Annotated in this window: 112 protein-coding genes, 1 tRNA gene and 1 pseudogene (2 of these 114 cut by a window edge); 57 read left to right on the forward strand and 57 right to left on the reverse strand. The window is 67.1% G+C overall.

Translation table 11 applies throughout. From position 1 onward, the window contains the following. The 4 genes in view from mtnA to AC5Y5Z_RS03200 are tightly spaced (at most 20 nt apart) and all read right to left on the reverse strand, a layout consistent with a single transcriptional unit that may run on beyond the window. Positions 1-320, reverse strand: the beginning of a protein-coding gene (gene mtnA / locus AC5Y5Z_RS03185) for an S-methyl-5-thioribose-1-phosphate isomerase (RefSeq protein ID WP_499923296.1). Its footprint begins 667 nt before the window's first position; 320 of the gene's 987 nt are visible here — the first part of the coding sequence; the start codon lies at positions 318-320; the stop codon falls past the left edge of the window. Positions 321-340: 20 nt separating this feature from the next. Further along, on the reverse strand, positions 341-2,206 hold the full coding sequence (locus AC5Y5Z_RS03190; protein ID WP_499923298.1) for a GMC family oxidoreductase: 1,866 nt from the start codon (positions 2,204-2,206) through the stop codon (positions 341-343). Further along, positions 2,203-2,544 (reverse strand): hypothetical protein, encoded by a 342-nt coding sequence (locus AC5Y5Z_RS03195; protein WP_499923299.1) that lies wholly within the window; start codon positions 2,542-2,544, stop codon positions 2,203-2,205. The genes AC5Y5Z_RS03190 and AC5Y5Z_RS03195 overlap by 4 nt, the downstream gene beginning before the upstream one ends. Beyond that, the gene (locus AC5Y5Z_RS03200) at positions 2,544-3,491 is read right to left on the reverse strand and encodes a tocopherol cyclase family protein (protein ID WP_499923301.1); all 948 of its coding nucleotides are present in this window, start codon (positions 3,489-3,491) and stop codon (positions 2,544-2,546) included. Before AC5Y5Z_RS03200 ends, AC5Y5Z_RS03195 begins: the two co-directional genes overlap by 1 nt. A gap of 79 nt (positions 3,492-3,570) precedes the next feature. Here AC5Y5Z_RS03200 and AC5Y5Z_RS03205 point away from each other — a divergent pair, with 79 nt between their 5' ends. Continuing rightward, on the forward strand, positions 3,571-4,293 hold the full coding sequence (locus AC5Y5Z_RS03205; protein WP_499923302.1) for a FadR/GntR family transcriptional regulator: 723 nt from the start codon (positions 3,571-3,573) through the stop codon (positions 4,291-4,293). A gap of 17 nt (positions 4,294-4,310) precedes the next feature. Here the strand turns inward: AC5Y5Z_RS03205 and AC5Y5Z_RS03210 are convergent, their stop codons facing one another. Beyond that, on the reverse strand, positions 4,311-5,090 hold the full coding sequence (locus AC5Y5Z_RS03210) for a DUF3109 family protein (RefSeq protein ID WP_463825651.1): 780 nt from the start codon (positions 5,088-5,090) through the stop codon (positions 4,311-4,313). Positions 5,091-5,196: 106 nt separating this feature from the next. On the opposite strand from AC5Y5Z_RS03210, the gene AC5Y5Z_RS03215 reads away from it, so the two are divergent. The 9 genes from AC5Y5Z_RS03215 to AC5Y5Z_RS03255 all read left to right on the forward strand — a co-directional run bounded on the left by AC5Y5Z_RS03215 (position 5,197) and on the right by AC5Y5Z_RS03255 (position 12,706). After that, positions 5,197-6,228: a Ppx/GppA family phosphatase gene (locus tag AC5Y5Z_RS03215; protein WP_499923304.1), complete on the forward strand. Its 1,032-nt coding sequence runs from the start codon at positions 5,197-5,199 to the stop codon at positions 6,226-6,228. Continuing rightward, complete coding sequence (locus tag AC5Y5Z_RS03220) at positions 6,225-7,184, forward strand: Rv0497 family membrane protein (RefSeq protein ID WP_499923306.1); 960 nt, start codon at positions 6,225-6,227, stop codon at positions 7,182-7,184. Before AC5Y5Z_RS03215 ends, AC5Y5Z_RS03220 begins: the two co-directional genes overlap by 4 nt. Before the next feature lie 18 nt (positions 7,185-7,202). Continuing rightward, the gene (locus tag AC5Y5Z_RS03225; RefSeq protein ID WP_463825654.1) at positions 7,203-8,045 is read left to right on the forward strand and encodes a sugar phosphate isomerase/epimerase family protein; all 843 of its coding nucleotides are present in this window, start codon (positions 7,203-7,205) and stop codon (positions 8,043-8,045) included. 1 nt (position 8,046) lies between these two features. Next, entirely contained in the window at positions 8,047-8,865 is an 819-nt protein-coding gene (locus tag AC5Y5Z_RS03230; RefSeq protein ID WP_499923308.1) for a thioesterase family protein, read from the forward strand. Between the two features lie 31 nt (positions 8,866-8,896). After that, positions 8,897-9,775: a pyrroline-5-carboxylate reductase gene (gene proC / locus AC5Y5Z_RS03235; protein ID WP_463825656.1), complete on the forward strand. Its 879-nt coding sequence runs from the start codon at positions 8,897-8,899 to the stop codon at positions 9,773-9,775. Positions 9,776-9,915: 140 nt separating this feature from the next. Beyond that, positions 9,916-10,176, forward strand: a complete 261-nt coding sequence (locus AC5Y5Z_RS03240) for a helix-turn-helix domain-containing protein (RefSeq protein WP_463825657.1) — start codon at positions 9,916-9,918, stop codon at positions 10,174-10,176. A 141-nt stretch (positions 10,177-10,317) separates the two neighbouring features. Next, a complete protein-coding gene (locus tag AC5Y5Z_RS03245) occupies positions 10,318-10,419 on the forward strand; it encodes a 30S ribosomal protein bS22 (protein ID WP_003402602.1) in 102 nt (33 codons plus the stop codon). A gap of 67 nt (positions 10,420-10,486) precedes the next feature. Further along, the gene (locus tag AC5Y5Z_RS03250) at positions 10,487-11,620 is read left to right on the forward strand and encodes an SDR family oxidoreductase (protein ID WP_463825658.1); all 1,134 of its coding nucleotides are present in this window, start codon (positions 10,487-10,489) and stop codon (positions 11,618-11,620) included. Between the two features lie 15 nt (positions 11,621-11,635). Next, positions 11,636-12,706: a lysophospholipid acyltransferase family protein gene (locus AC5Y5Z_RS03255; protein WP_463825659.1), complete on the forward strand. Its 1,071-nt coding sequence runs from the start codon at positions 11,636-11,638 to the stop codon at positions 12,704-12,706. A gap of 63 nt (positions 12,707-12,769) precedes the next feature. Here AC5Y5Z_RS03255 and AC5Y5Z_RS03260 read toward each other — a convergent pair whose 3' ends face one another. Genes AC5Y5Z_RS03260 through AC5Y5Z_RS03270 form a run of 3 tightly spaced genes read right to left on the reverse strand, consistent with a single transcriptional unit; the run spans position 12,770 to position 15,171 of the window. Next, on the reverse strand, positions 12,770-13,696 hold the full coding sequence (locus AC5Y5Z_RS03260) for a cyclopropane mycolic acid synthase family methyltransferase (RefSeq protein WP_463825660.1): 927 nt from the start codon (positions 13,694-13,696) through the stop codon (positions 12,770-12,772). A 23-nt stretch (positions 13,697-13,719) separates the two neighbouring features. Further along, a complete protein-coding gene (locus AC5Y5Z_RS03265; protein ID WP_463825661.1) occupies positions 13,720-14,220 on the reverse strand; it encodes an FAS1-like dehydratase domain-containing protein in 501 nt (166 codons plus the stop codon). Positions 14,221-14,262: 42 nt separating this feature from the next. Continuing rightward, the gene (locus AC5Y5Z_RS03270) at positions 14,263-15,171 is read right to left on the reverse strand and encodes an HAD family hydrolase (RefSeq protein ID WP_463825663.1); all 909 of its coding nucleotides are present in this window, start codon (positions 15,169-15,171) and stop codon (positions 14,263-14,265) included. Positions 15,172-15,279: 108 nt separating this feature from the next. On the opposite strand from AC5Y5Z_RS03270, the gene AC5Y5Z_RS03275 reads away from it, so the two are divergent. The 7 genes from AC5Y5Z_RS03275 to AC5Y5Z_RS03305 all read left to right on the forward strand — a co-directional run bounded on the left by AC5Y5Z_RS03275 (position 15,280) and on the right by AC5Y5Z_RS03305 (position 21,642). Next, complete coding sequence (locus tag AC5Y5Z_RS03275; protein WP_499923669.1) at positions 15,280-15,552, forward strand: glutaredoxin family protein; 273 nt, start codon at positions 15,280-15,282, stop codon at positions 15,550-15,552. Positions 15,553-15,760: 208 nt separating this feature from the next. Further along, positions 15,761-17,125, forward strand: a complete 1,365-nt coding sequence (locus AC5Y5Z_RS03280; protein WP_499923315.1) for a glutamyl-tRNA reductase — start codon at positions 15,761-15,763, stop codon at positions 17,123-17,125. A gap of 10 nt (positions 17,126-17,135) precedes the next feature. Further along, positions 17,136-18,083, forward strand: a complete 948-nt coding sequence (gene hemC / locus AC5Y5Z_RS03285; RefSeq protein WP_499923317.1) for a hydroxymethylbilane synthase — start codon at positions 17,136-17,138, stop codon at positions 18,081-18,083. 32 nt (positions 18,084-18,115) lie between these two features. Next, positions 18,116-19,786, forward strand: coding sequence for a bifunctional uroporphyrinogen-III C-methyltransferase/uroporphyrinogen-III synthase (locus AC5Y5Z_RS03290; RefSeq protein ID WP_463825666.1), 1,671 nt, complete (start codon positions 18,116-18,118; stop codon positions 19,784-19,786). A gap of 22 nt (positions 19,787-19,808) precedes the next feature. Next, the gene (gene hemB, locus AC5Y5Z_RS03295; protein WP_499923319.1) at positions 19,809-20,798 is read left to right on the forward strand and encodes a porphobilinogen synthase; all 990 of its coding nucleotides are present in this window, start codon (positions 19,809-19,811) and stop codon (positions 20,796-20,798) included. A gap of 11 nt (positions 20,799-20,809) precedes the next feature. Continuing rightward, complete coding sequence (gene mce1N, locus AC5Y5Z_RS03300) at positions 20,810-21,361, forward strand: transport-regulating membrane protein Mce1N (RefSeq protein WP_499923322.1); 552 nt, start codon at positions 20,810-20,812, stop codon at positions 21,359-21,361. Next, on the forward strand, positions 21,358-21,642 hold the full coding sequence (locus tag AC5Y5Z_RS03305; RefSeq protein WP_463825670.1) for a hypothetical protein: 285 nt from the start codon (positions 21,358-21,360) through the stop codon (positions 21,640-21,642). Before mce1N ends, AC5Y5Z_RS03305 begins: the two co-directional genes overlap by 4 nt. Here AC5Y5Z_RS03305 and AC5Y5Z_RS03310 read toward each other — a convergent pair. Beyond that, complete coding sequence (locus AC5Y5Z_RS03310; protein ID WP_463825973.1) at positions 21,593-22,006, reverse strand: STAS domain-containing protein; 414 nt, start codon at positions 22,004-22,006, stop codon at positions 21,593-21,595. The two genes, AC5Y5Z_RS03305 and AC5Y5Z_RS03310, sit on opposite strands and share 50 nt — an antisense overlap. 187 nt (positions 22,007-22,193) lie before the next feature. Here AC5Y5Z_RS03310 and AC5Y5Z_RS03315 point away from each other — a divergent pair, with 187 nt between their 5' ends. Continuing rightward, positions 22,194-23,450, forward strand: a complete 1,257-nt coding sequence (locus AC5Y5Z_RS03315) for an acyltransferase family protein (RefSeq protein ID WP_473139406.1) — start codon at positions 22,194-22,196, stop codon at positions 23,448-23,450. Positions 23,451-23,566: 116 nt separating this feature from the next. Continuing rightward, positions 23,567-24,247 (forward strand): Rv0518 family GDSL lipase, encoded by a 681-nt coding sequence (locus AC5Y5Z_RS03320; RefSeq protein WP_463825974.1) that lies wholly within the window; start codon positions 23,567-23,569, stop codon positions 24,245-24,247. A 63-nt stretch (positions 24,248-24,310) separates the two neighbouring features. Here the strand turns inward: AC5Y5Z_RS03320 and AC5Y5Z_RS03325 are convergent, their stop codons facing one another. Further along, positions 24,311-26,854, reverse strand: coding sequence for a PE family protein (locus AC5Y5Z_RS03325; RefSeq protein ID WP_499923325.1), 2,544 nt, complete (start codon positions 26,852-26,854; stop codon positions 24,311-24,313). 300 nt (positions 26,855-27,154) lie between these two features. Between AC5Y5Z_RS03325 and AC5Y5Z_RS03330 the strand changes: the two genes are divergently transcribed. Then, complete coding sequence (locus AC5Y5Z_RS03330; protein ID WP_499923327.1) at positions 27,155-28,195, forward strand: linear amide C-N hydrolase; 1,041 nt, start codon at positions 27,155-27,157, stop codon at positions 28,193-28,195. A gap of 231 nt (positions 28,196-28,426) precedes the next feature. On the opposite strand, the gene AC5Y5Z_RS03335 is transcribed toward AC5Y5Z_RS03330, so the two are convergent. Both AC5Y5Z_RS03335 and AC5Y5Z_RS03340 read right to left on the reverse strand, forming a co-directional pair. Next, positions 28,427-30,553 carry an acyltransferase family protein gene (locus tag AC5Y5Z_RS03335; RefSeq protein WP_499923329.1) on the reverse strand — a complete coding sequence of 709 codons (2,127 nt, stop codon included), beginning with the start codon at positions 30,551-30,553 and terminating at the stop codon, positions 28,427-28,429. A gap of 3 nt (positions 30,554-30,556) precedes the next feature. Next, entirely contained in the window at positions 30,557-31,384 is an 828-nt protein-coding gene (locus AC5Y5Z_RS03340; RefSeq protein ID WP_499923670.1) for an alpha/beta hydrolase, read from the reverse strand. A 167-nt stretch (positions 31,385-31,551) separates the two neighbouring features. On the opposite strand from AC5Y5Z_RS03340, the gene AC5Y5Z_RS03345 reads away from it, so the two are divergent. Then, on the forward strand, positions 31,552-32,898 hold the full coding sequence (locus AC5Y5Z_RS03345; RefSeq protein WP_499923332.1) for an amino acid permease: 1,347 nt from the start codon (positions 31,552-31,554) through the stop codon (positions 32,896-32,898). Here the strand turns inward: AC5Y5Z_RS03345 and AC5Y5Z_RS03350 are convergent. Genes AC5Y5Z_RS03350 through AC5Y5Z_RS03360 form a run of 3 tightly spaced genes read right to left on the reverse strand, consistent with a single transcriptional unit; the run spans position 32,895 to position 35,361 of the window. Continuing rightward, positions 32,895-33,812, reverse strand: a complete 918-nt coding sequence (locus AC5Y5Z_RS03350) for a ketopantoate reductase family protein (RefSeq protein ID WP_499923336.1) — start codon at positions 33,810-33,812, stop codon at positions 32,895-32,897. The two genes, AC5Y5Z_RS03345 and AC5Y5Z_RS03350, sit on opposite strands and share 4 nt — an antisense overlap. After that, positions 33,809-34,963, reverse strand: coding sequence for an enolase C-terminal domain-like protein (locus tag AC5Y5Z_RS03355; RefSeq protein ID WP_499923340.1), 1,155 nt, complete (start codon positions 34,961-34,963; stop codon positions 33,809-33,811). Before AC5Y5Z_RS03355 ends, AC5Y5Z_RS03350 begins: the two co-directional genes overlap by 4 nt. Beyond that, positions 34,963-35,361 (reverse strand): nitroreductase family deazaflavin-dependent oxidoreductase, encoded by a 399-nt coding sequence (locus tag AC5Y5Z_RS03360; RefSeq protein ID WP_499923342.1) that lies wholly within the window; start codon positions 35,359-35,361, stop codon positions 34,963-34,965. Before AC5Y5Z_RS03360 ends, AC5Y5Z_RS03355 begins: the two co-directional genes overlap by 1 nt. 99 nt (positions 35,362-35,460) lie before the next feature. Here AC5Y5Z_RS03360 and hemL point away from each other — a divergent pair, with 99 nt between their 5' ends. The 7 genes from hemL to AC5Y5Z_RS03395 all read left to right on the forward strand — a co-directional run bounded on the left by hemL (position 35,461) and on the right by AC5Y5Z_RS03395 (position 42,744). Beyond that, positions 35,461-36,780, forward strand: a complete 1,320-nt coding sequence (gene hemL / locus AC5Y5Z_RS03365; RefSeq protein WP_499923344.1) for a glutamate-1-semialdehyde 2,1-aminomutase — start codon at positions 35,461-35,463, stop codon at positions 36,778-36,780. Next, on the forward strand, positions 36,780-37,388 hold the full coding sequence (locus tag AC5Y5Z_RS03370) for a histidine phosphatase family protein (RefSeq protein WP_463825681.1): 609 nt from the start codon (positions 36,780-36,782) through the stop codon (positions 37,386-37,388). Before hemL ends, AC5Y5Z_RS03370 begins: the two co-directional genes overlap by 1 nt. Further along, on the forward strand, positions 37,385-37,993 hold the full coding sequence (locus AC5Y5Z_RS03375) for a TlpA disulfide reductase family protein (RefSeq protein WP_473139398.1): 609 nt from the start codon (positions 37,385-37,387) through the stop codon (positions 37,991-37,993). The genes AC5Y5Z_RS03370 and AC5Y5Z_RS03375 overlap by 4 nt, the downstream gene beginning before the upstream one ends. Continuing rightward, positions 37,990-38,766, forward strand: coding sequence for a cytochrome c biogenesis CcdA family protein (locus AC5Y5Z_RS03380; RefSeq protein WP_463825683.1), 777 nt, complete (start codon positions 37,990-37,992; stop codon positions 38,764-38,766). The genes AC5Y5Z_RS03375 and AC5Y5Z_RS03380 overlap by 4 nt, the downstream gene beginning before the upstream one ends. Beyond that, a complete protein-coding gene (resB, locus tag AC5Y5Z_RS03385) occupies positions 38,766-40,391 on the forward strand; it encodes a cytochrome c biogenesis protein ResB (protein WP_473139397.1) in 1,626 nt (541 codons plus the stop codon). Before AC5Y5Z_RS03380 ends, resB begins: the two co-directional genes overlap by 1 nt. Then, a complete protein-coding gene (ccsB, locus tag AC5Y5Z_RS03390; protein WP_499923351.1) occupies positions 40,388-41,356 on the forward strand; it encodes a c-type cytochrome biogenesis protein CcsB in 969 nt (322 codons plus the stop codon). The genes resB and ccsB overlap by 4 nt, the downstream gene beginning before the upstream one ends. Positions 41,357-41,424: 68 nt before the next feature. Continuing rightward, entirely contained in the window at positions 41,425-42,744 is a 1,320-nt protein-coding gene (locus tag AC5Y5Z_RS03395) for a MinD/ParA family ATP-binding protein (protein ID WP_463825976.1), read from the forward strand. 5 nt (positions 42,745-42,749) lie between these two features. Here the strand turns inward: AC5Y5Z_RS03395 and AC5Y5Z_RS03400 are convergent, their stop codons facing one another. Next, the gene (locus AC5Y5Z_RS03400; protein ID WP_463825686.1) at positions 42,750-42,905 is read right to left on the reverse strand and encodes a hypothetical protein; all 156 of its coding nucleotides are present in this window, start codon (positions 42,903-42,905) and stop codon (positions 42,750-42,752) included. Positions 42,906-42,962: 57 nt separating this feature from the next. Here AC5Y5Z_RS03400 and AC5Y5Z_RS03405 point away from each other — a divergent pair, with 57 nt between their 5' ends. Next, positions 42,963-43,337, forward strand: coding sequence for a DUF4229 domain-containing protein (locus tag AC5Y5Z_RS03405; RefSeq protein ID WP_473139396.1), 375 nt, complete (start codon positions 42,963-42,965; stop codon positions 43,335-43,337). 10 nt (positions 43,338-43,347) lie between these two features. Here the strand turns inward: AC5Y5Z_RS03405 and fabH are convergent, their stop codons facing one another. Together fabH and AC5Y5Z_RS03415 are read right to left on the reverse strand one after the other, a co-directional pair. After that, positions 43,348-44,355 (reverse strand): beta-ketoacyl-ACP synthase III, encoded by a 1,008-nt coding sequence (gene fabH, locus AC5Y5Z_RS03410; RefSeq protein WP_499923354.1) that lies wholly within the window; start codon positions 44,353-44,355, stop codon positions 43,348-43,350. A 93-nt stretch (positions 44,356-44,448) separates the two neighbouring features. Then, positions 44,449-45,321 (reverse strand): 1,4-dihydroxy-2-naphthoate polyprenyltransferase, encoded by an 873-nt coding sequence (locus tag AC5Y5Z_RS03415; RefSeq protein WP_463825689.1) that lies wholly within the window; start codon positions 45,319-45,321, stop codon positions 44,449-44,451. A 34-nt stretch (positions 45,322-45,355) separates the two neighbouring features. Here AC5Y5Z_RS03415 and AC5Y5Z_RS03420 point away from each other — a divergent pair, with 34 nt between their 5' ends. Next, positions 45,356-46,132, forward strand: coding sequence for an S-methyl-5'-thioadenosine phosphorylase (locus AC5Y5Z_RS03420; RefSeq protein ID WP_463825690.1), 777 nt, complete (start codon positions 45,356-45,358; stop codon positions 46,130-46,132). 4 nt (positions 46,133-46,136) lie between these two features. Here the strand turns inward: AC5Y5Z_RS03420 and AC5Y5Z_RS03425 are convergent, their stop codons facing one another. Further along, positions 46,137-47,807, reverse strand: coding sequence for a DUF7937 domain-containing protein (locus AC5Y5Z_RS03425; protein WP_499923357.1), 1,671 nt, complete (start codon positions 47,805-47,807; stop codon positions 46,137-46,139). Between the two features lie 315 nt (positions 47,808-48,122). On the opposite strand from AC5Y5Z_RS03425, the gene AC5Y5Z_RS03430 reads away from it, so the two are divergent. Next, complete coding sequence (locus tag AC5Y5Z_RS03430; RefSeq protein WP_499923359.1) at positions 48,123-50,243, forward strand: DUF7159 family protein; 2,121 nt, start codon at positions 48,123-48,125, stop codon at positions 50,241-50,243. Positions 50,244-50,249: 6 nt separating this feature from the next. Here AC5Y5Z_RS03430 and menE read toward each other — a convergent pair whose 3' ends face one another. From menE to fadD8, 10 genes are all read right to left on the reverse strand, one after another. Beyond that, the gene (gene menE / locus AC5Y5Z_RS03435) at positions 50,250-51,356 is read right to left on the reverse strand and encodes an o-succinylbenzoate--CoA ligase (protein WP_499923671.1); all 1,107 of its coding nucleotides are present in this window, start codon (positions 51,354-51,356) and stop codon (positions 50,250-50,252) included. A gap of 44 nt (positions 51,357-51,400) precedes the next feature. Continuing rightward, on the reverse strand, positions 51,401-51,709 hold the full coding sequence (locus AC5Y5Z_RS03440) for a DUF3349 domain-containing protein (protein ID WP_473139393.1): 309 nt from the start codon (positions 51,707-51,709) through the stop codon (positions 51,401-51,403). A gap of 60 nt (positions 51,710-51,769) precedes the next feature. Further along, positions 51,770-52,045, reverse strand: a complete 276-nt coding sequence (locus AC5Y5Z_RS03445; protein WP_463825694.1) for a hypothetical protein — start codon at positions 52,043-52,045, stop codon at positions 51,770-51,772. Beyond that, positions 52,042-53,268: an inorganic phosphate transporter gene (locus AC5Y5Z_RS03450; RefSeq protein ID WP_463825695.1), complete on the reverse strand. Its 1,227-nt coding sequence runs from the start codon at positions 53,266-53,268 to the stop codon at positions 52,042-52,044. The genes AC5Y5Z_RS03445 and AC5Y5Z_RS03450 overlap by 4 nt, the downstream gene beginning before the upstream one ends. A 119-nt stretch (positions 53,269-53,387) precedes the next feature. Continuing rightward, positions 53,388-53,774, reverse strand: coding sequence for a VOC family protein (locus AC5Y5Z_RS03455; protein ID WP_463825696.1), 387 nt, complete (start codon positions 53,772-53,774; stop codon positions 53,388-53,390). A gap of 19 nt (positions 53,775-53,793) precedes the next feature. Then, positions 53,794-54,675 carry an SDR family oxidoreductase gene (locus tag AC5Y5Z_RS03460; RefSeq protein WP_473139392.1) on the reverse strand — a complete coding sequence of 294 codons (882 nt, stop codon included), beginning with the start codon at positions 54,673-54,675 and terminating at the stop codon, positions 53,794-53,796. 48 nt (positions 54,676-54,723) lie between these two features. After that, positions 54,724-55,626, reverse strand: a complete 903-nt coding sequence (locus tag AC5Y5Z_RS03465) for a 1,4-dihydroxy-2-naphthoyl-CoA synthase (RefSeq protein ID WP_463825698.1) — start codon at positions 55,624-55,626, stop codon at positions 54,724-54,726. Then, positions 55,623-56,309, reverse strand: a complete 687-nt coding sequence (locus AC5Y5Z_RS03470) for a hypothetical protein (protein ID WP_499923369.1) — start codon at positions 56,307-56,309, stop codon at positions 55,623-55,625. The genes AC5Y5Z_RS03465 and AC5Y5Z_RS03470 overlap by 4 nt, the downstream gene beginning before the upstream one ends. Beyond that, positions 56,306-56,758 (reverse strand): nitroreductase family deazaflavin-dependent oxidoreductase, encoded by a 453-nt coding sequence (locus AC5Y5Z_RS03475; protein ID WP_499923373.1) that lies wholly within the window; start codon positions 56,756-56,758, stop codon positions 56,306-56,308. Before AC5Y5Z_RS03475 ends, AC5Y5Z_RS03470 begins: the two co-directional genes overlap by 4 nt. A gap of 23 nt (positions 56,759-56,781) precedes the next feature. Next, positions 56,782-58,383 carry a fatty-acid--CoA ligase FadD8 gene (gene fadD8 / locus AC5Y5Z_RS03480; protein ID WP_463825701.1) on the reverse strand — a complete coding sequence of 534 codons (1,602 nt, stop codon included), beginning with the start codon at positions 58,381-58,383 and terminating at the stop codon, positions 56,782-56,784. Between the two features lie 65 nt (positions 58,384-58,448). On the opposite strand from fadD8, the gene AC5Y5Z_RS03485 reads away from it, so the two are divergent. Next, positions 58,449-60,047: an amidohydrolase gene (locus tag AC5Y5Z_RS03485; RefSeq protein WP_499923376.1), complete on the forward strand. Its 1,599-nt coding sequence runs from the start codon at positions 58,449-58,451 to the stop codon at positions 60,045-60,047. Here the strand turns inward: AC5Y5Z_RS03485 and AC5Y5Z_RS03490 are convergent. Together AC5Y5Z_RS03490 and AC5Y5Z_RS03495 are read right to left on the reverse strand one after the other, a co-directional pair. Next, complete coding sequence (locus AC5Y5Z_RS03490; RefSeq protein ID WP_499923379.1) at positions 60,041-61,507, reverse strand: wax ester/triacylglycerol synthase family O-acyltransferase; 1,467 nt, start codon at positions 61,505-61,507, stop codon at positions 60,041-60,043. The two genes, AC5Y5Z_RS03485 and AC5Y5Z_RS03490, sit on opposite strands and share 7 nt — an antisense overlap. A gap of 24 nt (positions 61,508-61,531) precedes the next feature. After that, positions 61,532-62,716 carry an alpha/beta hydrolase family protein gene (locus tag AC5Y5Z_RS03495; protein WP_499923381.1) on the reverse strand — a complete coding sequence of 395 codons (1,185 nt, stop codon included), beginning with the start codon at positions 62,714-62,716 and terminating at the stop codon, positions 61,532-61,534. Between the two features lie 185 nt (positions 62,717-62,901). Between AC5Y5Z_RS03495 and AC5Y5Z_RS03500 the strand changes: the two genes are divergently transcribed. Together AC5Y5Z_RS03500 and AC5Y5Z_RS03505 are read left to right on the forward strand one after the other, a co-directional pair. Then, positions 62,902-63,819 carry an o-succinylbenzoate synthase gene (locus tag AC5Y5Z_RS03500; protein ID WP_499923672.1) on the forward strand — a complete coding sequence of 306 codons (918 nt, stop codon included), beginning with the start codon at positions 62,902-62,904 and terminating at the stop codon, positions 63,817-63,819. Next, entirely contained in the window at positions 63,816-64,604 is a 789-nt protein-coding gene (locus AC5Y5Z_RS03505) for an alpha/beta fold hydrolase (protein ID WP_499923384.1), read from the forward strand. Before AC5Y5Z_RS03500 ends, AC5Y5Z_RS03505 begins: the two co-directional genes overlap by 4 nt. A 1-nt stretch (position 64,605) precedes the next feature. On the opposite strand, the gene AC5Y5Z_RS03510 is transcribed toward AC5Y5Z_RS03505, so the two are convergent. Both AC5Y5Z_RS03510 and AC5Y5Z_RS03515 read right to left on the reverse strand, forming a co-directional pair. Further along, the gene (locus AC5Y5Z_RS03510; protein ID WP_499923386.1) at positions 64,606-65,106 is read right to left on the reverse strand and encodes an Rv1363c family protein; all 501 of its coding nucleotides are present in this window, start codon (positions 65,104-65,106) and stop codon (positions 64,606-64,608) included. Next, positions 65,103-66,560: a serine/threonine-protein kinase gene (locus AC5Y5Z_RS03515; protein WP_499923389.1), complete on the reverse strand. Its 1,458-nt coding sequence runs from the start codon at positions 66,558-66,560 to the stop codon at positions 65,103-65,105. Before AC5Y5Z_RS03515 ends, AC5Y5Z_RS03510 begins: the two co-directional genes overlap by 4 nt. 119 nt (positions 66,561-66,679) lie before the next feature. Between AC5Y5Z_RS03515 and menD the strand changes: the two genes are divergently transcribed. The 5 genes from menD (at position 66,680) to AC5Y5Z_RS03540 (ending at position 72,591) form a co-directional block, all read left to right on the forward strand. Next, positions 66,680-68,326, forward strand: a complete 1,647-nt coding sequence (gene menD, locus AC5Y5Z_RS03520; RefSeq protein WP_499923392.1) for a 2-succinyl-5-enolpyruvyl-6-hydroxy-3-cyclohexene-1-carboxylic-acid synthase — start codon at positions 66,680-66,682, stop codon at positions 68,324-68,326. Further along, on the forward strand, positions 68,323-68,823 hold the full coding sequence (locus AC5Y5Z_RS03525; protein WP_499923395.1) for a DUF3592 domain-containing protein: 501 nt from the start codon (positions 68,323-68,325) through the stop codon (positions 68,821-68,823). Before menD ends, AC5Y5Z_RS03525 begins: the two co-directional genes overlap by 4 nt. A 63-nt stretch (positions 68,824-68,886) precedes the next feature. Continuing rightward, positions 68,887-70,014, forward strand: coding sequence for a glycosyltransferase family 4 protein (locus AC5Y5Z_RS03530; RefSeq protein ID WP_499923396.1), 1,128 nt, complete (start codon positions 68,887-68,889; stop codon positions 70,012-70,014). A 17-nt stretch (positions 70,015-70,031) separates the two neighbouring features. Then, positions 70,032-70,724, forward strand: a complete 693-nt coding sequence (locus tag AC5Y5Z_RS03535) for a demethylmenaquinone methyltransferase (RefSeq protein ID WP_499923398.1) — start codon at positions 70,032-70,034, stop codon at positions 70,722-70,724. Positions 70,725-70,812: 88 nt separating this feature from the next. Continuing rightward, a complete protein-coding gene (locus AC5Y5Z_RS03540; RefSeq protein WP_463825712.1) occupies positions 70,813-72,591 on the forward strand; it encodes a hydroxysqualene dehydroxylase in 1,779 nt (592 codons plus the stop codon). 10 nt (positions 72,592-72,601) lie between these two features. On the opposite strand, the gene AC5Y5Z_RS03545 is transcribed toward AC5Y5Z_RS03540, so the two are convergent. The 3 genes from AC5Y5Z_RS03545 to menJ form a co-directional block, all read right to left on the reverse strand. Next, positions 72,602-72,937: a DUF732 domain-containing protein gene (locus tag AC5Y5Z_RS03545; protein WP_463825713.1), complete on the reverse strand. Its 336-nt coding sequence runs from the start codon at positions 72,935-72,937 to the stop codon at positions 72,602-72,604. Positions 72,938-72,970: 33 nt separating this feature from the next. Further along, positions 72,971-73,660: a class I SAM-dependent methyltransferase gene (locus AC5Y5Z_RS03550; RefSeq protein ID WP_499923400.1), complete on the reverse strand. Its 690-nt coding sequence runs from the start codon at positions 73,658-73,660 to the stop codon at positions 72,971-72,973. A 125-nt stretch (positions 73,661-73,785) separates the two neighbouring features. Then, the gene (gene menJ, locus AC5Y5Z_RS03555; protein ID WP_463825715.1) at positions 73,786-75,015 is read right to left on the reverse strand and encodes a menaquinone reductase MenJ; all 1,230 of its coding nucleotides are present in this window, start codon (positions 75,013-75,015) and stop codon (positions 73,786-73,788) included. 21 nt (positions 75,016-75,036) lie between these two features. Between menJ and grcC1 the strand changes: the two genes are divergently transcribed. Further along, a complete protein-coding gene (gene grcC1, locus AC5Y5Z_RS03560; RefSeq protein WP_473139380.1) occupies positions 75,037-76,044 on the forward strand; it encodes a nonaprenyl/(2E,6E)-farnesyl/geranylgeranyl diphosphat synthase in 1,008 nt (335 codons plus the stop codon). Positions 76,045-76,136: 92 nt separating this feature from the next. Next, positions 76,137-77,000 (forward strand): zinc metalloprotease HtpX, encoded by an 864-nt coding sequence (gene htpX, locus AC5Y5Z_RS03565; RefSeq protein ID WP_463825717.1) that lies wholly within the window; start codon positions 76,137-76,139, stop codon positions 76,998-77,000. A gap of 3 nt (positions 77,001-77,003) precedes the next feature. Here the strand turns inward: htpX and AC5Y5Z_RS03570 are convergent, their stop codons facing one another. The 4 genes from AC5Y5Z_RS03570 to AC5Y5Z_RS03585 form a co-directional block, all read right to left on the reverse strand. Beyond that, on the reverse strand, positions 77,004-78,512 hold the full coding sequence (locus AC5Y5Z_RS03570) for a SulP family inorganic anion transporter (RefSeq protein ID WP_463825718.1): 1,509 nt from the start codon (positions 78,510-78,512) through the stop codon (positions 77,004-77,006). Between the two features lie 248 nt (positions 78,513-78,760). Continuing rightward, positions 78,761-79,786, reverse strand: coding sequence for an NAD(P)H-dependent glycerol-3-phosphate dehydrogenase (locus AC5Y5Z_RS03575; RefSeq protein ID WP_463825719.1), 1,026 nt, complete (start codon positions 79,784-79,786; stop codon positions 78,761-78,763). Between the two features lie 60 nt (positions 79,787-79,846). Beyond that, the gene (locus AC5Y5Z_RS03580) at positions 79,847-81,355 is read right to left on the reverse strand and encodes a flavin-containing monooxygenase (protein WP_499923402.1); all 1,509 of its coding nucleotides are present in this window, start codon (positions 81,353-81,355) and stop codon (positions 79,847-79,849) included. A 32-nt stretch (positions 81,356-81,387) separates the two neighbouring features. Then, positions 81,388-81,879 carry a YajQ family cyclic di-GMP-binding protein gene (locus AC5Y5Z_RS03585; protein WP_499923404.1) on the reverse strand — a complete coding sequence of 164 codons (492 nt, stop codon included), beginning with the start codon at positions 81,877-81,879 and terminating at the stop codon, positions 81,388-81,390. A gap of 70 nt (positions 81,880-81,949) precedes the next feature. On the opposite strand from AC5Y5Z_RS03585, the gene AC5Y5Z_RS03590 reads away from it, so the two are divergent. The 3 genes from AC5Y5Z_RS03590 to AC5Y5Z_RS03600 all read left to right on the forward strand — a co-directional run bounded on the left by AC5Y5Z_RS03590 (position 81,950) and on the right by AC5Y5Z_RS03600 (position 82,899). Then, a tRNA-Tyr gene (locus tag AC5Y5Z_RS03590) sits at positions 81,950-82,033 on the forward strand. Between the two features lie 168 nt (positions 82,034-82,201). Further along, positions 82,202-82,684, forward strand: a complete 483-nt coding sequence (locus tag AC5Y5Z_RS03595; protein ID WP_499923405.1) for a WhiB family transcriptional regulator — start codon at positions 82,202-82,204, stop codon at positions 82,682-82,684. Next, positions 82,681-82,899: a helix-turn-helix domain-containing protein gene (locus AC5Y5Z_RS03600; RefSeq protein ID WP_499923406.1), complete on the forward strand. Its 219-nt coding sequence runs from the start codon at positions 82,681-82,683 to the stop codon at positions 82,897-82,899. The genes AC5Y5Z_RS03595 and AC5Y5Z_RS03600 overlap by 4 nt, the downstream gene beginning before the upstream one ends. Before the next feature lie 890 nt (positions 82,900-83,789). Here the strand turns inward: AC5Y5Z_RS03600 and AC5Y5Z_RS03605 are convergent. From AC5Y5Z_RS03605 to AC5Y5Z_RS03620, 4 genes are all read right to left on the reverse strand, one after another. Then, on the reverse strand, positions 83,790-84,635 hold the full coding sequence (locus AC5Y5Z_RS03605) for a phage major capsid protein (protein WP_499923408.1): 846 nt from the start codon (positions 84,633-84,635) through the stop codon (positions 83,790-83,792). A 110-nt stretch (positions 84,636-84,745) separates the two neighbouring features. Next, positions 84,746-85,171 (reverse strand): hypothetical protein, encoded by a 426-nt coding sequence (locus AC5Y5Z_RS03610; protein WP_499923409.1) that lies wholly within the window; start codon positions 85,169-85,171, stop codon positions 84,746-84,748. Beyond that, on the reverse strand, positions 85,172-86,581 hold the full coding sequence (locus tag AC5Y5Z_RS03615; protein ID WP_499923410.1) for a phage portal protein: 1,410 nt from the start codon (positions 86,579-86,581) through the stop codon (positions 85,172-85,174). Next, entirely contained in the window at positions 86,508-88,049 is a 1,542-nt protein-coding gene (locus AC5Y5Z_RS03620; protein ID WP_499923412.1) for a terminase large subunit domain-containing protein, read from the reverse strand. The genes AC5Y5Z_RS03615 and AC5Y5Z_RS03620 overlap by 74 nt, the downstream gene beginning before the upstream one ends. 309 nt (positions 88,050-88,358) lie before the next feature. Between AC5Y5Z_RS03620 and AC5Y5Z_RS03625 the strand changes: the two genes are divergently transcribed. Both AC5Y5Z_RS03625 and AC5Y5Z_RS03630 read left to right on the forward strand, forming a co-directional pair. Continuing rightward, the gene (locus tag AC5Y5Z_RS03625; RefSeq protein ID WP_499923413.1) at positions 88,359-88,571 is read left to right on the forward strand and encodes a hypothetical protein; all 213 of its coding nucleotides are present in this window, start codon (positions 88,359-88,361) and stop codon (positions 88,569-88,571) included. 39 nt (positions 88,572-88,610) lie between these two features. After that, the gene (locus tag AC5Y5Z_RS03630; RefSeq protein WP_499923414.1) at positions 88,611-88,832 is read left to right on the forward strand and encodes a hypothetical protein; all 222 of its coding nucleotides are present in this window, start codon (positions 88,611-88,613) and stop codon (positions 88,830-88,832) included. A gap of 23 nt (positions 88,833-88,855) precedes the next feature. On the opposite strand, the gene AC5Y5Z_RS03635 is transcribed toward AC5Y5Z_RS03630, so the two are convergent. The 3 genes from AC5Y5Z_RS03635 to AC5Y5Z_RS03645 all read right to left on the reverse strand — a co-directional run bounded on the left by AC5Y5Z_RS03635 (position 88,856) and on the right by AC5Y5Z_RS03645 (position 89,834). Continuing rightward, positions 88,856-89,116 (reverse strand): HNH endonuclease, encoded by a 261-nt coding sequence (locus tag AC5Y5Z_RS03635; protein WP_499923417.1) that lies wholly within the window; start codon positions 89,114-89,116, stop codon positions 88,856-88,858. A 119-nt stretch (positions 89,117-89,235) separates the two neighbouring features. Further along, a complete protein-coding gene (locus tag AC5Y5Z_RS03640) occupies positions 89,236-89,445 on the reverse strand; it encodes a hypothetical protein (protein ID WP_499923420.1) in 210 nt (69 codons plus the stop codon). Further along, on the reverse strand, positions 89,445-89,834 hold the full coding sequence (locus AC5Y5Z_RS03645; RefSeq protein WP_499923422.1) for a hypothetical protein: 390 nt from the start codon (positions 89,832-89,834) through the stop codon (positions 89,445-89,447). Before AC5Y5Z_RS03645 ends, AC5Y5Z_RS03640 begins: the two co-directional genes overlap by 1 nt. Before the next feature lie 283 nt (positions 89,835-90,117). Here AC5Y5Z_RS03645 and AC5Y5Z_RS03650 point away from each other — a divergent pair, with 283 nt between their 5' ends. Then, entirely contained in the window at positions 90,118-90,387 is a 270-nt protein-coding gene (locus AC5Y5Z_RS03650; protein ID WP_499923425.1) for a hypothetical protein, read from the forward strand. 312 nt (positions 90,388-90,699) lie between these two features. Here AC5Y5Z_RS03650 and AC5Y5Z_RS03655 read toward each other — a convergent pair whose 3' ends face one another. The 3 genes from AC5Y5Z_RS03655 to AC5Y5Z_RS03665 form a co-directional block, all read right to left on the reverse strand. Further along, positions 90,700-90,921 (reverse strand): hypothetical protein, encoded by a 222-nt coding sequence (locus AC5Y5Z_RS03655; RefSeq protein WP_499923428.1) that lies wholly within the window; start codon positions 90,919-90,921, stop codon positions 90,700-90,702. Then, positions 90,918-91,124, reverse strand: a complete 207-nt coding sequence (locus AC5Y5Z_RS03660; protein ID WP_499923429.1) for a helix-turn-helix domain-containing protein — start codon at positions 91,122-91,124, stop codon at positions 90,918-90,920. Before AC5Y5Z_RS03660 ends, AC5Y5Z_RS03655 begins: the two co-directional genes overlap by 4 nt. Before the next feature lie 142 nt (positions 91,125-91,266). Continuing rightward, entirely contained in the window at positions 91,267-92,463 is a 1,197-nt protein-coding gene (locus AC5Y5Z_RS03665) for a tyrosine-type recombinase/integrase (protein ID WP_499923432.1), read from the reverse strand. Between the two features lie 209 nt (positions 92,464-92,672). Between AC5Y5Z_RS03665 and AC5Y5Z_RS03670 the strand changes: the two genes are divergently transcribed. From AC5Y5Z_RS03670 to AC5Y5Z_RS03680, 3 genes are all read left to right on the forward strand, one after another. Beyond that, positions 92,673-93,476: a crotonase/enoyl-CoA hydratase family protein gene (locus AC5Y5Z_RS03670; protein ID WP_473139377.1), complete on the forward strand. Its 804-nt coding sequence runs from the start codon at positions 92,673-92,675 to the stop codon at positions 93,474-93,476. A gap of 106 nt (positions 93,477-93,582) precedes the next feature. Beyond that, positions 93,583-95,058: a flavin-containing monooxygenase gene (locus tag AC5Y5Z_RS03675; RefSeq protein WP_463825722.1), complete on the forward strand. Its 1,476-nt coding sequence runs from the start codon at positions 93,583-93,585 to the stop codon at positions 95,056-95,058. A gap of 11 nt (positions 95,059-95,069) precedes the next feature. Then, positions 95,070-96,215 (forward strand): acyl-CoA dehydrogenase family protein, encoded by a 1,146-nt coding sequence (locus AC5Y5Z_RS03680; RefSeq protein WP_499923433.1) that lies wholly within the window; start codon positions 95,070-95,072, stop codon positions 96,213-96,215. Here AC5Y5Z_RS03680 and AC5Y5Z_RS03685 read toward each other — a convergent pair. The 5 genes from AC5Y5Z_RS03685 to AC5Y5Z_RS03705 form a co-directional block, all read right to left on the reverse strand. After that, the gene (locus tag AC5Y5Z_RS03685) at positions 96,212-96,994 is read right to left on the reverse strand and encodes an emopamil-binding protein (RefSeq protein ID WP_499923435.1); all 783 of its coding nucleotides are present in this window, start codon (positions 96,992-96,994) and stop codon (positions 96,212-96,214) included. The two genes, AC5Y5Z_RS03680 and AC5Y5Z_RS03685, sit on opposite strands and share 4 nt — an antisense overlap. A 66-nt stretch (positions 96,995-97,060) precedes the next feature. After that, positions 97,061-97,993 carry an LLM class F420-dependent oxidoreductase gene (locus AC5Y5Z_RS03690; RefSeq protein WP_499923673.1) on the reverse strand — a complete coding sequence of 311 codons (933 nt, stop codon included), beginning with the start codon at positions 97,991-97,993 and terminating at the stop codon, positions 97,061-97,063. A gap of 13 nt (positions 97,994-98,006) precedes the next feature. Further along, positions 98,007-99,560 carry a long-chain-fatty-acid--CoA ligase gene (locus AC5Y5Z_RS03695; RefSeq protein WP_499923437.1) on the reverse strand — a complete coding sequence of 518 codons (1,554 nt, stop codon included), beginning with the start codon at positions 99,558-99,560 and terminating at the stop codon, positions 98,007-98,009. 27 nt (positions 99,561-99,587) lie between these two features. Beyond that, positions 99,588-100,391, reverse strand: a complete 804-nt coding sequence (locus AC5Y5Z_RS03700; RefSeq protein WP_499923440.1) for a mycofactocin-coupled SDR family oxidoreductase — start codon at positions 100,389-100,391, stop codon at positions 99,588-99,590. A gap of 57 nt (positions 100,392-100,448) precedes the next feature. After that, positions 100,449-100,658, reverse strand: a complete 210-nt coding sequence (locus tag AC5Y5Z_RS03705; RefSeq protein ID WP_499923443.1) for a hypothetical protein — start codon at positions 100,656-100,658, stop codon at positions 100,449-100,451. A gap of 104 nt (positions 100,659-100,762) precedes the next feature. On the opposite strand from AC5Y5Z_RS03705, the gene AC5Y5Z_RS03710 reads away from it, so the two are divergent. Both AC5Y5Z_RS03710 and AC5Y5Z_RS03715 read left to right on the forward strand, forming a co-directional pair. Then, positions 100,763-101,719 carry a DNA polymerase domain-containing protein gene (locus AC5Y5Z_RS03710; protein WP_499923446.1) on the forward strand — a complete coding sequence of 319 codons (957 nt, stop codon included), beginning with the start codon at positions 100,763-100,765 and terminating at the stop codon, positions 101,717-101,719. 13 nt (positions 101,720-101,732) lie between these two features. After that, positions 101,733-101,996, forward strand: a complete 264-nt coding sequence (locus AC5Y5Z_RS03715; RefSeq protein WP_473139372.1) for a hypothetical protein — start codon at positions 101,733-101,735, stop codon at positions 101,994-101,996. On the opposite strand, the gene AC5Y5Z_RS03720 is transcribed toward AC5Y5Z_RS03715, so the two are convergent. Further along, positions 101,989-102,351: an SgcJ/EcaC family oxidoreductase gene (locus AC5Y5Z_RS03720; protein ID WP_463825729.1), complete on the reverse strand. Its 363-nt coding sequence runs from the start codon at positions 102,349-102,351 to the stop codon at positions 101,989-101,991. The two genes, AC5Y5Z_RS03715 and AC5Y5Z_RS03720, sit on opposite strands and share 8 nt — an antisense overlap. A gap of 10 nt (positions 102,352-102,361) precedes the next feature. Next, positions 102,362-103,708 (reverse strand): hypothetical protein, encoded by a 1,347-nt coding sequence (locus tag AC5Y5Z_RS03725; protein ID WP_499923449.1) that lies wholly within the window; start codon positions 103,706-103,708, stop codon positions 102,362-102,364. Between the two features lie 124 nt (positions 103,709-103,832). On the opposite strand from AC5Y5Z_RS03725, the pseudogene AC5Y5Z_RS03730 reads away from it, so the two are divergent. From AC5Y5Z_RS03730 to AC5Y5Z_RS03750, 5 genes and pseudogenes are all read left to right on the forward strand, one after another. Next, positions 103,833-107,134 (forward strand): annotated as a pseudogene (locus AC5Y5Z_RS03730) (LuxR family transcriptional regulator). 13 nt (positions 107,135-107,147) lie between these two features. After that, positions 107,148-108,590, forward strand: a complete 1,443-nt coding sequence (locus AC5Y5Z_RS03735) for an amidase (protein ID WP_499923451.1) — start codon at positions 107,148-107,150, stop codon at positions 108,588-108,590. 51 nt (positions 108,591-108,641) lie between these two features. Next, positions 108,642-109,820 (forward strand): acyl-CoA dehydrogenase family protein, encoded by a 1,179-nt coding sequence (locus AC5Y5Z_RS03740; protein ID WP_473139369.1) that lies wholly within the window; start codon positions 108,642-108,644, stop codon positions 109,818-109,820. Between the two features lie 4 nt (positions 109,821-109,824). After that, complete coding sequence (locus AC5Y5Z_RS03745; protein ID WP_499923454.1) at positions 109,825-110,949, forward strand: acyl-CoA dehydrogenase family protein; 1,125 nt, start codon at positions 109,825-109,827, stop codon at positions 110,947-110,949. Continuing rightward, positions 110,942-110,981 carry the 5' portion of a MaoC family dehydratase gene (locus AC5Y5Z_RS03750; RefSeq protein WP_499923457.1) on the forward strand. Its footprint extends 461 nt past the window's final position, so only the first 40 of its 501 coding nucleotides appear in the window; its start codon is at positions 110,942-110,944; the stop codon falls past the right edge of the window. Before AC5Y5Z_RS03745 ends, AC5Y5Z_RS03750 begins: the two co-directional genes overlap by 8 nt.

Genomic DNA, 110,981 nt, shown 5'->3' on the forward strand with positions numbered 1-110,981 from the left:
GCTTCGGCCAGCACGGCCGCGCCGCCCCGGTCGAGTTTGGCGAGGGCCCGGGCGACACCCCAGCTGAGGTTGACGGCGGTCGGCCGGGCCGTGGCGACCCGTCGGGCCGCGACCGGAACGTCACCCCCTTCGCGGGCAGCGAGCACAACGCCGAGGGCCCCCGCCGCGCCGAGTGCCGGCGCTCCCCGCACCGCCAGCCGGCGGATCGCGTCGATCAGCTCGTCGACGCTGGTCAGCCGCAACACCCGGTAGTCGGTCGGCAGGGCGGTCTGGTCGATGATCGTGACGGCATCGCCGTCCCAGTCGATGGTCCTGCGCATCAGCCGACCCTAGCGTCCGGTCAACGTCCAACGATCTGATCGGCCACCGCCAGCGCGAGCGCCATGATCGACACCTGCGGGTTGACCTCAGGGCAGCTGGGCAGGATCGAGGCGTCGGCCACCCACACGCCGTGCATGCCGCGTAGTCGGCCGGCGGGATCGACCGGGCAGAGCTGATCGTCGGCGCCGGCGGCCGCGGTCCCGGTCGGGTGAAACGCGGACAGGTGCAGACTTCCGGGATCGGCCCCGGCCAGCACCTGCTGCAGCTCGGCTGCCGAGGACACCGTCATGGCGCCGGGCAGGCCGGTGAGCACTTCGACGGCGCCGGCAGCGAACAGCAGGCGACCGATCGCGGTCAGCGCCACCCGCAACTTGGCGACATCGGCCGGCGCGATGTCGTAGCGCACCAGCGTCTGGCCGCGCACGGAGTGCACCGAGCCGACGCCCCGGTCGGCCACCATCGCACCGAAGGTGGCGATCTGCGGTGCCCGGTCCAGCCAGTGCAGCAACTGGGCGCCGAAGCCGGGGAAGACGATCGACCCCATTCCCGGCGGCGTGGACGTCGCCTCGATCAGCACGCCGTCGGACTCGTGGAATTCATGCACGGCTGCGCTCTGCAGCACACCGCGCCAGGCGTAGACGTCGTCCTCGAAGCGGCCGGCGAGCAACGTCGCGGGATGCAGTGCGAGGTTGCGGCCCAGTCGCGGATGTCCGCCGATCCCACTGCGCTGCAACAACATTGGTGTCTCGGTCGCGCCGGCGGCGATCACGACGGTGGCGGCGAGGACGTCGATCGCGGTGCCGTCGGGACGACGTGCACGGACGCCCCGGGCCCGTCCGTTCCGGTGCAGCACCCGTTCGGCGCGCGCGTGGGAGACGATCCGTGCCCCGGCTGCACACGCCTGCGGCAGGGCGTTGAGGTGGACGCCGAACTTCGCGTTGTGCGGGCAGCCGATCGCGCACTGGCAGCAGCCCCCGCAACCCGGCGCGTTGCGGGGGATCGGTGCCGCCCGCCAACCCAGCGTGTCGGCGGCGTCCAGCAGAAGATCGCCGTTGCGGCCCAACATATTTCGTGGTGACGGAGCCACCTGCAGGGTGCGCTCCACCTCGTCGAGGTAGCCGGCCAACCGGTCGGGGTCAGCCAGGCCGAGACCGAATTCGTCGCACCAGCGCCGCTGCACCGCGACCGGTGGGCGAAAGCAAGTGCCGGAATTGACCACGGTGGTACCGCCTACCGCGCGGCCCATCGGCAGCACCACCGAGGGGCGACCCAGCGCGATGGTGGCCCCGGCGCCGCGGTACAGGCCGGCGTAGCGGTCGATCGGGTGGGTGGTGCGGAATTCCTCCACCGTCCAGCGGCGTCCCTCCTCGAGCACCACCACCTCGAGGCCGGCACGGGCCAGCGTGCGGGCCGTCATCGCGCCACCGGCGCCGGAGCCGACGATCACCACGTCGGCGGTGACAACGGAGGCGCTCTCGGCCGCCGGGGTGACAGCCAGCGGCGCATCCGGGCGCACCGCGCCTTCGTGCTGGGCGCGGGACAGCAGTTCGGCCGCGTAGCTGTCGGCACCATTGGCCAACAGGCCGACCACCTTCATGCCCTCGACCGCCGCCCGGACGTCGGCGCCCAGCGCGGCGACGCGGTGCAGCACCCGTTCCCGCTCGGGCGGCCGCAGGCGCGCCAGGGACCGGCCGGTGGTCAGGTAGCTCGCCGCCGCCAGCGACAGCAGCCCGGCCCGTACCGCCAGCCGCGAGGGGCCGGGAAGCTGCGCCAGGTAGCGGTCGACGCGTTCGGCGAACTGCGCCGGCGCAGGGCCGCCGTACTCCTCGGGCAGCAGCGCAGTGCCGAAGGATGCCGTCGCCCGTGCCGCCAACCGGGGGCTCACGAGTGCGCAGCGACCTGCCGCCCGAGGGCGCGGCCCAGCTTGAGGAAGAACGGATACGTCGCGAAGATGCCGCCGGCAGTGGCGTGCGCGGGCCAGTCCAGCTCGTCGGTGGCAACGTCGAAAAAGCCGCTGTTCCACATGAAGTCGCGTCCGTTGCGGGCGCGGAACGGACGCCACAGGAAGCCCAGTCCGGGCACGTTGTGGTACAGGCCGAATGACCCGGCGAAGAATACGCCGAGCACCGCGGCCTCCACGAAGTCGCGGCGATGCGCGGGAAAGCGGCGTTCGATCAGCACGCCGGAGGCGAACAGCAGCGGTGGGTCCAAGGCGAAACTCATCAGGGTGTCCTCTCATTGACCGGTGGTGCCTGGTCGCCGCGCAACCCGACCTCGGCATGGCCGGTGCCCAGCACCGACCACCGCCGTTCGCCGAGTTCGATGTGAATGTCGGCCTGCTCGGTGTTGGTGCACACGCATCGGCCACCGTCGGGATCGGTGTACTCCAGGCTCACGCAGCGCTGCGGCGGCTGGTCGACCCGGATCAACAGCGCGCGACCGCCGATCCGCCCCTCCAGCTGCCAATGCCACAGGCCCAGCGTGGTGCGCAGCCGCAGCGAGGGTGAAAGCCTTGCCGGCCAGTCCTTTCCGTCGATACGGAAGCGCACGAAAGCCAACGGCGGCAGACGGTTGAGTCCCGGCTTGTGCGACTGTGCGGTGACGACTTCCACGACATCGCCGCCACCGAGGTCGGCGTGGAGCCAGCCCCACCGCTTGGCGTTGCCGTGCCCGTAGATGTGCGCGACGTTGCCGCGCCAGCGGTCCACTCGCGACGTGGTGCCGTCGATGGTCAGGCAACCGGTGAAGTCCGCGGTGGGCGCTGCCACCACCTGGGCGCCGGGTAGCAGTTCGTGTTCCCACAGCAGGCGCGGAAACGTCCACAGCGGCGCCGCGGTGTCCGTCCAGGCGAGCTGCCAACCGATCGAACCCGCTTGGCCGGCAAGCGTTTCCGGCGCCACCAGAGCGCCGGCTGCCGCGAACCACGCGGTGCCGCCGGCGGGTTCGACGGGTGCGGGACCGAACCGCTCGGTGCGCGGTGGGCCTTCGGGCGCGAACCAGGTCACCCAGCCGTGGGCGTACGGACTCCCGTGCGTCGGTGCGACGGTCTCACAGTGCACCCACAGTCCGGCGCGGGTGTCCGGATCGGAGAGGGTGGCGTACCACACCTCCAGTCGCCCCGGGTCGCCCCGCCAGCGCGGGGCCACGGCCGAGCGCATCGCGTCATCCATCACGTGCCTTCCGGTCGGGAACACGCGGCGGTCAAATACGCCGGCGCGGTCCGGTCGCCTTCTATAATTGGTTGAGCCAATGAACCAGTCAAGTCCGATACCCCCGCCGGATCGACAGCGAGTCGATGAGCAGATCGCCGCGTCGATGGCCGACGCGATCCTGGACGGCGTTTTCCCGCCCGGCTCGACCCTGCCGCCGGAGCGCGAACTGGCTGATCAACTCGGGGTCAACCGGACATCCCTGCGGCAGGGTCTGGCCCGGCTGCAGGAAATGGGACTGATCGAGGTCCGGCACGGCAGCGGCAGCGTGGTTCGTGATCCCGAGGGCCTGACCCATCCGGCGGTGGTCGAGGCGCTGGTGCGCAAGCTCGGGCCGGAGTTCCTGGTCGAGCTGCTGGAGATCCGCGGCGCCCTGGGCCCGCTGATCGGCCGGCTGGCGGCGCAGCGCAGCACCACCGCGGATGCCGAGGAACTCACCGCCGCGCTGGACCGGTTACGCGGGGCGGATACGGCCGCCGCCCGGCAGGCGGCCGACCTGGCCTACTTCCAGGTGTTGATCCACAGCACCCGCAACCGCGCGCTGGGTTTGCTGTATCGCTGGGTGGAACAGGCGTTCGGCGGTCGCGAACACGAACTCACCGAGGCCTACGACGATGCCGAGCCAGTGGTCGCCGATCTGCAGGCGATCACCGGCGCAGTGCTGGCGCACGACGCGGATGCCGCCGCGGCGAGCGTGGCGGCCTACCTGAACGCCAGTGCGCTGCGCATGGTCCTGGTCTACACCAGAAGGAACAGCGTCTGACTCGCCGACGCTGTCGCCTACTCGGCGGCCCGCGTCGCCGGGTGCACCGCAACGAGCCCTAATTGGCTGCGGCGCTTGCACATTGCGGCCAACTCGGCGTACGCCTTCTCGCCCAGCAGCTCGGTGAGTTCGTCGGCCAGGCTCTGCCACACCTGCTTGGCCCCGACATGGGCGCCCGGATCGCCGGTGCAGTACCAGTGCAGATCGGCGCCACCGGAGCCCCAGCCGCGCCGGTCGTACTCGGTGATGAAGGTCTTCAGGATCTCGGTGCCGTCTGGCCGGGTCACCCACTCCTGGCTGCGCCGGATCGGCAGCTGCCAGCACACGTCGGGTTTCATCGTCAACGGTGGGACCCCCAGCTTGAGGGCTTTGCTGTGTAGCGCGCAGCCGACACCACCGGCGAAGCCGGGCCGGTTCAGGAACACGCACGCGTCCTTGTGCTTGCGGGTGCGGTACTGCGGCTCGCCCTCGTGCTCGTCGAGCTCCAGGTAACCCTTGCGGCCCAGGCCTTTGTCGCGGAACTGCCAGTCGTCCTTGGTCAGCTTGCGTACCGCGTCGTCCAACCGGGCGCGGTCGTCGTCGTCGGACAGGAACGCCCCGTGCGAGCAACACCCGTCGTCCGGGCGGCCGGCAACGGTGCCGTGGCAGGCCGGCGTGCCGAACACGCACGTCCAGCGCGACAGCAGCCAGGTGAAGTCGGCCGCGATCAGGTGCTCGGGATCGTCGGGGTCGTAGAACTCCACCCACTCACGGGCGAAGTCCAGTTCGACCTCCTGTCCCGGTCGCGAGTTAGCCACGGGTGCAACATTAGTCCTCCGGCCGGCCGGCGACCGGCTCCCGCGCGCAGCGCGATAGCACGGGTCGACAGGCGAGTGCCTGGTCAGCCCCGCTAGTTTTGATTCCGTGCGATTGGGCGTGCTGGACGTGGGTAGCAACACGGTCCATCTACTGGTGGTCGATGCGCATCGGGGCGGGTGTCCGGCCCCGATGAGTTCGACCAAGGCCACGCTGCGGCTGGCCGAGGCGACCGACAGTTCGGGCAAGATCACCAAGCGCGGCGCCGACAAGCTGATCGCCACGGTCGAGGAGTTCGCCAAGATCGCGGTCAGCTCCGGTTGTGCCGAGTTGATGGCCTTCGCCACCTCCGCGGTCCGCGACGCCGAGAATTCCGACGACGTGCTGGCCCGGGTACGCAAGGAAGCCGGGGTCGAGCTGCAGGTGCTGCGCGGGGTCGACGAGTCCCGGTTGACCTTCCTGGCGGTGCGGCGCTGGTTCGGCTGGAGCGCGGGACGCATCATCAACCTCGATATCGGCGGCGGCTCGCTGGAAGTGTCCAGCGGCGTCGACGAGGAACCCGAGGTGGCGTTGTCGCTACCGCTGGGCGCCGGACGGCTGACCCGCGAATGGCTGCCCGACGACCCGCCCGGGCGACGCCGGATCGCAATGCTGCGCGACTGGCTGGATGCCGAGCTGGCCGATGCCAGCGCGACCCTGCTCGACGCCGGTGAGCCCGACCTCGCGGTCGCCACCTCCAAGACCTTCCGGTCGCTGGCGCGCCTCACCGGCGCCGCCCCCTCGGCGGCCGGCCCCAACGTGCGGCGGACCCTCACCGCGAATGGCCTCAGACAACTCATATCTTTCATCTCTAGGATGACGACCGCTGACCGGGCAGAACTGGAAGGAGTCAGCGCCGAGCGTGCGCCGCAGATCGTGGCGGGTGCTCTGGTGGCGGAGGCGAGTATGCGAGCGCTGTCGATAGAAACGGTGGACATCTGCCCGTGGGCGCTACGGGAGGGTCTGATCTTGCGCAAACTCGACAGCGAAGCGGACGGAACCGCCTTCATGGAGACGTCGACCGTGCAGACGACGGCGCGTGATTCCGCAGGTCAGGCAGCTGATCGGGTAGCGTCAAACCGGTCGAGAGGCAAATCATGACTGGACCACACCCCGACGCCGAAGACACCAAGCAGATCTCGGTGGCCGAGCTGCTGGCCAGGAACGGAACCGGCGGTACGCCCACGGCCACCCGCCGGCGCCGTCGTCGTCGGGGCGACGACTCGATCAGCGTCGCCGAGCTGACCGGTGAGATACCGGTCATCCGTGACGAGCCTCGCGAGAAGGTGTCACCTGAACCGCGACCGTCGGCCGCGCCCGCCGCCGAACCCGAGGTCCGCGAGACCCCCGCCGTCGATCCCGAACCGGAGGTTCCGGCGGCCTACTGGGCCGAGCCCGAGCCGCGCTGGCCCAGATCGGAACCGCTCGCGCCGCGCAAACCCGGTCCGGAGCGCAGCCAGTACCCGCGGCCGCTACGCCAATCCGGCGTCACCGACGCCGAGCAGCAGTCGGGTGCCGAGCACATGAGTCCGGATCCGGTGGGTCACTACACCGACGCGTCGGTCGACGTGATGGACAGCGAGGTGCGCGACGCGGAATCGGTGGTCGAAGACTCCGCGTATGTGCGCTCGTACCTGCACGGCGCCGACGCGGACGAGACCCCGGACGACACATTGTTCGGCGGTCAGTCCCTCGCCGACGAGGTCGCCCGCCGGCGCAGCGACCCCCTGCCGGCCGCAGCCGACGACGCACCCGAAGCCGACCAGGGCAGTGCCCGGCGTTCGCACGGCAGGATGGCGGCGCTGGGCCGCGCCCTGCTGACCGTGCTGCAGTCGATCCTGGCGGTCGCGTTCGGTGGCGGCTTGTTCATCGCTTTCGACCAGCTGTGGCGGTGGAACCCCATCGTGGCGCTGGTGCTCTCGGTGCTGGTCATCCTCGGGCTGGTGGTGGGTGTCCGGGTGGTACGCAAGACCGAGGACATTGCCAGCACGTTGATCGCGGTCGCCGTGGGTGCGTTGATCACCCTGGGACCGATGGCCCTGTTGCAGACGAGCTAGGCGCCCCCAGAGGAGACTGTGCGCCCAGCGATCAAAGTCGGCCTGTCGACGGCCTCGGTGTACCCGTTGCGGGCCGAGGCCGCGTTCGAGTATGCGGCCAGGCTCGGTTACGACGGCGTCGAACTGATGGTCTGGAGCGAGTCTGTGAGCCAGGACATCGACGCCGTCGCCAAGCTGTCGCAGCGATATCGCGTGCCGGTGCTGTCCGTGCACGCGCCCTGCCTGCTGATCTCGCAGCGGGTGTGGGGGGCCAACCCGATCCTCAAGCTGGACCGCAGCGTGCGGGCCGCCGAGCAGTTGGGCGCCCAGACGGTGGTGGTGCACCCGCCGTTCCGGTGGCAACGGCGGTACGCCGAGGGCTTCAGCGACCAGGTCAAGGCCCTGGAAGAAACCAGCAATGTGCTGGTGGCGGTCGAGAACATGTTCCCGTTTCGCACCGACCGGTTCTTCGGACTCGACCAGACCCGGGAACGGATGCGCAGGCGTGGCGGCGGGCCGGGCCCCGGCGTTTCGGCGTTCGCGCCGTCGTACAACCCGCTGGACGGCAACCACGCGCACTACACGCTGGACCTCTCGCACACCGCGACCGCCGGCACCGACTCGTTGGAGATGGCGCGACAGATGGGTTCGGGATTGGTGCACCTGCATCTGTGTGACGGCAGTGGATTGCCCGCCGACGAGCACCTAGTGCCCGGCCGCGGCACCCAGCCCACCGTCGAGGTGTGCCAGATGCTCGCCGCCGGCGATTTCACCGGCCACGTGGTGCTGGAAGTGTCGACCTCGAGTGCCCGATCGGCCGCCGAGCGCGAAGCGATGCTCGTCGAGTCGCTCCAATTCGCCCGCACCAACCTGCTGCGCTGACATGGACGCGTTGTTCACCGCCGCGATGGCGCTGCGCGAAATCGGATCCGGACCAGGCGGGCCGGTCTTCGAAGGCGCGCTGGACCAGCATTGGACCATCGGTCCCAAGGTGCACGGCGGCGCCATGGTGGCGCTGTGCGCCAACGCCGCGCGGACCGCGTTCGCCGGCCCCCGCCAGCAACCGGTCGCGGTCTCGGTGAACTTCCTGTCCGCGCCCGATCCGGGACCGATGCGCCTGGAGACCACGCTGCGCAAGCGGGGCCGCCGGATCACCGTGGCCGACGTCGAGCTGGTCCAGGGCAAGCGCACCGCCGTGCACGCGGTGGTCACCCTGGGCGAACCGGGACACGAGGCGGCGCCGTTGTTGTCGGCCAATCCGGTGATCGAGCTGATGGTCCCGGAGCCGCCCGCTGACGTCGCGCCGATCGGGCCCGGCCACCCCTCGGCCGGTCTGGTGCATCTGGGTGCGGGTTGCGATATCCGGCCGCTGCTGTCGACTCAGGGGCGCGGCGCCGACGGCGGGCCGCCGGTGTTCCAGATGTGGGCGCGGCCGCGAGGGGTGTCGCCGGACCCGCTGTTCGCCCTGTTCTGCGGCGACCTGTCGGCCCCGGTGACGTTCGCGGTGGACCGCACCGGTTGGGCGCCCACAGTGCAGTTCACCGCCTACCTGCGGGGCCTGCCCGTCGACGGCTGGCTGCGGGTCATCAGCACCTGCGTCGAAATCGGGCAGGACTGGTTCGACGAGGACCACACCGTGGTCGACTCCGCCGGGCGCATCGTGGTGCAATCCCGCCAATTGGCACTCACACCTCCCGGGTGACCCGGTCGCCGGGTCTGCGATGCTTTGCGGCATGGCAAGAATCGCGATCATCGGCGGCGGCAGCATCGGCGAAGCCCTGTTGTCGGGTCTGCTGCGGGCCGGCCGGCAGGTCAAGGACCTGGTGGTGGCCGAACGGATGCCGGATCGGGCCAAGTACCTGTCCAGCACCTATGGCGTGCTGGTGCAGACCTCGATCAGCGAGGCGGTGGAAAACGCCTCGTTCGTGGTCGTTGCGGTCAAACCCGCCGACGTCGAAGCGGTGGTCGACGAGCTGGCCGAGGCGACCGGGGCGGCCGACAACGACAGCGTCGAGCAGGTTTTCGTCACCGTGGCCGCGGGTGTCACCCTCACCTTCTTCGAGTCCAAGCTGCCGGCCGGTACCCCGGTGGTCCGGGCCATGCCCAACGCGGCGGCACTGGTGGGGGCTGGCGTCACCGCGCTGGCCAAGGGCCGGTTCGTCACCGCGCAGCAGCTCGACGAGGTCTCTGCGGTGTTCGACGCGGTCGGCGGGGTGCTCACCGTGCCCGAACAGCAGCTGGATGCGGTGACCGCGGTGTCTGGTTCCGGCCCGGCCTACTTCTTGCTGTTGGTCGAGGCACTGGTGGACGCGGGTGTCGCGGTGGGGCTGAGCCGCCAGGTGGCCACCGACCTGGCCGCTCAGACTATGGCCGGTTCGGCGGCGATGCTGTTGGAGCGGATGGACTCCGAGCGGCGCCCGGTCGACGGCGAGCCGATGGGACTGAAGGTGGACGCCTCGGCTGCGCAGTTGCGCGCGTCGGTGACCTCACCCGGGGGGACCACCGCCGCGGCGCTGCGGGCGCTGGAGCGGGGCGGATTCCGGGTGGCGGTCGACGCCGCCGTTCAGGCCGCCAAAACCCGCTCTGAGCAGCTGAGAATTACATCAGAATAATTCACCAATTTTGGACTGATTGTCTCTCACCAGTACCAGTAACCCCACTAGTCCCGCTATTCTCCTCTTTGTACGCACGTGTTAGTGCCAGCGGAGGGGAAGCCGCTGGCATTGCGCGTGCCTGACACGATTGGGTTGCGATGACGTCTACGAACGGGCCGTCGGCAGGGAATTCAGCAGGTAAAGCGGCACGGGACGGTGGTTCGGCCGACGCCGCCGGATCCCGGACGCAGTTTCTCACCGTCGCCGAGGTCGCGACGCTGATGCGGGTGTCCAAGATGACGGTCTACCGGTTGGTGCACAACGGCGAGCTGCCCGCCGTTCGCGTCGGGCGCTCCTTCCGGGTGCACGCCAAAGCCGTACACGACATGTTGGAGACGTCATATTTCGACGCGGGCTGATCCGCGCACTGCACGTTCCACCACAGCCGTCCGCTCTACGCCCGCAGGCCGTCGGAAGCCGGTTTGGCGTTGCGTGCGTACGGTTGGGTAAAGTGTCCCGGTCATTCAGTTAGAGCCGGTACAGGTCAGATAGCGGAGTTCATGGGTTCAGTAATCAAGAAGCGGCGCAAGCGTATGTCGAAGAAGAAGCACCGCAAGCTGCTACGTCGCACTCGAGTGCAGCGCAGAAAACTTGGCAAGTAAGTCCTGGCCGCGCGTACCGTCACCGGTCCGTAACACTCCCGTTTCGCCTCGTCGATAGGCTGTCGAGGTGGATTCGTCCAGTCCGGATGGTGGGGGGACCGGCGGCCGGCCTACCGATGCCGACACCGTGCACTACCCCAAGGTGGTGCTCGTCACGGGTGCCTGCCGGTTCCTGGGCGGCTACCTGACCGCGCGGCTCGCGCAGAACCCGCTGATCAATCAGGTCATCGCGGTCGATGCGATCGCGCCCAGCAAGGACATGCTGCGCCGGATGGGCCGCGCCGAATTCGTGCGCGCCGACATCCGGAACCCGTTCATTGCCAAGGTAATTCGGAACGGCGACGTCGACACCGTGGTACACGCCGCGGCGGCGTCCTACGCGCCGCGCTCCGGCGGCAGCGCGGCACTCAAAGAGCTCAATGTGATGGGGGCGATGCAGCTGTTCGCCGCCTGCCAGAAGGCGCCGTCGGTGCGCCGGGTGGTGCTGAAGTCCACATCCGAGATCTACGGGTCGAGCCCGCGCGATCCGGTGATGTTCACCGAGGACAGCAGCAGCCGCCGGCCATTCCGCGAGGGATTCGCCAAGGACAGCCTCGACATCGAGGGCTACGTGCGGGGACTGGGCCGGCGCCGGCCCGACATCGCCGTGACCATCCTGCGGCTGGCCAACATGATCGGCCCGGCGATGGACACCACGCTGTCGCGTTATCTCGCAGGGCCTTTGGTGCCGACGATGTTCGGCCGCGACGCCCGACTGCAACTGCTGCACGAGCAGGATGCGCTGGGCGCGCTGGAACGCGCGGCGATGGTGGGCAAGGCCGGAACGTTCAACATCGGCGCCGACGGCATCATGATGTTGTCCCAGGCGATCCGTCGTACGGGACGAATTCCGTTGCCAGTGCCCGGTTTTGGGGTATGGGCACTCGACTCGCTGCGGCGCGCCAACCGGTACAACGAGATCAGTCGCGACCAGTTCGCCTACCTGAGTTACGGCCGGGTGATGGACACCACCCGCATGCGCTCCGAGCTCGGCTATCAGCCGAAATGGACGACCGCGGAAGCCTTCGACGACTACGTTCGCGGCCGTAGCCTGACTCCCATAATCGACCCGCATCGGGTACGCTCCTTGGAGGGTCGTGCTATAGCGGTAGCGCAGCGCTGGGGTAGCCGAAATTCAATTCCGCGCATCGGGGTCAGATAGGTTTGGGCATTTAACGTGGCGGGCGAAACCAGAGCGAATGTTATTCCACTGCACAGCAATCGGGGGCGGGTAGCGGCGCGCCGCCGCGCTGCCAGTCAGCGTGCGGACGCTTCGCATCAGCACCCCTCGTTGCTCTCGGATCCAAGTGGTCGCGCCTCAGCCGACGAGATCGCCGCAGTCGTCCGCGAGATCGATCAGCACCGGCGCGCCGCGGGTGGTTTGTCCGGTGGCGAGCCACCGCTCAACGACCTCGCCCAGCGCGTCGCCGCGGTGGCCGGCTTCCTCCGGCAACGACTCACCGGTGATTACAGCGTCGACGAATTCGGCTTCGATCCGCACTTCAACGACGCGATCGTGCGGCCGCTGCTGAGGTTCTTCTTCAAGTCGTGGTTCCGGGTCGAGGTCAGTGGCATCGAGAACATCCCCACCGAGGGCGCCGCGCTGGTGGTCGCCAACCACGCCGGGGTGCTGCCGTTCGACGGGTTGATGCTGTCGGTGGCGGTGCACGACGAGCACCCCGCCGAGCGGGACCTGCGGCTGCTGGCCGCCGACATGGTGTTCGACCTGCCGGTGGTGGGCTCGACGGCCCGCAAGGCGGGCCACACCATGGCCTGCACGGCCGATGCGCACCGGTTGCTGGCCTCTGGCGAGCTCACCGCGGTCTTCCCGGAGGGATACAAGGGGCTGGGCAAGCGCTTCGAAGACCGGTACCGGCTGCAGCGGTTCGGGCGCGGCGGGTTCGTGTCGGCGGCGCTACGCACGAAAGCGCCGATCGTGCCGTGCTCGATCATCGGTTCCGAAGAGATCTACCCGATGCTGACCGACGTGAAGTTGCTGGCGCGGCTGTTCGGTCTGCCGTACTTCCCGGTGACGCCGCTGTTCCCGCTGGCCGGGCCCGCCGGGCTGGTGCCGCTGCCGTCGAAGTGGCGGATCGCGTTCGGTGAGCCGATCCAGACCGCCGACTACGCCCCGAGCGACGCCGACGATCCGATGGTGACCTTCGAGTTGACCGATCAGGTTCGCGAGACCATCCAGCAGACGCTGTACCGGTTGCTGGCCGGCCGCCGCAACGTTTTCTTCGGCTGACAGCAGCGCACGAAAAACCCCCGGAGGCACAGCCGCCGGGGGTCTGTCGTTGGACCGTCGTCGTTACTTGACCAGCGTGAACTGGCAGACGTTGGTGTAGCCGTCGCGGAACAGGTCCGAGCAGCCGCGCAGGTACTTCATGAACGTCTCGTACTCCTGCTCGCCCTTGAGCTCGATGGCCTTGTCCTTCTGCGCCTCCAGCGCATCGGCCCAGGTGTTCAGGGTCGGGACATAGTTCTTGCCGATGTAGTGGTGGCGTTCGATCTTGAAACCGGCCTCGGTCGAATACCGATCCACCTGCTCGACCTGCGGCAACTTACCGCCGGGGTAGATCTCCTTGAGGATGAAGCTGATGAAGCGCAGCAGGCTCATCGTGGTCTTCAGGCCCATCGCCTTGCCCTCTTCGGCCGTGGGCACCACGATCGAGTGCAGCAGGAAGCGGCCGTCGTCGGGCAGCAGGCTGTAGTACTTCTTGAAGAAGGCGGCGTAGCGCTCGTAGCCGGCGTCGCCCGCGCCGTCGGCGAAGTGCTCGAAGGCGCCCAGCGAGACGATCCGGTCCACCGGCTCGTCGAACAACTCCCAGCCCTGCAGGCGAACCTCCTTGCGGCGGGGGCTGTCCATCTCGGCGAACTTCTGCTCACAGTGGGCGAGCTGGTTCTCGCTCAGCGTCAGGCCGATGACGTTGACGTCGTAGTGCTCGACCGCGTGCCGCATGGTCGAACCCCAGCCGGAGCCGATGTCGAGCAGCGTCATCCCGGGCTCGAGGTTGAGCTTGTCCAGCGCCAGCTTGCGCTTGGCGAACTGCGCCTCTTCCAGCGTCTTGGTCTGCGGCGCATCGATGTCCGGGTTCTCATCGAAGTACGCGCAGCTGTAGGTCATCGATGGGTCGAGCCACAGCTTGAAGAATTCGTTGGACCGGTCGTAGTGCGACTGCACTGCCTCGACGGGCGGCTTCAGCTGGGTGCTGCCCGTATTGCCTTGTGATGTCATTAAAAAGACGCTACCTGCTTCGATCAGATGGATGCAATTGCGGCGACGGTCGCCTCGGCGTCGGCGTCATGGTTCGCCGCCTCGCCCAGCATGGTGACCACGCTGGTCACCACCGGCTTGCCTTCGGCGTCGGTGACTTCGCTTCGGATTTCGGCCAGCACCGTGCCGTGGGACTGGATCACCGAGTCCAGGTAGGTGTCGAAGTGCAGCTTGTCGCCGACCATGATCGGGCGGTGGAAGAAGAATTTCTGGTCGCGGTGCATCACCCGGGCAATGTTGATCGGGATGCTGAACTTGGTGAAGATCTCCAGCTGAACGCGGCGCCCGGCGATGGCCAGGAAGGTCAGCGGGGCAGGCAGGGACGAGTAGCCGGCTTCGGCCGCCGCCGCCTCGTCGTAGTGCAGCGGATTGTCGTCCTGCACCGAGGCCGCGAATTCGCGGACCTTCTCGCGTCCGACCTCGAAATAGTCCAGCTGCCGGTAGTGCTTACCGATGATTCCTTCGGCGCCCTCGGGAAGTGTCATGCTGCCGCTCTCCGCTCAAACGATGCTCAGCGGCGCAGCTTATCAGCGTGATTGCCGGCGGGAGGCCAGCGCGGCCAGCGCGCCACCGGCCGCCCCCAGCGCCAGGGCGGACGGAACGCCGATGCGGGCGGCCTTGCGGGCGGTGCGGAAGTCGCGAATCTCCCACCCGCGCTCGCGGGCCAGGCTGCGCAACCGGGCGTCGGGATTGATCGCGACCGCGGTGCCTACCAGCGACAGCATCGGGACGTCGTTGTAACTGTCGGAGTAGGCGGTGCAGCGTCGGAGGTTCAGTCCCTCCCGGATGGCCAGCGACCGCACCGCGTGCGCTTTGCCGACCCCGTGCAGGATGTCGCCCACCAGCCGGCCGGTGAACACGCCGTCGACCGATTCGGCCACCGATCCCAGCGCGCCGGTCAGGCCCAGCCGGCGGGCGATGGTGGCCGCGAGCTCATAGGGCGTGGCGGTGATCAGCCACACCTGTTGGCCGGCGTCCAGGTGCATCTGGGTCAGCTCCCGGGTTCCCGACCAGATCTTGTCCGCGATGATCTCGTCGTAGATCTCCTCGCCCAGGCGCACCAGTTCGTCGACGGACCGGCCTTCGATGAAGGCCAGCGCTTTGCGGCGGCCGGCCGCGACATCCTCGGCGTTCTCTTTGCCGAGAATCTGGAACTTGGCCTGCGCGTAGACGAATCCGAGCACATCCCGATAGCTGAAATAGTCGCGTGCGGCCAGTCCGCGGCCGAAGTGCACCGCTGAGGAGCCCTGCACCAGCGTGTTGTCCACGTCGAAGAACGCGGCGGCGGTCAGATCGACGGGCGGTGGCGGACGCTCGCCCGTCGGGGCGGCGTGCAGGTCTTCGAGGGCGCGTTCGGCGCTGGCATTGGCGGCCAGCGCCTCCAGGTCCGGGTTGCCGGTGTAGACGATGTCCTCGCCGGGGTCGGAGGAAGCCATCACAAACCTCCCATGTCACTGTCTGGCCCGGTTGCCGGTCCCTGCCCGCCAACCCTATCCGGCCGGACTGTGACGCCGCCTGCCACCGGCGGCGGAGATGCCACACTGATGGCCATGACGACGAGCCGGCCTCAGGTGGAGTTGCTGACCCGCGCCGGGTGCGCGATCTGCCTGCGCGTGCAGGCCCGGTTGACCGAACTGGCCGGCGAGCTGAATTTCGACCTGGCCAGCGTCGACGTCGACGCCGCGGCACTGGCCGGGAACGCCGAGTTGCGAGCCGAATTCGGGGACCGGTTGCCGGTGGTACTGCTCGACGGCCGCGAGCACAGCTACTGGGAGGTCGACGAGCCGCGGCTGCGGGCCGATCTCGCCGCCCGCTGACGCGCTGGGAGGTGCTGTGAGCCGAGCCGGTAACCAGGCCGTGTCTGAGCCGGAAGTTACGGCCTGAGCGCAGCTTCGGTGCCCTCAGTACAGTCTCGACGCCGCCCGGTGACCTCGGTCGCTCATTTGGTAGCCCGCCGCAGAACCGACTACCTTGGGTAGGAGTTCACTTTCACAGAGGCAAGGGAGCGGGCCAGGTGATGCTGCCGTGAGCATCCTGCTCTTCGGGGTTTCGCACCGCAGTGCGCCGGTCTCCGTCCTGGAACAACTCAGCATCGACGAGTCCGATCAGCTCAAGATCGTCGACCAGGTGCTGCAATCGCCGCTGGTGACCGAGGCCATGGTGCTCTCGACATGCAACCGCGTCGAGGTGTACGCGGTGGTGGAAGCGTTTCACGGCGGGCTGTCGGTGATCGGGCAGGCGCTGGCCGAGTTCTCCGGGATGTCGATGGGCGATCTGACCAAGCACGCCTACGTCCGGTACAGCGAGGCCGCAGTCGAGCACTTGTTTGCGGTGGCCAGCGGCCTGGATTCGGCGGTGGTGGGCGAACAGCAGGTGCTCGGCCAGGTCCGGCGCGCCTACGCCGCCGCGGAGACCCACAGCACGGTCGGGCGGGTGCTGCACGAACTGGCGCAGCGGGCCCTGTCGGTGGGCAAGCGGGTGCACAGCGAAACCGCCATCGACGCCGCCGGTGCCTCGGTGGTCTCGGTGGCGCTGGGTATCGCCGAACGCAAGCTGGGCACCCTGGCCGGCAAGACCGCCGCGGTGGTCGGTGCCGGGGCCATGGGTGGGCTGGCGGCCGCCCACCTGACCCGCGCCGGGATCGGCCGGGTATTCGTCTTGAACCGGTCGGTGGACCGGGCGCGGCGGCTGGCGGCCCGGCTCAGCGAATCCGGCGTGCCGGCCGAGGCGATGGCCCTGGAGCAGTTGCCCGACGCGATGGCCGCGGCCGACGTGGTGGTCAGCTGCACCGGGGCGGTGAGCCCGGTGGTGTCGCTGGCCGACGTGCACCACGCGCTCGCCGGGGTGCGCCGCGACGAAACAGCAAAGCCGCTGGTCATCTGCGATCTGGGGATGCCCCGCGACGTCGACCCGGCGGTGGCCGGCCTGCCCGGTGTCCTGGTCGTCGACGTGGACCGGGTGCAACATGAGCCGTCGGCGCACGCCGCGGCCGCCGACGTCGACGCCGCCCGCCTCATCGTTGCCGCCGAGGTCGCCGCCTACCTGGCGGGGCAGCGGATGGCCGAGGTCACCCCCACTGTCACCGCGTTGCGCCAGCGGGCGGCTGACGTGGTCGAGGCGGAATTGCTGCGCCTGGACAACCGGTTGCCCGACTTGGCGAGCGCTCAGCGCGAAGAGGTGGCCCGCACGGTACGACGGGTGGTCGACAAGTTGCTGCACGCGCCCACGGTGCGCATCAAGCAACTCGCCAGCGCCCCGGGGGGCGACAGTTACGCCGAGGCCCTGCGGGAGCTCTTCGAACTCGACCAGACTGCGGTGGATGCGGTCGCCGCAGGCGAATTGCCAGTTCTACCAAGCGGTTTCGATAGCACAAAGCAGTCCGCCGAGTAGTTTGGCGCACGTGATCCGGATAGGCACTCGGGGCAGTCTGCTGGCCACCACCCAGGCTGCGACGATCAGGGACGCGTTGATCGCCAACGGTCACCCCGCGGAGTTGGTGACGATCAGCACGGTGGGTGACCGGTCGTCGGCGCCGATCGAAACACTCGGCGTCGGCGTGTTCACCACCGCGCTGCGCGAGGCCATGCAGGACGGCCGAGTCGACGCGGCCGTGCATTCGCACAAAGATCTGCCCACCGCCGACGACCCGCGCTTCACCATCGCGGCGATACCGCCGCGCAACGATCCCCGCGACGCGCTGGTGGCACGCGACGGGCTGGTGCTGGGCGAATTGCCGGCCGGTTCGCTGGTGGGGACGTCCTCGCCGCGACGGGCCGCACAGCTTAGAGCACTGGGTCTCGGTTTGGAAATCCGCCCCCTAAGAGGCAACCTAGATACCAGGTTGAACAGGGTAAGCAGTGGTGATCTTGACGCCGTCGTGGTGGCCCGGGCCGGTCTGGCCCGACTGGGTCGTCTCAATGACGTCACCGAGACGTTGGAGCCCGTGCAAATGTTGCCAGCGCCTGCTCAGGGCGCCCTCGCAGTCGAATGCCGGGCCGGCGACAGCCGGTTGGTCGCCGTGTTGGCGGAGTTGGACGATGCCGACACGCGGGTAGCGGTCACCGCGGAGCGAACTCTGCTCGCCGAACTGGAGGCGGGCTGCTCCGCACCGGTGGGCGCGATCGCTGAGGTGGTCGCGTCCATCGATGAGGAGGGGCGCATCTTCGAGGAGGTGTCGCTGCGCGGCTGCGTGGCGGCGCTGGACGGATCCGACGTGATCCGCGCGTCCGGGATCGGCACGGTCGACCGGGCCCGCGAACTGGGGCTCTCAGTTGCCGCGGAATTGTTCGAGCTGGGCGCACGAGAGCTGATGAGGGGAGCGCGGGAAGACCCCGTGCAAGGAAATTGAGTGGGATTCGATAACACGTGGGAGCGACAACGATGACGCGAGGGCGTAAGCCGAGGCCGGGCCGCATTACTTTTGTGGGTTCCGGTCCTGGCGACCCCGGTCTACTGACCACCCGAGCCGCCACGGTGCTGGCGAATGCCACCCTGGTTCTCACCGACCCCGATGTGCCGGAGCCGGTGCTGGCGTTGATCGGGAAGGATCTGCCGCCGGTGTCCGGGCCGGTGCCCGCCGCACCTGCGCCGGGCAGCGCGGACGGGTCGTCCTCGGACAGCCCGCCGGACGGCCACGCCGCGCCTGCGGTGGTGTCGGGTGAGCCCGATGTCCGCCCGGCGCTCGGCGACCCGGCCGAGGTCGCCAAGACCCTGGCGCACGAGGCCCGCCTGGGCGTCGATGTGGTGCGGCTGGTGGCCGGCGACCCCCTTGCGGTGGACGCGGTGATCACCGAGGTGAACGCGGTCGCGCGCACCCACCTGCACGTCGAGATCGTGCCGGGCCTGGCGCCCAGCAGCGCCGTGCCGACCTATGCCGGCCTGCCGCTGGGTTCTGCGCACACCGTCGCCGACGTGCGCGGGGACGTGGACTGGGAGGCGCTGGCCGCCGCACCCGGACCGCTGATCCTGCAGGCGACCGCGTCGCACCTGGCCGAGGCCGCACGCACCCTGATCGACCACGAGCTGGCCGACACCACCCCGTGCGTGGTGACCGCGCAGGGCACCACCTGCCAGCAGCGGTCGGTCGAATCCACGCTGCTTGGTCTGACCGACCCGGCGGTGCTCGGCGGCGGCAGCGACCCGGCCGGCCCGCTGACCGGACCGCTGGTGGTCACCATCGGCAAGACGGTGACCAGCCGGGCCAAGCTGAACTGGTGGGAGAGCCGCGCCCTGTACGGCTGGACCGTGCTGGTGCCCCGCACCAAGGACCAGGCCGGCGAGATGAGCGAGCGGCTGACCTCCTACGGTGCCCTGCCCATCGAGGTGCCCACCATCGCCGTCGAGCCGCCGCGCAGCCCCGCGCAGATGGAGCGGGCGGTGAAGGGACTGGTCGACGGCCGCTTCCAGTGGGTGGTGTTCACCTCCACCAACGCCGTGCGCGCGGTGTGGGAGAAGTTCGGTGAGTTCGGCCTGGACGCGCGGGCGTTCTCCGGGGTGAAGATCGCCTGCGTCGGCGAGTCGACGGCGGACCGGGTCCGCGCGTTCGGGATCAGCCCCGAGCTGGTGCCGTCCGGCGAGCAGTCATCGATGGGGCTGCTGGACGAATTCCCGCCCTACGACAGCATTTTCGACCCGGTGAACCGCGTGCTGCTGCCGCGTGCCGACATCGCCACCGAGACGCTGGCCGAGGGTCTGCGGGAGCGGGGCTGGGAGATCGAGGACGTCACCGCCTACCGGACGGTGCGCGCCGCACCGCCGCCGGCGTCCACCCGCGAAATGATCAAGACCGGTGGTTTCGACGCGGTGTGCTTCACCTCCAGCTCGACCGTGCGCAACTTGGTCGGCATCGCCGGCAAGCCGCATGCGCGCACCATCATCGCCTGCATCGGCCCCAAGACCGCCGAGACCGCAGCCGAATTCGGGTTGCGGGTGGATGTGCAGCCGGAGACCGCTGCGGTGGGTCCGCTGGTCGATGCGCTGGCCGAACACGCCGCCCGGTTGCGCGCTGAGGGTGCGTTGCCGCCGCCGCGGAAGAAGAGCCGCCGGCGATGACTGGCGGCTAGGGGCAGCGCTGATGGTCTACCCACGGCAGCGTCCGCGCCGGCTGCGCTCTACCCCGGCCCTGCGCCGTCTGGTGGCCGAAACCTCGGTGGAGCCACGGCATTTGGTGCTGCCGATGTTCATCAGCGCTGAGGCCGACGCGAAAGGCGAGTCACGCTCCATCTCGTCGATGCCGGGCGTGCTGCAACACACCCGCGACTCGCTGCGCAGCGCCGCCGCAGCCGCGGTGGCCGCCGGGGTGGGCGGGTTGATGCTGTTCGGGGTGCCCGACGAGGACGACAAGGACGCGCACGGCTCGGCCGGGACCGACCCCGACGGCGTTCTCAACGTCGCCCTGCGCGACCTGGCCAAGGATCTCGGCGATGCGACCGTGCTGATGGCCGATACCTGCCTGGACGAGTTCACCGACCACGGGCACTGCGGCGTCCTGGACGCGCGGGGCCGGGTCGACAACGACAAGACCCTGGATCGGTACGTGAAACTTGCTGTGGCACAAGCAGATTCGGGTGCACAGGTGGTCGGTCCCAGCGGCATGATGGACGGACAGGTGGCCGCCATCCGGGACGGGCTGGACGCAGCCGGCCACCCCGACGTGGTGATCCTGGCGTATGCGGCAAAGTTCGCCTCGGCGTTCTACGGCCCGTTCCGCGAGGCGGTGGCCTCCAGCCTGTCCGGGGACCGCCGCACCTATCAGCAGGAGCCCGGCAACGCCCGCGAGGCATTGCGCGAGATCGAGCTCGACCTCGCCGAAGGCGCCGACATCGTCATGGTCAAGCCCGCGATGAGCTATCTGGACGTGGTGGCGGCAGCGGCCAGCGTGTCAGCTGTCCCGGTGGCTGCGTACCAGGTGTCGGGGGAGTACGCGATGATCTGTGCGGCGGCGGCCAACGGGTGGATCGACGAACGCGCCGCAGCGCTGGAGTCGTTGACCGGGATCCGGCGGGCGGGGGCCGATATCGTGCTGACCTATTGGGCGGCCGACGTGGCGGGTTGGCTGGCGTGACGGAGGCGCACATGACATCTGCGGGGGAACCCGACGAGACGCGGCTGTTCTACGAGTCCGGTGCCAGCTGGTACTGGGTGCTGGCCGGTCCCCTGTCGGCGGCGTCGTTGATCTATATCCAGTGGGCCAACCACGTGCCGATCTCGCTGCTGGTCCCGTTCATCTTCCTGGTGCTGGTGACGGCGTTCGTGGCGCTGCAGGTGCATGCGGCGCGGGTGCACACCTCCGTCGAGCTGACCGAGGACGCGTTGCGCCAGGGCACCGAGACCATCCTGGTCTCCGAGATCGTCAAGGTCTTCCCCGAAGCCCAGAATTCGGTGGCATCCGGCAAACCGCTGGCCAGGTGGCAGTCGGCGCGGGCGCTCGGCGAACTCGTCGGGGTGCCGCGCGGCCGGTACGGGATCGGCCTGAAGCTCACCGGTGATCGCACTGCGCAGGCCTGGGCGCGTCGGCACCGGCATTTCCGGGACGCGCTGACCGCGCTGGTGGAGAAACGGATGGGTCCTTACGTGCCGGACATCGCCGACGAGCTGGATGTCTCCGACGACGAGTCGTCGCTGTGACCGGGCGGACATTCGCCGAGTTGGTGCTGGCCGGTCTGGCGCTGGTGGCTGCCGCCGTCAGCTGGGGTCATACCCGTTCCACGATCGCCGTCGCGCCGATCATCGAGGGGCAACCGGCCACCTCATCGGTCGTCTACGACCCGCAGCTGTTGGTGCTGACGCTGTCGTTGGTGACGGTCGCCGGGATCCTGGTGGTGATCGCGGTGGCCAGGTGGCGACGGGACAGAACGCTCAGGCCGACTTCTTCAGCAGCGGCAGAACCATTTGACGCCGCCAGGTGATGGCGTCGGCCAGGCCGCGCAGGGCCTGGTGCACCGAGTGGGCAACCGGGAACGAATCGTCGAGCAGCGTGGCGACGGTCTGGTTCGCGACGAGCATCCACTCGACGTCGGCGGCGCGGCACTCTTCGTCCATGGCGCACAGCAATGCGATACCGGCTGAGGAGAAGTGGCTGACGCCGCTCAGGTCCAGCACCACCGGGTTGTCGGCCTGCACGAAGCGGCGAACGTGGTCGCCGACCTGCTCCACATTGACGGCGTCGATTTCGCCGCGGATGGTCACCACCGTCGCCAGATGACGACAGTGCGCGCGGATCTGGGCGCCCCCGCAGTCGATCGTGCTCGAAACCGGCATCGCGATCGTCATGAACAGCCCCATTTCCCTGTTGCCCACCAAACCTGCCTTTAAAGTGCCCGCAAAACTTAATGGCACCGCTAGTTACGACTAATTCTTTGCTAAGAAGTGGCGCGACGCCCGGCCCACCGACGCCGCTGTTAGGCTGCCTCAGCGGCCGGTTGCCGGCCGGCAGCGGAGTCCAGGCGGAAAGAACCTCGTGCAAAGCGGTGAACTCAGGAGCCAGATCAAAGGCGAGATCAAGGCCCTGACCGGACTCCGCATCGTCGCCTCCCTATGGGTGGTGCTCTTCCACTTCCGGCCCATGGTGGCCGACGCGTCGCCCGATCTGCGGGAGAATCTGGCCCCGGTGCTCAATTGCGGCGCGCAGGGTGTGGACCTGTTCTTCATCCTGAGCGGATTCGTGTTGACCTGGAACTACCTGGACCGGATGGGTCACTCGTTCTCGCTGCGCGCCACGGTGCACTTCCTGTGGCTGCGGCTGGCCCGGGTGTGGCCGGTGTATCTGGTCACCCTGCACCTGGCCGCCGCGTGGTTCATTCTCACCTTGCACATCGGACATACGCCGATGCCCGACGTGGGCCGGCTCACCGCGATCAGCTATGTACGGCAGGTCCTGCTGGTCCAGCTCTGGTTTCAGCCGTATTTCGACCTATCCAGCTGGGACGGGCCGGCCTGGTCGATCAGCGCGGAATGGCTGGCGTATCTGCTGTTCGGTGGCCTGGTGCTGGTGATCTTCCGCATCCAGCACGCGACGCGGGCGCGGGGCCTGATGCTGATGGCTGTCGCGGCGTCGCTGCCGCCGGTGGTGTTGTTGTTGGCCAGTGGCGTGTTCTACACCCCCTGGAGTTGGCTGCCCCGGATCGTCACGCAGTTCGCCGCCGGAGCGATCGCCTGTGCCGCGGTGCGCAGGCTGCGGCTGACCGAGCGGGGGCGACGCATCGCCGGGTACTTATCCCTGCTGCTCGTGGTGGCCATCGTCGGGATCCTGTACCTGCTCGATGCGTTCCCGATCACCGGGGTGTACGACAGCAGCGGGGTGGTCGACCTGTTGTTCGTTCCGCTGGTGATCACCCTGGCCGTCGGCATCGGCAGCTTGCCGTGGCTGCTGTCGACGCGGGTGATGGTGTACGGCGGCGAGATCTCGTTCTGCCTGTACATGGTGCACGAATTGGTGCACACCCCGTGGACGTGGGCGGTGGTGAATTTCGGGTTGCACCCGTGGCTGCCGGACAGCCCATGGCGCTGGAACATCTTCGGCCTGCTGGCCGTCGCGGTGGGACTGTCGATCCTGCTGTACCACTTCGTCGAAGAGCCGGCCCGCCGCTGGATGCGCCGGATGGTCGACGCGCGGCCCACGCCGGCGGGGCACGAACCCGACGATTCGCCCGGCACCAATCTCGATCCCATCAGCGTTGCCCCGGAAAGCATTTCGGCGCGCGCCGCCGTGCGCTGACTCAATTGAGACCGGAAACACCGCGCGTTCGACGCGGGTTCGGATCCAGAGCGACCTAAACTCGGGGGAGTCTGATGCCCCGTGAAGGTGGCCGGTTTTCCTGGAGGCGTGTCGTGGTGGGTCGGCTGGCCACGTGGATCATTGGTCTCTCGTTGTTGGCCGCTGCGACGGTTCACAGTCCGGCGCAGCCGGTGCGTCTGACGAGCTTCGATTTCCGCCCGAGCCGCATTGCGGTGATCGGCGATTCGTACACGACTGGCACCGACGAGGGCGGCCTGGGCGCCACATCGTGGACGTGCCGCGCCTGGCAGCTGCTCGCCCAGCGCGGGCTGCGCATCGACGCCGACGTGGCGGCCGAAGGTCGCGCCGGTTACGGTACGGTCGGCAACCGCGGCAGCGTCTTCGCGGACCTGACGGCCCGGGCGGTCAAGCCGGACGACGTGCTGGTGATGTTCTTCGGCTCCCGCAACGACCAGGGTGTGGAGCCACGGCTGCTGGCCGACCGGGTCCGCGTCACCTTCGACATCGCGCGCCGATTGGCGCCTGCGGCACGGTTTTTGGTGATCGGCCCGCCCTGGCCGACCGCCGACGTGCCCGGTGCGGTGTTGCAGATCCGCGACATCATGCACGCGGCGGCACGCGACGCGGGGGCGGCGTTCGTCGACCCGATCGAGCGCCGCTGGTTCGTGGATCGACCGGACCTGATCGGCACCGACGGTGTGCACCCGAACGACACGGGACATGCGTATATGGCGCGCAAGATCGCGCCGCTGGTGCGGGATCAGTTGGCCAGGTGAACGCGGACCATTGCGCAGTGACGCGTGGGACGCCGCGCAGCCAAGCGGCCGGCTCGGGGCGGGTCAGCCGTAGATCAGGCCGCCGCCGCCGGCCAGGCCGTCGAGTCCGCTGAGTCCGGTAGTGCCTGGATCATGGTTGGCGTCCCCCGGCCCGCCCGGCCCACCGGACCCGGCGCGGCCAGGGGGTCCGCCGCTGCCGATCAAACCCGCGTTTCCGGCGTTCCCGCCGTTGCCGCCGTTACCGCCGGAATGACCGGCCCGGTAGGTGTTGCCGCCCGTCCCGCCGACTCCGCCGGCCCCGCCGCTGTTGGGGCTGCCGCCATCGCCTCCGTACCCGCCAGCCCCGCCGGCACCACCGTCGCCGTAGCCGCCGTGCAGGTTTCCGCTGCCGCCGGTGCCGCCGGACCCGCCCAGTCCACCGGTCCCGAACAGCAGTGCGCCGGTAGCGCCGGTGCCACCGGTGCCGCCGGCACCTGCACTGGACAGGCCGGAGCCGCCGCCGCTTCCGCCGGTCCCACCGCCCCCACCGGCGCCGAACAACGAGGCGACGCCGCCGACGCCACCTGCCCCGCCCAGCCCGCCGTGCAGACCTCCGGCAGTGGCGTTGCCGTCCCCGCCGGTCCCGCCCGCCCCGCCGGTCCCGCCCGCCCCGCCGGTCCCGCCGTTGCCGTAGAGGAATCCGCCACCGCCGCCGGCCCCGCCCGTACCGCCGCTGCCGCCGGCAACGCCGACGCGGGACATGTTGTCTGAGCCGCCGGCGGCACCGCCCCGGCCACCGTGACCACCGGTCCCGCCGTCCCCGAACAGTCCCGGCCGGCCGCCGGCCCCGCCCGTGCCACCGTTGGCGCCGTTGAAGCCGGGGCTGCCCGGTGCGGCGTCGCCACCGGCGCCGCCGGCTCCGCCGTGGCCGAACAGGTAACCGCCGTGGCCGCCGCTCCCACCGGCGCCGCGCAGCCAGCCCCGGCCGCCGGCGCCACCGGTACCGATCAACCCGGCGGAACCCCCGGCGCCGCCGGCTTGGCTCACTGCGCCGCCGGTGGGGCTGTATCCGGCACCGCCGTTGCCGTACAGCAGACCCCCGGCCTGACCATTCGGACTGGCCGCCGTCCCGTCCGCGCCGTCCCCGATCAGCCCACGCCCGAACAGCTCCTGCGCCCGAGTGTTCAACGTCCCCAACACGTCGTGCTGGGCGATCCAGGAACCTGCTTGGGCGCCGGAGGTGCCGTAGATCAGGCCGCCGGCTCCGGCGAGACCGTCGAGTCCGCCCAGCCCGGCGGTGCCCGGCCCGAGGGCGGTGTCGGCGGGCGCGCCACGCCCCCCGGTGCCGCCCTGCCCGGCGATCCCGCCGTCGCCGAAAAGCCGGGCCGCTCCGCCGTTTCCGGCGTTGCCGCCGTTGCCGCCGGAATGGCCGGCCTGGTAGGTGTCACCGCCTACGCCGCCGGCTCCGCCAGCGCCACCAGTGCCGTACACCCAGCTCCCAGCGCCGCCGTTGCCACCGCCTCCGCCAGCCCCGCCGTCGCCGTAGCCGCCGTGCAGGTTGGCGCTCGCACCGGCGCCGCCGGCCCCGCCCTGCCCGCCGGTTCCGACGAGGAACGCTGCGGTGCCTCCGGCGCCGCCGGTGCCGCCGGCACCTGCGCTGGACAGACCGGAGGTCCCACCAGTCCCGCCGGTCCCGCCGATTCCACCCGCCCCGAACATTCCTGCCACGCCGCCGACGCCACCTGCCCCGCCCAGCCCGCCGTGCAGACCTCCGGCAGTGGCGTTGCCATCGCCGCCGGTCCCACCGGTGCCACCGGCGCCGCTTGTGCCGTAGAGGAATCCACCCGCCCCGCCGGCTCCACCGACGCCGCCGCTGCCGCCGGCAACGCCGACGCGGGACATGTTGTCCGAGCCGCCGGCGGCACCGCCCCGGCCACCGTGACCGCCGGTCCCGCCGTCCCCGAACAGTCCCGGCCGGCCGCCGGCCCCGCCCGTGGCACCGTTGGCGCCGTTGGAGCCGGGGCTGCCCGGTGCGGCGTCGCCACCGGCGCCGCCGGCTCCGCCGTGGCCGAACAGGTAACCGCCGTGGCCGCCGCTCCCGCCGGCGCCGCCCAGCCAGCCCCGGCCGCCGGCGCCACCGGTACCGATCAACCCGGCGGAACCCCCGGCGCCGCCGGCTTGGCCCACTGCGCCGCCGGTGGGGCTGTATCCGGCACCGCCGTTGCCGTACAGCAGACCCCCGGCCTGTCCATTCGGACTAGCCGCCGTGCCGTCGGCCCCGTCGCCGATCAACGCACGGCCAAACAACGCCTCAGCCTGTGAATTCAACGTCCCCAACACATCAACGTTGGCGGCCTCGGCGCCGGCGTACGTGACGCCACTGGCCGCGAACGCGTCAGCGATGTGCTGATGAAACCGCGCGACCTGCGTGTTCGCCTGTTGATAAGTCTGGCCGAAGGAGCTGAACAGTTCGGCGACGGCCGCCGATACTTCGTCCTGGGCGGCGGCGGTGACACTGAGAATTCGAAGCGAGGCGCTGGAATGTGCGCCGTGCAGGGCGGACTGGATCTCCGCCAGATTCCCCACGACACCCGCTAGAGCGTCGGGGGCGACCAGCAGGTACGACATCGTTGTCAACCGTACGTTCAGCTCGCCCGGCGAGTTGGGCCTTTTGGACTTCCGGGGAGGCTGACCGCAGTCCTCAACGACGCATTAGTCCTCCGGGTGCCGCTCGTCGTCCCGCCGTTACTATCCGTAACGGGTTCAGGTGTCGCCCCGAGATCGCAGCGACTAGGTCACCGGTGTGGGCCCGGCCGTCCGGAAGGCACAGCTGGTAAATACGATCTATCGCCTGGTGTGGGATGAGTTCGGCGGCAAGGTTTCAGAGACGTAGTCGATACAACAACGAATCGAAGAAGGCGGCGTCACGTGTGCACACGAGTCCTCTGGCCGGACACCGGCGACAAGACCGGCCACTTGGTTTTGGTAGGCCGGAACATGGACTTTCACACAGACCTGATGACCAACCTGTGGAAGCAACCGCGCGGCGTACGACGCGACGACACAGTGGCCGGGAAACTCACCTGGACATCGAAGTACGGCAGTGTCGTGGCCACCGCCTACGACATCACCTCCGTGGACGGTATGAACGAAGCGGGTCTGGCGGGACACATTCTGTGGCTCGCCGAATCCACCTATGGCGCACCGGACGATTCGCGCACGCAGCTCGGGCAGGCAATTTGGCTGCAGTACTTCCTGGACAACTTCGCTACCGTCGCCGAGGCCACCGCGTGGATCACCGAGACCGACGTACAAGTGGTGCAGATGGACGACCCCACCGGCGGCAAACGCCCCGGCTTGCATCTGGCCCTCGACGACGCCGCCGGCGACTCGGCGATCATCGAATACATCGACGGCCACGCGCAGGTGTACCACTCGAAGGACTACCGGGTGATGACCAATTCACCGACCTTCGATCAGCAACTCGAGCTGGTGAAATCGTTCACGGGTCTGGGCGGTGACCTCCCACTGCCCGGCAGTACCGACGCCCGTGACCGGTTCGCGCGCGCGAGCTACTACCTCGAGCGGTTGCCCGCCCCGGACAGCCAGGTCGATGCCGTCGCGGCCATGTTCTCGGTTATCCGCAATGCAGCGCAACCTTTCCGCATCCCGGATCCGGGCAAACCGGATGCCTCGCAGACCATCTGGCAGGTCGTGCTCGATCTGACCACTAAGCGCTACATCTACGAATCCACCACCCGCCCCAACATCGTGTGGGTCGACCTGGCCGACCTCGACTTCACCGAGGGCACTGCCCAACTCAAGCTGGATCTGATCAGCGAACTCGCGGTCGAGGGCGGCATCTCCGGCAAGGTTGCGGACAAGTTCGAGGACAAGGGCCCGATGACATTTCTGTCCCTCGAGATGCTCCGGGGCCCGGAAGGCACGGGGCGCCGACCGAGCCCCTAACGCTGACCCAAAACCGTTGCGGCTCTAATCCTCTGCGTGCCGCTCGTAATCCCAGCGTTCGAGGCGAGTCTGTAATTGCCAGACACCGAGCCCGGCGACTGGCGCAGCTGCCGTAACCAGCACCATCAACATCGGACTCATCTCAAACCTCCAAAACCCTTATATTCGTACCACGTTCGTCGGCGCATCGTGGTTCATTCGGCAACGGTGTCGCTACGAAATCGACGCGATTCAGGCACCGGGCAACGCGTGGTCGGCCAAGGCGCCGATGACGGGTGACAACAGCTGGGCGTACTCGGTGGTGACGTGATTGTCGTCCCGGAACACCAGGGTGTTGCCGACGATCATCGGGCAGCGCTCCGGCGTGCAGAACAGGTCGGTCAGGTCGGCGTAAGAGCCGCCCGCCGCGGTGGTCACCCGTTGCTCGGCGGCAATACCGTCGCCATCGACCGCCACCGAGCGCATCGGTGCGCAGGCGCCGGCGTCGTCGAGGTGGGCCGACAGGCAGGTCGGAGCCGACGATTGCGGATCGGCGACCGGCCCCAGCACCAGCACCGTGGAACCCATGCCGCGCAGGTAGGCGACGATGGCCCCCAACTTGTCGATCCACGCCGGGTCGTACGAGGCGAAGCTGAAGTCGCCGTGGTAGCGCCGACTCATGCTCAGCACCACCAGCTTCGGTGGCTTGGCCCGCAATCGGTCCACGATCTGCGCGCGCCACTTCTCGCACTCGGTGTACTTGCGGCCCAGGTAGGGGCTGACGATCGGCAGGTCCAGAAACGGGCAGGTGACCTTGGTCAGCGTTTCCAGCCGCCAGTGCCGTTGTCCGGCCACCTGCTCCCACGCCGGATTCCACATCGCCGCGTGCGAGTCACCGATCAGCGCCACCGTGGTCGGCGACGCGGTGTCCGCCGAGGCGCATTCGCTCTGACCCACCTCGCGCCAGGACCGCATGCACCCGTTGACGAACACCGGCGCCTTATCGCCCGGCGCCGCCGCCAACGTCGGGTCCAAGTTCGACGGCACCGCCCGCAGACCCGCCGAGGCGGCGAGTGCCGCGCGGGCCTGGGCGAACGCTTGGCGCACCGCCGCCTCCTGCGGACTGAGCTGCGGGTCAGGCGCCGGCGGCAGCGCCTCGATTTTCGCCTGCGGCGCCGCGGTCCCGTGACCCACCGGCGCCGGCACCGCCGTCAGCAACACCGCGCACGCGCACGCCGCTACCGCGCTGGCGGCACCGGCCACGGCCAGGCTGACCCGTGCCGAGCGCCGCAGCGCCGCGGCGAAGCGACCGGGGTTTTCCACCGCATGCATGGTGATCACCGCCAGGCCCGCGGACACCGTCGTCGCCGCCAACCGGCCGGGCAGCCCGCCGGGATCGCCGAGCAGCGCCGGCAGCAGCAGCAACACCGGCCAGTGCCACAGGTACCACGAGTACGACACCCGCCCGATCGCCCGCATCACCGGCGGGCACAGCACCCGTCCCACCCCCATGCCGCCGGTGACCGAACCGCTTCCGATCACCAGCGCGGTGCCCAGCACCGGCAACAGCGCCGAGGTGCCGGGGTAGGGGGTGTGCGGACCCAACTGGGTGCAGGTCAGCAGGATCAGCGCCAGCCCGCCCCACCCGGCGACCGTCGCCGGCACCAACGGCAGCCGCCGCCACTGGTCGATGGTGAGTGCGACCAGCCCGCCGGCGGCCAGTTCCCAGGCGCGGGTGGGCAGCGAGAAGAACGCCCACGGCGGCGAGCTGTGCGTCCAGATCACCGCGGCCGTCAACGACGCCGCGCCGACCACGCCCAACAGCACCGCATACGGTGCCGCGCTCGAGGTGTCCCGGCGCAACCGGCCGACCAGCCACGCCGTGCCGATGATGAGCGCCGGCCACACCAGATAGAACTGCTCCTCCACGCCCAACGACCAGTAGTGCTGGAACGGCGACGGCAGGTCGGCGCCCATGTAGTCGGTGCCTTGCGCGGCGAATCGGTAGTTGCCGACGTACAGCATGCTGGCGATGCCGTCGACGAACACCCGTCGGGCCTGCAGCGGCGGCAGCACGATGGCGGCCACCACCGCGGTGACCACCCCTACCGTCGCCGCGGCCGGCAGCAGCCGACGCGCCCGGGCAGCGTAAAAGCCGCCGAGTGCAACGGTTTTCGTGGTCGCGACCTCACGCCACAACAGCCCGGTGATCAGGAAGCCGGAGATGACGAAGAAGACGTCGACACCGATGTAGCCGCCGCCGATGCCCGGCACGCCGGCGTGATAGAGGACCACGGCGACGACCGCGATGGCGCGCAGGCCTTCGATGTCCGGACGGAACGCAGCCCGGGGGATGCGCTGCTCCGCGGTGACTGTCATACGTCAGGTCGCCATCCAGGCCAGCTCGGCCGGCAACTGCGCGCGCCAGTAGTCGACGTCGTGACCGCCGGGGGAGAAGCTGCCCGCCGGCTTCTTCTTGAGCTGGCTGACGAATTGGCTGCTGGAGAAGAAGAACCGGTCGCCGATCCCGCAGTCGACCCGGATGGGAATCGAGTTCAGCACCGGCAAGCCGAACACGGTGTTGCGGTTCCAGTCGTCGATGCTGTCGAACGCGCCGGGTGCGGCGCCGAGGTAGGACAGGTACAGCGCCGGGCTGATCGCGCAGATCCCGGCGGTGCGGGCCGGACCCAGCCGGGCGCCCAGCAGCAGCGCGCCGTACCCGCCCATCGACCAGCCCAGGAATCCGACCCGCGAGGTGTCCATGCCCATCGAGGTCAGCATCGGCAGCAGCTCCTCGAGCACCATGGTGCCGGCGTCCTCGCCGTTGGCGCGCCGATGCCAGTAACTGCTGGGGCCCCCGTCGACGCCCACCACCGCGAACGGCGGTTTGCCGTCGGCGACCAGCTGGGCCAGCGCGTCCTCGACACCGCAGTCCAGCATCATGTTCGCGTCGCTGTCCTTGCCGTGCAACGCGATCACCGGCCGCAGCATCTTGGTCTGCCCCGGCGGCATGGCGATGACCCAGTTGGTCTTGACGCCGCCGCGCGCAGCCGACACGAACGAACCGGTCAGTTTGGTCGGCAGGGTCTTGCCCGCCGTCGGGGGATCGAACGGAGCGGGCGCGGCCGGTGCGGCCACGGTGCTGGCCGGGTCGGCCAGGGCGCCGAGCGCCCACGCACCGGCCGCTCCGAGGCTGGCGCCGGCGCCCATGCGCAGCACCGTACGGCGGGTCAGGTCGGCCACGATCGTCAATGATGCCGGGACAACCGGAGTTTGACGCCCGTGCCACGCCGTATTGGAAGACACTCGTGACACTGCCTTGATCCACCGACGTCCGGGCTCGCGATTCACAGCGGGATGTGCTGTCGTTAGACGCCATGAGCGGCACCACGCAGCTGCGCCAAGGGTTGTCGCAACGCCAGCTGAACATGATCGCCATCGGCGGGGTGATCGGGGCGGGGCTGTTCGTCGGTTCCGGTGTGGTGATCCACAAGACCGGACCGGCTGCGTTCCTGACCTACGCGATCTGCGGTCTGCTGATCATCCTGGTGATGCGGATGCTGGGTGAGATGGCCACCGCGAACCCGTCGACCGGCTCGTTCGCCGACTATGCGACAACGGCACTCGGGGGTTGGGCCGGGTTTTCGGTGGGCTGGCTGTATTGGTATTTCTGGGTGATCGTGGTGGGCTTCGAGGCGGTCGCCGGCGGCAAGGTGCTCAACTACTGGTTCTCGCTACCGCTGTGGTTGTCGTCGCTGGGCTTGATGCTGTTGATGACCGCGACCAACCTGTTCTCGGTGTCGTCGTTCGGCGAGTTCGAATTCTGGTTCGCCGGAATCAAAGTCGCGACCATCGTGATCTTCCTGGGTCTGGGGACGGCGTTCGCGTTCGGCTGGCTGCCGGGTCGGCACACCGGCTTTGCCAACCTGACCGCGCACGGCGGTTTGTTTCCGCACGGTGTCGGGGCCGTCTTCGCGGCCATCGTGGTGGTGATCTTTTCCATGGTGGGCGCCGAGGTCGTCACCATCGCCGCGGCCGAAAGCCGGGAACCCGAGCGCGCTGTGGCCCGGGCGACGAATTCGGTGGTGCTGCGCATCGCGTTCTTCTTCGTCGGTTCGGTTTTCCTGCTCGTCGTGGTAATGCCGTGGAACTCAGTGGAATTGGGTGCATCACCCTATGTGGCGGCGCTGAAGCACATCGGCATTCCCGGCGCGGACCAGATCATGAACGCCGTGGTGCTCACCGCGGTGCTGTCCTGCCTGAACTCGGGCCTGTATACCGCGTCGCGCATGCTGTTCGTGCTGGCCGACCGCAACGAGGCGCCGGCCCAGCTGGTCAGGATCAGCCGGCGCGGCGTGCCGCACATCGCGATCATCGGGTCCTCAGTGGTGGGCTTTCTGTGTGTGCTGATGGCCTGGCTGGCGCCCGACACCGTGTTCCTGTTCCTGCTCAACTCCTCGGGCGCCATCATCTTGTTCGTCTACCTGCTGATTGCGTTGTCGCAGATCGTGCTTCGGCGTCGTACGCCGGACGAGCAGTTGCGGGTCAGGATGTGGTTCTTCCCAGTGCTGTCGGTGCTCACCCTGGCCGGGATCGTGGCGGTGCTGGTGCAGATGGCGTTCGATCACGAGGCCCGTACCCAACTGTGGCTGAGCCTGTTGTCGTGGATGGTGGTGCTCGGGTTGTACTGCGCGGTGCAGCGGTCGGGCCGTCGCAGGGCTTAGCCCCAACGCTTTTCGACCGCCTTGACCACGGCGGTCAGCGTGGCGTTGACCGGTGCCTCGACGCCGACCCGCGCGCCGTGGCGCGGCACCGCCCCGTTGATGACGTCGATCTCGGAGACCCGACGGGCCTCATGGTCCAGCAACGCAGACGGTTTCGCATCGGGCATGCCCGCGCCGAAGTCGCGGATGTGCGCGACGGGATCCTCGACGTCGATCGCGATGCCGGAGGCTCGGGCCACCGTCCACGCTTCGATGGCCGCGGCCCGGCTGACCGGTCCCATCTCGGCGTCGTCCATCACCTGCCCGACGGTCATGCCGGTCAACGCACACGGCGCACTGTAGGCGACGTTGCAGATCAGCTTCTCCCACTGCATCGCGGCGATGTCGGTGACCGCGGCCGCGTCGAAGCCGGCGTCGCTCCACACCTGCGCGACGGCCGCGACCGTTTGATGGGGCAGTGACGAGTACGCGCCGAAACGCATGGCGCGCATGGCATTGTGGTGCACGTGTCCGGGTGCGACCCGGGCCGCTCCGAACCCGCTGGCGATCCCGACCGCGACCCGTTGCTCGCCGACGATGTCCGCCACCGTGTCGGCCGAACCCAGGCCGTTTTGGATGGTCAGCACCGGGGTGGCGCCGTCGAGCATCGAAAGTGCTTGTCGCGCACCCGTTGTCACGTCCGCGGCCTTGACGGCCAGCACGATCAGGTCCATGGGCTCGTCCGGTGCGACGGTGGCGGCCCGCAGCTGCACAGTCCGGTCGTAACCGGGACCGGTGACCCGCAGTCCGTGCCGGGCGATGACGTCGATGCCGGGTTGGTAGCTGTCGATCACCGTGACGTCGTTACCCGCCGCGGCCAATCTGGTCGCGTAGATCGAACCCATTGCACCGCAACCGATTACCGCGACCTTCATCCGACCAGCTCCTCGATCAGTCCGGACAGGCCGGGTTTTTCCTCCAGCCCGAAGCCCGGTGCGTCGGTGGGTGAGATCCGGCCGTCTGCCAACGCACAACCCGGCGAGTAGCCGCCGAACGGCTGGAACACCCCGGGGTAGGCCTCACACCCGCCCAGACCGAGCCCGGCCGCGATGTGCAGGTTGATCAGGTGCCCGCCGTGTGGATAGGCGAACCTGCGGTCGAACCCGTGCGTCTCGAGAACCGCGAGCATGCGGGTGTATTCACCCAACCCGTAGCTCAGGCCGGCATCCATCTGGAAGATGTCCCGTCCCGCCCGCATGCCGCCGTAGCGGACCAGGTTGACCACATCGGGCACCGAGAACAGGTTCTCTCCGGTGGCCACCGCGCCGTCGTAACAATCGGTCACCGCATGGTTGAGCTCGAAATCCAGCGGATCGCCGGGCTCCTCGAACCAGCGCAGCCCGTAGGGCGCCAACGCGGTGGCCCACCGGGTCGCCGCGGCCCGGTCGAAACGGCCGTTGGCGTCCACCGCGACCCGGTCGCCCCGGCCGACCGCGTCGATGACGGCTTCGATGCGCGCCAGGTCGCCCGGCACGTCCGCCCCGCCGATCTTCATCTTCACCGCGTCGTACCCGAGGTCCAGATACGAACCCACCTCCGCCCGCAGTCCGTCCAGGCCGGCGTTCGGGTGGTAGTACCCGCCGGCGGCATACACCGCGACCGAGCGGACCGGTTCCCGACCGACATGACGTGCGATGGTCGCGTAGGCAGGCTCGTCGTTCAGCTTGGCGGTGAGGTCCCAGCACGCCAGTTCCAGCGCGGCGGCCGCGGTCGCCCGGTCCCCATGGCCACCCGGCTTCTCGTCGCGCAGCGCGCACGCCAGCACCGCGGCCGAGTCGAGCAGGCCCGCGCCGTCCAGCAGCGTCTCCGACGGCGCGGCCAGCACTCGCGGGATCAGCCGGTCCCGCAGGATCCCGCCCTGCGCGAACCGCCCGATCGAGTTGAAGGCCACCCCGACGGTGCGCCTGCCGTCCCGCTCGGCAATTAGCGCCACCAGCGACACGGTGTGGCCGGCGAAGTTGACCACCGCGTTGGCCGGCGCACCCTGCAGGGCTACCGGCCGTTCGAGGATCGAGACAATGCGCATCAAGACCCGGTGCGGTCGAGCAGCAACACTTCCTCGAACGGCAGTGCGGGGAAAATCGAGCGCCAGACCCCGTTCACGTGCCGGGCCGCCTCGTCCTTGCCGACCACCCGCGGTTCGCTCACCCGGAAGGTCTTGGCGTTGCGGCGCACCTGCGCACCGCCGGCGGCCTTGATGTTCTTCAGCCAGTCCCGGTCGGGTCCGTATGCCAGCGGGACGGCCAGGCCGGGCCGGCCGTCGACGTTGGTGTAAAACGCGTTGACCGGGGTGCGGTAGGGCTTTCCGGAGCGCCGTCCGACGTGTTCGATGATGGCGAACGGGGGCAGCCAGCCTGCCCACAGACGCTGTACGGGGTTGGTGACGTACCGGTTGATCCGGGCCAGGCGTTGAGGGAATCGCATGATCGCCATCCAACTCGCCGAGCCCGGCGCACATCAACCCGCCGTGATCTTCTACACCCTGTAGTTGATCGGGGGGCGGCGGCTGGGACACTAGTCAGCATGGGGACTGACCAGGCAACGGCGCGCACGCGCGCGTCCGCACAGCTGTTCTCCGACGCCTGCGCGGTGATCCCCGGCGGAGTGAACTCCCCGGTGCGGGCGTTCACCGCGGTGGGCGGCACCCCCCGGTTCATCACCCAGGCGCACGGCTGCCGGCTCACCGACGCCGACGCCAACACCTACATCGACCTGGTCTGCTCGTGGGGACCGATGATCCTCGGGCATGCACACCCCGCGGTCGTCGACGCGGTGGTCAAGGCCGCCGCCGACGGCCTGTCGTTCGGGGCGCCGACCCCGGCCGAGACTGAACTGGCCGCCGAGATCATCGGGCGGGTCGCCCCGGTGCAGCGCCTCCGGTTGGTGAACTCCGGTACCGAGGCCACCATGAGCGCGATCCGGTTGGCGCGCGGCTTCACGGGTCGGCCCAAGATCGTGAAGTTCTCCGGCTGTTACCACGGGCACGCCGACGCGTTGCTGGCCGACGCGGGTTCGGGCGTGGCCACCCTGGGCCTGCCGTCCTCGCCGGGGGTCACCGGCGCGGCCGCGGCCGACACAATTGTGTTGCCCTACAACGATATCGACGCTGTCGAGCAGGTCTTCGCGCAGGCCGGCGAGCAGATCGCCGCGGTGATCACCGAAGCCAGCCCCGGCAACATGGGCGTCGTCCCACCCGCACCCGGCTACAACGCCGCCCTGCGACGAATCACCGCAGCGCACGGTGCGCTGCTGATCGTGGACGAGGTGATGACGGGGTTCCGGGTCAGCCGAAGTGGTTGGTACGGAATCGATCCCGTCGATGCCGACCTGTTCACGTTCGGCAAGGTGATGAGCGGCGGGCTGCCCGCCGCCGCGTTCGGGGGCCGGGTCGAGATGATGGAGCGACTCGCCCCGCTGGGCCCGGTGTACCAGGCCGGCACGCTGTCGGGTAACCCGGTGGCGATGGCCGCCGGGCTGGCGACGTTGCGGGCGGCCGATGAAGCGGTGTATGCCGCCCTGGACGCGAACGCCGACCGCCTGGCCGCGCTGTTGACCGAATCACTGACCAATGCTGGTGTGCCACATCGCATTCCGCGTGCCGGCAACATGTTGAGTGTGTTCTTCTCCGACGCGCCGGTGACGGATTTCGCGTCCGCGCGCGCCAGCCAGACGTGGCGCTATCCGGCGTTCTTCCATGCCCTGCTCGACGCCGGGGTCTACCCGCCGTGCAGCGCATTCGAGGCGTGGTTCGTATCGGCGGCGCTCGATGACGACGCTTTCGACCGGATCGCCGCAGCCCTACCCGCAGCGGCCGCCGCGGCCGCACAGGAGGACCAGCCCTGATGGCCGAGGAAACCCGCGTGCACGTGGTGCGTCACGGTGAGGTGCACAATCCGACCGGCATCCTCTACGGCCGGCTGCCCGGTTTCCGGCTGTCGGACAACGGGGTCGCGCAGGCAGCGGCGGTGGCGGATTTCCTGGCCGACCGCGACGTCGTCGCCGTGATCGCCTCACCGCTGCAGCGGGCACAGGAGACCGCCGCGCCCATCGCCGCGCGGCACAACCTGCCGGTGGACACCGACCCCGACCTGATCGAGTCGGAGAACTTCTTCGAGGGCAAGCCGATGGGACCCGGCGACGGTGCCTGGCGTAACCCGCGGTACTGGTGGCAACTCCGCAACCCGCTCCGACCGTCGTGGGGCGAGCCGTACGTCGAGGTCGCCAGCCGGATGTCCAGTGCGGCCGACAAGGCGCGGGTGCGGGGCGCCGGGCACGAGGTGGTGTGCGTGAGCCACCAGCTGCCGGTGTGGACGCTGCGCCTGCATGTGACCGGCCAGCGGCTCTGGCACGACCCGCGGCGTCGGGAATGCGGGCTGGCGTCGGTGACGACACTGGTCTACGACGGCGATCGGCTGGTCGACGTGGAGTACTCGGAGCCGGCAGCCGGATGACCCGGTGGCTTGTCGCCGTGACACTGCTGACCGGGTTTCTCACGGGTTGTTCGGCCGGGAAGGACGCGGTTGCCCAGGGCGGCACATTCGAGTTCGTGTCCCCGGGCGGCAAGACAGACATCTTCTACGACCCGCCGGACACCCGCGGCCGGCCTGGCCCGCTGTCCGGGCCCAGCCTCACCGACCCGGCACGCACCGTGTCACTGGACGACTTTCCCGGCAACGTCGTCGTCGTCAACGTGTGGGGCCAGTGGTGCGGGCCGTGCCGGGCCGAGATCACCCAACTGCAGCGGGTCTACGACGCCACCCGCGCAGCCGGGGTGTCCTTCCTGGGCATCGACGTGCGTGACAACAGCCGCCAGGCGGCCCAGGACTTCGTCAGCGACCGGCATGTGACGTTCCCGTCGATCTACGACCCGCCGATGCGCACCCTGATCGCGTTCGGCGGCAAGTACCCGACCACGGTCATCCCGTCCACCCTGGTGCTGGACCGCCGGCACCGGGTCGCCGCGGTGTTCCTGCGCGAACTGCTGGCCGAGGACCTGCAACCGGTGGTGCAGCGGATCGCCGCCGAGACGCCACCCGGGACGTCGGGACCGCAGTGACCGGCTTCGCCCACCTCGCTGCCGCCGGGCCCCTGGTGGTGGCCCTCGGGGTCTGCATGCTGGCCGGGCTGGTGTCGTTCGCGTCGCCGTGCGTGGTGCCGCTGGTACCGGGCTACCTGTCGTATCTGGCGGCGGTGGTCGGGGTCTCCGACGAGCAACCCGGCACCCTCAAGGCCCCGCCGGCGGCGCGCTGGCGGGTCGCCGGGTCCGCCCTGCTCTTCGTCGCCGGGTTCACCACGATCTTCGTGCTGGGCACCGTCGCGGTCCTGGGCATGACCACCGCGTTGATCGACAACCAGCTGGTGCTGCAGCGCGTCGGCGGCGTGCTCACCATCGTGATGGGACTCGTCTTCGTCGGGCTCATCCCGGCGCTGCAGCAACAGGCCAGGTTCAGCCCCGGACAGTGGACGACGGTGGCCGGTGCGCCGCTGCTCGGCGCGGTGTTCGCACTGGGCTGGACGCCCTGCCTGGGGCCGACGCTGACCGGGGTGATCACCGTGGCCTCCGCCACCGACGGCGCGAACGTGGCGCGCGGTGTCGCGCTGGTGATCGCTTACTGCCTGGGCCTGGGCGTGCCGTTCGTGCTGCTGGCAGTGGGGTCGGCCAAAGCGGTGACCGCGCTGGGCTGGCTGCGCCGGCACAGCCGGGCGATCCAGATATTCGGTGGCGTGCTGCTGATCTCGGTGGGCTTCGCGCTGGTCACCGGGGTGTGGAACGACTTCGTGTCCTGGCTGCGCGACGCTTTTGTGTCCGACGTGAGGTTGCCGATCTGATGCTCACGGGACTTGCGGCGAGGGCGCGCAACACCTGGCGCTCCCTGACATCGATGGGCACCGCGCTGGTGCTGCTCTTCCTGCTCGCGCTGGCCGCGATACCCGGGGCGCTGCTACCGCAGCGCAGCCTCAACGCCGGCAAGGTCGAGGAGTATCTGCACACCCACCCGATGATCGGGCCGTGGCTCAACGAGCTGCAGGCCTTCGACGTGTTCTCCAGTTTCTGGTTCACCGCCATCTACGTGTTGCTGTTCATCTCGCTGGTCGGCTGCCTCACCCCGCGGATCTTCGAGCACGCCCGCAGCCTGCGCGCCGAACCGGTGGCCGCGCCGCGCAACCTCGCCCGGCTGCCCAAGCACGCTGAGCAGGAGCTGACCACCGGACCGGCGGAGGTCGACGCGCTGGCCACCGCCATCGAGGCCCGGCTGCGGGGCTGGCGCACGGCGGTCAGGCACCGCGCTGACACCGTCGAGATCGCCGCCGAAAAGGGGTATCTGCGCGAATTCGGCAACCTGGTGTTCCACTTCTCGCTGCTGGGCCTGCTGGTGGCGGTCGCCGTCGGCAAGCTGTTCGGTTACGAGGGCAACGTGATCGTCATCGCCGACGGTGGTCCGGGGTTCTGCTCGGCGTCGCCGGCCGCGTTCGATTCGTTCCGTGCCGGCAACACCGTCGACGGCACCTCGCTGAATCCGATCTGCCTGCGGGTCAACAACTTTCAGGCGCACTATCTGCCGTCGGGGCAGGCCACCTCGTTCGCCGCGGACATCGCCTACCAAGCCGGGGCCGACCTCGACGCCAACACCTGGCGGCCCTACCGGCTGGAGGTCAACCACCCGCTGCGCGTCGGCGGGGACCGGGTCTACCTGCAGGGCCACGGTTACGCGCCGACCTTCACCGTCACCTTCCCCGACGGTCAGACCCGCACCTCCACCGTGCAATGGCGACCCGACAACCCGCAGACGCTGCTCTCGTCGGGCGTGGCCCGCGTCGACCCGCCGGCCGGCAGCTACCCCACCGCCCAGGAGCGGCGCCAACACCAGATCGCGATCCAGGGCCTGCTGGCGCCCACCGAACAGCTCGACGGCGCCCTGCTCTCGTCGCGCTTCCCGGCGCTCAACGACCCGGCGGTGGCCATCGACATCTACCGCGGCGACACCGGGCTGGACACCGGGCGGCCGCAGTCGTTGTTCACCTTGGACCCCCGGCTGATCGAACAGGGCAGGTTGACCAGGGAGAAGCGGGTCAATCTGCGCGCCGGGGATCAGGTCCGCATCGATCAGGGCCCGGCCGCGGGCACCGTCGTGCGTTTTGACGGCGCGGTACCGTTCGTCAACCTGCAGGTGTCGCACGACCCCGGACAGGCCTGGGTGCTGGTGTTCGCGATCAGCATGATGGCCGGACTGTTGGTATCGCTGCTGGTGCGCCGGCGCCGGGTATGGGTTCGACTCACGCCGGACAGCGACCGGCCCAGTACCGTGAACGTCGAACTGGGCGGTCTGGCACGGACCGACAACTCCGGCTGGGGCGACGAGTTCGAGCGCCTCACCGAGCGATTATTGGCCGGTTTGGGCGGATCCGGTGTGCCGGCCGGCATTCCCAGTAAGGCCGGAAGGAACCTCACATGAACACCCCGCACATCGACCTCGGCCTGGCCCGCTATTCCGACTGGGCGTTCACCTCGGCGGTGGTCGCACTGGTCGTGGCGCTGCTGTTGCTGGCCTACGAGCTCGCCTACGTCCGGGCCCGCAAACTCGAGCCGGTCGCCGCCGGCGGCGTCAGCACCGACAGCGCGACGCCCGGCGTCGTCGCGGATGCCCCGCAACGCCCGTTCGACGAACGCGTGGGTCGCGCCGGGTTGTCCGTGCTGTACCTCGGTTGCGGACTGCTGCTCGCCTGCATCGTGCTGCGGGGACTGGCCACCATGCGGGTGCCCTGGGGCAACATGTACGAATTCATCAACCTCACCTGCATGTGCGGTCTGGTCGCCGGCGCGGTGGTGCTGCGCCGCCCGCAGTACCGTCCGCTGTGGGTCTTCCTGCTGCTGCCGATCCTGATCCTGCTCACGGTGTCCGGGCGCTGGCTCTACACCAACGCCGCGCCGGTCATGCCGGCGTTGCAGTCCTACTGGCTGCCCATTCACGTCTCGGTGGTCAGCCTGGGCTCCGGGGTGTTCCTGGTCGCCGGCATCTGCAGCATCCTGTTCCTGCTGCGTACCTCGCGCTTCGGGGACCCCGAGACCGAGGGCCGGCTGGCGCAGCTGACGCAGCGCTTCCCCGACGCCCAGACCCTGGACCGCATCGCCTACCGGACCACGATCTTCGCCTTCCCGGTGTTCGGGTTCGGGGTCATCTTCGGCGCGATCTGGGCGGAAGAGGCCTGGGGCCGGTACTGGGGCTGGGACCCCAAGGAAACAGTGTCGTTCATCGCATGGGTGATCTACGCGGCCTACCTACATGCCAGGTCAACGGCGGGTTGGCGGGACCGTAAGGCGGCGTGGGTCAACGTCGCGGGGTTCGTCGCGATGGTCTTCAATCTGTTCTTCGTTAACCTGGTGACCGTCGGCCTGCACTCGTACGCGGGTGTCGGCTGACCGACGGCTACCGACCCGAGCAAGCGGGCAAGAGGGGGAGTGCAGTGTCAGAACATCCAACACCGGCCGTGGGGGCGCCGCAGGTCTATTCGGCGGACGGCGCAGGCCAGAATGCCGGTTCAGATCAGCCGACGACGCAGTTGCCTGCCGTGCCGCCCGCCGAACACGGCGCACCGACGCGGGCCTTCGCCGGCTTCCGCACCGAGCGGCGGGGATCGGCGGCCAGCGACAGCACCGTCGGTTCGGCCAGCATGACGCCGCCGCCCCAACCGGTCGAACTGCCCCACGGCCGTCCGCAGTGGGAAGCCGGGCCGACGACGGGCCCGGTCACCGGCATCACCCGGGTGGACCCGACGGCCTACGGCGCCTACTACCCCGGCCCGCCCGACGACGCCGGCACACGGGAACGGCCGCAGTTCCGCCCGGAGCCGCTGCCCCAGACGCCGTATCCGGAGCTGTCCACCACCGTGCTGCTGCGACCGGTCAAGCCGCCACCTTCGGAGGGCTGGCGCCGAGCGCTGTACGTCATGTCCGGTCAGCTGATCAACCTCGGGGAGAGTCCCCGAGCGATGCGACACCACAACCTGGTGGCCCAGATCAACCGGCCACTGCGGGGCAGCTACCGCATCGCGGTGCTGTCGCTGAAAGGCGGGGTCGGCAAGACCACGATCACCGCGACCCTGGGCTCCACGTTCGCGTCGATCCGCGGTGACCGGGTGGTCGCGGTGGACGCCAACCCCGACCGCGGCACGTTGAGCCAGAAGCTCCCGCTGGACACCCCGGCCACGGTGCGGCATCTGCTGCGCGACGCGGAGAGCATCGAGCGCTACAGCGACGTCCGCGGCTACACCTCGCAGAACGAGAGCGGGCTGGAAGTGCTTGCCTCCGACAGCGATCCGACCGTTTCGGAGGCATTCAGCGGCGACGACTACACCCGCACCCTGGACATCTTGGACCGCTTCTACGGCCTGGTGCTCACCGACTGCGGGACCGGGTTGCTGCACTCCACGATGTCGGCGATCCTGGCCAAGGCCGACGTGCTGATCGTGGTCGCTTCAGGTTCCATCGACGGCGCCCGCAGTGCCTCGGCGACGCTGGACTGGCTGGAGGCGCACGGCCACGAAGACCTGGTGCGCAACTCGATCGCGGTCATCAACGCGGTGCGGTCGCGGTCGGGCAAGGTCGATATGCAGAAGGTGGTCGACCACTTCGCGCGGCGCTGCCGGGCGGTGCGGGTGGTGCCGTTCGACCCGCACCTCGAGGAGGGCGCCGAGATCAACCTGGATCGGTTGAAGCGGGAGACCCGCGAGGCGCTGGCCGAGCTCGCGGCGGCCGTCGCCGATGGATTTCCGGGTGATCAGCGGCGGGCGAACCCGAACTTCGTCTGACCCGCTCAGCGAGGCTTGTTCTCGCCCAGTCGGCGCAGGAATTCGGGATCGTCGTCGGGCCCGATGACCCGGCTCTTCGGCCGGCTCGTCTGCGACTTCGCCGCACGCAACCCCAGATAGATCAACGTCCCGAGAATCAGGACGACGAGCAGGTAAAGCACTCGACACCTCCTGTAGAGCGAATATACCCGCGACCGGCCGGTGGCTAGGCTCAAGTTGTGTCAGAAGCGCCCAGTGACAAGACGGTTCAGGGTCCGGAGAATCAACGCGGCGTCGTCGACGTCCTCCTCTATGCGGCGGCGCGGCTGCTGCTGGCGGTGGTGGTCAGCGCAGCGATCTACGCGGTTGCGCGGCTGCTCGGTGTGAACGACTTCCCGCTCGCCGTCGCCGGCCTGTTCGGGCTGGTCGTCGCGATGCCGCTGGGCATGTGGCTGTTCAGCCCGCTGCGCCGGCGCGCCGCCGGGGTCCTCGAGGTCACCGGCGAGCGGCGGCGCACCGAACGCGCGCAGTTGCAGGCCCGGCTGCGCGGCGAGGCGCCCGCGGGCCGGGACCCCGATCCGGAGCCTGAACGGCAGGCCGGCGGCGGGACATGAGCGCCGGGCTTCAGCCCGTCGGCATCCGCACCACCTGCGCGGCATAGCTCAGACCGGCGCCGTAACCGATCAGCAGGGCCAGGTCACCACCCTTGGCCGCGCCGGTCGCCAACAGCTCGTGCATCGCCAGCGGAATCGAGGCCGCCGAGGTGTTGCCGGTGTGCTCGATGTCGTTGGCGACGACGGCGTCCGGGCGCAGCTGCATGTTCTTGGCCAGCAGCTCGTTGATCCTGCTGTTGGCCTGGTGCGGGATGAAGACGTCGATCTCATCGGACCGCACTCCTGCGGCGTCCATCGCCTGCCGGCCGACCTTGCCCATCTCGAACGCGGCCCACCGGAACACGGCGGTGCCCTCCATCCGCAGAAACGGGCGGGGTCCGGTCGGGTTCTCCGTGTAGGTGATCCAGTCGATGTCCTGACGGATGGCGTTGGCCTGTTCCCCGTCACTGCCCCAGACGGCCGGCCCGATGCCCTGCTCGGGCGTCTCACCCACCACCACCGACGCGGCGCCGTCGGCGAAGATGAAACAGTTGCTGCGATCGAGCATGTCGACCGTCGGGGACAATTTCTCGGTGCCCACCACCAGCATCTTGCGGGCGCTGCCGCCGCGGATCATGTCCGCGGCGACGCCGAGCGCGTAACCGAAACCCGCACATCCCACCGACAGGTCGAATCCGGGCACACCCTTGGCGCCCAGCGCCGTGGCGACCGCGGGTGCGGCGGCCGGCGTCTGCAGGAAGTGGGTGTTGGTGGCCACGATCACGCCGTCGATGTCGGAACTGTCCACCTCGGCCCGGGCGAGTGCTTCCCGGCTGGCTTCGATCGCCATCGAGGTCGCGGACTCGTGGTCGGCAGCGAAGCGCCGCGTCTTGATGCCGGTCCGGGCATAGATCCATTCGTCGGACGAGTCGATGTTCTGGCAGATCTCGTCGTTGGTGACGACGCGTTGGGGGCGGTAGGCCCCCACGCTGAGCAGGCCGATCTTCTTGGGTCCGGTGACCGAGGCGATCTCAGACATCTTCGTCCTTCCGGGCAGTCTCGAATCCCCCAAGCCTGATCGACTCTAGGCGCGTCGGTGCGGGGCGCGCATCCGGGTCGTCAACACGGATTCTCACCTGGCCAGTGTCAGCGCCGCGGCCACCGCGGTCGCCCACACCACCATGGCCAGGCCGGTGTCGCGCAGTACCGGAATCAGCTCCGGCCCGCCACGCCCCGAGCGCACCGGGCGATCGGCGCGCAGCGCCAGCGGCGTCGCGACCAAGCCCGCGGCACACCACGGTGTCGCGATCATCAGCACCAGCGTCAGCACCGCGGTGCCGGCCAGCAGGGCGTGGTAGAGCACCCGGGTGCGGCTGTCGCCCAGGCGGACCGCCAGCGTGATCTTGCCGGACACGGTGTCGGTGGGTATGTCGCGCAGATTGTTGGCCACCAGCACCGACGACGACAGCGCCCCGATCCCCACGGCCAGCACCAGCCCCACCCAGTCGATCCGCAACGCCTGGGTGTACTGGGTGCCGAGCACCGCGGTCAGGCCGAAGAACACGAAAACCGCGGCCTCGCCCAACCCTGAGTAGCCGTACGGTTTGGCGCCCCCGGTGTACAACCAGGCGCCGGCGACGCAGGCGATACCGACCCCGATCAGCCAGGGCCCACTGACCAGCGCCAGCACCAGGCCGGACACACACCCCAGGAACAGGCTGACCAGCGCCGCGGTGGCGACCGCTCGCGGCGTGGCCAGCCGCGAACCCACCAGGCGCATCGGCCCGGCCCGCTCGTCGTCGGTGCCGCGGATGCCGTCGGAATAGTCGTTGGCGTAGTTCACGCCCACGATGAACGGAATCGCGACACCGAGCGCCAGCAACGCTTTCCACCACACCGCCGCGTGCAACCAGGCCGCCGCGCCGGTGCCGGCGATCACGGGCGCCACCGCGTTCGGCAACGTCCGCGGGCGAGCACCGGACACCCATTGCGCAAATGTGGCCACCAACTGATCCTGCCCTATACGTGACAATGGGCGGATGCTCGGAGTGATCGGTGGCACCGGCTTCTACACGTTTTTCGAGTCCCGCACCCGGACGGTGTCTCCCGACACGCCATGGGGCAGTCCCAGCGCGCCGATCACGATCGGCGCCGTCGGCGAGCACGACGTCGCCTTTCTGCCCCGGCACGGTGCCAAGCACGAGTTCTCGCCGCACACCGTGCCATACCGGGCCAACATGTGGGCGCTGCGTGCCCTCGGCGTGCGGCGGGTGTTCGCCCCCTGCGCGGTCGGCAGCCTGCAGCCCGAGGTCGGGCCGGGCACGGTGGTGGTGCCTGATCAGTTGGTGGACCGGACCAGTGGGCGGGCGGACACCTACTTCGACTCCGGCGGGGTGCACACCAGCTTCGCCGACCCGTACTGTCCGTCGTTGCGGACTGCAATCACCGGGCTGGGCGATGTCGTCGACGGCGGCACCATGGTGGTCATCCAAGGCCCCCGGTTTTCCACCCGCGCGGAGAGCCGGTGGTTCGCCGCGGCCGGGTTCGGACTGATCAACATGACCGGGTATCCGGAGGCGATACTGGCTCGCGAACTCGAATTATGTTATGCCGCAATCGCCTTGATCACCGATGTCGACGCCGGAGTCGAGGTGGGGGAGGGCGTCAGAGGCATCGACGTGTTCGCTGAATTCGAGAAGAACATCCCGAAGTTCAAAGGGCTGGTGCGCGCGGCGATCAGCCGGGTCGCGGGTGAACGTACCTGCACGCACTGTCGCCGGCATGCCGGCGTTCCGTTGCCGTTCGAGCTGCCCTGAAGAACTACGACGGGTTGCCCGGGGGGCGGTAGATCTTCGGCCGCGGTGCCGATTCGCCGGGCCGGAAAATCCGCGGCGACGGGCCGGACAGCACCGAGGTAGGTGCCTCATGCCTGCCCCCGGCAGCCCCGAACCGGGTGGTGCTGGCTTCCGATGGTGGTGGCGCCATGCCGGGCCGGGTCGGGATGGGCGCGGCCGGGCGCCCCGGTCCGGGTGAGCCCGCGGTGGGCCGCTGGCCGGGTCGCCGTATCCGGCGCCGAGGTTTGCGGATACGTCCCGCGATGATGACCGCGGCGAAAATGCAGAAGGCGAGTCCGCAGAGTGTCACGTCGAACATGCTGTCGATCTGTTGCGCCAGGTTGTTCCCGTAGACCGGGTTGACCGAGACCTGATCGAAGCGGGGCGCCAGCAGTACGCCGAGGACGACCCGGGAGATCGCGAGGGTGAACACCAGCCCGCTCAGCCAGACCAGCAGCGACGACCGCAGCGGTCCGCTGGCCAGCTTGGCGCGCAGCCACCACGCCAACACCCCGGTGGCGAGAGCGAACACCGCCAACGTCATGGTGTCGTAGCGCGAGAACGGGTAACGCAGCATCACCGCGACGGCCAGGTCGGTGAATCTCATCAGCACCGAGCCCAGGCACCAGACGATGATCAGCGCCAGGCCTTTGCGGATGGCGACCCGCCACAGCTCCCGGTCCGACCGGGTCTGGGCGGAGCTGAACAGGGCCAGCGGCGCGAACAGCGCCGCCGCGCCGGCCCACGCCAGGTATCCCTCGTACCCGACGCCGGCCGTGGAGGTGTTCTGCGCGATGCCGTGGAACGCGTCGATCTCGCGGCCGCCCGGCAGGGTCCACACGACGATGCCGGCCACCACGCTGGAGGCGCCCAGGGCCAGCGTCGCCAACCGGGATCCGTTGGTGTTGCGCAGGATCCACCGCGACGCGACCAGCACGGCGGCCAGCGCCACCGCTCCGTAGACGACGGAGGTCAGGATCACCGCGATGTTCTGGGTGCCGAATTCCCCGGAACCCTCGACGCCCTGCAAGGCGTAGCGCAACCGCCAGCACAGGTTGAAGCCGGCGCTCAGCGCCGCCCCGAACATCGAGACGTAACCGATGAACCGCGCGGCCCGCAGCCCCCGGGCGTACCGACTTTCGTCGATGACCGGACTGACGAACACCGGCTGCGCACTGAGCAGAGCGCCGGCGAACCCCAACCAGGCGCCCGGTCCGACGCCCCCCGGCACATGCACCTGGCCACCGAATTCGATCGATTGGATCGCGTCGAAAACGATGAAGCCCACGATCACCAGCACGTAGGGAAGGTTCAGGCTCAACCGCAGCTTGGCGAGCTTTGCCGGGTCGAGTCGGGCACGCGACACCGCGATCGCCGTCAGCGACAGCAGCGTCACCACTCCCACGACGGCCCACAGCACCGCTCTGCTGCCCGGGATGCCCAACCCGAAATACAGGTTCCACGGGAACAGCGGTGCCAGCAGCAATAGGACCACCGCAACGAGGTCGCGCAGGGTGTTGCGCTTGGCCAGCTGCGCGGCGGCTTCCCGCGCCGGTGCGGGGCGCTGCGACGTACCCGCGGCGGGTGGCGGTCCGGGCGGCGCCGTGCGAGTGCCCGCGATGGGGCCGGTCGGCGCGTCGTCGCTGTTCAGGCTCACGGTGCCCCCCAGGGTTTGAGGTCGGGTGCTGCGGGTGCCGCGTTGGTCTGGCGGCAAGGGAACCCCCTGCCGGGGCCACTGCGTTGTTCGGTTGCGAACATATTCTCCATTCGGACGACGTGGCAGTGGCTGAGAGCAGGCTATGAACAGCGGAAGGATTCGCTATGCCCGGCCCCGCCGGTTGAGAATGCGGTTACGCTGCGCTCATAGGTGCAAACCTTGTCGCCTGAATGACGAATAGTGCCTGACGGTATCGCAGTGTAATTATGCCGGGACATCGCTGGTTGTGGGGTAACCAGCTGAAGGAGAGCCGCAATGGACGTCGTGTTGGGGGTGGCGGTCACGGACCGGGTCGCACGCCTGGCTCTGATCGACGTGGCTGCCCGCCGTGATGAGGTCATCGACCAGTATTCGATCAATCTGGCCGCAGACTCGGTCGGGATGCTGACCGACACCGTGGTCGGCACCAGCCGGTTGCTGGCCGATGAAGGGCACCGGCTGTTCGCGACCGAGTTGTGCTGGTCCGACCACTATCAGGCCGAGCGCTTGCGGCAGGCGCTGGACTACGCGGGCGTGCCGAATGTGCAGCTGGTCCCGGAGTCGCAGGCGGCCATGCGGCCGGTGGGTCCCGGCCGCGCCGCCGCTGTGGCGTTGCTGTTCGGCAGCCACCTGTCCAGCCCGATGGCATCCGGTGACCCGTCGGCGCCGGCGACCATGATGTCGGCGACGCCGATGGACGGCAATTACGGCGCGGGCCCGGACGCGACGATGGCTGCCCCGGCGTTGTCTCCCGATGCCACCATGGCCGCGCCCGCGCTGGGCGGCGACGGTGGCTACGGCTCCGGTCCCACGGGGTCGGGATTCGACCAGTCGGCACCGCCCGTCGATGGTGGCGGTTTCGGGTCCGCCAACGCGACGATGGCTCAGCCGGTGTTGCCCTCGGATGGCGGCTCATCCAGCTCGGCCGGCGGCTTCGGCCCGTCCGGCTCGGGCGTGGACCAATCGGCGGTACCCGGCGACGGTGGCGTTTCCGGTCCGGTGGGCGACGGCGGCGGCTATGCGTCGCCGATCGAAGATCCGCACCTGCCCCCGGACCACGGCGGGTTCGGCCCGTCGGGTTCGGGCGCGGATCACTCGGCGTTCCCGGCGGATGCGACCACGGCCAGCCCGATCTGGGGCGACGGCGGGGCGAACGCCCCTCAGGGGGTCACGTCCGACGACATGACTCTGGTCTCGTACTCGCACTCCTACACCGACCCGAGTGCTTCCCCGGGCGACCCGGGTCTGGCCGGTGACGCGAACCCGCATGCGTATTTCCATTCGGGTGCGCCCGCGGGTGACCCGGGGACCCCGGGAGATGCAACCGCATACATGCAGCCCGCCGACGGGGGTCCGCCGGGGTCGGGCGACGAGCAGCTGGCGTATTCGCAGGCCGGCGAGTACGACATCCTGCCGGTCGACTCCGACGGCCTCGACGAGTACGGCGACGGGTACGCCGATGAGTACGACGACGGGTTCGACGAGGATGACCCCGAAGCGGCCGGTGGCCAACCGCAGAGTCTGCGGCGGCTGCTGATCAGCAATGCCGTGGTCGGGTTCGCGGTTCTCGGCTTCGCCTCGTTAGCGGTCGCGGTGGCCGTGACCGTCCGTCCGACCGCGGCGTCGATGCCGGTCGAAGGTCACCAGAATGCGCAGCCCGGCAAGTTCATGCCCCTGTTGCCGACGGAGCAGCAGGCGCCGGTGCCGCCCCCACCGCCTGAGGCGCCCACCGTCGGGTTCCAGGGCGGCACAGTTCCCGCTGTTCAGGCGCCGCCGCGCCAACAGAGCCCGGTGCCCGGTGGGACGCCCGCCGCTCCCGTGCCGAATCAGGCGCCGGTCGCTCCCGTGCCCATCCCGGTGCCGATCATCGTTCCGTTCCCGGGCTGGCAGCCGGGCATGCCGACCTGGCCGGTGGTGACGCCGCCGACGACGCCGTACACCACACCGGTCACCACCACGGCGCCCACGACGACTGCTGTCACGACGCCGCCCACGACTGCGCCGACCTCACCGCCCAGCACGACGGCGGTCACCACCGAGCCCACTACTACGCTGCCCCGGACGACGACGATTCCGCCCACCACGGCGCCCCCGTCGACGGCCGTTCCCACCACCGCCGCTCCCCGGCAGACAACGGTGGCACCGCAGCCGACCCAGGCGCCACAGCCGACCCAGGCGCCGCAGCCGACCCAGGCGCCGCAGCCGACCCAGGCGCCACAGCCGACCCAGGCGCCGCAGCCACGGACGCAGGCCCCGCAGACGCAGGCCCCGCAGACGCAGGCACCGGCGCCGCGCACACAGGCCCCGCAGACACAGGCGCCGGCGCCGCGCACGCAGGCCCCCCAGACGCAGGCGCCGCGAACGCAGGCACCCCAGACCCCGCGGGGTCCGCGGTAACGCCGGTTAGCGCGCCGATTCGAATCGTCGTGCCAACGCCGCCCGGTCGAGTTTGCCGATCCCGCGGCGCGGCAGGTCTGCGACGATGTGCAGCTCGCGAGGCGCCGCGGTGATGTCCAGGGTGTGATCGGCATGGGTCCGCAGCGCCTCCAACGTCGGGGCCGTCGACCCGGGGCTCACCACGATCGCGGCGACCACCCGCTGGCCCAATCGGGCATCGGCAACTCCGAAGACAGCGCAGTCGGCGACCGCGGGGTGGGTGCGCAGCGCCGCCTCCACCAGATCCGGCAACACGGTCAGCCCCCCGGTGCTGATCGCGTCGTCCACTCGGCCGAGCACGGTCAGCGTCCCCGAATCGTCCAGTGCGCCAAGGTCATCGGTGACGAACCAGCCCGGTTCGGCGAACGGGTCGGGGTTCACCGGATTGCGGTAACCGCGGGCCAGGGTGGCACCGCCCAGCACGATGCGGCGGTCGGCGCGCACCCGCACCTCGACCCCGTCCAGCGCGACACCGTCGTAGACGCAGCCGCCGGCCGTCTCGCTCATGCCGTAGGTGCGCACCACGGTGAGACCGGCACTCGCCGCGGCATCCAGCACCGGTCGCGGCGTCGGCCCGCCCCCCAGCAGGATGGCGTCCAGCTCGGCCAGGGCGGCGGTGGCGGCGGGATCGGTCAGCGCCTTGGCCAGCTGCGCTGCGACCAGCGATGCGTATCGTCTGCCAGGCCCCAATCGTGTTATCGCAGCGGGCAATTCGTCGATGTCGAAGCCGCCCGACACATCGAGTTCCACCGGCGGTGCACCGGCGACGACGCTGCGGATCAACACCTGCAGGCCGGCGATGTGATAGGGCGGCACCGCCAGCAGCCAACGGCCCGGTCCGCCGAGACGGCGGTGGGTGGCCGTCGCGCTCGCGCGCAGCGCCGCTGCGGTCAGCAACGCGCCTTTGGGTGCACCGGTGGTGCCCGAGGTCGTCACCACCACGGCCACGTCGTCGTCGATGGCCTCGCCGACCCGCAGCGCGCGCAGCAGAGCGTCGGAGTGGGGTTGGTCCGGTACCGCGACCAGCGCGGGATCCTGCCCGTCCAGGACGCGCCGAAGGGCGGGCAGCAGCAGTGCGGTGGCCGAGCCCGGCGGGACGCGCAGCTGCCGCAGGATAGCTATGCGCGGTCTCCGTTGTCCCGGGCGTCGTCGAGCGGCCAGCCCTTGGTGGCCAGTCGGGCTCGCACCCGTTCCACGTCGGCCGGAGTCGGCAGGTCGTCGGTGAGCTGAGTGATCGCGACACCGATGTCGATGTTGTCGACGTTGAGCTCGCCGCGCCGCATCAGTTCGCTTGCGACGGCTTTGATTTCGTCGTTCGTCAACCGGCGTGCCAGCAACGCGAGCACCGCAAAGGAGTCCGTCGGTGGTATGCCTTCGGGATAGCCGGCCCGCAACCACGACACAATCGAGCTGAGGAATCGGTTCATCGTTTGATCAACTTACCCGGCAGGACGGCCGGAAAACCTAGGTCGACCAGGTTTGCGTCGTCACAGCTTGGCCCCCAGGAACGGATAGTGAGTGTGATGCGCGATGAAGTCGCGCGCGATGTAGAGCACCCCGAAGATGACGACGCCGACAACCAGGGCATAGATCGTCCAAGCCAGCACCACCAGCGCGGGATTCCGTTTGTCGGCGTTGACGTTTCCGGTGCCCACGGCCTGCAACCGGACACCCAGCGCGAAGATCCCCGGCAGGGCCGCGCCGGCGAGCAGGCTGAACAGCAGGATCTTCAGGGTGGCTTCGTAATTGAACCAACCGGTCATGAGGCGTTCCTCGCCGGAATCTGGTCGTCGGTGCCGAACTCGGTTGGCGGGGAAGGTGGAACATCAGGTGGCTCGACGCCGGCGACCTCGAGGCCGGCGGTGACGCTGCCCTCCCACGCCTCGTTGACGTTCCGGTGGTCGACCTTGACCTTGCGCGACTGGCGGTAGATGGCGGCGGACACCCCGACCAGCAGGCCGAAGCCGATGATCGCGCCGGGATAGCCGCCGATGAGGTGCACTATCCAGTACGTGAGCGCCCCGACCAGCCCAGCCAGCGGCAGCGTGACCAGCCATGCGGTCGCCATCCGCCCGGCGACACCCCAACGCACCTCGCCACCGGGCTTGCCCAGTCCGCTGCCCATCACCGAGCCGGTGCAGACCTGCGTGGTCGACAGCGCGTAGCCGAAGTGGGCGGACAGCAGAATGACTGCCGCCGAAGATGATTCGGCAGCCATGCCCTGCGGGGACTTGATCTCGACCAGGCCCTTGCCCAGCGTGCGGATGATCCGCCAGCCGCCCAGGTAGGTTCCGGACGCCATCGCCACGGCGCAGGCGACGATCACCCACAGCGGCGGCACGGTGGCGGTCTTGCTGACGGCGCCGTAGGAAATCAGCGCCAGGAAGATGATGCCCATCGTCTTCTGCGCGTCGTTGGTGCCGTGCGCCAGCGAGACCAGCGAGGCCGAGCCGATCTGGCCGCGCCGGAATCCGGCCTCGGTGCGCTCGATCGGGACGCCGCGGGTGATTCGGTAGACCAGCCAGGTGGCCAGTGCCCCGACGAAGATGGCCAATAAGGCCGAGACCACGGCCGGGATGATCGCTTTGGAGATGACACCCTTCCAGATCACCCCGTGACCGCCGACCGCGGCGATCGTCGCACCGACGATGCCGCCGATCAGTGCGTGCGAGGAACTCGAGGGGATCCCGAGCAACCAGGTCAGCAGGTTCCAGACCACGCCGCCGACCAGACCGGCGAACACCAGCTCCAGGGTCACGATGTGCGCATCGATCAGCCCCTTGGCGATCGTGGCAGCCACCGCGGTCGACAGGAAGGCGCCCACCAGGTTCAACACCGCCGACAGTGCCACCGCCACTTTGGGCTTGAGCGCGCCGCTGGCGATGGAGGTTGCCATGGCGTTGCCGGTGTCATGGAACCCGTTGGTGAAGTCGAACGCTAATGCGGTGATCACGACGATGATCAAGAGGAACAACTGGAGGTTCACAGGGCCTGATTCTGGTGCTCGGAGTGTTCGCTTGTCGAACCGGTGACTAGGCAAAAAGCAGGAATATCGCGAGACGTTGCCAGATGTTACCTAGCAGTTCACCTTCGGTTGGTGCGCGCTCACTGCCGGGTATCCGTCCGCAGCGGATGACCCCGCGGCACCTCGATGAAAATCAGCGCAACGCCGTCCGGATCGGTCACGTGCATCTCGTGCAGGCCCCACGGTTCTTGCCGCGCCTCCCGCGCGATCGGCACCCCGCGTCCGCGCAGTTCAGCCTGGGTTGCCTGCAGGTCGCGCACCTGCAGCCACAGCGCGCCGGGAAACGGCCCGCGGGAGTGGTCCGGTTCGTCGTAACCGGTCAGTTCCAGTAGCGACTGGCCGGCGAAAAACACTGTCCCTGCCCCGTATTCACGAGCGATGGCCAGCCCGATCTCGTCCCGGTAGAAGCTCAGCGAGCGCTGGTAGTCCGTCGGCCGCAGGAGCATCCTGCTCGCCAGAATCTCCATCCTTCGTGTCTAGCACGTGTCACTCCCGGCGGTCGTTGCGCGTCTGCATCAGGGTGTTGACCCAGCGCGGGCCGACGGTGTTGAGCGCCTTGGCCGCGATGGCCATTCGCGGCGCTATCTGGACCGGCCGGGTACGCGCCGCGGTGATCATCCACTCGCCTGCCTCCCGGGGCGTCAGCGCGGGCAACCCGTCGTAGGCCTTCGTCGGCGCGATCATCGGCGTGGCGACCAGCGGGTAGTACAGGGCGGTGGAATGCACACCTTTGGGGCCCCATTCGGTTTCGGCGATCCGGGTCACCGAGGTCAGCGCGGCCTTGGAGGCGTTGTAGACCGCGAACAGCGGGGATGCCTCGTTCAGCACCCCCCAGGTGGAGACGTTGATGATGTGCCCGTCGCCACGCTCGATCATCCCCGGCGCCAGGCCGCGCATCAGCCGCAACGGTGCGTAGTAGTTGAGCACCATGGTGCGCTCGACGTCGTGCCAGCGGTCCAGCGACTCCGCCAGCGGTCGGCGGATGGACCGGCCGGCGTTGTTGACCAGGATGTCCACCCCGCCGATGCGCCGGTTCACCTCGGCCACCAGCGCGTCGACGGCTGCCATGTCCGAAACGTCGCATGGTAGCGACAGCGCGGTACCGCCCGCGGTGGTGATCCGGTCGGCCAGCGCGTCCAGTAGATCCTGGCGGCGGGCGACGACGACGACCGTGGCGCCGCGCTCGGCGAAAAGTTCGGCTGCCGCCTCGCCGATTCCCGAGGACGCTCCGGTCAGCAGGACGCGCTTGCCGTCGAGGTCGACGGGTCGGATCGCCGGTCGGTTGAGCAGCACTTGCGGCGAGGCGGGCGGGCGCATGCTGGCCAGCACCAATTGGTCGGTGAGGCGGCGCAGCGGACTCTTACTCATCAGGCGAGCGTAGTGAGGGCCGCTTGACGCTCGGCGTCCGGCGACGCCTCAGAAGTACCGCGGGAACGGGCTCCAGTCCGGTTTGCGCTTGTCCAGGAAAGCGTCGCGGCCCTCCACGGCCTCGTCGGTCATGTACGCCAGCCGGGTCGCTTCGCCGGCGAACAGTTGCTGACCCACCAACCCGTCGTCGAGCAGGTTGAACGCGTACTTCAACATCCGTTGCGCCTGAGGCGATTTCGCGTTGATCTCGGAGGCCCACTGCACGGCGACGGTTTCCAGGTCGGCGTGGTCGACCACCTCGTTCACCGCACCCATCCGGTGCATCTGCTCGGCGGTGTAGGGCCGGCCCAGGAAGAAGATCTCGCGGGCGAACTTCTGCCCCACCTGGCGCGCGAGGTACGCGCTGCCGTAGCCACCGTCGAAGCTGCCGACATCGGCGTCGGTCTGCTTGAACCGCGCGTGCTCGCGACTGGCCAGGGTGAGATCGCAGACCACGTGCAGGCTGTGCCCGCCACCCGCGGCCCAACCGTTGACCAGGCAGATCACCACCTTGGGCATGAACCGGATCAGCCGCTGCACCTCCAGGATGTGCAATCTGCCTGCCCGGGCCGCGTCGACGGTGTCGGCGGTGTCCCCGGCGGCGTACTGGTAGCCGCTGCGACCCCGGATGCGCTGGTCACCGCCGGAGCAGAAGGCCCAGCCGCCGTCCTTGGGCGAGGGCCCGTTGCCGGTCAGCAGCACCACGCCCACATCGGGGGACATCCGCGCGTGGTCGAGTGCCCGGTACAGCTCGTCGACGGTGTGCGGCCGGAAGGCGTTGCGCACCTCGGGCCGGTCGAACGCGACCCGGACCGTCGCGTCGGCGACATGGCGGTGGTAGGTGATGTCGGTCAGGTCGTCGAAGCCGTCCACGACCTGCCACTGTGCTGCGTTGAATGGGTTGTCGCTCAAGGCTGTTGAACTCCGTCCTGGTCGATGCTCAAGGCTCCGCAGCTGATCGTCTGGGCGCTGACCACCACCGGGTCCTGCGCGGACGTGGCGGTCAGGGTATCGGACCGGCCCGTGGCGGCACGGGTTCCGTCGAGGTTGATCTCGGTGCGCCGAACGGTCCATTCGCCGCCGCTGTCCAGTGCCTGCAGCCCGACCAGGCGGCGCCCGTCGCCCAGATCACTGCAGCCGACGCCGGTGCCGTCGTCGCGCAGGTTCTCCAGGTCGAAGACGAACGGCCTGCCGTAGTGCTCGTCGACGACGACCTGCAGGCGGCAGTCGGCGAACGCGTACAGTCGCGCGCTGCGTCCGTCGCTGACGATCACCTGGTGTCGGCCGTCGCCTTGGGCCTCAATAGCCAATGCCCGCAACGGAATCGGGCTCGCCGAAGTGATGTCGACCTCGGTGCGCGCGCCGCTGGCGGTGCTGACCCCGACGACACGGCTCGTGGCGCCGTCGGCGCTCTGCATCGTGCCGATGAACAGTGCGTCGGGCAGCCCGTCCCCGTCGAGATCGCCCACCTGTCGCTGCACGCTGCCGGGCGGGAGCGCGGCCCCACCCGGGGGGCAACCCGCGGACGCCTGTGAGACCGGTGCCGCGAGCAGGCTGGCGGCGAGTAGCGGCACCGCGGGTAGCGCGCGGTTCATCGGATCGGTTCGAGACGGAAGACCGCACACCGCCCGGCCAGCGCCTCGAATTCTTCGGGGCGCCCGTCCTTGATCAGACCGGAGCGTTTCATGAAGCCGACACCGGTCGGCACTTCGGTCGGAAACGCCCGCAGCACCGGCTTTGCCTCCGCCGGGGACAGTTCCACCGCACGGATGCGCTCGGTGCTGCGTCCGCGCTGCAGGGTGATTTCCCTTGCAGCCCTTACGTTCAAGACCCAGTCGGCACCCGGGAAGCCGCCCACCACATACTGTCGGCCGGCCAGCGTCATCGGCGTCACCGGTGTCGAACGCGGTGTGCCGGACCTGCGGCCGGGCACGGTCAGTACGACGGGACTTTCGCCACCGAACGTGAGGCCGAGTTTCGACAGCTGGATGAACACTGTGTTGGCCGGCTTGAGCCACCAGGGTGGCTTGATCCGTTCAGCCATGACTGCCACCCTAGCGTCGGCAATCAGCCCACGGCGCGTCCGGCGCCTTCCCAGAACCGTGCCCGCACCGCCTTCTTGTCCGGTTTGCCCAGCCCGGTCAGCGGCAGCGAGTCGACGATCTCGACCCGCTTGGGCGACTGCACCGAACCTTTGCGTTCCTTCACCGCGGACTGCACCTCGGCGGTCATCTTCTCGATCGCGGCGTCATCCCGGGCGGCGTCGGCACGCAGCACCACCACCGCAGTGACCGCCTCACCCCACTTCTCGTCGGGCGTGCCCACCACACACACTTGGGCGACGGCCGGGTGCTCGGCGATCACGTCCTCGACCTCGCGGGGGAACACGTTGAATCCGCCGGTGACGATCATGTCTTTGACCCGGTCGACGATGAAGTAGAACCCGTCCTCGTCCTCACGGGCCATGTCACCGGTGTGCAGCCAGCCGTCCCTGAATGCCTCGGCGGTCGCCTCCGGCTTGTTCCAGTAACCGCCCGCCAACAGCGGTCCGCTGACACAGATTTCACCGGGCTCACCCTGGGGCACGGGCTGCCCGTCCTCGCCGAGCAGCGCGACCCGGGCGAACAGCGTGGGGCGTCCGCAGGACGTCAACCGCTTCTCGTCGTGGTCGGCCTTGGCCAGGTAGGTGATCACCATGGGCGCCTCGGATTGGCCGTAGTACTGGGCGAAGATCGGTCCGAACCGGCGGATCGCTTCGGCCAGCCGCACCGGGTTGATCGCCGAGGCGCCGTAGTACACGGTCTCCAGCGACGACAGGTCGCGGGTCTGCGAATCCGGGTGGTCCATCAGCGCATACAACATCGACGGCACCAGCATGGTGGCTGTAATGCGTTGCTCCTCAATGACTCTCAGCACTTCGGCCGGGTCGAATTTGGCCAGCACCACCATTTCGCCGCCCTTGACGACCGTCGGCGTGAAGAACGCCGCACCGGCGTGCGACAGCGGCGTGCACATCAGGAAACGCGGGTGCTCGGGCCACTCCCACTCGGCGAGCTGGATCTGCGTCATGGCCGCGATGTTGCCGGTGGTGCCCATCACGCCCTTGGGCTTGCCGGTGGTGCCGCCGGTGTAGGCCATGCCGCCGATGTGGTCGGGCGGCAGGTCGGCGACGACCAGTGGCTTGGGCTCGAACTTGGCCGCCTCGGCGGACAAGTCGACCGCTACCTCGCTCAACTGCTCGGGCACCGGGCCGATGGTCAGGATCTGCGTGAGCGAGTCGACCTTCTCCAGCAGCCCCAGCGCGCGTTCGACGAACATCGGGTTGGGGTCGATGATCAGCGCACTGGCGCCGGCGTCGGAGAGCACGTAGGCGTGGTCGTCCAACGAACCGAGCGGATGCAGGGCGACGCGACGGTAGCCCTGGGTCTGACTGGCGCCCAGGATCATCAGCACCTCGGGACGGTTGAGCGACAGCAGGCCCACCGTGACTCCGGTGCCGGCGTTCAGCGCCTCGAACGCCTGGACGTACTGGCTGACTCGCTCGGCCAGCTGGCCCCCGGTCAGCGTGGTGTCGCCGAGGAACAGCACCGGCCGGTTCTTGTGGCGCTTGAGTGCACCCGCGAGCAGGTGGCCGTTGTGAGTGGGGTTTCGCAGCAGGTCGTCGCTCATAGGGTCAGACTAGAACGTGTTGCAATTCGGGTCGGCCGCACCCTCGATCCGTAGTATCGGCCCACATGAATGCCGCTGACACCGTCATCTTCGGGACGGTACTGACCGTCGACGAAAAGCACCCCGACGCAGAGGCGCTCGCCATTGCCGACGGCCGGATCCTCGCCGTCGGGACCCGTTCCGAGGTCGGCGGGTTCGTCGGTCCGGACACCCGGATCGTCGACATCGGGGACGGCTGCGTGCTGCCCGGCTTCATCGAGGCGCACGGTCATCCGCTGATGGAGGCCGTCGCGCTGTCGGACCGGATCGTCGACATCCGCCCGGTCACGATCCGGGATCCCGACGACGTGGTTGCCACCATCCGGCGCGAGGCCGCCCGCCGCGGCTCTGACGGCGCCTACCTCAACGGATGGGACGCCCTGCTGCAGCCCGGACTTCCCGAACCCACGCCGGCCTGGCTGGACGGCATCGCGCCGGACGGGCCGCTGGTGATCATCCACAACTCCGGGCACAAGGCGTACTTCAACTCGCGTGCCGCGCAGCTCAATGGCCTGACCCGCGACACCCCCGACCCCAAGGGCGCCAAGTACGGCCGCCTCGCCGACGGCGAACTCGACGGCACCGCCGAGGAGATCGGCGCGGTGTTCCCGCTGCTCGGTGGTGCCATCGCGGCCGACAGCTACCCGGACATGCTGCGCGCCGAGTGCGCGCGGCTCAATCGCGCCGGGCTGACCACCTGCTCGGAGATGGCCTTCGACCCCAAGTTCGGTCCGCTGGTCGCGGCGCTGCACGACGAACTGACGGTGCGGTTGCGCACCTACGAGGTGTCCAACGCCCAGTTGCACTCCGATGCGACACCCGGCCAGGGTGACGACATGCTGCGTCAGGTCGGCATCAAGATCTGGGTCGACGGCTCACCGTGGATCGGCAACATCGCGCTGTCGTTTCCCTACCTGGACACCCCGGCCACCCGCAGCGCGGGGATCAGGCCGGGGTCCTGCGGCTGCGCCAACTACACCAAAGAGCAGCTCACCGAGATCGTCGGCGCCTATTTTCCGCGTGGCTGGCAGATGGCCTGCCACGTCCAGGGCGACGCCGGGGTGGACACCATCCTCGACGTGTATGAGGAAGCGCTGCAACGCCATCCGCGCAACGACCATCGCCTGCGGCTCGAGCACGTCGGCGCGATCCGCCCCGAACAACTGCAGCGGGCCCACGACCTCGGCGTCACCTGCAGCATCTTCGTCGACCAGATCCACTACTGGGGCGACGTCATTGTCGACGGGTTGTTCGGCCCCGAACGCGGCAACCGCTGGATGCCGGCCGGGTCGGCGGTGGCCACCGGCATGCGGATCTCGCTGCACAACGACCCACCGGTCACCCCCGAGGAGCCGCTGCGCAACATCAGCGTGGCCGCCACCCGGATGGCGCCCAGCGGCCGGGTGCTCGCTCCCGAAGAGCGGTTGACCGTCGAGCAGGCGATCCGAGCGCAGACCATCGACGCCGCCTGGCAGTTGTTCGCCGACGACGTGATCGGCTCGATCGAGGTCGGCAAGTACGCCGACCTGGTGGTGCTGTCCGCCGATCCCCGAACCGTGCCGCCGGAACAGATCGCCGATCTCGACGTGCGCGCGACCTATCTGGCGGGACGCCAGGTTCACTGACTGCCGGTGCGCGCGCGGGCTGCGGCAAGAAGCTCGTCGACGGCCGCGCCCAGGCACTGCTCGTAGACCTCGGGGTCGGGCAGCGCGGCGCGGTCGGCGGTGAAGCAGAAGGTCACGCGGTTGCCGTAGCTGCCGATGCCGTTGTTCAGGCCCATGCCGTCGAGCACCGGGCCCAGGCCGGTGGTGTCGACCATCTGCGCGCCGCAGAAGTACATCGGGGTCAGCGGTCCGGGAACGTTGCTCACCAGCGTGTGGGCGACGACGGCGCGCCCGCGCCGGCTCAGCGCGCGCACCGCGGCCCGCTGGACCGTGCCCATCAGCCCGCCGAGGGCTTCCTCCGACATCTCGATCAGCGAGCGCACGGGATGCGCGCCGGATTCCTTGACGTGCGCGGTCGACGTGACGATGCGCGCCAGGCGTTCCAGCGGGTCGGCTTGGTCGGTCGCCATCGTGATGGGCGACACCGCGTATTCGTTGCCGCTGGTATTGGTGCTGGTCGCCGAACTGGCCGCGCCGGTGGCGCGGGTATTGGTCGGCCGGACCGAGATCGGCATCATCGCCACCAGCGCCTGGTCGGGCAGCTCGCCCTTGTCGGCGAGGTAGCGGCGAATGGCCCCGCCGACGATGGCCAGGCCGATGTCGTTGATCTTGGCTTCCGGCATGGCGGTACGGATCTCTTTGAGGACATCCAGCGTGGTGTAGGCGGTGCCGAAGACGCGGTGTGGCGACACGATCTGGTTGAAGCGGGTCGCCCTGGGCAGCGACGCGGGCGAGGTCACGTCGGGGTCGCGGTTGTCCTGCACGAGGGTGGGCAGTTGGCGTGCGACCTTGCGGACCCGGCCCAGCACGTCGAAGGGGCGGATGACGCCGTGCAGCGCCGCGCGGCTCAGCAGCTCGACGTCCGACGGGGTGGGGTCGGGCTTCCAGTCATAACCCTCAGGCACCGGCGGCGGCGTCCCGTCGGGTTCGTGGGTGTGGATTGCGGTGAGGATCTCGGCGCCGGCAACTCCGTCGATGGCGGCATGGTGGATGCGCAGGAACACGGCGAAGGCACCTTCCGGCAGGTGGTCGACGCCGTCGAGGCCGTCGATCAGGTACAGCTCCCAGGGCGGCCGGGTCAGATCTAGGGGCCGGGCGTGGATGCGGGCGATCTGGGTGCACAGCTGCCGCCAACTGCCGGGCCGGGGCAGGGCGATGTGCCGGACGTGGTATTCGAGGTCGAAGTCGCCGTCCCGGATCCACCACGGCCGGTCGACGCCGAACGGTACGTGCACGAGTCGCTCCCGGAAGCTTTCGGCGACATGCAGACGCGCTTCGACGTAGCGCAGCACCTCTTCGTAGGTGACGGGCTCGCCGTCGCGCGTGGACGGGTCGTAGATGCCGACGATGCCGACGGTGTTGTGGGCGTTCGCGGTGTCCAGTGCCACCATCGTCCAGTCAGCGCTGGACAGCTGACGCATGGTTCCTCCTCAGGTGCATCCCGGCTAGTGTCGCAGTCCGCACGAGGTGAGGACCGAGGCGATGTGGTCGTCATAGTCTCTCCCGCGCCACGCGGTGAGGTGGCCGCGCGGCCGCCAGGCGATCGACGGCTGGTCCCAGTGCCGCCAGAGTTCGGCGGCGCCGCGGGGCGGGGCGATCCCGTCGACCTGACCGGCCACGATGTGACGCCGTTCGTGGGGTACCAGGCAAGGCCGGGCAAGCGGCGACACGACCCGGTGCACCAGCGCTGAGCGATCGTCGTGCACCTGACGGTGCAACCGGCGCTTGGCGGACGTCAGCGGGACGGCTTCGCGCATCGACGCGGCCAGGTCGCTGGTGGGCACGACCGCGACCAGGCAGGCGAGGTCACCCTCGAGCGTCGCCAGCAAGCTGATCACGTAGGAGCCCAGAGACAACCCCAACACGCCGACCGCAGGCGCCTGCTGGTCGTCGCACAACCACTGCAGCAGTCGGCGAATGTCCCACACGGCCTGGGTGAGCCCTAGCACGTTGTTCGTCGCGAAGACGTTGGAGGCGAACTGTGCGTAGGGGGAGTAGCCGCAGGCACGAGACCCGTGCAACGGGAGTACCGGGAGCGCCACGTTGATGCCGAGCTGCTCGTGCAACCGGCGCACCCGCAGCATCCGGAGATCGGAGGGCCGTCCCATGCCCTGTCCGTGGACGGCGACCAGCCACGGTCGGGGCGCGCCGGGGTGACGCAGCAGCCGGACCGGCACCGTGTGGTTGGCGGCGAACGACCGCCAGCGCTCGGCGCCCGGTTCGCCCGCCTCGGGCTGCCAACCGCTGTCGAACCGGACGAGCTCGATCCCCTGCAGTGGGTTCGTCTGCACGTCAGGGGGAGGCGGCTGTCGATGCCGGCGACCCGGGTCGTCGAGCCAGCCGGCGTCCCGGTAATACGCCACGGCGGCGTCGAGTTCGGCCGATGCCACCGCATAGTGCTCCGGCGATCCGAGCGACGACAATAGCGGCATCGGGCCGGCGGCCAGGGCGTCGAGGGCGGCGGCCACCCCCAGGCCGACCGACGGCCGTGGCACCGGCACGCCGTCCCGCGCAGTCACGCCGTTGCGGGTCGCGGTCGTCACCCGCGCGACCTCGCGCGCGCCGGCCGCACCGACAGCTGCCAGCGACGCGGTCGCGACGGTCAGACCCCACCGGGTCGACCGCCTCACCGTCGCGCTCGTTCGGCAGTCATCGGTCCTCCGGCCGCACTTGTGAAGAATTAACTTCTCCATTTTGGAGAATCACGTTATCACATGCGGACGCGCGGTCGGCCAGAATTTGAGACCCTACGAGGGTGTCCCCGCTCCCTACCGTCGACGACCTGCTGGACCGGCTGCACGTCGTGGCACTGCCGATGCGGGTGCGCTTTCGCGGTATCACCACCCGCGAGCTGGCGCTGATCGAGGGCCCGGCGGGTTGGGGGGAGTTCGGCGCCTTCGTCGAATACGAACCGCCGGAGGCCGCGCACTGGCTGGCATCGGCGATCGAGAGCGCGTATCTGGAGGCGCCGCCGGTGCTGCGAGACCGCGTTCCCATCAATGCCACCGTTCCGGCCGTCAGTGCCGCCGAGGTGCCCGAAGTCCTGGCCCGGTTCCCCGGCGCGGGTACCGCCAAGGTGAAAGTCGCCGAGCCGGGACAGAGCCTGGCCGACGACGTCGCCCGGCTGAATGCGGTGCGCGCGTCGGTTTCGACCGTGCGGGTGGACGCCAACGGCGGCTGGAGCGTGGACGAGGCGGCGCGGGCCGCTGCGGCGCTCACGGCCGACGGCGCGCTGGAGTACCTCGAACAACCCTGCGCGACGGTGCCCGAGCTCGCCGAACTGCGCCGACGGGTCGAGGTACCCATCGCGGCGGACGAAAGCATCCGCAAGGCGCAGGACCCACTGGCCGTGGTGCGCGCGGGCGCCGCCGACATCGCGGTGCTCAAAGTTGCTCCGCTGGGCGGGATTTCGGCGATGCTGTCGATCGCCGAGCAGATCGACATCCCGATCGTGGTGTCCAGTGCACTCGATTCCGCCGTCGGTATCGGCTACGGCCTGACCGCCGCCGCGGCGTTGCCGGAGTTGCGTCATGCCTGCGGGCTGGGCACCGGCAGATTGTTCGTGGAAGACGTCGCGGACGTCGCCGAACCCCTCGACGGCTGCCTACCGGTCGGGCCGGTAGCGCCCGATCCGGCGCGGCTGCGGGCGCTGGCCGCGCCCGCAGAGCGGCGGCGGTGGTGGATCGACCGGGTCAAGGCCTGCCACCCGCTGCTTGTACCGTCGAGCGAGTGATCAACCTGGCTTACGACGACAGGGGAAACGGTGAGCCCGTTGTCTTCATCGCCGGCCGTGGCGGTGCCGGCCGTACCTGGCATCTGCATCAGGTGCCGGCGTTCCTGGCCGCCGGGTACCGCTGCGTCACATTCGACAACCGGGGGATCGGTGCGACCGAGAACGCCGAAGGTTTCACCACGGCGACCATGGTCGCCGACACCGCCGCGCTGATCGAGTCGCTGAATCTGGGTCCGGTCCGCCTCGTCGGGGTGTCGATGGGATCGTTCATCGCGCAGGAACTCATGGTGGTGCGCTCGGAGTTGGTCAGCTCCGCGGTGCTGATGGCCACTCGCGGTCGGCTGGACCGCTCACGCCAGTTCTTCGGCCAAGCTGAGTCCGATCTCGACGCGGCGGGGGTGCGGCTACCAGCCACCTATGACGCGAAAGTCCGTCTGCTGGAGAGCTTTTCGCGCAAGACCTTGAACGACGACGCCGCGATCGCGGACTGGATCGCGATGTTCAGCATGTGGCCCACCAAGCTGACTCCCGGATATCGCCGGCATCTGGATATCTCGCCGCAGACCAACCGGTTGCCGGCCTATCGCAACATCGCCGCACCGGTGCTGGTACTCGGCTTCTCCGACGACGTGGTCACGCCGCCGTATCTGGGCCGCGAGGTCGCCGACGCCTTGCCGAACGGGCGCTACCTGCAGATCCCCGACGCCGGGCATCTCGGGTTCCTGGAACGGCCGGAAGCCGTCAATGCCGCGATGTTGAAGTTCTTCGCGGGAGGCAGGGCCTAGGTCAGACCGGATCGAAGCGGTTGATCAGCCAGCGGCCCTTGACCTTCGTCATACCGACCCGCATCGCGCTCGAGGTCTGGTCCGAGTCGGACTTGCCCGTGCTAGTCGTCGTCTGATTGGTGAATACCAGGATCGATGCTGAGTCCTGGGCCAGACTCTCCACCCCGGCCTGTACGACTTTAGCCTTCGCGGTCACTCTCTTCGTGCGAGCGGCTGGTTCGATGATCTGGCGGGTGAACTGGTCGTAGGAGTTGAGGAAGTCGCCGGTGAGACACGCTTTCGCGGCGGCGAAGTCCTGCTCGAGGGTGTCGGGTGTATAGCTCAATATCTTGATGGTTCCGTTGCTCGCGGCCTCGATCGCCGCCTGCCGCGCCGCGGATTGATCAGCCACCACTACCGGGTGGCTCTGTTTCGTCAGTAGTTGCCAACTACCGATGCCGACAGCAACCAGCGTTGTTGCCGTGAGCGCGACGACGAGCACCCACCATGCGACCCGTTTCATGCCGCGAACGCCACCTTCGACACTTTGTAGGTGGCGCCGATCTTGTCGACGCTCAGGATGAAACGCTGCTTCCGCGGGTCCATTGATGAACCGTCGTTGTTGGTGACTTTTGACGTCGCGGCGACCAGCACCTGAGCCGTCGACCCGGTCAGAGAGTTGAGCGCCGCGCTGTCGACTGTCCCGACGGTAGTCACCTTCGACTGCTCGACGACTTTGCGGAAATCGGAACTTCGTTGTGCGAAGTCGTCGTGAAATTGGCCGGTCGATCCATCGACAACACGCTGAATGTCGCTGTCGGCTGATTGGTAACTGATACTGGTCAGCCAGACGGTGAACTGCTTGGCGTAGTCGACATACGGCTGCCAGGACGGTGCCGCAGTGGACTTCGGTGCGGGCCGCATCACCTGCGTCACAGCGAAAGCGGCGGCGCCGAGCAGCAGCACGGCCAAGATCAGCGGCACCAGGATCGCCGGCCAGCGGCGTCGGGCGGGGGTCGGCGCCGGATAGGGGTACGGCTGCCACGGGACGGTCTGGTGGGGCATCGGCGGCGCGGGCATCTGCTGATCGGGCGGCGGCCAGGGCGTGAAGGCCGGACTCGTCGGTTCGATCGACGCCACGGCCATCGCCGCGCTCAGCGACTGGGCGAAGTCGGTACAGCGCGGATACCGCTGGGCCGGGTCCTTGGCCATCGCTTTCGACAGCACCGCGTCCAGCCGTCCCAGCCCCGGTCGGTGTTCTGCCAGCAGCGGCGGCGGCGCCGTGAGGTGCTTGCCGATGATCACCGCGGCATTGGAAGACTCGTACGGTGCAACACCGGTCAACAGGTGAAAAGCGGTGGCCGCCAACGCGTATTGATCGGCCCGACCGTCCAGCGGTTGGCCCATCAACTGTTCGGGCGCCGCATAGGCGATCGAGCCGAGCGTGACATTTGTCGCGGTCAATCCGCTCACGTCGTCGGCGCGTCGCGCAATCCCGAAGTCCGCCAACAGAATTCGCCGTTGTTCGACATCGGAGGTGGTGAGCAGGATGTTGGCGGGCTTGACGTCGCGGTGCAGCAGGTTGCGCTGATGCGCGTAGTCGAGTGCGTCGGCGACGGCGGCGACGATTTCCAGCACATCCTGTTCCCGCAAGCCGGTCGACCCGGCGTCCCGTAACGCGCGCGCGGCGTCGGTGCCCTCGACATAGTCCATGGTGATCCACAGCTGGCCGTCGAACTCGCCGCGGTCGTGTAAGCCCACGATGTGGGGATGCCACAGCGTGGCCGCCAGGTCGGCCTCGCGGTTGAAACGGTCCCGGAACTCGGAATCGTCGGTCAACGCCGCAGGCAGGATCTTCAGCGCTTCCGACCGCGGCAACCGCGGATGCTGCGCGAGGTAGACCTCACCCATTCCCCCGGAGCCGAGCAAACGCAGGATCGTGTATCCAGCAAAGACGTCGCCATCGCGTAGCGGCATAACAGCGCATCTTACTGACGACCGCCGCATTATTGGTCGGTCGGCTAACAGGGGTGAGCCGACACCGTATCCCCCGGTGAAGCCCATGCTATGGATTCGACATGTGCCACTCTGTAACAGTGAACCCCTCGACGACCCAGGCCCGCATCGTCGTCGACGAACTGATTCGCGGCGGGGTGCGCGATGTGGTGCTGTGCCCCGGTTCGCGCAACGCGCCGCTGGCGTTCGCGTTGCAGGACGCCGACGCCGCCGGCCGGATCCGTCTGCACGTTCGCATCGACGAACGCACCGCCGGGTTCCTGGCGATCGGACTGTCGGTCGGGGCGGGTGCGCCGGTCTGCATCGCGATGACGTCGGGCACCGCGGTGGCCAACCTGGGCCCGGCGGTGGTCGAGGCCAACTACGCCCGGGTGCCGCTGATCGTGCTGTCGGCGAACCGGCCCTACGAATTGCTGGGCACCGGGGCCAACCAGACCATGGAGCAGTTGGGTTACTTCGGCACCCAGGTGCGCGCCACGATCAGCCTCGGCCTGGCCGAGGATGCCCCGGAGCGCCTGGCCGCCCTCAACGCCACCTGGCGGTCGGCGACGTGCCGAGTGTTGGCCGCTGCCACCGGTTCTCGCAGCGCCAACGCCGGCCCGGTGCAGTTCGACATTCCGCTGCGCGAACCCCTGGTGCCCGACCCGGGACCGCAGGGCTCGGTCGCCCCGGCGGGTCGGCCCGATGGCAAGCCGTGGACCTATACCCCGCCGGTCACCTTCGACCAGCCGCTCGACATCGACCTGACGCCGGACACCGTCGTCATCGCCGGACACGGCGCGGCCGCACTCCCCAACCTCGCCGACCTGCCGACCGTCGCCGAGCCCACGGCCCCCGCGCCGGCGACCCGCGGTAACCCCCTGCATCCGCTGGCGCTGCCGCTGCTGCGCCCCCAACAGGTGATCATGCTGGGACGGCCGACCCTGCACCGCCCGGTCTCGGCGCTGCTGGCCGATCCGAAGGTGCCGGTGTATGCGTTGACGACCGGACCCCGCTGGCCCGACGTGTCCGGCAACTCCCAGGCCACCGGCACCAGGGCGGTCACCACCGGCGCGCCGGATCCCGCCTGGTTGCGCCGCTGCGCAGAACTGAACCGGAAAGCGGTGGTCGCGGTGCGCGACCAGCTCGCCGGGCATGCCCTGACGACCGGCCTGCATGTCGCCGCCGCGGTGGCCGCTGCCGTGCGTCCCGGCGACCAGCTGGTGCTGGGGGCCTCCAATCCGGTGCGTGACATGGCGCTGGTCGGCCTCGACACCCACGGCATCCAGGTCCGCTCCAACCGCGGCGTGGCCGGCATCGACGGCACCGTGTCCACCACCATCGGGGCCGCACTGGCGCACGACGTGGCCCACCGGGGCCGCACCATCGCGCTGCTCGGGGATCTGACCTTCGTCCACGACAGCTCCGGGTTGTTGATCGGGCCCACCGAGCCGACCCCGCGGGACCTGACCATCGTGGTGTCCAACGACAACGGTGGCGGCATTTTCGAGCTGCTCGAACAGGGTGATCCGCGGTTCACCGACGTCTCGGCGCGGGTCTTCGGTACCCCGCATGACGTCGACGTCGGCGCGTTGTGCCGCGCCTACCATGTGGACAGCCGGCAGATCGAGCTCGATGACGTGCCGACGGTCCTGGGCGAACCCGCCGGCGGCATGCGGGTGCTGGAGGTCAAGGCTGACCGGTCTTCGCTGCGACAGCTACACGCCGCCATCAGGGCTGCGCTGTGAAATCGCCGAAAGCATTGCTGCGCATACTGATTCACGGAACCAGCGAGGAGCTCCCGGATACCCGGCCCAGGATGGTGGTGCGCTGGGTGCGGATCGGGGTGCTGATCCTTGCGTTCCTGGTGACCCTGCAGTCGGTGCTGCTGGTCGCCGGCGCCTACCGCAACGACCTGGCGATCAGCCGCAACATGGGCGTCGCACAGGCCGAGGTGCTCAGTGCCGGTCCGCGCCGCTCGACCATCGAGTTCGTCACACCCGATCGGGTCACATATCGACCGGAACTCGGTGTGCTGTACCCGTCCGAGTTGGCCACCGGGATGCGGATCTACGTCGAATACAACAAACGGGATCCCAATCTGGTGCGGGTGCAACACCGCAATGCCCGACTGGCGATCATCCCCGCCGGATCCATCGCGGTGGCCGCCTGGCTGGCAGCCGCCCTTGCGTTGACCGGTCTGGCGGTGCTGGACCGGCGGTTGGCCGCGCGCACCCACCACTAGATTTCGCGTCGCGTATCCCCGTCGGCAACCTCCGCGACAGCCGTGGCTGCCACCGTTGGTGGCGTGCGCGTTGCAATCGTCGCCGAGTCATTCCTGCCGCAGGTCAACGGTGTCAGCAACTCGGTCCTTCGGGTTCTCGAGCACCTGCGCCGGACGGGTCACGAAGCTCTGGTCATCGCCCCGGACAATCCGCCGGGGTCACCTCGAGCCGCGCGCCTGCATGACGGCATCCGGGTGCACCGCGCGCCGGCACGGATGTTCCCCAAGGTGACGACGCTGCCGCTCGGGGTCCCCACCCCGCAGATCCTGCGGGTGTTGCGCGGATTCGACCCGGACGTGGTGCATCTGGCTTCGCCCGCGCTACTTGGTTACGGTGCGTTGCGGGCGGCGCGTCGGTTGGGCGTGCCGACGGTCGCCGTGTACCAGACCGATGTGCCGGGATTCGCCGAGAGCTATGGCATCCCCATCACCACGCGTGCCGCCTGGGCCTGGTTCCGGCACCTGCACAGTCTGGCCGACCGTACTCTGGCGCCCTCCACGCCCACGATGGAAGCGCTTGCCGCCCAGCGTTTCCCACGGGTCTACCGGTGGGGGCGCGGCGTGGACCTGATCCGGTACGCACCGTCGGCACGTGACGAGGAGTTGCGGCGGCGGTGGTCTCCGGACGGAACACCGATCGTCGGCTTCGTGGGACGGCTGGCCCCGGAGAAGCACGTCGACCGCCTTGCCGTACTCGCCGCCACCGATGCGGTGCGGCTCGTCGTGGTCGGTGACGGCGTCGACCGCGCGAAACTGCAATCGGCAATGCCCACAGCGGTTTTCACCGGCGCGCTGTACGGCGACGAGCTCGCCGCGGCGTACGCCAGCATGGACGTTTTCGTGCATCCCGGTGAGCACGAGACGTTCTGTCAGGTCGTGCAGGAAGCGCTGGCGTCGGGGTTGCCGGTCATCGCCCCCGACGCCGGCGGCCCCCGCGATCTGGTCACTCCATGCCGGACCGGGCTGTTGCTCCCGGTCGAGGATTTCGAGGCTCGGCTGCCGGACGCGGTCGCTCATCTGGTGGCGCACCGGGCGCGTTACGCACCAGCGGCGCGGCGCAGTGTGCTGGGCCGCAGCTGGCCGGTGATCTGCGACGAGTTGCTCGGGCACTACGAGGCCGTGTTGGGGACGCGACGAGCCCAGGTCGCATAGCGGGTAGCGTTTCACGCGTGAATCGCGCGGACCTCGAAAAGAATCCCCGGGACGTCGCGTCGATGTTCGACGGTGTCGCCCGCCGGTATGACATCACCAATACCGTGCTCTCATTCGGCCAGGACCGGTTCTGGCGGCGCGCCACCCGGGCAGCGCTGCACATCGAGCGCGGGCACAAGGTGTTGGATCTGGCCGCAGGCACCGCGGTGTCGACGGTGGAGCTGGCGAAGTCCGGCGCGTGGTGTGTGGCGGCTGACTTCTCCGTCGGGATGCTCGCGGCGGGCAGCGCCCGCAGGGTTCCGAAGGTCGCCGGTGACGCCACCCGGTTGCCGTTCGCCGACGAGGCATTCGACGCGGTCACCATCAGCTTCGGCTTGCGCAACGTGGTCGATTTTCCCGTGGCGCTGCGCGAGATGGCCCGCGTCACCCGCCCCGGCGGCCGGTTGGTGGTGTGCGAATTCTCCACTCCCACAAACGCTTTGTTCGCGACCGCGTATAAGGAGTATCTGATGCAGGCGCTGCCGCGGGTGGCCACGGCGGTGTCGAGCAATCCCGAGGCCTACGTTTATCTCGCCGAGTCGATCAGGGCGTGGCCCGACCAGGCGGCCCTGGCGCACGAGATCTCGCGGGCTGGCTGGTCGGCGGTGCGGTGGCGCAACCTGACCGGCGGCATCGTGGCGTTGCACGCCGCGTACAAGGCATTGCGCTGAAACTTTCGGCAGAAACCACGGTTCACATCTAGGCGAAACGCCGTCGACAATAACGTCCTGGGCTCAGAACACGCATTAACTTGTTGGCGTGACCAGCGCACCGCGTCCCGCATACCGGGTGTCACGTCGCTCGATGCTTGCCGCTACCGCGGCTGCCGCGTTGTCCTGCACGATGCCGATGAGTCGTGCCGCTCCCGGCAATTCGGTCGCGGTGTTCGGGGCCGGTGTGGCAGGCCTGACGGCGGCTCATGAGCTGGTCGACCGCGGGTACACCGTGACCGTGTACGAACGTAAAGCGCTGGGCGGCAAGGCGCGTTCGATTCCGGTGCCGAATTCGGGTGCCACCCCGCTGCCAGCCGAACACGGCTTCCGGTTCTTCCCAGGCTTCTATCGCAATGTCACCGACACGATGCGTCGTATTCCGTTCAGCGGCAACGCGAACGGCGTGTGGAACAACCTAACCCGGGCGACGTCGTACTTGCATTCGGGGATGGGTCGCGCCGATCTGACGATCCCGCTGCCGTTTCCGTTGCCTACGATTCCTAATCCGATCACGCCGAAGGCGTTCATCGAATCGGTCACCACGGTCTTTCAGACGCTGTTCCGGTTGCCGTTGTGGGAAGCCGCCTATGCGGCACAGAAACTCGCCGTCTACGTGTCCAGCTGTACCGAGCGGAAGCTCGGTCAATGGGACTACATGACGTGGGAGGATTTCATCGGTGCGAACAAGAGATCGGCGGAATACAACCGCTATCTGGCCGACGGGATCATCCGGAACCTGGCGGCGTCGAAATCCAAAGATGCCAGCGCACATTCGATCGGCTTGGTCGGTGAGGCATCGGTCTGGTCGATTCTGTTATTCGGCAATGACCGCGACTGCAAGGGCTTCGACCGGGTGCTCAACGGCCCGACCAGCTCCCAGTGGATCGACCCGTGGGTCGACCACCTCACCTCGCTGGGCGTCACTTTCAAAGTGGGGCAGGCGCTGTCCCGGCTCACGCCGAACGGATCGCACATCGCGTCGGCCACCGTGGTTGACGGCAACGGATTCCCGCAACCGGTCGTTGCGGACTGGTACGTTTCGGCGATCCCGTGCGAGAAGCTCGCAGCGGTGCTCACGCCGGACGTGATTGCCGCCGACCCCGTCCTCGGCAACGTCGCACAGCTGCGGACCGAGTGGATGAACGGGTTGATGTTCTATCTCAAGGAGCGCGTGGATGTGACCAAGGGCCACGTCAATTACGTCGACTCGGGGTGGGGACTGACCTCGATCAGCGAAGAGCAATTCTGGAAGCGCAGCCTCACCACCTACGGCGACGGAACCGTCAAAGACTGCCTGTCCGCGATCATTTCGGACTGGAGCACGCCGGGCAATTTTAACCGCAAGAGTGCACGGCAGTGCACGCCGACTGAGATCGCGCAGGAAGCGTGGGCGCAGATCAAGGCGCATCTGAGCGACACCGGACATGTGGTCGACGACTCGATGCTGCATTCCTGGTTTCTGGATCCGTCGATCATGGACTCGGGCACGCCCAATGTCCGCAACGATGAACCGCTGTTCATCCAGGATCCCGGTTCGTGGGCGCGGCGGCCCAGCGCGGTCACCGGTATCGACAACCTGTTCCTCGCGGGGGAGTGGATCAAGACCGATCAGAACGTGACGACGATGGAGGGCGCCAACGAAGGGGGCCGCTACGCCGCCAACGGAGTCCTGGACGCGTCGGGATATGTGGGCCAGAAGGTCAACGTGGTCAACCTTTTTCAGGCACCGTGGTGGAATCCGCTCAAGACTGCCGACCGGATCCGATACCGCAAGGGCCTACCGAACGCCCTCGACATTCTCGACACCCGCCGGCCGAGCGGTTAGCTCAGGGACGTCAGCGGCCTACCCGCTGCAGGAAGCCGGCCTGTTCTGGGCAGTAGTGGTCGATCGCGGCGCCGAGGAACTGGAACGCCTGCCCCTGGGTGGTCTTCAGCGGCAGATTGCGCTGCAGGAAGGTCGCCGACTTGTACGCGTCGCCGTCCACGCCGCGCTCGATCCGTTGACAGCTGATTTTGGCCAGCCACGCGTTGTAGTCCTGCGGGCCGTAAATGCCGTACGTGTGTAACTGGGCGTTGAACGGCGCGTCGTAGTCGTCAGCCCCGGCGGGCGCCGCCGACCCGACAGCGGCGGCCGCCAGAGCGGCGAAAGTAGCCAGCGTAGTTACCTTCATTAGACGGACTATACACCTGGGCGGTGCACGCTATCAGCCCAGATGCGCTGATAGCAGCCAGGCGCCGACGGACATGCGGCCGTCGCCTTCGTCGCGTGCATCGAAGCCGGGCATGCCGGGAACACCGGCCGGAACCTGCGCGTGGATGCGGGCCGGGCGGATGTCGTCGATCACCCAGTGCTTGGCAACCACCTCGCGCAGTTCGTCCTCGGTTACGGCATTCACCGGTCCCTCGCCGGGCAACGCGGCCTTGTCGAAGACCAGCACGAAATACGACGCGCCAGGTGCGGCGGCACGCACGATCGAGTGCTGGTAGCCCTCGCGCAGTTCAACCGGCATCGAGTGGAACAACGTGCTGTCCACGATCGTGTCGAAGCGTCCGGCCGAATCGGCCGGATAGGTGTCGAAATCGCTGATATCGGCCACCGCGAAGCTGGCGTTGGAGATGCGCCGCTGCTCGGCCGCGCGCTGGGCCAGCTCGATTGCCGTAGGTGAGGCGTCCAGGCCGACGGTGCGGTGCCCGCGTTCGGCCAGGGCCAGCGAGATCGCGCCCTCGCCACAACCGGCGTCGAGCACGTCACCTTTGAACTTGCCCTGCTCGATCAGCGCAGCCAGCTCGGGCTGGGGTTCGCCGATGCTCCACGGGGGCCGGACGCCTGCGCCGAATTGTGGGGAGTCGCCGCGGTAGGCCGATTCGAACTGAAAATCCACTGGTGCATTCATGACTCCTGTATATCAACCAGCCTGATATATGTCAACCATCCTGATATATCCTTTCCTGGCGCGAGCAGACGCAAAAGCCCCCTATTTCTGCGGAAATAAGGGGCTTTTGCGTCTGCTCGGCACACTCAGGTGAACGGTGGGCGCCGATCGAGCAGCCGCGAGGCACGTCCGCCACCGCGCCACGCACGCGCCACCCAGTCGGCGTCGTCTTCGGTGACCAGATTCGCCATCACCCGGACGGCGATGCGCATCATCGCGGTGGAGCGCATCGCGATCGGCCCGGTTGCGGGCAGGAACCGCTGGAACGTCAGCAGCAGCGCCAGTCTGCGTGCTACCGAGAAGCCGCGGGCGTAGTGGTCGGTCAGCAAAGCCGGCCACTGCTGTGACAGGTCATCGGAGTCCAGCATCTCGGCGGCCAGTCGGCCCGTCTCCAGCCCGTAGTCGATGCCCTCACCGTTGAGCGGGTTGACGCAGGCCGCGGCATCGCCGATCAGCATCCAGTTCGGCCCGGCCACCCCGGACACCGCGCCGCCCATCGGCAGCAGGGCCGAGGCCACCGCCCGCGGCGGCCCCTCGAAGCCCCATTCCGCACGCCGCAGGTCGGTGTAGTACGAGATCAGTGGCCGTAGCGCCAAGTCGGCCGGTCGCTTGGTGGTCGACAGCGCACCCACGCCGATGTTCACCTCGCCGTTGCCCAGCGGGAAGATCCAGCCGTAGCCGGGGAGTACCGCGCCGTCGGGCGAGCGCAATTCCAGATGCGACGTCAGCCATGGGTCGTCGGCACGCTCGGTGGCCAGGTACGCGCGGGCCGCAACGCCGTACACCGTTTCCTGATGCCAGCGCCGACCCAGTTTGCGGCCCAGCGGGGACCGTGCCCCGTCGGCGACGATCAGCCGGTCGCACCGCACCTCGGTGCGGTCGGCCAACGTCAACGAGGTCACCCGCCGAGACGAATCATGATGCACAGCAACAGCTTTAGAACCAAGCATCATGCGCGCGCCGGACTCCTCGGCGACCTTGCGGATCCGGTCGTCGAGTTCCAGGCGCGCCACCGCACTGCTGTAGGACGGGAACGACGGGCCGGGCCACTCGACTTCCAGCTCGCCACCGAAACCGCTCATCCGCAGGCCGCGGTGCTGGATGCGCCCGGCCAGCCAGTCGCCGAGCCCCAACCGTTGCATCTCGTCGATGGCGCGCGGGGTCAGCCCGTCGCCGCAAGCCTTGTCACGCGGAAAGCTGGCCGAATCGATGACGAGCACATCGCGACCCGCACGAGCGGCCCAGGCGGCCGCCGCCGACCCGGCCGGCCCGGCGCCCACCACCACGACGTCGGCCTGGGAGACTCTCGTGTTCACGCTCACCAGTATGTTGGTCGAATGAGAACTCCGGCGACCGTGGTGGCGGGCGTTGACCTAGGCGATGCCGAATTTGCCGCGACGGTTCGAGACGGTGTCGCCCGGGTCGAGGAGCTGATGGACGCCGAACTGCGCGGCTCCGACGAGGTGATGACCGAGTCGCTGCTGCACCTGTTCAAAGCCGGTGGCAAACGATTCCGCCCGCTGTTCACCGTGCTGGCCGCGCACACCGGGCCGAACCCGGTCAACACCGAAGTCACACTGGCCGGCGCGATCGTCGAGCTCATTCACCTCGCGACGCTCTATCACGACGATGTGATGGACGAGGCCGAGGTGCGCCGCGGCGCGCCCAGTGCCAACGCGCGGTGGGGCAACAACGTGGCCATCCTGGCCGGTGACTATCTGCTGGCGACATCGTCGCGGCTGGTGTCCCGATTGGGCCCGGAGGCGGTGCGCATCGTCGCAGAGACGTTCGCCGAGCTGGTCACCGGACAGATGCGCGAGACGCGCGGCGCGCCCGACGGGGCGGACCGCATCGCGCAGTACCTGAAGGTGGTCCACGAAAAGACGGGCAGCCTGATCGGTGCCGCGGGCCGGTTCGGTGGGATGTTCTCCGGCGCCGACGACGACCAGGTCGAGCGGTTGAGCCGGTTGGGCGCCATCGTGGGCACCGCGTTCCAGATCGCCGACGACATCATCGACATCGACAGCGACTCCGAGGAGTCGGGCAAGGTACCCGGAACCGACCTGCGCGAGGGCGTACGGACGCTGCCGATGTTGTACGCCCTGCAGGAGACCGGCCCCGACGGCGCCCGGTTGCGTGAGCTGCTGGCCGGTCCGATTCACGACGATGCACAGGTCCGCGAGGCGCTGATGTTGCTGCGGGCGTCGTCGGGCATGGCCAAGGCCAAGGAAACCCTCGCGCAGTACGCGGCGCAGGCGCATCACGAGCTGGGCCTGTTACCGGAGGGCCCGGGGCGGGGGGCGTTGCAGGCGCTGGTCGACTACACCGTCAGCCGGCATGGCTAGGCATTTCCCCGGCGTATGGAACCTTGACTGTGCCTCCGGGCGTTGATCGGCTGTAATCGAATAAAGGCGACGTGTTCGTAGGGGGCACACCAATGACCTGGCATCCGCATGCCAACAGGTTGAAGACGTTCGTGCTGTTGGTCGGTATGTCCGCGATGATCGTCTTCGCCGGCGCTTTGTTCGGCCGAACGGCGCTGATTTTTGCGACGCTGTTCGCTGTCGGCATCAACGTCTACACCTATTTCAACAGCGACAAGCTGGCGTTGCGTGCCATGCATGCCCAACCGGTTTCCGAATTGCAGGAACCGATGATGTACCGCATTGTGCGCGAGTTGGCTACCGCTGCCCGCCAACCGATGCCGCGCTTGTTCATCAGCGACACCAGCGCGCCCAATGCGTTCGCCACCGGGCGCAATCCGCGCAATGCCGCGGTGTGCTGCACCACCGGCATCCTGCGGATCCTCAACGAGCGCGAGTTGCGTGCTGTGTTGGGCCACGAGCTCTCGCACGTCTACAACCGCGACATCTTGATCTCCTGTGTGGCCGGGGCGCTGGCGTCGGTGATCACCGCGCTGGCCAACATGGCCATGTGGTTCGGAGCGTTCGGCGGCAATCGCGAGGGCGGCACCAATCCGTTTGCGCTGCTGCTGGTTTCGCTGCTGGGCCCGATCGCGGCGACGGTCGTGCGGCTGGCGGTCTCCCGTTCGCGCGAGTACCAGGCGGACGAGTCGGGCGCCTTGCTGACCGGTGATCCGCTGGCCCTGGCGTCGGCGCTGCGCAAGATCTCCGGCGGCGTGCAACTGGCCCCGCTGCCCCCGGAGCCACAACTCGCCAACCAGGCACACCTGATGATCGCCAACCCGTTCCGCGCGGGTGAGCGCATCGGGTCGCTGTTCTCGACGCACCCGCCGATCGAGGACCGGATCCGCCGGCTGGAGCAGATGGCGCGGGGGTGAGCGTCAGGCCGCTGCGTCGCGCACCAGCGTGAGTGTCCGTGGCGTATTGCCGTGTTCCAGCAGGCCCTCGATCAGGACCGTGCCCCCGGTGGCGTGATGCTGGCGTTGCCAATCGGTAATTGCTTGGTGCGCAGCATGATCGAGGTAACTGACAGCGATATGCAGAGTGACAGTTGCGCGTTCGGGGACCGATGTCAGCACCCTGGTCAGCCGGGGCAGGCTGAGGAACGTGCACGCACCCTCGACGATCACCCGCCATTCGTCGCCGTCGCTGACTGCTTCCACCTTGGCCCGAACCACCCGCCAGCCGGTCATCGCGATCGCCAGAACCAGCCCGATCAACACCCCGTGTAACAGGTTGAGGAAGACCACCGCGACGATCGTCACCAGATAGATAGCGAAATCGCCTGTTTTGAAGGCTGTTTCGATGTGTGCGGGCTGCAGCAGTTGGATGCCGATCACAATCAGCAGACCGGCCAGCGCAGCACTGGGGATCTGTTCGATCAGGCCGGCGAACGGAAGGGCGAACAGCAGGATCCAGAATCCGTGCAGGATCGTCGCGGCGCTGGTTTTGGCGCCCGCTTTGATGTTCGCCGCACTGCGCACGATCACCCCGGCGATGGGCAGGCCGCCGACGGCGCCCGAGACGATGTTGGAAGCGCCCTGTCCGATCAGTTCACGGTCCAGGTTGGTCCGCGGACCGCTGTGCATCCGGTCGGTCGCCACCGCGGTCAGCAGACTCTGCACGCTCGTGATCAGTGTGACGGTGATGACGCCGAGCGCGACGGCACCCCAATTGCCGTGAGGCATCGCTGGCAGTTGCAGCGCATCCAGGATCGAACCTTCCAGCGTGATCCGGGAGACATTGAACGGAAATGCCACCGAGACGGCGGTTACCACGACGATGGCGACCAATGGACCGGGAACCGCGGCCAGCTTGGCCGGTGCCCAGCGCCAGGCAACCATGATGGCGATCACCATCAGGCCCAAGAAGAGTCCGGGTCGGTGCGCGCCGACGATCTGGGCGGGCAACTCCACGACGTTCACCCAGGCCGAACTGTGTGACTCACCACCCAGCAGCACGTGCGTCTGTTGCAGCGCGATGGTGATACCGATACCGGCCAGCATTGCATGCACTACCACGGGCGAAATGGCGAGCGCCGCACGCGCAACCCGGCTCAGTCCCAGCAGAACCTGCAGGAGGCCGGCAACTGCTGTGATGAAGCAAGTGATGCCCCAACCGAATTCGGCGATCAGGTCGGCGACGATCACGGTCAGGCCGGCGGCCGGGCCACTGACCTGCAGGGGTGATCCCCCCAGGGCGCCACCGATTACTCCACCCACGATCGCGGCGATCAGGCCGGCCAATACCGGTGCATCCGAAGCGATCGCGATCCCCAACGACAACGGCAAGGCGACCAGGAAGACGACCAGCGACGCAGGCAGGTCGTGCTGAAAGACCGCACGCAGCTTGGACTGGCCAGAACTCTCGCATTGCTCAACGTCATGCATCGAAAGCTCCCTTGTCGGCATGGTGGGGCGCATTGGTGCTTCCGCACCCCGGGTCACGCTTCATAACGTGGCCGTAACATCTTGGCGCACAAACGAATACGAACTTCCCGAAACCGCGATGTCACGGGCCGGACCGTCTGTCGACCTCCGATTGACGGTATGGGCGGTGCTAGGTACGGGCAACCTGACGCGCCAGGTGCATACCGAACCCAAATGTTAGGTAGCGCGTATGAAAATAGGGAGCGAGCCTAGAAACCCGACCCGTGCACCTCGTGCCCGGGCTCTTCGGCGGCCAGGCCGGCGTAGGCCTGCTCGACGGTAGAGCCGTGGTTGATGACGGCATCGACCTCGCGGGCGATCGGCATGTTCAGCCCGAACTCCGTGGCGAACTTCATGATCACGCCAGCGGCCTTGACACCCTCGGCGACCTGGTTCATGGACTCGATGATCTCTTCGATTTTCTTGCCCGCGCCCAACTGCTCGCCGACGTGTCGATTGCGGCTGCGCTGGCTGGTACAGGTGACGATCAGGTCGCCGAGGCCCGCCAGGCCGGGGAAGGTTTCGGCCTTCCCGCCCATCGCGACGCCGAGCTTGGTCATTTCGCGCAGTGCCCGCGCGATCACCAGCGCCCTGGTGTTCTCGCCGATGCCCAGGGAGTAACCCATGCCGACCGCGATCGCGAAGACGTTTTTGAGGGCGCCGGCCATCTCGACCCCGACCACGTCGTCGGTGGTGTAGACGCGGAAGCGCTGGGTCCGGAACAGGCCGGACAGCCGGGTCGCCAGGTGCTGGTCGGGCATGGCCAGGACCGCCGCCGCGGCATAGCCCTCAGCCACCTCCCGGGCGATGTTCGGTCCGGCCAGGATGCCTGCCGGGTGTCCCGGCAACAGTTCCTCGACGATCTGCGACATCCGCATGTTGGTGTCCTGCTCGAGCCCTTTGACCAGCGACACCACCGGAACCCAGGGGCGCAGTTCCTTCCTGAGCTCGGTCAGCACCCCGCGGAATCCGTGGGACGGCACGCCCATGACGAGAACGTCGGCGCAGTGTGCGGCCTCGGAGAAGTCAGTGGTGGCGGTCAGGTTCTCGCTCAGCACCACTTCGTTGCCGAGATAGCGGGTGTTGCGGTGATTGTCGTTGATGTCCTTGGCGGTGTCTTCCGATCGCACCCACTGCAACGTGGGACTCCGGCGTGCACAGATGGACGCGACGGTGGTGCCCCACGAGCCTCCGCCGAGGACTACGACTTGCGGTTCGCGCTTGTCAGCTGCCATGGGCTTCACCCTATTGCGGTCACCTGTCATTTGACAGCGGTTCTCCGATGGAGCGTCGCCTCAACCCGCCAGTGCGGCCCGGTCGGTCGCGCGGCCGAACGTCATCGCCTCGTCGATACGGTCGAACCGGTAGTCGATCGCGTCGGCGAAGTAGTTCTGTCGCACGTTCCACGGTCGCTTGGTTCCTGATTTGGGCAGTGCATGCAGTGCCCGTCGCACGTAACCGGCCTGAATGTCCCAGGACGGTTTCTCGGGCATCGGCTGATCGCCCAGGTGTGGGCTGGCGTGCGTATATCCGTGCGCAGACATGTATTCCAGCAGTTTGGCTGTCGCGCGGGCCGTCATGTCGGCGCGCAGGGTCCAGGACGCATTCGTATAGCCCACGCACCAGAACAGATTGGGCACGTCCTCGAGCATGTGGGCTTTGTAGACGAAGCGGTCGGTGGGGTTGATCGCCTCGCCGTCGATGCTCAGGGTTGCGCCGCCGAGTGCCTGCAGTTGCAAACCGGTGGCGGTGACGATGATGTCGGCGTCGAGGTGCGTCCCGGACTTCAGCACGATGCCGGTCGCGTCGAAGCGGTCGATCAGGTCGGTGACCACTTCGGCACGGCCTGCGCTGATGGCGTTGAAGAGGTCACCGTCGGGGATCAGGCACATCCGCTGGTCCCAGGGGTTGTAGCGCGGCTTGAAATGAATGTCGACCGCGTAACCCTCGGGCAGGTTCTGCACCGCCTTGCGGCGCAGGGACCATTTGATCAAGGCCGGCGTCTTGCGCGACAGGAACCAGATCACGCCCTCCATGAGAGCGTTGTAGAAACGCACGAGGAGGTGAGAAACCCTGTGCGGCAACAATATCCGGCTGACCCACGCCAGCGTGCTGTACTTGGACGCCGAGACGATATAGGTCGGGGAGCGCTGCAGCATGGTGACTTTGGCCGCGCGTTCGGCCATCGAAGGAATCAGCGTCACGGCCGTGGCGCCGCTCCCGATGACCACCACGTTCTTGCCGCTGTATTCGAGGTCCTCCGGCCAGTGCTGGGGATGCACGACGGTGCCGCTGAAGTTCTCGATGCCGGGGAATTCGGGGGTGTAGCCCTGGTCGTAGTTGTAGTAGCCACTGGCGAAGAACAGGAATCGGCATCGGCAGTGCCTGGTGGATCCGTTCTGCTCGACGGTGACTGTCCAGGTGTCGGTTGCCGAATCCCAATCTGCGTGGCGCACATAGCTGTTGAACTGGATGTGCTCGTCGATGCCGTACTTGCGGGCCGTGTCTACCAGGTACTCGCGGATGTGCGGGCCGTCGGCGACACCTTCCTCGCGTGTCCACGGCTCGAAGGGGAAGCTCAGCGTGAAGATGCTGCTATCGGAACGCACGCCCGGATATCTGAACAGATCCCAGGTGCCGCCGATGCGTTCGCGCCGCTCCAAGATGGTGTAACTGAGCGACGGGTTGCGCTGCCCGATCCGGTATGCCGCGCCGAGTCCGGAGATTCCGGCGCCGACGATCAAAACGTCGACGTCGTAGGGCTTGGCTGATTCGCGCTCGGCATCTGGTTGAGTCACGGTCATCGTGAACCTCGCTTGGGTCTTGGTCGGGCCGGCTACCGGTAGTTCACGAACTGCAGGGCCACGTCGAGGTCGGCCTGCTTGAGCAAAGCCTGAACGGCCTGCAGGTCGTCGCGCTTCTTGCTGGTGACCCGAACCTCGGCACCCTGGATCTGCGTCTTGACCGACTTGGGTCCCTCGTCGCGGATGAGCTTGGTGATCTTCTTGGCATGCTCGCTGTCGATGCCCTGCTTGAGGGTGCCGCTGACCTTGTAGGTCTTGCCCGAGGCCTGCGGATCGCCCGCCTCGAATGCCTTCATCGAGATGTCGCGCCGGATCAACTTCTCCTTGAAGACGTCGACGGCCGCTTTGACCCGCTCCTCGGTGGACGAGATCAGCTCGATACTCTCCTCACCCTTCCAGGCGATCGTGGTGTCGGTGCCACGGAAGTCGAACCGGGTGGACAGTTCTTTGGCGGCCTGGTTGAGCGCGTTGTCGACCTCCTGGCGGTCAACCTTGCTGACGATGTCGAACGACGAGTCCGCCATGCGATCGGCCCTTTCTCATCGGTGCTAGCCGTTTGTGAAATGTCTACCCGCTCGTTGTACCCTGCTAGGCGGCAGGTTGCCCGAGCGGCCAATGGGAGCGGACTGTAAATCCGTCGCGAAAGCTACACTGGTTCGAATCCAGTACCTGCCACCACAGGAATCGACAGTTCAGAGCAGGTATTTAGTCGATCTATCTAGTCAGCATGTAATAGACATGCGAGTAAGCGTCTCCAACGTGGACATGACACACCACAAGGAGACAAAGCATGACGAACCCAGCTCTTGAGACCGACCTGTCGGTGCCCGGTGGGACGGTGATGCCATGACCAACCCCTTCGACCGCGCCGCTTGCATCGGACTTGACCCGGAGATGTTTTGGAGTCTAGATCCGTACGTACAGAGGGCCGCTAAGGAAATCTGCCACGGATGTCCAGTCATGAGCGCATGCTCAACCCTGGCGCTGGTCAACGACGAGGACGGCGGGATCTGGGGCGGTCTCACCCCCGATGAGCGAAATGCGTACAAGCCGTCCTGGCGGAAGTACCACGGCGAAAATCTGGCCGGGATCAAAGAGAAGTACGCGCGGCACACGATGCCTGCGAAATACGAAAACCGTTTAGCGAAGTGCCTCACGGCGAAGAAGTCGCTCAAGCCCACGCTGCCCCGGCATGACGACTACATGAGGCTGTTGAACCTGGTCATTGCTAACCCCGAAATGACCACCGAGAACATCGGGAAACGTTTGGGCTGGTCGCGAACATGGGTCACGGTGGCGTTGAACGAGGCCTGGAAGTTGGCGTCATGAGCAAAACCATCCATGTCGACCCTGCGGCGTTCAATCAGGCGTGCGAACGCGCCCGTCTGACCACCAGGGGTTCTGTCGCCCGCCACATGGGGATTCACCCGTCCCAGCTTTCACGAGTGCTTAGTGGCAAGTCTGAGCCCGGCATCCGCTTCATCACCGGGGCTTTGGGGGTGTTCGGCTCCGCGCACTTTGACGACATATTCATCTGGCGCTAACCCCGAGACAGAGAAATCCCCCGAGGTAAATGCCTAATAAACCTCGGGGGATTTCCTTTTTGCATCGACCAACCCACCACGGAATGTCGATGCTTGCGCCGGTCTGCTCCTGACCTATTCGGTTTAACAGTTCGGCGCAAAGTCTCAACCCCGGTTAAAGGCGGGGGACCGGGGGAGCTTCAAGGAGGGCGGAGAGGACGCCTCCTGAAGATTATTATCGCGGCGGTAGAACCGCGTGTAATGCGGCGGCTAAATCGTGGTGGCCAGCGTAAGGGTTATAGGCCTCACGACCCCACTCGTCGGCGGCGGCGTAGGGAACTGAAACAGTGACCTGCCCAATCCACCTGTCATGATTGGGTCCACCCATCACCAATTCGGCTTTGGTGTTCTCCATAGATAGGCCGGGATGCTTGTCACCTTTGCGTGGACGGTCAGCTACATTCGCCACATATGTAGCGCGAACCTTCTCCGCATATTCGCCCACGATCTTCGCCATTGGTTCACCGACGAGAATCTCCGTAAGTGCGGGATTCGGGTAGGGGTATAAGTTGACGTCCAATTGGTGCTCCACTAGCGCGCCATTGCTCGGTAGCGTTCCAATACAGCCAATTCACTCAATGACCATTCAAATGGCGCATGGGTCCATTGGGCTGAGGACTGCCCGTACTGCTCGGAGATGCCCACCTGACGCGCATGGGATATTAGTCGAGCGGCCCCGGTGAGAATGGCGCTGGAAACGTCTTCTAGAGGGTCTCCGGACGCGTCAAATCCCTTCCCCCTGGTGTAACTCTTGGCGCGCGATGTGAGGGTTTGGAGGATGGCCGTTGCCTGCCCGGAATCCACGGGATTACGTGGACCCAGGAAGGCTGACAGTTCACTCGCAGTCGGCATTAGGCAGCGTCGTAGAGGCGAACAACGCCGGCAGGATTGGCGAAACCAAAGCTGACACGGGCGGTCGCACGCACACGGGTTGCGTCATAGTCGAATGCCGAATCGGTGGACTTGGTGACGGTGGTGCCGGTGCGCTGGACAACCAAGATTTGCGAAGCATCCACACCCCAGCTGTTTCCGCTGGCCACATCGGTCGACACCAGCACCTTCACCCCGGCCAGGGTCACACCATCACTGACGCCGTTGGCGTCCAGCAGGCCCATGTTCGAGCCTGAGGTTAGTTGCTTAGCCTTGCTCAAGGTCAGGGCCACATCGGGGGCAAGGATGAAATGGGTGAGGTTTGCGCCGTCAGCCAGCGCAGCGGCCTTCGCCTCATGGAAGGCATCCAGGGAGGTGAGGGTGACGGTTCCGATGTCCACAACGTTGTACGACGCAGACAGCGACAGCAGACCCGAGGGACCGTTGGTCACGGTCGCGGTGGTGAACATTGCGGCGTCAATCTTCTTTGCAATGGATCGACCCAAACTCTGACCGACCTGATTAGCAACAGCGGGATTGCTATCCGCTGCCGCTTCATTGCTGATCTGAGTGAGCCCTTTAACGGCCTTCGGGATAACCACCAATTCGTTAGTGGTCGGGTCCGTCAGAGTGATTTGGGTGTTCTCCGCATACCAGCCAACAGCGGGGTCGGCGGTGATCATCGGGAAGCGGATTTCGTGACCCGAGGTCTGGATTACTGTCCCAGCCTGAAACGCGATTGACTTCTCAGCGATAACGGTATCAATGAGTTTCCCGTAGTCTTCGGGAATCCACGCGGCGGCCAAACCGCTATTCAATACGGCCATGTCTAAAGTCCTTTAGTTTGAGTGAAAGATTGGAAGTCGCCACCGGGGCGAGAAATGTGAGGATCAACCTCGAAAGAGTTCGGAAAACACCGGGCTTTCCTAACTCAATTCTAGCGGAACAATCCGGAGAAGTCGGCGGGTTGTGTTGCGGTCCCGCGCGCACCCTGGCCTACGTCACCCGAGACACGCCGTTTCGCGTAGTAGGGGCGGTCAGTTAGTAGAGCGTCAATGGCCGCGTTCAGCTTCTCGGGGTCTAGATTATCGGCATGGAACGGGAGATCGTCGGGATTCTCCAACCTTCCGGTTGCTTTCACGAGTTCCCGGTGTAGCCGTTTAGCCATTTCGCCTGCCCGCTGTTCGGATTGTTTGGCCTTATCGCGATGGCCGGCGGATTCCTTGCGTAGTTCCTCCACGTATGAACGGGGGAAACTGTCTGAGTCGCCCCCTGTGCCGTTCTCTTCGCTCTCCGGTGCAATCACATCGGGTTCGGGTGTTTCGTCCGTCTCCGTGGATTCTGGGGCGGTGTTCTGCGACATTTACTTGATTCCTCCCAATGCAACGCCGAAATTTCGTTCCACGACGTTGTTGATTCGTCTACTTTGTGCCTGCGCGTCGGATTCGATTTCCCGATTACGCGCTTCGATGATTTCAGTAATTTCGTCCGAGTCGTAACCCAATTCTTTGAGTGCCCAACTAATCGGCAGGATTCCAGCGCTAGTCAGCTTAAAAATGCTATCCGCCTCTTGAGCACGAGACCTAGTGTCGGCGGGTGCCCACCGAATACCAACGGCATTCTTCGGTCTGGTGTTATCCCGAATAGCGATCAGCAGATCCACCACCTGCTCCCACGCCCTGCCGAATAGCAGTTGTCGGGATTCCGCGCGAGCCACTAGAGAACTTTCAGCAGCTCTCATCGCGTCTGCGCTGGGCGGTTGGGAGGTCGGGATACCCAATTCCCCACTCGGCAGGGCTGAGACCGCCTGAATCTGCGACATGAGGATGTCCACCCCGGCCCGATAGGCGGAAAGGTTCGCCTCGGGAAACTGGCCGAACTTCACTTCCGGGTTCTGGGCGACGAACATGTCCAACCCGTCCTCATCAAGCGGGTTGGCGGGGATGAAGATTGGCTCGTCATTCTCGTCCAGCACCGGGGCGCCGTTTTCGTCCACCAACGGCTGTTCGGTCAGGGCGATGCCGATGGCATAGCGGCGGGGGAATGCCGCGACCTCGGCGGCAACCATCATGTCTCCGAGAATTTTGCAGAGCGCATCGACCAAAGTCGTCAGATCGGATATTTCGGAGTGTCCGCAGTCCAACAGTCGCTCGGGGTAGTCCGGTCCACCAACGGGCAAGCGGTCCCCGTTGCGTAACTGGACAACCGGAACAACGCCCAAGGGGTTGTCGAACTGCTCAACCAGTTTGAAGTCCGTCGAGTGAGCCCCCGGCCTGTTGGCGGTGTAGCGCTCCACCCTGTCAGGGAGGAAAAGGGTCGCCTCGGAGGTGGTGGCGGTCGTCCAACGCTTCGCGGCCGCATACGGGACACGGGTGCCGGCATCAGCCAATATGGCCATCTGTTGCGGGGATTCGATTGTGGCCCTTGGTGTCCCATCGGGGTCGGCCCAACAGATCACGTACGAGCTTCCCAATGTCAGGGCTTCCCGATGGGCAACGGAACTCAGCTGATCGAGTTGGTTCGTGAGCCACAGATCCCACGCGCCACTGTCGCCCGTGAAGGAGTTCACCCGTAGTCGCTCGGCTAACACCCCAACCGCCAATCGCGGGATGTTGGAGACGATCTTGAATAGCCTGTTGCCTAGGGCGACCTTTGCCGCTGGACTCAGAAAGGAAAGGGGCTGATTACCGTGGTAGTAATCATCCAACCGATGCAATACGTGTTGGCGGGCGTCCAGCGTTGAAAGGGCGTCGTGCAGCAGATCGTCTGTCACTAGATTTATATCCGATTACCTTAGATGGAGTTTTCTTTTTCGAGGCCAACCACTGGCAGCGGGAATAGCACATAACCAATGCCGCTGCGAGGTCGACCTTTGCTGCTTTTCTGCTCCGTGAAACCTTGCCGAGACGTAGGCCGTTATCCGTCTCTTGCACCGTCGCCGCGAGGACGTGGGAACGCAAATCCTCATCACCAGAATGAGTGAAGGCGCCATTCACCGCAGCGCCATGCAGAGCGGTGGTCGCTTGGGTGACACGGGACGGGGACCAGGGGAAGCGACTCACGATGATACCTTCGCCGGCCAATACTTGCAGTGTCCGTTCCCACCTAAATGGGTCCGCAACTAATTCCTTCACGCGGTATTTCTTGCACGCATCCCTGATAGCCTGTTCGACCTCAAGAATGGGGACTTTCCAGTCTTTATCACCGGGGTTTTCCCACAAACCGAGGGTCTGAAAGTGTGGTTTTACTTCAGCAGTTCCGACTAGTAACGAGGTGGCATCGGAGTTGTGGGAGCCGTCCAAGCTGATGACGCACTCCGCACCATCAGGAATGCGGGCGTCCGTCTTCAATGCGTCCCAGATGTGGGGTTCAACAAAGGGTGCATCGTTGGTGAGCACGACCTGGCAGTAACGTTTCCGGCGATACTCGCCTTCCGTCGACACCGGCGGGAGCATCGCTGTGGCTTCGCGCCTACTCAGCAGGTCATCTAGTTGCGGATTTGCCAATTCAAGGCAGTGCTCGCAGTTGACGGGGTGATGCTCGAATCCGGCTGCGGAGAACTCCACGAACGCCACGTTGGGGTCATGCTGGGCGGCGTTGCGAAGGTCGATCAGAACCGACTTCTCTTTGTTCGGTGGCGTCCCGATCCCAAGCGCCATTGCCCCGTCTAGCTTCCCGGCCCCCATAATCAGCGTTGCCCACGTGTCAGGGTCGATCTCGCCCAACTCGTCGGCCAGGGCCAGCGTCCACGTGCCCAAACCTTCAAGGCGTTTAGCTTCGGCCGGTAGGGCGGTGAGGGTGGCCCGCTTGCCGGGGACTTTGATGTAGTCCTTATAGATGAGCGCACGCGACGACAATTCGGGGTTCAGCTTCACCATGTCAATCGCGGGCTGTAGAAGACGTATAGCCATACGTTCATCCACGGCCACAATAGGGATTTCATTGCCGTCAGGGCCATCAAACAGGAAATACAAGCCAAGACACCCGAATATGCCTGTCTTCCCCAGTCCTCTAGGCCCCATAATTGCACCAAGCACCGGTTTAGGGTCGGGATCGAGGAATGGGCGCAGCATTTCCATCTGCCAATCGCGTATGCGGATAGGTTCGCCCACGCCCCGACCCTTGGGGGTAATCAAGTAAGTCTCACACCACAGTTTGAAGCGTTCAACGCCTTTAAGATCGCTGTCAAACGGCAACGGAGTTTCGTCCGTGGGCGCTTTGGGGCCGCGCTTTGTCGCCATTTAACTCCCATTTGTCATTAGCAGAGGTAATTAGTTCGTCCCCGTGCTTGTACGGGGCCGTCACTGGCAGGGGGCCGAACCGTAACCCCCCGTGACCTGCGAGAATGCCGCTCCGCGCTGTCTCTTTGCTGGGCCGACACGCATGGAATTTCAAGGCCGTGACCAGCGCAAACGTTGCTCGATTCATGCCAACTGTCTGTGACCTGCGGGTTCTCTCGTTAGCTACCGGTTACACATACCGTCAGAGTTGCTGAGAACGCGCGTACCGATGCCCTTGCGCCTTGGCCTGGACGCGGTAGGCTTCGACGCATGACCGATGACGTGACTGCCGGCGATGCACTGGCCGAGCTGCCTGGTGTGGCTGAGAGCGCCTGTGCCGCCGTGTTAGAGCTGTATGGGGCGATCCGACAGGCGAAGGCGTTAGGGGCGTCCTACACCCAACTAGAGGCCGCAACGGGGCTGTCCAGAGGAAACGTGCAGCGGGTGGTTGCCGGTGAGCTTCCCAAATTTGCTATCGGTTGAGCTATTGACTTTGCGTATCACGGTGGTATGGTTCTCTGCATGAGCACACGACAGGTGAAACTGACCAAGGATCTTCCGTACATTCGCGACGAGCAGGGTGTCATGCGTACCCCATTTGAGGGGATGCGGGTATGGCACGGTGCGCGTAAGGCAACCATTGTGGGCCGCGTTGATGACGTGTGGTTCGCCCCCGTCAGGTGGGATTCCATGCCCGAGGGTGGCGCATTGTCGGTATTCGTATTCGACCTCAAGGCGGCGTGATGGCTCTTCAGATGATGGGCCTTTTACTTGCCGGTGGCTGGGCTTTCATGTCCTGGATTGCGAAGTGAATTGCGGGCCGCGATGGCGTTGAGCACCCGCTGGCGTTCGTGCTCGGGCCAGGGCTTTTGAGATGCATTGCAGGGATTGCACAGCACGGTGATGTTCTCAGGTTCGTAAGCCAAGTCCGGACGTTCGCGGATGGGGATGATGTGCTCACCCGTCAATTTCTGACGCGATCCACAGCGGATACACTGCGGGCTTTTCCGTTTCGCGCTGAGAGCCATTCTCCGCCACCGATAAGACGCATGGATAGGGTTAGTGGGCTTGTCCCTTTTGATGCGGCAGGCGTTGCAGCGAGGACCCTTCTCTAGCCATTCATTACACCCTAGGCAGAACGTGCCGATCAATTGTTATTGAACTGCCGTTCTAGTCCAGTGGCTAGGCAATGCTGGGCTCGCTGGATAAAGTTGCTCAGGTGCTCATTTCCCAGGGCGAACGATACAGCGTCACCATCTAAAGGTTGCAGATGAATCAGGTGAATGATCGTGCCATCTTCGGTATCCATCACGGAGCTGATGCCCAACTGCTTCACAACGATTGCATTCAGCGCCACTAGTTGATCCTCGCTACAACATCGATGAAATATCGCGGGAACCGATAGCCGCTGAGGGGATTCGGGCCGGCAAATTTGGGGTTCGACTTCACTTCAAATCTCATCCCGTCTGCAACAATCCTATCGCCGTACTTGGGGATCGGATCACCACTGGCGATGCATAGGGTGGTGCGGACTTCGGATAGTTCTCCGCTGACGATCTGGCCGAGAGTAGAGGCAGATGCCACGGTGGCGGACTGAGTATCAAGGTCGAATATCCACACATCTTCAATCGTGCCGACAAACGCCAAGCCGTCCTTATCCAGGATTTCTACCGGATTGCCGTCCGCGTCAACGGGGTCTCCGTGGCGGTCGCGGTGTGGTGCTCTGAATAGGTCGCCCGTCGTCATGCAAGCGCATTTCGGAGTTGAATCGCCAAATCTCTCGTTAAGGAGAGCCGGGACTCATCGGGATCGCCGGGGTTCAGGACAACGTTCGCAATACACCGACTCGGGTACCACTCGACGCGCAGGGAGTGGGGATGAAGGATCATCAGTTGTAGTCCTCGAACGGGTCTGACCCCGCGCCCCTCCACTTTGGCCACCCTTGGGAAACCTTTTCTTCCTGTCCAGGCCTGTCCTGTCCCGTCCTGTCCCTTTCGGTTTCTGTTTCGGTTAGCGAATGGGTTACCGAATGGGTTTTCTCGGGCTTGAGTTCTGTCGCCTGTTCACGTGGTGGACCCTTTGGGCGACCACCCTTTTTGCCGTTGTTCCGATTGGCGGCCTGTTGTTTGACGACGGCGTCTTTTGTCCGCTGGTAAGCCCCGTGGTGGATGATCTCGTAGCACTGACCGTTGTCGGTCCACCATCCAACAGCAACCAGTTCCTCTGCCGCGCCGGGGCGCCGAGCCCACCGGACCATGTCATCCTTTTTCAACGTCAGGTCCGTGAGCTTCCGGTTTGACCAGACCAGGCCCTCCACGTGAAGCCGGAACGCAGCGTCGGATAATTCCCAGCAGTCATCCGAGAAGTCATCAGACAGTTTCGACCATGTCACCTTGAACGGTTCCTAGTTCTTTTACCAGCAGTGCCCGTATAATTCCTTGACGGTCAGTAGCGTGGCGTTCGGCATGTTCACGCAAGCGACCGTCAAGCCATTCGGGCAGCCGCATATACAGCGTGGATTCCATCATTTTTGCACTGCTCCAAGATTCGCAGAATGCGAAATAGAATGGGAGATTATCTCCGCTACTTATAGGATATCATGGGAAATCAATTAGGGTTGCGAATGTTGGTTTAGGTGGTCGCGCCATTCGCCGATCCGCCGTTTTAGCATGGCTCGGTCGATTTCGTCGTCACCCGCATACCAACACGGAACTAGCTTCTCAACGATTATGTCGTCGTCCTCATCCAGCGATATGTCCGCAAGAATGTCAGCCATGGCCTTGTAGGGGCCGTGAGTCGCGTCGGTCAGCCAGAAATGTTCGTGCTTGCTCATCGCACACCCCCCACCGGCCTACCCAGTGCAAGTATGGAATCACGGTCGACCCTGATGAGTCGAGGCCCAAAGCGGGTAGCACTAAGCCGACCCTGAGTAATCCAGCGGCGGACCGTTTTCTGGTCAACTCCGAAATAGTCAGCGGTCTGTGCGATGGAAGGGTTTCTGGGCAGGTCCCCTTGGGGGGGTTTGAGTCCGGTCATGCCTCAAAGGATCGCAACCGACCCCGACGCGCAGGGGGTCGGAATTGTCTGGGGTGCCGCCGCTCGCGGTGTTTGTGCAGGTGAGCGTCTCTTTAAGTCGTTGCCGTTGTCTTGGATCTCGCGCATTTGCGCAGGTCAGCGGTTACTTGGCGTCAACTCGGCTTTCGGCTGTGGTTTCATCGGCTTCGGCTTCGCGCGGTAACGCGGTTGTTGCCAGTTGCGAGAGGGCTTCGGCGATGATCCGGTCCCGGCCCTGGGCTGCGTGTTGATAACGCATCGCGGCCTGGGGTGTCGAGTGTCCAACGCGGGCCATCAGCTCGGCGAGCGTGGCCCCCGCCTGTGCTGCCATCACTGCCCCGCCGTGACGCAGATCGTGCCAGCGGAGGTCGGTACGTTTCGCCTTCGCGCGGGCCTTGTAGTAGTGATTCTGGACCACCGAGGGGTGAAGTCGACCACCCTCCCGAGCGGGGAACATCAGTGAATCGGATTGCTTGCCAACATGTTTCGACAGATGGGCGATTACGGTAGGCATAAGGTGCGGGGGGATAGCAACGTCCCGAATGCCTGCCTCGGATTTGGGATCGCCTGCCTTCCAACCCTTGTCAATCCGCACTGCCGCCCGACGCACTCGCACTACACGGTCGTCAACGTCGATATCTCCCCGGCGCAACTCCACCAGCTCCCCGAACCGCAAAGCGCACCACGCGGCCAGTAGCACCATTAACCGGAGACGGTCAGGCATTTCTGCAACGATAATGTCGAGCTGTTCGAGGGTTGCCGGCCGTGGCCTGATCTTGCGCGAAGCGCTCCCGGCGCCCCGAATCATGCAGGGGTTGATCTCGATCATCCGATCTCGGGTCCGCGCGGATTCGAGGATCGTCCGAAGGAGCCCGTAGGCATGCGCACGGGCCGTGGGTTTGTCGGGCAGTGTGGCCGCGTACCAGGCGTCGACAGCTTCCATGCTGATGTCGCGTACGGCGGTGTTGGCGAAGGTGGGCAAAATGTGCGTGTCCAGCAGCCACCGGTAGTGCGCTTTCGACCGGGGTCGCAGTGGTTGACCCTTGACGGTGCGAGTCCCTAGCCAGTTGTTGGCGTAATCGCCGAACTTGGTCTTAGCCTTCCGCGCTACTTCGACCTGTTGGGGCGTAGCGGGTGGGCTCCACAACTCGCGGTCGATCTCGCGGCGGCGATCAGCCAGGAAGGCCTCGGCGTCCGCCTTGGCGGCGAACGTAGAGGGTGCTCGGTAGACTCGACCATCGGGGGCGGTGTACGAGGCTTGGTAGCGCCCGGACGGCTCACACCGCCGAATCCGCCCGAATCCCCGCCGACTTCTCGTCATTCATGAATTTTACATGCAATAAGCATGGTTAGCCGTGTCCCTTTGTGGGGTGCTAAGTCTCTAGGTACAGTTTCTTGTGTTAGCAGCTAGATAGCTGTTACGCTAGGTCAGCCGTCCACCGCGAGTCGATTAGCTAGACAAATTCGAATCCAGTACCTGCCACCACCACTGCAGCAGTGCGTATTCGGCTTGCGGAGTAGATTTCACGCGTGAGCGAAGATCGAGTTCGGGTGCAGGTCGGCGCCGATGGCATAGCGACTGCGACCATGGTTCGCGCCGACAAGCACAATGCGCTGGACCGGGCCATGTTCGAGAGTTTGGTGGACGCCGCCGCGCAACTGGCAGCGGATAAGTCGGTGCGGGCGGTCGTGCTGCACGGCGAAGGGAAGAGCTTCTGCTCGGGCCTCGATGTGGCCAGCTTCATGTCCGGGCAGGGCGGCGTCGGCGTGCTGATGGAACGCGACGGCGACCGGGTGGCCAACCTGGCGCAGCGGGTGTCCTATGACTGGTCGCTGGTGCCCGCGCCGGTCATCGCCGCGATCCACGGCAATTGCTTCGGCGGCGGATTGCAGATCGCCCTGGGTGCCGACATCCGGATCGCCGCGCCATCAGCGAAGCTGTCCGTCATGGAGGTCAAGTGGGGCCTGGTGCCCGACATGGGCATCACGCAGACGCTGCCGCGACTGGTACCCATCGACGTCGCCAAAGAGTTGACGTTCACCGGTCGCATCGTCAGCGGCAGCGAGGCAGTGGCCCTCGGGCTGGTCACCCGCAGCACCGACGATCCCTTGGCCGCGGCGCTGGCGCTTGCAGCCGAGATCGCGCAGAGGTCTCCGGATGCGGTGCGCGCCGCCAAGCGTCTCTACGACCGCACCTGGGTCAGTGACGACACCGCTGCCGCCCTGTTGCTCGAATCCGAGCTACAAGACGGATTGATCGGCAAGCCCAATCAACTCGCCGCCGTCAAGGCCGGCATGACTGGCGAGCCGCCGGTCTTCGCCGACCCTGCGTGAGCGGCGTCGGCGGTTCCGATCGCCGGCGCCCCGGGCACCTGGAACGTCGTCCTCTCTGTCCGACAGTCTGTTGACTTGCTCAACACAGTGTTGATAATTTCGGGACATGACTGAAACGGTCGATGTCGTCATCGTCGGAGCCGGCATTTCCGGCATCAGTGCAGCCTGGCATCTGCAGAAACGGTGCCCAACAAAGCGGTACCTGATCCTGGAGCGGCGCGACAAGCTCGGTGGCACCTGGGACCTGTTCAAGTATCCCGGGATCCGCTCCGACTCCGACATGTACACGCTGGGCTTCCGGTTCAAGCCGTGGGCGTCCGAGCAGGCGATTGTCGACGGGCCGTCGATCTGGAACTACCTGAACGAGACGGCCACCGAGAACGGCATCGACCAGCACATGCGGTTCGGCACCAAGGTGGTGGCCGCCAACTGGTCCGACGACGACGGGTTGTGGGAGTTGACCGTCGAGCAGGACGGGAAGCGCAGCCAGATCAACTGCGGCTTCCTGTGGGCGTGCTCGGGCTACTACAACTACGACGAGGGTTTCTCGCCGGAATTCCCGGGGGCCGACGACTTCGCTGGCACCATCGTGCACCCACAACACTGGCCCGAGGACCTCGACTACCAGGGCAAGAAGATTGTGGTGATCGGTAGCGGTGCGACCGCGATCACGCTGATTCCTGCTCTGATTGATTCTGGTGCCGGTCACGTCACCATGCTGCAGCGGACACCGACCTACATCGGTGCGTTGCCCGACAAAGACAGTTTCGCTGCCCGCGCATACAAGTACGCTCCCGAGAAACAGGCCTACACCGCGGTGCGCTGGAAAGCGATCCTGCAGAGCACTCTGCAATATCAACTGGCCCGGAAATTCCCGAACACTTTCCGAAAAGCACTGCGCACCATGGCTACCCGTCGGCTGCCCGAGGGCTACGACTTCGACAGGCACTTCAGCCCCGACTACAAGCCGTGGGATCAACGCGTCTGCCTGGCGCCCAATGGTGACATCTTCAAGAAGATCCGCAAGGGTAAGGCCGACGTCGTCACCGACACGATCGAAACCTTCACCAAGACCGGTATCAAGCTCTCGTCGGGGGAGGAGCTCGAAGCCGATATCATCGTCACCGCAACGGGTTTGAACGTGCAGTTCTTCGGTGGCGCCGAGGTGCGGCGCAACGGTGCACCGGTTGACCTCGCCGATTCGATGGCCTACAAGGGCATGATGTTGTCGCGGATGCCCAACCTGGCGTTCACCTTCGGCTACACCAACGCGTCCTGGACCCTGAAAGCCGATCTGACATCGGAATTCGTGTGCCGGCTGCTCAATTACATGGACGCCAAGGGTTTCGACATCGTCGTGCCCGCAGATCCCGGTCCGGACGTGGAACCACGGCCGTTCGTCGATCTCAAGTCGGGTTACGTCACGCGGGCGCTGGACACGTTACCGAAATCGGGATCGAAGCTGCCCTGGCGGTTGAAGCAGAACTACTTCGTCGACCTCCGGTTGATCCGTAACGGAAAGGTCGACGACGAGAGCCTGGTGTTCAGCAAACACCGTGCGACAGCTGAGTTGTCCGCCTGACCTCCAGATCAATGCACCGCACCCTTTTTGACGCCGATCACGACGCATTCCGAAACTCGGTGCGCGAGTTCGTCACTCGCTACATCGAGCCCAACGAGGAAAAATTCATCGAGCAGCGCCGCATCGATCGTGATACCTGGCTGCACGCAGGTGCCAACGGATACCTCGGCCTGGACGTACCCGAAGAGTACGGCGGCAGCGCCGCCGGCGACTACCGGTTCAACGCGGTGCTCGGCGAGGAGTTGGCGCGGTCCAGCGCGGCGGCGGCATCGGCGTTCGGCATCCAGTACGACGTCGTCGCGCCCTACCTGGTCAAGTTGACCACCGAGGAGCAGCGCCGCCGCTGGCTGCCGAAATTCTGCAGTGGCGAGCTGATCACCGCTATCGCAATGACCGAACCGTCGGGCGGGTCCGATCTGGCTGCCCTGAAGACGACTGCCGTCAAAGACGGCACCAGCTACGTCATCAACGGTTCCAAGACGTTCATCACCAATGGCACGCAGGCCGATCTGATCATCGTCGCCGCCCGCACCGATCCGGCGAAGGGTTCGAAGGGCATCACCCTGTTCGCGGTGGAAGCCGACAATCCCGGGTTCAGCCGTGGCCGCAAGCTGGACAAGGTGGGTCAACCCGAGGCGGACACCGCCGAATTGTTCTTCGAGGATGTCCGGGTCGACGAGACCGCGATCATCGGCGAACTCGACCGCGGTTTCATCCACATGATGACCCTGCTGCCCCAGGAACGAATCAGCGCCGGCGTGGCCAACCTCGCCCACGCGCGCTACGTCCTAGAAGAGACGCTGACCTACGCCCGGGAACGCAAAGCGTTCGGCCAGCCGATCGGCTCGTTGCAGTGGAACAAGTTCCTGCTCGCCGAGATGGTCACCAAACTCGATGTCGCACAAGCATTCGTCGACAATTGCGTCGCCGCCCACGTGGCAGGCCGGCTGACGGCGATCGACGCCGCCAAGGCGAAGTTATGGACCTCCACCGTCCAGAACGAGATCCTCGATCAGTGCGTGCAGATCCACGGTGGGTACGGCTTCATGAACGAATACCGGGTTGCGCGGGCCTGGAAGGATGCTCGGGTGACCAAGATCTGGGCCGGCTCCAACGAGATCATGCGGGAAGTGATCGGCCGCGACCTGGGCCTCTAGAAAGATGCCTGCGCCCCCGCCCGTCGGGTGAGGTGATCGATCTGGAGATGGATCGAATACAGCACCAGTGGCGGCAGCACGATGAACGGAATGTTCTCGGCGAAGAACTTGAAGCCCAGTCCGAAAGCACCCTGCCCGATGTGGCTGAACCCGGCGCCCACTTCCGCCAGGAAGTACACGGCCGTGCTGCTCATCAGCACCGCGACACCGGCGAAAGCGACCCATAGGCAGCGGATACGGGATTCGGCGGGCAGCCCGGATCGGATCAGCCGCGTCCAGGCCGCGAACACGGTCAACCCGGTACAGACCCCGACCACCTCGAGCGCGAAGATCCACGGATTGCCGCTGACGTAGCGGGTGTCGGCCAGCCCATACTGCCACCACAACCATTTCCAGCCTGGGTCCGTGGTCGGCGCCCACCAGCCCAACGGGTGGCCGATCAGGAACACCAGTTCGTACCCGATCTGGCTGCCCGCGGTGTACGGCAGATAGAACAGGGTCAGTTCGGCCGCCCTGTCGAGCGGAGATCGCTGCTCGCCCGGTGCATTCCACAGGATGACGAAGGGCAGCAGCAGCACCGGGATGCCGAAGATCAGGTTGACCACGACATCGGTGGTGAACGTCGGTTTGATGATGCCGATGCCCACGCCGATGGTGACCAACAGGAAGACGGCGAAGGTGAACACCGCGGTGAGTTTGTAGATTTTCAACCGGTGCGGCGCCCACGGCTGGGCGAAGTCGGTCTCGTGTTCGCGGATCGTCGTCACGTCATCGGGCACGCTGCATCCTCCGTCGCCGAGGCGAGTATCAACTACTTGTGATACCGACCGAGCTTACCGGTTCGGTCAACGCAGTTGCGGCAGCACCTCGCCGGCGAACAGTTCGAGATGCGCCAGGTCGGACATGTCCAGCGTCTGCGCGTACACCCGTTGCACGCCGAGCTCGGCCCACGGGTCCAGCTTGTCGACGATCTCGGCGGGCGTGCCGACCAGCGGACTGTTGGACCGCATCTCGTCGACCTCGCGGCCGATCACCCCGGCCCGGCGGGCGACCTCGGCGTCGTCGCGGCCGGCACACAGCACGAAGGCAGCGGAGTAGACCATCGAGTCCGCGGGCCGCTCGGCGGCGGCTACGGCATCGCGGACCCGGTGAATCTGCTTCTCCGCGACATCCATCGGCACGAACGGAAGGTTGAATTCCGCGCCGTACCGGGCGGCAAGTGCCGGCGTGCGTTTGGCGCCGGTACCCCCGATCACAATCGGCGGGTGCGGGGTCTGGACCGGTTTGGGCAGCGCCGGTGAGTCGGTGACGGTGTAGTACTCGCCGGCGTGTTCGAAGGTCTCGCCCGGCGCCGTCGTCCACAACCCGGTGATAATGGCCAATTGTTCGCTCAATCGGTCGAAGCGTTCCCGTACCGAGGGAAACGGAATCCCGTAAGCATGATGTTCGCTTTCGAACCAGCCACTGCCCAGGCCGAATTCGACTCGTCCACCGCTCATTTCATCCACCTGTGCCACCGCAATCGCGAGCGGTCCGGGGTGACGGAAGGTCGCTGAGGTGACCAGGGTGCCCAGCCGGATGGTCGAGGTTTCCCGCGCGATCGCGCCCAGCGTCACCCACGAGTCGGTCGGGCCGGGCAGGCCGTCGCCGCTCATCGCGCGGTAGTGGTCGGAGCGGAAGAAGGCGTCGAAGCCGGCTTGTTCGGCGGTTTGCGCGACGGCGAGCTGGTCGGCGTAGGTCGCGCCCTGTTGCGGCTCGACGAACACTCGACACTGCAGGGAGCGGCTCACGTCAGTTGCCTTCCAGGTACGGCTTGCGCAGCTCCTTCTTGAGGATCTTGCCGGTCGGATTGCGCGGCAATTCGTCGGTGATGTCGACCGTCTTCGGGCACTTGTAGGCGGCCAGACGCTCGCGGGCAAACGAGATGAGTTCCTTCTCGGTAGCCTCTCCCTCTAGGGCGACAACGGCTTTGACCACTTCGCCCCATCGTTCGTCGGGCACTCCGATCACCGCGACCTCAACCACCGCCGGGTGTTCGGCCAGTACCCGCTCCACCTCGATCGAGTAGATGTTCTCGCCGCCGGAGATGATCATGTCCTTCAAACGGTCCTCGACGAAGACGTAGCCTCCGTCGTCAACCCGGCCGATATCGCCGCTGCGGAACCAACCGTCTTCGGTGATCGCCTCCGCGGTCGCCTCCGGCTGATTGTGATAACCCTTCATCAACTGCGGTGTGCGGAACCACAATTCGCCCTGCTCGCCGGTCGGCACGTCCTCGAGCGTGTACGGATCGACGACCCGCACCTCGGCGTTGGGCACCAACGTCCCGGCGCTGCTGAGCCGCTCCGGGTGGTCTTCGGCGCGGTGTGCTTCGGGCAGCAGGTGGCTGATCACGCCGCAGACTTCGGTCAGGCCATACGCCTGGATGAAGTCGGTGTCCGGCCACGCTTTCAGCGCCGCGCGCAGCAGCGGCAGCGGCATCGGCGACGCGCCATAGGAATACGTTTTGAGCGCGCCGAACAGTTTCACCGCGTCCTCGCCGGATTCCAGCACCTTCGCCAACACCGCGGGGACCAGGAATGTCCGGTTGGCGCCCTTGAGGATCGCGCCGGCCAGCGTCTTACCGTCGGCGTCGCGCGTCATCACGCTGGGAACCCCGTCGTGAATCCCGAACTGCACGTAGGACGATCCACCGACATGGAACAGCGGCATCGAGACCATGCTCTTGTCGCCCGGATCGAATTCGAAACCCTCGTGCGCGTTGATCGTGTGCGCGATGAGGTTCGCCTGCGTCAGCTGCACCCCCTTGGGGCGCCCGGTGGTACCGGAGGAGTACATGATGATGCACACGTCGTCGGGCTCGACGTCGTCGGCTCTGCCGACCGGTGTCGCGCCGGCCAGCAGAGCCTCGTATTCATCGCCGTCGCCACCTTCGGGCGTCACTTCAATGACGTGTTCGATGCTGTTCAGGTCGCCGCGGATCTTGTCGATATTGGGTTTTAGTTCGGTGCCGACGATGAGCACCTTCGCGCCGGAATCTTTGAGCACGTAGTCGAGTTCGTCGGCGGCCAACCTGAAGTTGATGATCGCGTTGGCCGCACCCAGGGATGCGGCGGCGAATGTCAGCTCCACACAAGCCGGATGATTCTTGTCCAGGAACGCCACCACGTCACCGCGCCCGACACCGAACTCGGTGAGCGCACCGGCCAGCCGGCGTACCCGGTCGTTCCACTGCGACCAGGTCCACTGCCGGTCCAGATAGTCCATCGCCTCGTCGTCGGGCTTGGTCTCGGCCCAATAGGCCAGGCGGTCGTCGAGCAAGCGGGGATCAGGTGGAGTCGACATGACTTGAGCCTCTCATCCTGGTCAATATCAGTGAATCCGGGCGCTCCCGCCGAGTCCGACCTCCAAGACGCTGCCCGTGATCACCCCGGGATCGGTGACCAGGTACACGACCGCGCGGCTGACGTCCTCCGGTTCGATCCAGGGTTGCGGTATCGGGTTGGCCTTCATCATCCTGCGCACCAATTCGTCGGGAACGGACTCGTCACCCTCGGGTTGGACCATCGGCGTGCGGGTGGTGGTGGGGCAGACGACGTTGACCGTGATGCCCTCCTTGGCGACCTCCAGCGCCACCGATTTGGCGAGCCCGATGATGCCCCACTTTGTGGCGTTGTAAGCCGCCAGATCCGGGATGCCCATCCGCCCGCCCATCGAGGAGGTCACCACGATCCGGCCGAAGCGCTGCTGGCGCATCACCGGAATGATCGCCCGTAAGGTGTGGAAGACACCGCTGAGGTTGGTGTCGACCAGTTGCCGCCACATCTGATCGCTCACTTCGACCAACGGACCCGTGCTGACGATGCCCGCGTTGGCCACCACGATGTCGAGGCTGCCCAGGTCGGCGACCGTCTGCTCGACGGCGGCGTTGACCTGACCCGAGTCGCGCACATCGACCGACAGCGGCACACAACGCCGGCCCAGTTCCTCGACCAGCTTGGTTGTCGTCCGCAGATCGTCCTCGGTGCCCAGCGGATAGGTCAGCTCCTGCATCGGCCCGGGCGCATCGACCGCGACGATGTCGGCGCCCTCGGCGGCCAGCGCCAACGCGTGCGCGCGACCCTGACCTCGGGCCCCGCCGGTGATCAATGCGACCCGTCCGTCTAATGCAGCCATGAAAGGTCACGGTACCGCTGACCCCGAAACAGGTTGCGGCGGGCGGTGTTCAGCCACTCAGTGCTTCGGCCGGGGGGCCGGCAACGGGACGCAGACGCCCCGCATGCACGCGTAGTTGTGGCGTGGATAGATGGACTGGGCGGGCCGGGGCGCTTGCCCACATTCGCCGGCGGCACACGGCGGTTCTTCGGCTTGTGCCGGCGCCGGGCCCGCGAGCATCGCCGACGCCGCCAGCAACACCCCACTGAATGCTTTAACTGCGATCATCTGTGGTGGACCTCGACCCTCACTTGCGCCCGGTTACGACGATAGACCTCGTTGCCGCGCCAGCCCAGTTCGTTGTCCGGCCGGCAACTGCATAGGGTTTGCAAATGAGCGTCGACGAGCAGCGCGCAGGAATCGATCTCACCAATCTGGATCAACCGCTCAGTCCCGACGCTGGCGCCACCAAGCGGAACCTGGTGGACTACCTGGAGGCCGTGGCCGACCGCATGTTGCCCGGACTCGTCGGGCGTCCGCTCACCGTGCTGCGGGTGTTGCGGGGACGGGCGCCGTTCATGCAGAAGAACGTTCCCAAGTACACCCCGGGCTGGGTGCGCACGGTCGGGATCTGGGCCGAGGCCTCGCACCGCGAGGTGCATTACCCGGTCTGCGATGACCTGCGCACCCTGCTCTGGCTGGCGAATCAACGGGCCGTCGAGTACCACCCCGCCCTGGGGTTGGCCGACGACATCTACCGGCCCACGCATCTGGTGCTCGATCTCGACCCGCCGCCCGACGCCGACTTCACGGCCGTGGTGCAGGTGGCCCACCTGGTGCGGCAGGCACTGGCCGACAGCGGTCTGGCCGGCGGGGTCAAGACCAGCGGCGCAAAGGGCGTGCACGTATTCGTACCGATAGACGATCACGCGCCCGTTGACGACGTCGCGGCCGCCACCCGGGCGCTGGCCGCTCGCGCCGAAGCGCTCGATCCCACTACGGCGACAACGGCTTTCATCGTCGAAGACCGGGCCGGAAAGGTGTTCGTCGACGCGACCCGCGCCGGGGGTGCTACGGTCGCCGCCGCCTACAGTCCGCGGCTGCGGGCGGGTACGCCGGTGTCATTCCCGCTGGACTGGTCGGACCTCGACCGGGTCAGTCCGACAGAATTCACCGTGCACACGGCGATCGATGCGCTGCCCGGTCAGGACCCCTGGGCGTCGTTGCCGCCGCCCCAGCGGCTGCCGAATGATTTGATCGAGCACGGGCGCACCATCCCGGTGGCACGGGTGGCCGCCATGCACGAGGGGAAACGCCGGGCCCGGGCCAGGCGGGCGCAGGAGAACTGAGGAGCAGCGCGAGTTGGCAACGTTCAAGCGGTACCTGGTGATCCAGGCGATGATGTTCGTGTTCGGCATCGTCGGGCCGATATTTCTGATCTTGTTTTTCGCCTCGCAACCGGACCCGCAGCTGCGGTGGGCGTTTTGGGCGGGACTGTTCATCACCTACGCCGACATCATGATCGCGCTCGCCATCACTAAGGGGGCGGTGGGCAACGAGGAGCGCATGCAGGGCGCCGCGACCTGGGACTGGGCGTCGATCACCCGACGTCGTCCGGTCAAGTGACCCGGGACGCCTGGTAGTACTGGACTCGCCAGCCGTCGCCGGTGTTTACGATCAGCACGCCGAGGTTGACGTTGATGACGGATCCGTCGGGAAACGTGAAGTCGGCCCGCAGATAACCAAGGACCGCGTCCGGTGCGATGTTGCGGGTCTCGAGAATGCGGTAGACGACGGTGAGCCCCACGGGTTGGGAGTCGTAGTAGGCGGTAACGCCTTGTCGCCCAACGCTGTAGGGCCGCAACCCCTGAAAGATGCCGTCCGCTGCGAACAGCTCGGCCACCCGGTGGGGTTCGTGTGCGTCAATACCCGCTTTCCAGCGGTCCATCACCTCGCGGATAACTTGTTCGGCGTCTGCCACAGCATCGACCCTAAAACCAGGGGCCCGGGTAGCGGCCGTCGGTATCGCGCACCAACACGATCTGGCGGCACTCGCCGCTCGGTGGCGCGGCGGTCTCGCCCTGGCACACCAGCGTCCAGCCCACGATCCGGCCGAACGGGCGGCCCGTCCACGCCGACGCCACCGGGTTGGCGTCGGGTAGCGCGAACACCGAATAGGTGTTGTCGGAGTTGGTCACGTACAGGTGATCGCTGAAGAACGCGATCTTGGCAATCGTCTTGGCTTCGTCGCGGCTCTTGAGCAGATCCCAGTGCTGGGTGCGCAGATTCCACACGCCGTACCCGAATTGTGAAGTGGCCGAACCACGGCCGTCGACGAAGAGTTTTCCGTCCGACAGGGTGGCGGACAACCCACCACCCGCGATCCGGTCGGCGTCACCGACCTTGATGGGAGCCCGAGTCGTGAGGTCGAAGAACATGGTGGACTGGGTCGGCGGATTGTGCGACTCCCACTGCGTGATCTGCACGAGTTTGTCTGGCCCGTCGGACAATTCGCTGTCCACGCTGGCGATCTCGTCATTCCGGAAGACGGGTTCACCGGTGGGTAACCGCAATTCGGCGCCCAGCGTGCTGCCGGCCACCGTACTGCGTTGAAAGGCCAGGACGTCCTGCCAGATCCGACCCGGCTGCGGATCATCCCACAGCGTCGACAGGTCAGCGTTGGACAGGACGACCGTCCTCGGCGGTGCCGCTGCGCCGCGGCCGTCGGTGTAGGCGTTCAACCACGCCACCCCGGGCACGGTCGGGGCCAGCCGCCATTCCTTGGTCGCGGCCAGTTTCAGGTCAGGGGTCGGCGGTTGCAGTTCCTTGGTCGCCAGCGGCTGACTCGACTTCAGGTCGAACATGTAGCCGGTGGTCTTGGTGACGTCGCCGCCCTGGGCGGGTTTGGTCGTGGTGACCACGTAGACGACCTTGGTGTCGCGTTCGGTGTTCGACAGCGCACACATGGCGCCGGTCACGGTTTCCCCGGCAGCGACGACCGGCACCGCGGGCATGATCAATTCGGCGGTCTTGGTATCCAGGACTTTCGGCCGGATGTCGTCCAGAGCGGATTTGCTGAGCGTGAATTCGGTGGGGCAACCGAAGTAGACCGTTCCGCCGTAGGTTTTCCAATCCTTGGCCAGCGGACTGATGTGCGGCGGGGGCGGCGCAACGGTGTTGGCGGCAACTTTGGACGTCGGTGCCGCACTGCTCGCCGACTGGCCGGCGGGCGGGCTGACCGTCGCTGAAGTGGCGCAGGATGCCGTGGCCAAGCAGGCAAACGACACGACCAACGCACGCATGCGTCCGGACGTGAACAGCCTGTTAGACACCCTCATCAGCGTTCCCCCGCCAAGTCCCGGTTTTCTCGAGCCTAGGGCCGGCGCCGGTATCCGGCGAATCGGGGCGGTCTACGAGTTTGCACGGATGTTTTGCTATGCGAGGTCCGACAGGCTCGCTAGCATGAGCGGCACCGGCCTACGCGTGGACACAGTGACTTGGAGCGACCTGGGCGTGCACGAGCTGCCGAGCGGCACGGTGACGTTGCTGCTCGCCGACATGGAAGGTTCGACTCGGCTCTGGGACAGCCAGCCCGAGGAGATGGCGGCCGCGATCGCCCGGTTGGATCGCACATTGGGTGATCTGGTGGCCGTCCATCACGGTGTCCGCCCGGTCGATCAAGGTGAAGGCGACAGCTTCGTCATCGCGTTCAACCGGGCCGCCGACGCGGTGGCCTGCGCCCTCGCCCTGCAACTGGCTCCCTTGGCTCCAATCCGCCTGCGCATCGCGCTGCATACCGGCGACGTCCAGCTCCGGGACGAGAACAACTACATCGGACCGGCCATCAACCGGACCGGCCGGCTACGCGACCTGGCCCACGGCGGCCAAACGGTGCTGTCGGGTGCGACCGAGGCGATGGTCTTGGACAGCCTGCCGCCCGGTGCGTGGTTGCTCGACCTCGGCACCTATCAACTACGCGATCTGCCGCGCCCGGAACGGGTGGTGCAGTTATGCCATCGCGACCTGAACAACGACTTCGCCCCGCCCCGGACCGCGGAAACCGTTGCACTGCATAATTTTCCAGCGCACTTGACCAGCTTTGTGGGTCGCGGTGAGCAGCTGGTGCAGGTGCGGCGCTCATTGGATACGAGCAGGTTGGTGACGCTTACCGGAGCCGGCGGGGTGGGCAAGACCCGCCTCGCCATCGAGGTGGCGAGCTCGCTGTCCGACGAGCTGGATGCGGGCGTGTGGTTCGTCGACTTGGCGCCGATCGCGGATCCCGCCCTCGTGGCGATCGCCACCGCCCGGGCCCTTGGTCTGCCCGACCAGCCGGGTCGCTCGACGATTGAGACGCTGCTGGGGTTCATCGGCGAGCGCCAGCTGCTCTTGGTGCTGGACAATTGTGAACACCTGCTCGATGCGACGGCGCAAATGATCGAGGCGCTGCTCAACGCCGGTGCCGGCCTGCGGTTGTTGGTGACGAGCCGCGAGCCGATCGGGGTGGCCGGCGAGGTGACGTGGCGGGTGCCGTCGCTGTCGCTGGACGGGGAGGCGATCGAGTTGTTCGTCGATCGGGCGAGATTGGCCCGCCCGGATTTCTCGCTGGCCGATCAGAGCGCCGCGGTATCCGAGATCTGTCGGCGCCTCGACGGCATGCCGCTGGCGATCGAGTTGGCGGCGGCGCGGGTGCGGGCGTTGGCGGTCGAGGAGATCCGCGAAAGTCTGCAGGACCGTTTTCGTCTGCTGACCGGCACCTCCCGACGGCGGTGCGCCGCCAGCAGACGCTGCGGGCTTCTGTCGACTGGTCGCATGCGTTGTTGACCGACGCGGAGCGGGTGCTGTTCCGGCGGCTGGCGGTATGTGTCGGCGGCTTTGATCTGGCTGCCGCCCGGATAGTGGCCGGCGACAATGAGGTCGAGCGCTACCAGGCACTCGACCAGATCACTCTGCTGGTGGACAAGTCTCTGGTGATCGCTGAAAGTGCATGTGGCACAACACGTTACCGCATGCTGGAGACAGTGCGTCAGTACGCGCTGGAAAAACTCGCCGAATCGGGCGAGGGCGACGACGTACGGGCCCGGCACCGTGACCACTACCTCGACGTTGCGCGGGTTCTCGAGGACCCGGGCGCGGCAAGTGATCAGCAGCAGATCGGGCGGGTCGAGAGCGAGATCGACAATCTACGGGCCGCGTTCGCGTGGAGCCTTGACCGGGGCGATCCTGAAACCGCGCTGCGGTTGGCCACCGCGTTGGCTCCGCTCTGGGTGATCCGCGGCCGTATCCAGGAGGCCATCGTGGGCTGGTTTGACGCCGCTCTGGCCGAAAGTGACCGCCGTCCCGGGGCAGCATCACCCGCGGTGGTGTCACGTGCGTTCGCGGACAAAGCCGTGCTGCACACGTGGGCGGTCGGAAGCTGTGGTGACGAGTGGGCTGAGCACGCTGTGGAGATGGCACGCGAGACCGGCGACCAGGCGCTGGTGGCGCGTGCACTGACCGCCCGCGCGGTGATGGCCGCCAGTCGGGGTGAAGCCAAACAGGAGCATTTCGACGAGGCCATCGGCTCGGCGCGCTCCCTTGGCGACAAGTGGACGCTGGGTCAGGTATTGGCCTGGCAGGCGAGTTTCGAATATCTTTCCGGCGAACCGATCGCGGCCCGCACAGCGGCCGAAGAGGGACATCGGGTGGCGACCGAAGTCGGCGATCGGTTCACCCTCCGACTGTGCACCGTGTGGCTCGGTTGGGCGCAGGTTGTGGTCGGAGACCTGGCCGGCAGCGTTACCCGCCTGCGCGATCTGGAAATTGACGCGGCAGCCGCTCAGGACGCACTCCCGTGGGCATTGGCCAACACTTATCTCGGCCTGGCCCTCGCCTACCGGGGTGACACGGAATCCGCTCAGCTGGCTCTCAACAAACCCATGCAGGTCATCACCGACCTCGGCGACCTCTGGCTGGGCAACGCAAACGGCATGCACGCTGTCGCGCACCTGGCTGCCGGAGAGACATCGGACGTCGTGCGGACCAGTGCTGAAGCCTGGGAACGGTTGTATGTCAACCAGTTCCATCAAAAGGCATATGTCTATCTGCGGGCCGAGGGCGCGTTGCTGGGCAACGACATCGCGCAGGCGCGCCGGTGGGCCGACGGAGCCGTCTCGGTTGCCAGCTGTTGGCACCGGGTGCTGGCTCTGACAACCCGCAGTCGCGTGGCGATCGCGCAGGGGGACACCGAACAAGCGGAACGTGACGCATATGACGGCCTGTCGCTGGCGGCCGCGTTGGGGGCGCTGCTCGGGGTACCGGATCTCTTCGAGTTAGTGGCGACCCTGGCGATCGACGCCGGGCGCTTCCCCGAAGCCGCGCGGCTGTTCGGCGCGGCCGATGCGCTACGGCAGCGGATGGGTTCGGTGCGATTCCAGGTCTACGAGTCCGCGCATGCCGAGGCGATCGACCAGTTGCGTGCGGGCTTCGGCGACAACGAGTTTGACGACGCTTATGCCGAGGGCGCAGCGATGGCGACCGAGGAGGCAATTGCCTACGCGCAGCGGGGACGTGGCCAACGCAAGCGCCCGAGCAGCGGATGGGCGTCGCTCACCCCGACCGAACGCGCCGTCGTCGACCTGGTCAGCGAGGGACTGGGCAACAAGGCCGTCGCCGGAAGGCTTTTCATCTCGTTGCGCACCGTCGAGAGTCACCTCACCCACGTGTACACCAAACTGGGCCTGACTTCTCGCGTCCAACTCGCGCAGGAGGCAGCGCGCCACGCGTGATAGACCGATATCCATGAGCGGTCTCGCCGAAGACACCCGATGGATGGACGCCACGGACCAAGCGGCGCTGGTCGCTAGCGGCGAGGTGACGCCCAGCGAATTGCTGGAGGCAGCGATCGAACGTATCGAGCAGTCCAACCCGGCGCTGAATGCCGTGGTGATCGAGTGGTTCGACCACGCGCGCTCGGTGGCTGCCGACCCGCACCTGCCCGATGGTCCGTTTCGCGGGGTGCCGTTTCTGCTCAAAGACCTCTACACCAGCTTCGCGGGTCAGACGCTGTCCAACGGCAATGCGGCGCTGAAGGCGGCCGGCAAGATCGACACCGCCGATACGACGCTGGTGTCCCGGTTCAAGGCGGCCGGGTTGGTGATCGCCGGACGCACGAACAGCCCCGAGATGGGCAGCCTGCCGACCACCCAGCCGGTGGCGTGGGGTGCCACCCGCAACCCGTGGGCCCTGGATCGCACGCCCGGCGGGTCCAGCGGTGGTGCTGCAGCGGCGGTGGCAGTCGGGATGGTGCCGTTCGCCAACGCCTCGGATGGCGGTGGCAGCATCCGCATCCCAGCCTCGTGCTGCGGATTGGTGGGACTCAAACCGAGCCAGGGCCGGATCACCGTCGGGCCGAGGCGCTCCGAGGTGGGCTTGGGCGTCGAGCTCGGTGTCAGTCGCACCGTGCGGGACACCGCGCGCCTGCTCGATGCGGTGCGGGGCCCGGGTGTCGGCGACAGTGTGATCGCCCCGGCGCCGCAACGGCCTTATGTCGAGGAACTGAGGGTCGAGCCCGGCCGGCTGCGGATCGGGTTGCTGGACATCCATCCGCGCGGTGGTTTCCTGCACCAGGACTGCGTGTCCGCGGTGCGAGCCGCGGCGTCGATGCTGGCAGGCCTCGGTCACGACGTCGAACCCGCGTGGCCGTCGCCTCTTGCCGATACCACACTGCAACAGAAGTTCATGGCGCTGTGGGCAACGCAGATGGCAATGGCAGCAAGGGGATTCGGCGCCATCGTGGGGCGGGAGATGACTGCCGCGGACATCGAGCCGGTGAACTGGGAGCTGATCGAGCGGGCCAAACACGTGACCGCCGTCGACTACGCCGTCGCCCAGGAGGCGGTGTATGCATTCCGACGTGCGTTGCAGCAGTGGTGGGCCGACGGCTGGGACCTGCTGCTCACCCCGACGGTCGCCGAGCCGCCGCCGGCGCTGACGGAATTCGAGAACGATCCGGGGAGACCCACCGCGCCGATGCGCCGCGGCGGGGAATTCGCTGCCTTCACACCGCCGTTCAATATGAGCGGGCAGCCGGCGATCAGCCTTCCGCTGCACCGCAACGCAGACGGTCTGCCGATCGGCGTGCAGCTCGCCGCGGCGTACGGGCGGGAGGACATCCTGATTCGCGTTGCCGCTCAACTGGAATCCGCACATCCGTGGGCAGCGCAGCGACCCGTTATCGCTTGACGGGTATCGGGGCCGTTGGCCGCCGCCAGCGGGCGGACTACTGTCGCCGGTGTGGACTTCGAGCTCGACGACGAGCAGCGGGCGTGGCTGGTCGAGGTGCGCGAGTTTCTCCGGGAGAACGTCACTGCCGCGCTGCGCGCCGAGATGGCTGAGCACGACCTGGAATTCCGCGGTGGCGAGCTGTCGGCGTTCCGTCGCAAGATCGGGGAGCGCGGCTGGTTCGGGCTGAATTGGCCCCGCGAGTACGGCGGGCTCGGCCTCACCGCCATGCACCAGCACCTGCTGATGAGCGAGTTCGAGTACTGGGGAGTCCCCGGACCGGATCTCACCGTCACCTCGGTCGCGCCGATGATCATGCGTCACGGCACCGAGCAGAACAAGACGCAATTTCTTCCTCCGATCGCGAAGGGTGAAATCGTCTGTGCTGTCGGCTATTCCGAGCCGAATGCCGGGACTGACCTGGCCAGCCTGAAAACCCGTGCGGTACGGGACGGTGACGAATGGGTGATCAACGGATCCAAGATCTGGAACAGCGGCGCCCAACGCTGCACACATGAGTGGCTGTGTGTGCGCACCGACCCCGATGCGCCCCGCCATCGGGGCATCTCGGTGCTCATGGTGCCCATCGACGCTGCGGGCGTCGAGGTCCGCCCGCTGTACGCGTGGTCGGGCTATCGCACCAACGAGACGTTCTTCCGCGACGTGCGGGTGCCGGTCACCAATCTGATCGGTGAGGTCAACCGGGGCTGGACCTACATCACCGGAGCGCTCGACCTGGAGCGCGGTGCGTTGACCAACGCCGGGGACCTGCGGCGCGCCCTCGACGACCTGCTGGCACTGGCCGGGACCGCGCGGCGCGACGGGTCGGTGCCCGCCCGGGACCCGGCCTTTCGTCGCCGCCTCGCCGAGGCCGAGGCCGATGTCGAAGTCGCGCAGTTGATGGGATACCAGGCGGCATCCATGCTCGACTCCGGAACCATCCCCAGCGTCGAGGTCAGCGTCGAGAAAATCTTCACCAGCGAATTACGCCAGCGGATAGCGGATCTGGCGATCGATCTGCTGGGGCCCGACGGCCTGCTGGTGCACCGCAGCCTTGCAGCGCCGCAGGACGGCTTCTTCGAGCGCCTCTACCGGGTGTCGCCGTTGATGCGTTTCGGTGGCGGAACCAACGAGGTGTTGCGCGATGTCATCGCCCAGCGCGGCCACGGCATGCCCTCCTACGGCCGGTGATCGCATGCGGCTGATCCCCGATCAGGATGAACGTGACCTGGCCGCGATGTGCCGGCAGTTGCTGGCAGCCGAATGCCCGACGACGCTGGCGCGGGCACTGCACCGCCCGGACGGGGAACGCATCACCCCGGGCCTGTGGAAAGCGCTCGCCGAGGTGGGCCTGCTCGGTCTGGCAATCGAGGAGACGTTCGGCGGGGCCGGCGGTGGGCTGCCCGAACTCGGCATCTTCTGCGTCGAGGCCGGACGAGCGTTGTGCCCCATGGTTGTGCACAGCACCGTGCACGCCTCGCTCGCCGTGGACTGGTTGGGCGGTGCCGAGGCGCGGGCCGCCTGGCTGCCCACCCTGGCCTCCGGTGCGGCACGCGGCACCACCGCATTGTGCAGCCCGCGCAATGCCGCCGACCTGGCTTCTGGTTTGCATGCCCGGCAGCATGTCGATGGCCACTGGTGGTTGAGCGGCGTTGCGGACTTCGTGGCTGACGCCGATCTGGCCGACCTGATGGTCGTCGCCGCCGATACCGGCAGTGGCACAATGGGATTCGTCGTCGACGCTACCTCACCCGGGATCACCCTCGAACCGCTGACGATGATGGGCGGACATCGCGCGGCGACAGTGCGATTCGAGAGCGTGCTGATCGACGAACCCAGGCGGGTACTCGGTGAGTTGACCGGATCAGACCTGCGGAGGGTCGCCAACGCCAGGCTGGCGCTGCTGTGTCTGGATCTGGTCGGCGTGGCCGAGGCGGTGCTGCAACGCACGGTCGACCACACCAAGATGCGTGCACAGTTCGGCCGGCCGATCGCATCGTTTCAGGCCGCCCAGCATCTGGTGGCCGACATGCACATCGCGCTGGCAGCGGCTCGGTTGGCGGCGCACTCGGCGGTGTTCTGGATCGGCCGCGGGATCCCCGCCACCCGCGAGACCGCCATCGCGCGCATGCACGCCAGTCGCATCAAGCAGATCACGTTGGATGCCCACCAGCTGCACGGCGGGATGGGGTATGTCGTCGACACCGATCTGCACCTGTACTCCGAACGTGCCCGCGTGCTCGCGACACTCGGAGGCGGTGCTGACATCGCTGCGAAATGGTTGGAGGCAGAGATGAACTGGGAGAATAGAATTGACTGAGACCCTGATCGATGCCGCCTCCGCTGCGCGGG

It is taken from the genome of Mycobacterium sp. NGS29 (genome assembly GCF_059812965.1).

What these genes read in the sequence shown, in the direction of transcription:
- AC5Y5Z_RS03195 (WP_499923299.1), bottom strand. Translation starts at nt 2,544, where the DNA reads ATGAGTTTCGCCTTGGACCCACCGCTGCTGTTCGCCTCCGGCGTGCTG.
- AC5Y5Z_RS03200 (WP_499923301.1), bottom strand. Translation starts at nt 3,491, where the DNA reads ATGGATGACGCGATGCGCTCGGCCGTGGCCCCGCGCTGGCGGGGCGAC.
- AC5Y5Z_RS03205 (WP_499923302.1), top strand. Translation starts at nt 3,571, where the DNA reads ATGAACCAGTCAAGTCCGATACCCCCGCCGGATCGACAGCGAGTCGAT.
- AC5Y5Z_RS03220 (WP_499923306.1), top strand. Translation starts at nt 6,225, where the DNA reads ATGACTGGACCACACCCCGACGCCGAAGACACCAAGCAGATCTCGGTG.
- AC5Y5Z_RS03230 (WP_499923308.1), top strand. Translation starts at nt 8,047, where the DNA reads ATGGACGCGTTGTTCACCGCCGCGATGGCGCTGCGCGAAATCGGATCC.
- proC (WP_463825656.1), top strand. Translation starts at nt 8,897, where the DNA reads ATGGCAAGAATCGCGATCATCGGCGGCGGCAGCATCGGCGAAGCCCTG.
- AC5Y5Z_RS03240 (WP_463825657.1), top strand. Translation starts at nt 9,916, where the DNA reads ATGACGTCTACGAACGGGCCGTCGGCAGGGAATTCAGCAGGTAAAGCG.
- AC5Y5Z_RS03245 (WP_003402602.1), top strand. Translation starts at nt 10,318, where the DNA reads ATGGGTTCAGTAATCAAGAAGCGGCGCAAGCGTATGTCGAAGAAGAAG.
- AC5Y5Z_RS03260 (WP_463825660.1), bottom strand. Translation starts at nt 13,696, where the DNA reads ATGACATCACAAGGCAATACGGGCAGCACCCAGCTGAAGCCGCCCGTC.
- AC5Y5Z_RS03265 (WP_463825661.1), bottom strand. Translation starts at nt 14,220, where the DNA reads ATGACACTTCCCGAGGGCGCCGAAGGAATCATCGGTAAGCACTACCGG.
- AC5Y5Z_RS03270 (WP_463825663.1), bottom strand. Translation starts at nt 15,171, where the DNA reads ATGGCTTCCTCCGACCCCGGCGAGGACATCGTCTACACCGGCAACCCG.
- AC5Y5Z_RS03275 (WP_499923669.1), top strand. Translation starts at nt 15,280, where the DNA reads ATGGCCATGACGACGAGCCGGCCTCAGGTGGAGTTGCTGACCCGCGCC.
- AC5Y5Z_RS03290 (WP_463825666.1), top strand. Translation starts at nt 18,116, where the DNA reads ATGACGCGAGGGCGTAAGCCGAGGCCGGGCCGCATTACTTTTGTGGGT.
- hemB (WP_499923319.1), top strand. Translation starts at nt 19,809, where the DNA reads ATGGTCTACCCACGGCAGCGTCCGCGCCGGCTGCGCTCTACCCCGGCC.
- mce1N (WP_499923322.1), top strand. Translation starts at nt 20,810, where the DNA reads ATGACATCTGCGGGGGAACCCGACGAGACGCGGCTGTTCTACGAGTCC.
- AC5Y5Z_RS03310 (WP_463825973.1), bottom strand. Translation starts at nt 22,006, where the DNA reads ATGACGATCGCGATGCCGGTTTCGAGCACGATCGACTGCGGGGGCGCC.
- AC5Y5Z_RS03325 (WP_499923325.1), bottom strand. Translation starts at nt 26,854, where the DNA reads ATGTCGTACCTGCTGGTCGCCCCCGACGCTCTAGCGGGTGTCGTGGGG.
- AC5Y5Z_RS03335 (WP_499923329.1), bottom strand. Translation starts at nt 30,553, where the DNA reads ATGACAGTCACCGCGGAGCAGCGCATCCCCCGGGCTGCGTTCCGTCCG.
- AC5Y5Z_RS03340 (WP_499923670.1), bottom strand. Translation starts at nt 31,384, where the DNA reads ATGGGCGCCGGCGCCAGCCTCGGAGCGGCCGGTGCGTGGGCGCTCGGC.
- AC5Y5Z_RS03345 (WP_499923332.1), top strand. Translation starts at nt 31,552, where the DNA reads ATGAGCGGCACCACGCAGCTGCGCCAAGGGTTGTCGCAACGCCAGCTG.
- AC5Y5Z_RS03350 (WP_499923336.1), bottom strand. Translation starts at nt 33,812, where the DNA reads ATGAAGGTCGCGGTAATCGGTTGCGGTGCAATGGGTTCGATCTACGCG.
- AC5Y5Z_RS03355 (WP_499923340.1), bottom strand. Translation starts at nt 34,963, where the DNA reads ATGCGCATTGTCTCGATCCTCGAACGGCCGGTAGCCCTGCAGGGTGCG.
- AC5Y5Z_RS03360 (WP_499923342.1), bottom strand. Translation starts at nt 35,361, where the DNA reads ATGCGATTCCCTCAACGCCTGGCCCGGATCAACCGGTACGTCACCAAC.
- hemL (WP_499923344.1), top strand. Translation starts at nt 35,461, where the DNA reads ATGGGGACTGACCAGGCAACGGCGCGCACGCGCGCGTCCGCACAGCTG.
- AC5Y5Z_RS03370 (WP_463825681.1), top strand. Translation starts at nt 36,780, where the DNA reads ATGGCCGAGGAAACCCGCGTGCACGTGGTGCGTCACGGTGAGGTGCAC.
- AC5Y5Z_RS03375 (WP_473139398.1), top strand. Translation starts at nt 37,385, where the DNA reads ATGACCCGGTGGCTTGTCGCCGTGACACTGCTGACCGGGTTTCTCACG.
- resB (WP_473139397.1), top strand. Translation starts at nt 38,766, where the DNA reads ATGCTCACGGGACTTGCGGCGAGGGCGCGCAACACCTGGCGCTCCCTG.
- ccsB (WP_499923351.1), top strand. Translation starts at nt 40,388, where the DNA reads ATGAACACCCCGCACATCGACCTCGGCCTGGCCCGCTATTCCGACTGG.
- fabH (WP_499923354.1), bottom strand. Translation starts at nt 44,355, where the DNA reads ATGTCTGAGATCGCCTCGGTCACCGGACCCAAGAAGATCGGCCTGCTC.
- AC5Y5Z_RS03420 (WP_463825690.1), top strand. Translation starts at nt 45,356, where the DNA reads ATGCTCGGAGTGATCGGTGGCACCGGCTTCTACACGTTTTTCGAGTCC.
- AC5Y5Z_RS03430 (WP_499923359.1), top strand. Translation starts at nt 48,123, where the DNA reads ATGGACGTCGTGTTGGGGGTGGCGGTCACGGACCGGGTCGCACGCCTG.
- AC5Y5Z_RS03440 (WP_473139393.1), bottom strand. Translation starts at nt 51,709, where the DNA reads ATGAACCGATTCCTCAGCTCGATTGTGTCGTGGTTGCGGGCCGGCTAT.
- AC5Y5Z_RS03445 (WP_463825694.1), bottom strand. Translation starts at nt 52,045, where the DNA reads ATGACCGGTTGGTTCAATTACGAAGCCACCCTGAAGATCCTGCTGTTC.
- AC5Y5Z_RS03455 (WP_463825696.1), bottom strand. Translation starts at nt 53,774, where the DNA reads ATGGAGATTCTGGCGAGCAGGATGCTCCTGCGGCCGACGGACTACCAG.
- AC5Y5Z_RS03460 (WP_473139392.1), bottom strand. Translation starts at nt 54,675, where the DNA reads ATGAGTAAGAGTCCGCTGCGCCGCCTCACCGACCAATTGGTGCTGGCC.
- AC5Y5Z_RS03470 (WP_499923369.1), bottom strand. Translation starts at nt 56,309, where the DNA reads ATGAACCGCGCGCTACCCGCGGTGCCGCTACTCGCCGCCAGCCTGCTC.
- AC5Y5Z_RS03475 (WP_499923373.1), bottom strand. Translation starts at nt 56,758, where the DNA reads ATGGCTGAACGGATCAAGCCACCCTGGTGGCTCAAGCCGGCCAACACA.
- fadD8 (WP_463825701.1), bottom strand. Translation starts at nt 58,383, where the DNA reads ATGAGCGACGACCTGCTGCGAAACCCCACTCACAACGGCCACCTGCTC.
- AC5Y5Z_RS03485 (WP_499923376.1), top strand. Translation starts at nt 58,449, where the DNA reads ATGAATGCCGCTGACACCGTCATCTTCGGGACGGTACTGACCGTCGAC.
- AC5Y5Z_RS03490 (WP_499923379.1), bottom strand. Translation starts at nt 61,507, where the DNA reads ATGCGTCAGCTGTCCAGCGCTGACTGGACGATGGTGGCACTGGACACC.
- AC5Y5Z_RS03500 (WP_499923672.1), top strand. Translation starts at nt 62,902, where the DNA reads ATGCGGGTGCGCTTTCGCGGTATCACCACCCGCGAGCTGGCGCTGATC.
- AC5Y5Z_RS03510 (WP_499923386.1), bottom strand. Translation starts at nt 65,106, where the DNA reads ATGAAACGGGTCGCATGGTGGGTGCTCGTCGTCGCGCTCACGGCAACA.
- AC5Y5Z_RS03515 (WP_499923389.1), bottom strand. Translation starts at nt 66,560, where the DNA reads ATGCCGCTACGCGATGGCGACGTCTTTGCTGGATACACGATCCTGCGT.
- AC5Y5Z_RS03545 (WP_463825713.1), bottom strand. Translation starts at nt 72,937, where the DNA reads ATGAAGGTAACTACGCTGGCTACTTTCGCCGCTCTGGCGGCCGCCGCT.
- AC5Y5Z_RS03550 (WP_499923400.1), bottom strand. Translation starts at nt 73,660, where the DNA reads ATGAATGCACCAGTGGATTTTCAGTTCGAATCGGCCTACCGCGGCGAC.
- grcC1 (WP_473139380.1), top strand. Translation starts at nt 75,037, where the DNA reads ATGAGAACTCCGGCGACCGTGGTGGCGGGCGTTGACCTAGGCGATGCC.
- htpX (WP_463825717.1), top strand. Translation starts at nt 76,137, where the DNA reads ATGACCTGGCATCCGCATGCCAACAGGTTGAAGACGTTCGTGCTGTTG.
- AC5Y5Z_RS03570 (WP_463825718.1), bottom strand. Translation starts at nt 78,512, where the DNA reads ATGCATGACGTTGAGCAATGCGAGAGTTCTGGCCAGTCCAAGCTGCGT.
- AC5Y5Z_RS03575 (WP_463825719.1), bottom strand. Translation starts at nt 79,786, where the DNA reads ATGGCAGCTGACAAGCGCGAACCGCAAGTCGTAGTCCTCGGCGGAGGC.
- AC5Y5Z_RS03580 (WP_499923402.1), bottom strand. Translation starts at nt 81,355, where the DNA reads ATGACCGTGACTCAACCAGATGCCGAGCGCGAATCAGCCAAGCCCTAC.
- AC5Y5Z_RS03585 (WP_499923404.1), bottom strand. Translation starts at nt 81,879, where the DNA reads ATGGCGGACTCGTCGTTCGACATCGTCAGCAAGGTTGACCGCCAGGAG.
- AC5Y5Z_RS03595 (WP_499923405.1), top strand. Translation starts at nt 82,202, where the DNA reads ATGACCAACCCCTTCGACCGCGCCGCTTGCATCGGACTTGACCCGGAG.
- AC5Y5Z_RS03600 (WP_499923406.1), top strand. Translation starts at nt 82,681, where the DNA reads ATGAGCAAAACCATCCATGTCGACCCTGCGGCGTTCAATCAGGCGTGC.
- AC5Y5Z_RS03605 (WP_499923408.1), bottom strand. Translation starts at nt 84,635, where the DNA reads ATGGCCGTATTGAATAGCGGTTTGGCCGCCGCGTGGATTCCCGAAGAC.
- AC5Y5Z_RS03610 (WP_499923409.1), bottom strand. Translation starts at nt 85,171, where the DNA reads ATGTCGCAGAACACCGCCCCAGAATCCACGGAGACGGACGAAACACCC.
- AC5Y5Z_RS03620 (WP_499923412.1), bottom strand. Translation starts at nt 88,049, where the DNA reads ATGGCGACAAAGCGCGGCCCCAAAGCGCCCACGGACGAAACTCCGTTG.
- AC5Y5Z_RS03625 (WP_499923413.1), top strand. Translation starts at nt 88,359, where the DNA reads ATGACCGATGACGTGACTGCCGGCGATGCACTGGCCGAGCTGCCTGGT.
- AC5Y5Z_RS03630 (WP_499923414.1), top strand. Translation starts at nt 88,611, where the DNA reads ATGAGCACACGACAGGTGAAACTGACCAAGGATCTTCCGTACATTCGC.
- AC5Y5Z_RS03635 (WP_499923417.1), bottom strand. Translation starts at nt 89,116, where the DNA reads ATGGCTCTCAGCGCGAAACGGAAAAGCCCGCAGTGTATCCGCTGTGGA.
- AC5Y5Z_RS03645 (WP_499923422.1), bottom strand. Translation starts at nt 89,834, where the DNA reads ATGACGACGGGCGACCTATTCAGAGCACCACACCGCGACCGCCACGGA.
- AC5Y5Z_RS03650 (WP_499923425.1), top strand. Translation starts at nt 90,118, where the DNA reads ATGGGTTTTCTCGGGCTTGAGTTCTGTCGCCTGTTCACGTGGTGGACC.
- AC5Y5Z_RS03655 (WP_499923428.1), bottom strand. Translation starts at nt 90,921, where the DNA reads ATGAGCAAGCACGAACATTTCTGGCTGACCGACGCGACTCACGGCCCC.
- AC5Y5Z_RS03660 (WP_499923429.1), bottom strand. Translation starts at nt 91,124, where the DNA reads ATGACCGGACTCAAACCCCCCCAAGGGGACCTGCCCAGAAACCCTTCC.
- AC5Y5Z_RS03665 (WP_499923432.1), bottom strand. Translation starts at nt 92,463, where the DNA reads ATGACGAGAAGTCGGCGGGGATTCGGGCGGATTCGGCGGTGTGAGCCG.
- AC5Y5Z_RS03675 (WP_463825722.1), top strand. Translation starts at nt 93,583, where the DNA reads ATGACTGAAACGGTCGATGTCGTCATCGTCGGAGCCGGCATTTCCGGC.
- AC5Y5Z_RS03680 (WP_499923433.1), top strand. Translation starts at nt 95,070, where the DNA reads ATGCACCGCACCCTTTTTGACGCCGATCACGACGCATTCCGAAACTCG.
- AC5Y5Z_RS03695 (WP_499923437.1), bottom strand. Translation starts at nt 99,560, where the DNA reads ATGTCGACTCCACCTGATCCCCGCTTGCTCGACGACCGCCTGGCCTAT.
- AC5Y5Z_RS03700 (WP_499923440.1), bottom strand. Translation starts at nt 100,391, where the DNA reads ATGGCTGCATTAGACGGACGGGTCGCATTGATCACCGGCGGGGCCCGA.
- AC5Y5Z_RS03705 (WP_499923443.1), bottom strand. Translation starts at nt 100,658, where the DNA reads ATGATCGCAGTTAAAGCATTCAGTGGGGTGTTGCTGGCGGCGTCGGCG.
- AC5Y5Z_RS03710 (WP_499923446.1), top strand. Translation starts at nt 100,763, where the DNA reads ATGAGCGTCGACGAGCAGCGCGCAGGAATCGATCTCACCAATCTGGAT.
- AC5Y5Z_RS03725 (WP_499923449.1), bottom strand. Translation starts at nt 103,708, where the DNA reads ATGAGGGTGTCTAACAGGCTGTTCACGTCCGGACGCATGCGTGCGTTG.
- AC5Y5Z_RS03735 (WP_499923451.1), top strand. Translation starts at nt 107,148, where the DNA reads ATGAGCGGTCTCGCCGAAGACACCCGATGGATGGACGCCACGGACCAA.
- AC5Y5Z_RS03745 (WP_499923454.1), top strand. Translation starts at nt 109,825, where the DNA reads ATGCGGCTGATCCCCGATCAGGATGAACGTGACCTGGCCGCGATGTGC.